The organism is Alteromonas sp. BMJM2 (genome assembly GCF_027257845.1).
Classification (GTDB): domain Bacteria; phylum Pseudomonadota; class Gammaproteobacteria; order Enterobacterales; family Alteromonadaceae; genus Alteromonas.
The window spans coordinates 57672-173014 of record NZ_JAPVOT010000005.1 but is presented as its reverse complement, the minus strand read 5'-3'; the positions used below and the strand labels follow the sequence as shown (position 1 = coordinate 173014).

The following is a 115343-nucleotide window of genomic DNA, read 5'->3' as shown; positions in this document are numbered from 1 at the left end:
AATCATGTTGTTTTGTATGTTTGCCATACACATGGCAAACGTCACTTTTGCAGGCGGTATTGATACTGTGCACTATGCGTGGATTTTTATCTTTCCTATCCTTGCTGGTGGAACAATGGGTTGGCGAGGGCAAATATTCTTTTGGTTTATCAGTGTACTCGGCACCGTTTATTATTACGTTTGGCCTGAGCAAATGGACACACTTCCCTACGAAGGTGATATGGGCTATACCTTGGCTACTCGGCTGATGTGTTTAACAATTTTTAGCCTTATCATGCTCACTTACTACTTCACGCTAAACGAAAAAATGCTGTTTTTGCGTAAAGCCCTTAAATTAGCCTCTTTTGAAAGTGACTTGTTCTCTGGGGTGTTTAATTCAAAAGCGCAAAGTGTGTTGTTGGTAGATGAAAAAGGCATAATACAGCGTGCTAATCAAACCGCCCATGCTACTTTTGGCTTTGCTGAAGATACGCTAATTTATCAACCAGTGAGTACGCTATGTTTGCACGCCGACCGGCTTTTTGGTGCAGATACGGTAGACAAACCGACACGTGAAATACAGATACAAACCAAAGATGGACGAATTGTTTGGATTGAATATTCAGCGCTTAGCGTTTTAGATGAAAATGAACATCGACACAGCTTGATCACCATAGAAGACATTAGCGATCGCAAAAAGCACGAGTCTGAGCTGTCTCACCTAGCTCATTACGATCATCTCACCAAAATGCCAAACCGCTTAATGCTACAAGAGCATCTTGCTTCTTTACTCAAACTCCACGCTAATGTGTCTTTTGCTGTTATTTTTATCGACCTTGATAAGTTTAAAGACGTTAACGATATGCATGGTCATGAAGCCGGCGATGCAGTGTTAGTGGAAGTTGCTCGCCGTTTAGAGCGCTGTGTACGAGAAGGGGATTTTATCGGTCGCTTCGGAGGTGATGAATTTATATTGCTCAGTGAAATCGATACGTCTAAAGATGAAATTGTACGCTTGGTTCAGCGCGTGCAACAGGTGATATTACAGCCCATTTATTACCAAAACAGACAACACAACATTGGCTCAAGCGTGGGCATAGCGCAGTACCCAGTTGATAGTGAAGATGCTAACGACTTACTTCGCAAAGCAGATGCAGCTATGTACCGAACTAAAATTAACGAGAAAGGCGCATTCGCCTTTTACAACCTAGATTACGACATTGATTTACAGCGCAAGCTTCGTCTTAACACCGACTTGAATTTTGCATTGGATAAAAATGAATTGTCGTTGGTGTTCCAACCTATATTCGATAAAAACAAAGTGCTTTGTGGCGCCGAAGCTTTGTTGCGTTGGGAGCACAGCGAACTGGGTTTTATTCCGCCAGATGATTTTATTCCAATAGCCGAAGATGGTGGCCAAATTTTACAAATTGGCGATTGGGTTATAGATGCTGCTTGTCAGGTACTGCGAGAGTGGCAGGAGAAGGGGCATTCTGCGCTTAGTATGTCGGTGAATATTTCCTATCGACAACTTGCCGACTGCGCCCTAGTTGATGTAACTCGCCGCTGCTTAAATAAGTATGGCTTGAAAGGCGATAACTTGATACTTGAGTTAACCGAGCGTGTATTTGCCGATGATTTAACGCTGGTTCGAGAAAATATGCGAATGCTCTCTGAACTAGGGGTAAAAACGGCCATTGACGATTTCGGCATTGCCTATTCCAGCTTGAGTTATTTACGTAGTGTTAACTTTGACATTTTGAAAATTGACCGCAGTTTCGTTAAAGATATTGTGGATGATCATGAGGCCAAAAACCTCTGCCTTGCCATACACTCAATGGCAAAAAGCCTGAGCTTACAGGTGACGGCTGAGGGCATTGAAACCGAAGCACATTTTAAAGCCTTAATTGAAATGAATGTAGATAAGTTCCAAGGCTATCACTTGGCAAAGCCACTCACGAAAAGCGATTTTTATAAGTTATTGAGCTAACGCTGCACTGGTAATATTAGAGCAATGTGCTCATACTCAAATTTTTAAGCCATTAAATGAGACAATGGAAACAAAGCTCCCAATATACAAAAAGTTGCTGGTGACATTTCGCGTTGAGCCTGGCTGCCTTGGGCCGCAAGGCCCAGATTACGTGGAAGAATTTTGTGTCTTTGCCAAACAGAAGCTTAAAAATCATCACGGCCATTGTTTGCGTTGGGCGATTAAACCCCGCTACGACAAATCGCTGCCAGAGTTAGAGTTTCAGTTCAAAAATAGCATTGTGTCTCGTGAGAATGCTGACAAATACATGAACAGCTTCGATATCGATATTGATGTGTTTGAGGAAGGGCTAGAGGAGTCTCTAGCCGACCTCATTGATGTGTTTTTTGACCGGTAACATTTATCGACGCTTTTTACGCCCTTTCGATTTCTTCTTGCCTGAAGGCTTATCAAAAGCTTCGAAATTGCCGTATAAATCTTTTTCTATTTTATCTTTTTTAACCGCTGGCGGTTTTGGCTTTGGTGTAAATTCAGAAATAAACGTCTTTTTAAATTGCCTACCCGTAAGGCGTTCAATTGATCTTAGCTGCTTCGTCTCGTCGTCGCTATACAGTGAAATAGCTAAGCCCTTTGCTGATGCTCTGCCCGTACGACCTATTCTGTGAATATAGTCTTCAGGCACATAGGGTAAATCCACATTGATAACGCAGGGTAACTGCTGAATATCGATGCCTCTGGCGGCAAGGTCGGTACCTATTAGTACTTTCAGGCTGCCATTTCTAAAGCCATCTAGCGCTTGCGTGCGCGCGTGTTGCGTTCTATTAGCATGTATAGATTCAGCTGCAATACCCATTGCTTCTAATTCGTTTCTTAATTCATCTGCACCGCGTTTAGTGCGGGTAAAAACCAATACCTGAGACCAGTCATTACTTTTAAGAAGATGAATGACAAGCTCGTGCTTTCGCGCTTTGTCCACCGGATGCAATATTTGCGTGATATTTTCAATATGATCGTGAGCCGTTGCCAGCTCAATTGTCATTGGGTTGTTGAGCATGGTGGCAGCTAGTGCCTTTATTTCTTTTGAGAACGTGGCTGAAAATAGCAGCGTTTGACGCTGCTTTGGCAAGAGACTCTGTATAAAATGAATATGCTCAACAAAGCCCAAGTCCAACATGCGGTCGGCCTCATCAAGCACCAATATTTCGATATGCTCAAAATTAATATCGCCTTGTTTGTATAAGTCGACTAAGCGGCCAGGAGTGGCAATTAGAATGTCTACTCCTTGCGCAAGCTCAAATTTTTGAGGCTCAATGCGAACACCCCCAAAAACGGCCGTCGAGCGAATATTCATACCTTCGCTATAGCTTTCAACGTTTTTAGCAACCTGCGCTGCGAGTTCTCGCGTTGGTGCAACAATGAGCGCTTTTACACAATTCGGTTTTGCAGGTGGTGTATTAGCCAGTAAATGCAAAATTGGCAGTGAAAAGCTCGCCGTTTTACCCGTGCCTGTTTGAGCTATCGCAATGACGTCTCGACCATTGAGTACTGCTGGAATAGCTTGTTGCTGAATAGGGGAGGCACTGGCGTAGCCCTTTTCAGTAACAGTGTTTACCAATTCACTACACAAACCTAATTCGGCAAATAGCGTTAAAGGAGACGCAGAAGATGACACAGATGATGACATAAAGAAGACATTCACAGCTTTTAAAAGTTGGCGATATGATACGTGTTGTTGAGAAATGTTGCGTAATTAATTGTCGACTTATTTTTCTGACTATTGAGTGGTATCCGGTTAAACGTGGTGTTTTAGTTACGTGGTGCTAAGCTTAACAAAAATGAGGCAAATACTATGACGATTGATGAACAAACTGCTCCTGATAAACGGAAGTATCCGCGGTTTAGTCTCAAAGGTGTGCATGCGAATATCATGATAAGTAACCCAGCAGATGACAGCAGCATTTGCTTAGAGGGAAGCATGGTTGATATGAGCTACTCAGGCATTCGAATAAAGTTAGATGCTGCAATGCCCGAGCACCTTCCTGCTGGCAACGCAAAAAGTAGCAATGTGAAGATTGTTTTAACGCTGCCCAGTTCTGGTATGTGCTGCACCATAAAAGGGGCGATTCGTCATATCAACACAGAGTCTGAAGTTGGCTTGCATTACTCCGACTACCACAAAGAAAACGAGGTCGATGCCTTTATGTTTGAATGTATTAAACATGTAGAAGTGCCACATTAAACCTAAGGTTTAGACTACTAAATGAGTAGGCTTACCGAATGTGGTCAGTCGAAATAGACTTTAGTTGAGCCTAACCGAATTGAAATCCGTAAGCATCACTAATAATTATCATTTGCGTGCCATATGTCCTTTTAACTAGCCTTTTGTAATGAGCTTTTGTGTATCGTCTTTTGCGCCTAGTTTGTATTCGGTCTTCTGTAACGAGTCTTTTATGGAAAGCGTAAGGTGGCAAGCGTATGAAGTTCAACAGGCTCGTAGTAAAAAGCAAAATAGCGCAGACACAGCATATGAAGTTGATGCTGTGAATTCACGAGCTTTAATTAAAATTCAACATCAGGACGAGACGGCTATTATGCAAAAGAGAAATATGCAAAAGAAAAGCATGCAAAAACAATCTGTTAAAACGCGTTCAATGAATATCCGAACCCTGCCACGGAAGATAGCGCTAATTGTTACGCTAGTTGCAACCTCATACGGAGCTTTAGCTCAGTCTAACTCACCAACGCAGGTGGAAATGACCGGCAGCGAAGGTACTGTGCTAATGGGCAGCGCAATAACATCATTTGATAACCCGTGGGCCATGGCATTTTTACCCGATGGCCACAGCTTGGTGACAGAAAAGACAGGCGCAATGTGGTTGCTTGATAAAAACCAGCAAAAGCGCGCTAAAGTCGACAATGTGCCTAAGGTTACACCGCGTGGGCAAGGCGGCCTAGGCGATGTGATAGTGCACCCAGATTTTGCGTCGAATAATACTATCTATGTTTCTTATGTAGAGCGAGATGCTAACGATGACGCCTTTAGTGGAGCCGTTATCGAGCGCGCTACGCTCACTATTACTGATAAAGGCGCGAGTCTATCGAACAGAGAGCTAATTTGGCGTCAGTCCCCTAAGGTAACTGGAAACGGACACTATTCCCATCGCATGGCGTTTTCGCCTGATGGTTATTTATTTATCAGTTCTGGTGAAAGACAAAAGTTTACACCTGCGCAGAATATGGCGATGAACTTAGGTAAAATTGTACGCCTGAATGCAGATGGGAGTGTGCCAGAAGACAATCCTTTTTATGGCAATGGTGCAGTGACAGAGCAAATATGGTCGTTAGGTCATCGCAATCCATTGGGTATCGATTTTGATGCGCAAGGTAATTTATGGTCCCACGAGATGGGGCCTCGCCATGGCGATGAATTAAATATCATCGAAAAGGCACGTAACTACGGTTATCCGACGGTGTCCCAAGGCGATCATTATTCTGGTGTGAAAATACCCAATCATGAAGATATTCCCATTTTTAAGTCGCCGGAAAAAGCCTGGGTGCCAGCAATAAGTCCTGCAGGCTTTATTATTTATAAAGGGGACTTACACAAAGATTGGCAAGGCGATGGTTTTATTGGCGGTCTGTCTTCACAAGCGTTGGTCCGGGTTAGCTTTAATCAGGATGATAGAGGGAAGTGGAGTGTTGAAGAAGCTGAGCGTTACGAATGGGGCAAAAGAGTGCGTGAAGTTGAGCAAGATGGTATGGGCAACATATACGTACTTGAAGACAAAGAGGGTGGACGCCTTATAAAGCTTCAAAAAGGTAATTAAATGAGCATGGCCTGCGCTTTGACGACATAGCGTTCAGTGACAAATCATATAGCGACATTATTTGTGGTACATCGATACATAGTAAAGTGGTTTTTGTTACTGTTATAAATAATGTAGATAACGTTAGGGAAGTAGGTTTGTAAACCGCTTCCTAACGTCGCCAAAAGGTTGTGCGTTGATGGAAATAAAAGTAGCCTCTATTCATGACTTTGACTTAATTTGGCCTATTTTTTATGAGGTGGCAAAGGCGGGCGAAACCTATGCGTTTCGCACAGACACCTCAAAAGAAGAAGCACTTAATATCTGGGTCAACACTCCCCGCAAGACTTACATAGCATTGGATGACGGTGAGGTGATAGGTACGTATTATCTTAAAACTAATCACGCTGGTCCGGGAGAGCATGTTTGCAATTGTGGTTATATGGTTGCCGCGTCAGCAAGTGGAAATGGAGTAGCAACGGCCATGTGTGAGCATTCTCAGACCATGGCAAAAGCGTTAGGTTATAAGGCAATGCAGTTTAACTTTGTTGCTTCAACTAACGAGGGAGCCATCCGCTTATGGCACAAGTTAGGGTACGATACTGTTGGGAAATTACCCAATGCGTTCAATCATCCAGCGAAAGGCTTTGTCGATGCGTTGGTAATGTATAAGTGGCTTTAATCCAACACGGCAAACGCCGGAATGCATTTCTACATTCTCTCTAAAACTTGAGTTTACATTTCGGTTTCAAAAATTTATTTAACGGCCTGATTTTGAGGCTTACCACAGAGGCTTAGCTGTAAGTCTGAGTTCTAAAGGGCAACTTCAACAGCCGTATTCAAATAAATAGGGTGGATAAACATCTTTAATCAATAAACATGTTAAGGACAATATATGACTTCTAATACTTCAGACAGTAATCCAAATGGTAATCAAAACGACCAATCAATAGGCGACTTTGCAGCAATAAAAACGTCAATTGCCAATGGCGATATTGATGAAGTAAAATCGCGTTTAGACGGTAAATCTCTTAAATCATTGGAAAAGGACTACCTAATAGACCTTGCGAAACTTAGTGGTAACAGTGACATAGTTGATATATTAGAAGCCATGCCGGAAGCTAAATAGTGGATAGTGCGTGTATAACGTTTTATACCTGAAGCTTTTTACAACGCTGTTGTAGCAAACATCTAACATTGCTGGGCAGTGGCGTATGTACCTATAAAAGTAGGTAAAGGTGCCGCTGCCCCAATTTAAGTTTTGTCTTTAGCTTATGTCGCCTGTAAATAGTTGTGGCTTTTCAGAGGGTTTACTCAGCATCATCCGAATAGTTGATACGCGCTAGGCGTTCTTTTTCTTCATCTTCAGCCGCTTGAATTTCTTCGAGAATGGCGCCCACATCCGCATCTTCGCTATCATCTTCAAATTCGCCAGTCAGCGTGGAATTAGGCGTTAAATTACCTTCTTCAAACAAAGCCCACATTTCTTTGGCATAATTCGTTTGTAATAGCTGAGGAGCAAATTCACCGTAATAGCGACGCATGTTGTTTACATCACGGGCGAACATGGCTTCAGCACTGTTGTTGGCTGAGGCATTAACAGCTTGTGGCAAATCGATGATCACAGGGCCTTTATCATCTACAAGAACGTTAAATTCTGAGAGATCGCCGTGAATTATGCCAGCGCAAAGCATGAGCATTATGTTGTGCATCATCTCTTTGTGCTGCTTGAGCGCCTCATCTTCACTCATTGAGACATGCCCTAACTGAGGAGCTACATCGCCGCTCTCATCTGACACAAGCTCCATAAGCAGCACACCATCAACGCAGCAATAGGTATCAGGTACCCGCACGCCGGCTTCATTAAGGCGTGATAGGGCGTCAACTTCTGCAGTCTGCCATATCTCTTCCTCTAGCTGACGGCCATAGTTTGAGCGCTTACCCATAGCCCGTGCTTGACGACCACCCCGTACCTTTCTGCCTTCTTGGTATTGAGCTGCTTTTTTGAAACTGCGTTTTACCGCGTCTTTGTAAACCTTTGCACAGCGAATATGGTCGCCACAGCGAACAATAAAAACATCGGCTTCTTTGCCACTCATTAAGCGGCTTATTACTGCATCAATTAAACCATCATCGACAAGGGGTTGTAGGCGTTTAGGTATTTTCACAGCGTGCCTACTAAATGGGGAAGGTGTGTAGTCATGTTTTAAAGCATTGCTCTTTATTTAAGTAAATTCAGGCATAGTATATCAGTCTTGAAAATCAAGAGCATTATTGTTGACCATTACTTATTCAATCACCACACTTCACATCCAAGATATATTGCCTAAACTGAAGTGGTTGCGCCTTTAGTACGAGCGTCCCTTATGAGCTAGCGTACTCTATCCATACCTTTTGAAGGAACATGCCATGTCTCGATTTTTATTTGTTGTAAAGTTTCTTGTTATTGCCGTAGTGATAAGCACGGCAAGTTTTAATGCTTTTTCGCAGTCTGGGGGAATGAAAGGTTACGACAAAACGCTAGAAGCGATTGAGCCGTATAACGTATCGTTTTCAGTTGGCCTAGCGGGCGATACGCCTCCTGCTATAAGCCGCCTTATATTAGCCGAAAGCAGAGGTATACGTAATTCATCGCTATCACCAAATGGTTCCTATGTAGCTTACGTTTCAATGCTTACTGGAAAGTACCAGCTTTGGGTTCAACCTACTGACGGGAGACAGGCAATACAACTCACGTTTGGTTCGGGTGTGAGATTTTACGCATGGTCGCCGGATGGAGAAGATATTCTCTATTCATCGGATAATAACGGCAATGAACAAGAGTCGTACTATTTAATTAACCTAGAAAAATTTAGCGAGAAGGAAGTGTTAACAGCTGTAAAGGGCGGCTTTCGTGTTTTTGGCGGTTTTGTTAGCAATAATACTATTTTATTTGCTAGCACCGAGCGCAATAAAATGGACTTTGATTTATACCTAACCAACCTTCAAAACAGCAGCACTGAGATGATCTACGAGGGGCGGATGGGATTATCAGTCTCATCTGTCTCGCCAGACGGCAAGTGGGCGATAATGAAGGAATCGATAGGTGAAGACTCTGACTCTTTGTACCTCTTTAATATCCAAAAATATACGCTGAACACCATATCATCACCTGAACGTCGTGCAAATCATTCCGATGCTGGTTTTGCTTGGGCTATGGATAGTAGCGGTTTTTATTTTGCAACGAATAAGCAACAAGAGTTTCAAAATCTTGCGTACTACAGCCTTAGTGATGGCATGAAATGGATAGAGAAAGCCTCTCATGATGTTGAGCGGGTAAAACTGTGCAAGGGTGATAAGTACTTAGCTTGGACGTCAAATGTAGACGGTTATAGCCAGTTGCGAGTAAAGGATCTTCACGAAAATAAAAATATAGACGTTGATGGCTTACCTCGCGGCGTGTGGCGAATAAATTGTGAGGCAATGGCGAGTCACTTACTTATTGAAACTAAGGGCTCTTCAGATCCTGGCTCGCTTTACACGTGGAACTTTAACGGTGATGTAGAAATGCTTTTCAGCGCTGGTTTAGCGGGTGTCCCGAAACAGAGTATTGTAGAGCCTAAAAGTGTTCGTATCAAAGCGCGCGATGGGGTCATCTTGCAGGGGCTCTTGTATCTTCCCCAGCGAAAAAACAATACACCACCTCCAGCGATATTTCGAGTTCATGGCGGACCGACAGCGCAATCGCGTCCTTATTTTGACCCTACAACACAGTACTTGGTGAACCAAGGGATTGCTGTTTTTAAATCAAATGTGCGCGGCTCAACAGGCTTTGGTCATACCTATGTAACCCTTGATGATCGCGAGAAGCGTCTTGATAGTGTTCGAGATCTTGTGGATATGCACGAGTATTTATCAGATGAAGGTATTATCGATGGTGATCGAGTAGCGGTGGCTGGGGGCAGCTACGGCGGCTATGCTGTGAATGCTGTATTAGCAAATTATCCGGGGCATTTTGCGGCGGGAGTTTCTCTATTTGGTGTTGCAGATTGGGTAACAGCATTAAAAGTAGCCTCTCCTATGCTTAAGGCATCTGATATTATTGAATATGGCGATATTAACGATCCTAAATGGCTGGCGTTTTACCAACAATATTCACCCATACGTCAAGCTCAAAACATAAACGTTCCTGTTCTGTATTCTCATGGTGTTATGGATCCACGAATTGATATTGCCGAAACAGAGATTATGGTTAAAACCTTAAGAGAAAATAATATTGAAGCTCCATTTATTCGTATGCCTGATGAAGGGCATGGATGGAAAAAGCGAGAAAATCGTATGTTTTATGCGTTAGAAGAAGTTAAATTTCTTAAGCGGGTACTTGGCGATAAAAAGCCAAGTGAATGATGTAGTTTGCTCTAATTGCATTAGTTTCGACATTTGCAAAGTTACTTAAACCTTATTGTATTTCGCCCGTCTTGTTTTGCCTGATAAAGCGCGTCATCTGCGCGCTTTATCACCTCTTCAGGTGTTTGCTTGTGTGTTTTTTTGACTTCAGTAATCCCAATACTTACCGTAATTGAAAACGTGGTCGTGCCTTCAGTGAAAGAGGTTATTTCAACGGATTTCCTAATCCTCTCGGCAATGACCATAGTCTCCTCTTGCGACGCATTATGAATAATAGCTAAAAACTCTTCACCCCCGAACCTACCTAAAATATCGACTTCTCTAAGTTCTGAAGAGGCTATTTCAGTAAATTTAAGGAGAACATCGTCACCAACAAGGTGGCCGTAGTTATCGTTAATGGCTTTGAAATGGTCTAAATCCATGATCATTATTGAAAACGGTAGATTATCTCGTTCAAAACGAGATAGCTCTTCGCCTAATGCGCTAACTATTTCGCTTTTGTTCCACAACTGTGTCATAGCATCTCGTCGAGCGCGTTCTTCTAACTCTGCTTCAAGGCGTTTGGTATCGGAGATATCAACCATATAGCCTGTCCATACTTGATGCCCTTCATAAAATTCATCACTTGGCTTGGAGGACAATCTTATCCAAGTAGTACCTTTTGCTGGATTGTTTATGCGAACGTCTGAAACAAAAAACTCACCTTTTTGATTGGCGCTGTAATCTTCTGCCTGCAGTCGTTCTAGATCGGTTTGGTGAACTATATTCCAGAAGTTGTCTATATCGTCCATCATGTCTGAAGCATGCAAGCCTAGTAGGTCATTGCTGCCCGAACTTACATACAAAAGCCTGCCTTTGCTATTGGGGAGCAGTACGTATTTATAGAGAACACATGGCGCAAACTCCAGCAGGTGTTCTAATTCAATCAGAGATATATTTTTGTGCATTTAATAAGAAAGTCCCTTTGAAATTTCCATAGTGAAAGCATAGATACATAGTCAGAAATCACCAATATATACTACCTAATAAGCAATACGGCTTTAAATTTTTTTAGATTCCTTCGTCTGCTGACATACCGTTATTATTGAGGTTAGCCTTAACCATTACATGTATTTTATTAAGCGCCTTGTTCAGTGCCTTCAACTGTTTATCGAAGCCCTTTTCTATTTTATATTGTTGATTTTGAATGGTAAATTCGACAGTGCTAGCCAATTCGGCGAGTTCATAAGCACCAATGTACTTAAGAGCAGTAGTGTAAATATGCACTATCCGGGAAATTGAAAAGTAATCTTTATCAGCAATAGCCACAGAAAGCGCGTCAAGCTCTGCTTGCAGTGCTATAAAGTCGGTAAGCAAAGTTGTATATAAAGATTCATCGTTGAGCAAAGACTGCATTGCTCGTGTTTTGTCGATACGAGTAAGTGCTTTGAGAGGCTTAGCGTCGGCAGGAGTTTCGTACAACTCTTTCGCTTCAATACTGGCTGCTGTGGCTTTATGTTCGCGAATTAAGGTTGCCAGTACACTAAATAGTTTGTCCGGCTCGACAGGTTTATTGAGGTGAGCGTTCATGCCCGCCGCGATACTTTTGTCGATGTCTTGCTGCATAGCATGTGCTGTCATAGCGATAATCGGCATCGTAAGCTGTAGTTCATCGCGAATGACTTTGGTTGCCTCTAAGCCATCCATTTCGGGCATTTGGATATCCATAAGCACTAAATCAAAAGCGCTATTGCGACGAAGTATATCGACAGCCTCTATGCCATTATTGGCCACTTGAATGTTGGCGTGAGTGTCTTTAAGTAAACCTAAGGCCACTTTTTGATTAAGCGTATTATCTTCTGCTAGCAGTATAGCCTTACCGGCAAGGTTCGGAAATCCAGACACATCTGTCTCTATTATTTCTACACTTGCGCGGTAATCTAGACACAGCTCCTGAATATTATTGACGAGCTCACTGGCTCCGAAAGGCTTTTTGATAAAAGTCTTTATACCGAGGCGTGTTGCCTGTTCACGCATTTGCGCAGACTCAAACGCAGATAGCATAATGACTTTAGGAGACTTAGCAGCAAACTCTTGGTTCATGATCGCGACAACTTCAAGGCCATCAATATCGGGCATTTTCCAATCTACAATGAGCAAGTCGTAAGGTGCATTGTTGGCCGTGGCGTTGCGTAATTTAGCTATGGCTTCTTGACCGCCCGTGGCAAGGTCGGCTTCAATATTGGCCATCAATAACGCTTCTGATATTGCGTGCCGTGATAAGCTCACATCATCTACGACCAACACTTTAAGGGCAGACAGTTGTTTAGAGGGAGACACTATCTTCACTGCTAAATTACGTTTTACGTTTACCGTAAAGTAAAAGCTAGCGCCTTTGCCTAACTTGCTTTCAACCCATGTTTTTCCGTCCATCAATGAAGCCAGCTGCTGACATATGGCTAAACCTAATCCGGTTCCACCATAGCGCCGAGATGTGGATTCATTGCTCTGGTTGAAAGGCTGAAATAGCCTGGTTTTTTCCTCGTTATTTAAGCCAATGCCGGTATCTTTTACTTCAAATTCAAGCAACACGTCGTCGGCAACAAGTTCACACCCTACGCTAACAGATACCAGTCCATCGTCGGTAAATTTAAGCGCATTGCTTAAAAAGTTATTTAAAATTTGCTGTATGCGTAGCGGATCCCCAATTAAATTGTGAGGCACATCTCTGGCTATGTGCTGGATCAGCTCAATGTGCTTTTCGTTGGCGCGGGGCAGGTGGTAACGAATTGCCTGATTGACTAAACTATCAATATTGAAAGGCGTCGATTCAATATCCATTTTCCCCGCTTCAATTTTTGAAAAGTCGAGAATATCGTTCACTACACTCAATAGTGTTTTTGATGCACCTTCGATTTGCAACAGGTTGGTTTGTTGATCTTTACTTTCGGCCGCGCGCTGGGAAAGTTTGGTAAGCCCGATAATTGCATTAAGTGGAGTTCGGACTTCATGACTCATACGCGCAAGAAAATCAGATTTTGCGTCGGTTGCTTTTTGTAATTCTTTCGCCAGCTTATTTAGGGCACTGCGCTGCTGCCAAGTTCTAAGCAACAAGCTTAGTACTAACGCTAAAAACAAGATAACGCCGGCAATAAAGTAAAGCTGAAAAGTATTGGTTTTTTGTTGAATAATATTGCGCTGCTCTTTTAACTGATTGTCTTTCTCAAGCAGTTGTATCGTGTCTTCTTTTTCTGCTATTGCTAAACGCACGCGATTTAACGCGAGTAATCTAGACTGTTGTTCGTTAAAACTTTGCTTATAGGTTTCTTGAAACTGTCTTGAATATTGCAGGGCCGACTGATAATCGTTCGTTGATTCAAATAGTGAAATGAGTTGCTCTAAAAACCTAAGCAACAGCGCCTTGTCGCTCTGCACCTCTTCTTTTTTAAGTCCTGCCTCAAGCTCGCTGATAGCCAGTTCGACTTCACCCCGCTGTAAATAAATTTCAACCAGCTGCAGCAGGCGAGGTCCCTCGGTGTATCGAAATCCAACCTTGCGATCTGCTTCTGCGGCTTTGTTGAGGCTTCGTAATGCTTCACTCACATTGCCTTGCGCTATGTATAGCTCTGCCATAGAGCTATACACAATGCCGATAAAGGGGTAATTGGTTTCAGTAAGCAGTTCATCTGCTAACATGAGGCTAACTTTTGCATCCTGATAATTGCCTAACTCTTTGTGTGCATAGCCTTGAAAATAATAAGCAATACCTTCATCTTCTCGAGTCCCCAATTCTTGTGCAGTAGATAGATACCGATGGCTGAACGATAGTAACCTTTTAAAATCATTGAGCGAGGAATACACATTGCCCATTGCGCTATATACCGATAGCACCTCTTTGTTATCTAGCAGATAATACATTTCAAGAGAGTGGTTTAACGCTTCTAGAGCTCCGCCATGCTCGCCGGAAAAATCTAAAATAAACCCTTCTAATCGAAATGACTCGGCAAGGGCTAACTCGTTATTACCAACCTTGGCATATTCGCGAGCATCTAAAAGCTGTTGATAAGCTGATACATAATCTTGTTTTAAAATATCGTGATAGGCTTTTAAGTTAAGAAATTGGGCGTGGTGGTAATCGCTGGGATGTTCAGTGAAGTACTGAGAAAGCCCTTTAATCGTGGTTTCTACAGATGGCTCGTTTTGTTTGATACGTTCTTCAAGAGAGTTTAATCGCGCGGGTGTGGGTTGTATCTGGCCAAGGCCACTTTCTAACGTGTTATTTTGAACAAGCATAATTTGAAGCGGCATATTTTGCATAGCCATCACTGTTTTCACCGACAAACCGGTGAAAACAACGACCACAAAAATAAACTGTTGTACTGCAACTTTCACGTCAATGAATAACTCACTACGCGATTGGCTTTACTAGCATCGTCAAACCGCTTCTTCACTTTATCTATGCACGCTTCGACAAAGCTTGAGAAATCCTTACTATCAGTGTCCATCATTCCCTTTTGTCGGTGGCTACATAATATACTCCCGTTACTATAAGTCAGATTTGTTGCATTTACTACGGCTGACGATCGTACGCACGCTCTCCTTCAATGAGTCGTTAATTTTTACTTTAAATAAACGGTGTACGTCGAATGATTCTCTTCTATTAATATTGGCACTTTCACCTCTACTACTTTCCATTTTATGCGCAAAAATGTCGGAAAAGTAATGTATTCCAACCTAAATGTTAAAAATACTATACATTGAGTAATAAATTAATTACTCTTGGTTCGTTGTAAGCACACCCTCAAGCGCACAAGGTCTTAAATCTCGTCGCTATAACAAATTTAATGGAGCTACTTATGAACATGACGCTGAAAGAAAAAAGTACCTGGCTATCGCTCATTGCCACACTGGTGATTTTTGGCTCGTACACATTAAATGTAATCAGCATTGATTTAGCTAGCGTGTCAGAGCAGCAAGCTATTGATATTGCAATGGGAAATTTGAGTCAGGCTATTTTATATATCATTATTGTAGAAATTATTTTCCAGTCACTTATTGCTGTTGCAGGTTCTAAAGCTGACATAGAAGGTGATGAGCGAGACCGATTTATCGCGTTAACTGCTAATAACAGCGGCTACTGGGTATTAAGTATTGGAGTAGTCATGACATTAGGTCAATTATTGCTACCCCATGCACTTGGTGTTGAATCGTCGATAAAAGCCTACTTTCCCATCCCATTGTTTGAAGTGCATGTGCTGTTGCTTATGTTTATTCTTTCGGAAATAGTGAGATTTACACATCAAATCATACTTTATAGAAAAGACGCGGTATAACCTTTATGGCGATTACGAATAAAGTGAGAGAATGTCGTTTTTTTGCCAACGAGATGACGCAACAAACACTCGCTGAGGCTGTTGGTGTTACGCGGCAAACTATTATGGCTATTGAAAAAAACAAGTATAACCCCTCGCTAGAGGTAGCGTTCAAAATTGCCAAACTCTTCGATAAATCTGTAGAAGAAGTGTTTGCCTATTTTCCTGATGATTAGGGCACCTGGGTGATAAGCCCGCTTGCTTTTTTAACATTAAATATCACGCTACATTTTCGTCATATTACTTAAAAGAATTAGCAAAAATTGCTACTTTATAGAGCGTGAGTTCTTAACCGTCTGATTATATTGGTTATTTTTATTTGGCGCTCTTTTTGCTCTCATTCTTCTGACTACTATTTTTTACATATCTAGCTAAAAGCAATAATAAGGAAAGACCATGTACACAGATGAAGACCTAGCACATGCGGTACAGCAAAATATTTTTAGTCAGGGCGATGTAAATAGGTTCAGAAAATCTATCAATACACTGCGTCACAGTCATTTGGTTGATGAAGAGAACTTTCGCCTTATTAATGGCTTTAACGACATCTTTGTTGTTATAGCCAGTGCGCTTTTACTTGGCTCTTTAGCATGGCTTGGCTTTATTATTTCCCCACCACTAGCCGGCATTGCTGTAGCGGCAGGTTCATGGGGCTTAGCTGAATACTTTGTCAATAAACGTCGTATGGCATTGCCCGCTATTGCACTTTTACTCGCCTTTCTCGGGGGCTTGTTTGCAACGCCAATACTGTTTAGGCCTGAGGTAAAAGAGTACGCCTTTATTGCCGCAGGTCTTATTACCACCGTTGGCGCTTTAATGCATTGGTCACGTTTTCATGTACCCATTACCGTAGCCGCGGGTACCGCTACGCTATGTGCTTTTGCTGCAGCATGTTTATTTTATGTGGCCCCCGTGTTGATAGGCTACATTAACCATATTGTTTTAGTGTTTGGTTTACTTGTTTTCGGTTTGGCAATGGTATGGGATAGCAAAGATACACTAAGACAAACTCGTGCTTCGGATACTGCTTTTTGGCTACACCTTATTTCAGCGCCTATGATTGTACATCCTATTTTTAATAGCCTCGGTGTGTTAGATGGCAATAGCGGGCTAATGATTTCCGCTGTGGTGCTTGGTTTATACGTATTGTTAGCGGTTATTGCCATTGCAGTGGACCGCAGAGCAATAATGGTGTCGGCGCTAGTTTATGTTATTTATACGTTTTCGACGTTACTGGAAAACGTGGGTTTCGTAACCTATAGCTTTGCCATTACCGGGCTATGTATTGGCTCGACGCTACTGTTGTTATCTGCATTTTGGCATAGCTGCCGAAAAGGGATTGTAAGTTCACTACCTCAGCCAATACAGCTTAAGCTACCCGTATTAAAGGCTCAATAAGGGCTCAGCGAAGGCCTAATAAGGATTTAGCAAGAAATTTGGCTAAGCAACCTAAGTGGTATGGCTACTTTACAAGCTGCTCTTAAACAGTAGGTTCAATACCGTATCGAGAAAGTCACTATCAAGCCACAGGTAGTGACTTTTTTATTTGCCTATTGATGAGCAAGTAAAAAGCGATATAGCCAATGCTGTGGCTTACTTATCTAGCGCCACTGCGATCATTATCGATTTAAGAAGTGCTGGCTATGTCGACCTGCACGTTGCTAAGCAATTCCTAAGTTACTTTGTACCTACAGGTAAACCCCTCGCAACGCTTACCCTAGCTCACAATAAAGCTTCTCAGCTAGTGGCGAGTAATACCGATTTTAAAATGGGTGAGAAGGTGCCTATTTTTGTGGTTACATCGCCTTTTGTGGCGGGCTCGTGGGAGTTTGTAGCCTATACACTTCAACAGACAAGTAAGGCGACTGTTGTAGGCACGCGTACAATGGGTTTGAGCTATCTATCGACTACCACACCACTTAGTGAGCACATCAATCTTGTGATAACCTACGGCGATTTACGACATCCGTTTACCCAAGAAAGCTGGAAAGATGAGGGAGTTATACCGGATATTCCCTGTGAGGCAACCGACGCAGTGACAGCCGCTCTTGAATTAGTTGAGAAACGTTTAACCACTGAAACGAAAGGCAACTGAAACGAAAGGCAACTGAAATGCATACATCTTCGTTATGCTCTTGCTTTCGCTTGTTTTTTTTTGCACCTGTCATTAAAAGCGGTCGCTGGCTGAAATCATAAACTGTGTGAAAATATTTTAATCCTAGTTATACCCACTGCTGTATATATCCTATCAATAAAAAAATTAACGCGAGAACATGAGCAATACACACCTTAGTGAAGCAAGCACAGCTTTTGAACTTACACTCAAAAACTGGTGGAGCATTCTTAAACGTATTTTTACCAATATTGGTGGGCATAACATTCCTCTTATTTCTGCTGGCGTCGCGTTTTATTGTTTGCTGGCAATCTTTCCCCTGTTGGGCGCGACGATATCGTTGTACGGCCTTATCGTGTCGCCGGAAGAATTACAGCGTCATATGGCTTTGCTCGTAGATGTGGTGCCTTCCGATAGTAGCTATATCATTGAGGAGCAGCTTAAAACGCTTACGGAAAAGTCGAGCTCTGCATTAGGCTGGGGTTTCTTTTTAACTCTACTCTTGTCGCTTTGGAGCAGCAGTAAAGGAGCAAATGCATTAATCACGGCCTGCAATATTACCTACAATGAAAATGAGGGTAGGGGCTTTTTTAACGGCTTAGTAGCGCGTATAGCCTGCACTATCAGTATGATTGCCACCGTTATAGTAGCTCTGGCGTGCATTACTATATTGCCCGAGACAATAAGCTGGGTAACCGGTGGTTCAATAGATAATAAACAGGCTATGTGGCTAACGTGGCCTGTCATGCTTGTGCTGTTCAACTTTTGTCTTTCTGCGCTGTATCGTTATGCGCCTCACCGTCGCTCTGCGCAGTGGCGATGGGTAACACCAGGCGCATTACTCGCCACAGTATTGTGGATAGCGGCCTCGTATGGTTTTTCTATCTATTTAAATGAATTTGCTAGCTATAATAAAACCTATGGGTCAGTGGGCGGAATTATCATTTTGCTGATGTGGCTGTATTTAAGTGCCTACATTATTCTTATTGGTGCTGAAGTAAACTCAAGCATAGAGCTACAAACGAGTGTGGATAGCACCGTGGGTGAAGATAAGCCCATGGGGGAGCGAAACGCTGTCGTTGCTGATAATACACCTGAAGATTTACGCAAGTCTTAAGTTTGAGCGCATAAATTACTGAAGTATTGCGGTATCATGTCTGCCAGTATTTAAACGAGCTTGTGTAAGAGCCGTTTTTTAAGGAGCAGGCAATTCAATGACCGCAGACTACTCTTGGGCGCTACAGAGCCTATTTGGTTTTCCATCCTTTCGCGCAGGACAGCAGGAGGTGGTTGAAGGCTTACTGAATCAGCAGTCGTCCCTCGCTATTTTTCCCACCGGCTCGGGCAAGTCATTGTGCTATCAATTTGTGGCTACGCAATTACCGCACCTTACCGTGGTGGTATCACCCTTGTTAGCACTAATGAAAGATCAGCTCGCATTCTTACACAGCAAAGGTATTGCAGCGGCGAGTATAGATTCAACGCTAACGCCCCAGCAAAACAAGCAAGTTATGAATGACGTGCGCTCAGGTAAGTGCAAAATATTGATGGTGTCAGTAGAGCGGTTTAAAAACGAGCGTTTTCGTCAGTTTATAGAATCGGTACCTGTGTCGATGCTGGTGGTCGACGAAGCCCACTGTATTTCTGAGTGGGGGCATAACTTTCGACCAGATTACTTAAAGCTGCCCGCCTATCAACAAGAATTAAGAATACCTTTAGTACTGCTGCTCACCGCTACGGCTACTAAAAAGGTCAAGTTGGACATGGCCCGCAGATTTGACATTGCCCCATCAAACATCATTCAAACCGGGTTTTATCGTTCGAATTTGAATTTAAATGTGTTGCCGGTGGTAGAGTCAGAAAAAAATAACGCATTGCTTAATGAATTAGAGCAGCAGCAAGGTGCAGGCATTGTTTACGTAACCCTGCAACAAAGCGCTGAGCAGGTAGCCCGTTTTTTACAACAAAATGGCTATACAGCAAGTGCTTATCACGCCGGTTTAGACAGTGATGTTAGACAACGTATACAGCACGACTTCATGGACAACAAACTTCAGGTTGTTGTGGCAACAATTGCCTTTGGTATGGGGATAGATAAATCGGACATTCGCTTTGTAGTGCATTATGACTTACCCAAATCCATTGAAAACTACAGTCAGGAAATTGGTCGAGGGGGGCGTGACGGAAAAGCGGCTAACTGCACCGTATTAGCTAATTTAGATGGTCTGGTTACCATTGAAAACTTTGTCTATGGCGACACTCCCGACCAACAAGCCGTTCAAGCGGTTATTGATGATATCGCCTCTCAAGGCCCAGAAACAGCAAACGACAATGTGTATGAGTGGGAAACTCAGATAAACAGCCTATCGACCAAAAGTAATGTTCGACAGCTCCCGCTTAAAACATTGCTAGTGCAATTAGAGTTGGCCAAGGTTATCCGCCCACTTTATGCGTATTTTGCAGAGTTTAAATTCCGCTTTATAACCGAAAAAGCAGACATTCTCAGTCAGTTTACTCAAGAGCGCAGCGAGTTTCTAAATGCAGTTTTTAACAACACAGCAATGAAAAAGGTGTGGGGCGTGGTTAACTTTGATGATATTTATCAGCACTACGGGGCCGAGCGAAGCAGAGTTGTGAGCGCACTAGAATATTTGCACGAGCACAACCATATTGAATTGGCATCACGTTTAATTACCGATGTGTTTGAGGTGAATCAAGAGGCACTGCTCGCAAGTGATTTATCCGAAAAGCTAGCGCACTATTTTGCCGACAATGAACGCAAAGAAATTCAGCGTATTGCTGCTCTTGTTCGTTTCTTTGAGCTCGATAGCTGCTTAAATGCTAATTTATCCGCCTATTTTGATGATAAAGACGCGCCTGAGCGGTGCGGACACTGTAGCGTGTGCAGCGGTAACGTTGCTAAGCTGACTTACTCAAACCCAATAACGGCGCCTGATGAAGACGAAATAGCAACCGCAATAACGGCACTGAATAAGCACCTTGAAGGTAAAGTACACACCCAGATAACCGAAAATACGTACTGTCGTTTTCTTACTGGTATGTCTATGCCGCTGTTTACTCGGATGAAAGTGAGGCAGGTACAGGGCTTCGGTTGTTGTGAAAACTGTCGCTATGCAGATGTAAAAGCGGTGGTGACTGCTTATTTACAATCGAATGCTCGTGGCTAGCATTCAAGAATAAGCAGTAAATAGCAAGCAGTAAACAATAAGAAATAAAACGGTTACTAGGGCGGGGAGTGTTGCTGAAAAAATGAATAGTAAATATCAATACGTCCTTAGCCATTATTCTTATATCATCAACGACGAAAAATCTAACATTAGAGCGCGTTGACCTTGATTGTATAGCCAAGGTCAACATGCCTAGGTATCAGGAACGTTAAGCAAATAAGCGAATAGGCAGATAAGCGAAATGCACATGGAAATTTTGGCGCTGTGGTTACCTTTGGTTATTACATTATCTTTTGGGACGGTAATGATTATCGCAGTGCGATGGATATTATTAAGACGTGCTCAAGAGTTAACCAGCGAGCAGCGTTTGCCGCGACAAATGGTCGTGTTTGTCATTGTTTTGGTATTATTGATAGCGGTCGCGCTCACACTACCGGTAAGTGAAAGCTCTAGAAATCAGCTGTTGGCGTTAATTGGCGTGTTAGTGTCAGGTGTTATTGCTTTCTCATCCACCACCATAGTTGCAAACCTAATGTCTGGGTTGGTCATTCGATTCAACAAGCCTTTTAAAACAGGCGATTTCATTCGTTGTAATGATTATTTTGGACGAGTATCGGAAAAGGGATTGCTCGATACAGAGATACAAACTGAGCAGCGTGATTTAATCCATATTGCTAACAGCTACCTGGTTAATAACCCCGTGTCTGTTATCCGTTCTTCTGGCACCTTGATCACAGCGAATATCTCTATTGGTTACGATGTTCATCACACTAGCGTAACCGAGGCGCTCAGCAAGGCCGTTCTTGAGGCTGGTTTAGAAGAGGGGTACGTGCAGGTCAGTGAGCTGGGAGATTTCAGTGTGTCTTATCGCGTTGCAGGTCTGCTGAAAGAAGTGAAAAGTGTATTAACGGCACGTTCAAATTTACATAAAGCAATTTTAGATACGCTCCACAATAGCGATATTGAAATTATGTCGCCTAACTTTATTGCTCAGCGGCCCACAGACGCGACGCAAAAATTTATCGCCAAAGTGCCGACTAATGTGCCTCGTAAGACAAATGCTAGCGTGGAGGAAGATGATTCCCAAGAGGCAATTGCATTTGATAAGGCCGAACTCGCGGCGCAGCACGAAGAGTCGCTGAGAGATGCAAAAGCCAAGGTTGAGAGTGTGCGTCAGCAGATATCAGAGGCTAAGAGTGCAGACAAGACAGCACTTGAGAAGGAGCTCGAAGGGGCACTTAGTCAGGTCGATAACATTATAAAACTAGAGCAACAAACAAAAGAGACTGAGTAAAGCCAGCAAAATAAAATACCAGTACCGGTGTACTCAGCCTTTGACGAGAAAATGCCTTTAGGGCATACCAATCAGGATTAACATGGCACTTAAAGCAACGATATTTAAAGCGGATATCTCGATAACCGATATGGACCGCAACTATTACAACGATCACAACTTAACCATTGCCCGTCACCCGTCTGAAAACGACGAGCGTATGATGCTGCGTATTATCGCTTTCATTGTTAATGCCCATGAGCAATTGCAGTTTACAAAAGGTTTATCCGACGATGAAGTGCCAGATTTATGGCAAAAAAGTTTCAGTGACGAAATTGAGCTGTGGATTGAACTAGGGCAACCCTCTGACCAACGCATTAAAAAAGGCTGCAATCAAAGTAAGCAAATGAAGATTTACGCTTATGCTGATAACAGTTTCGATGTTTGGTGGAAGAAAGAACAGAATAAGCTTAATACTAAGAAGAACCTCTCTGTTTATACACTTCCTAATGCGCTATCGACAACGCTGTCAAAAGCAGTTGAGCGTTCTATGCAAATACAAGTAACGATTCAAGATGGACAAATTTGGCTCACCTTTGCGGGCTCACAGGAAACTGAAAGTGTGGAGATAGAAATAGAAAAGCATCTATAGTTGCGCTTTGTTGAGTGTTTATCTAGAAGAATAAGAGAGCAGAAAAGCAAAAGATTAAAAGTTTGCCATGAAAATCAATCTCTCTTTACATGCCCAACACAAATGCTACATTGAAGCTGTGTTTAGCAGATATTTAAGGAGGTGATCATATGTCTAGTGTTTTGAAAACAGGTGAATCGGCTATGAATGGGGTACGTTCTAACTAACCCTTTTTTCGTCACCATTCTGGCTGGCTGATTTGCTAGCCAAAGCACGGAGGAGCCACAGTAATGCGGCTCCTTTTTTATTTGCTATAACAATACGCTTTGGTGAGTTGGTGTGGTTAATCAGCGTTTACTTCTTCCAGTGTCAACTTATCAAGGGATGCCAATTTATTAAAGCTGATCATGTCGCGTAACTCCTTGCCGTATTCATCACCACGTTCAGAATATTTGCCCAAGCCATAGCTAAGCGCGACTCCGGTGACAGCCTCGTCTTTTTTACGTAACGACTGACGAATATTACGTAATGGTTTGTAGGCATCATGGGTATTCAAATTGAGCATGTAACTTTCTACTGAATCGGCAGGCGAGCGAAAATCGGCAACTTCATGGGCTTTGTTCGCATCTCGAGACTTTGGAACAATGCCACAGCCTTTTGTGAAGCACCACTGACCGAAAAAGTTATTTCCCTGTTTAGCAAAACGAGACGTTCCCCACGCACTTTCATTAGCGGCTTGTGCAATTGCCAATGACGCAGGGACAATGTCTGCCCGGCGTAGCAATATATTGCAGGCGGAGTCTTGTTCAAGATCAGTGTCTTCAATACGATATTTGGTTAGGAATTTGTTTAGTGTTCCGGTTTCACCGGCGTCACACGCACGTTGAATTTGCTGTCTATCGGCAGCTAGCTCTCTGTTTATATCTACAATAATGGGCGTAAAGTATTCAAAAAAAGCAGCTTTTCGATCAGGGCCTGCGGCGTAAGCAGTAAAGTCTGGCGCAGATTCTTTGGCAAAAAACGTGAACCACGCAGCGATACTTGCCACTACGGCAACGACTACAACAATAATGTATTTCGAGTTAGACATCAGGTGATACCTCTTTTTTTAAATAAAATAATGCGCTTTGTTTATTAGCGGACTACCTGAATGAGTATTCTTTCACCATACAGGTTATTACATGCACTGCAACTTATCGAGAAGAGGGTAAATTAAAATTAATAGAGGTGAGCAATTTTTCTGTCATGGGGGAGATCGTATCTAACACTTTTCGTTGGAAACGGTATCTGATACATTTCTATGGGCACAAAAAAATCCGATGGCTTGCACCATCGGATTCTATGTTTCACTCGATGAATCTGCCATAAGCGGCGTTCATCTCTCCTTTCGGAGCCATATGCTAGTAGCTAGTCGTGTGCAAGAAGCTTCGACTTTTTCTCGATCTTACAATCTAAAATACGTTGTGCGTTTTTGCGGCCTACGTATGCGGCAACTGCGTATGGGTGCTTGCGTTTGAATAACTTCGTGAATGTCTTAAGCATGATAAGCCCCCTCTAATAAATTTTCACTATTTAAATTTACATTATTACAGTTATGTGATCAAGTGTTATTTTACATTACTAATAAAGCGTGTTGATTGTAGCCATACGAATTTCGGTTTAATAAGACGTGATTCAGAAGCCTTAGGTGGCTTAAGACAGCTTAATTTCATCACTCATCAAAGGTGTGAAATTGTTTCTACTTGCATTGTACACGCTTACCTTTAAAACTTTTGCCTACACATTTACTTTAAAAATCTAATCACATACCATTGCTACGCGTTATTGCCGTGGTTGGATTATGTTTAAAGCTTTTACCAAATATGTGTTTGTTGTAATTTTGCTGATTGCTTCTTGTGGGCAGTCTTTTGCACGTGCATATTCTTTTGAGCATGCTAATAGTGATTGTGTAACGGCAAACTCGAGCACAAACTCAAATTTAAGCACAACCACAAGGTCCGCAGTAGCCGTAAGTGCTTCTAGAAAGCCACGTGTTTATGCCACACACGAGTTAGAATCTTCACAAAATGCATTGCATGCTAACCACTCAGCTCACACCACCGTTCACATGAGTGCCGAAGAAACAGGCTCAATGGCGATGAGTACGAATGATAAAATGGCAATGAGTGATGGTAACTGCTGTTTCGATGAATGCATGTGCGATACGAGTACCTGTTCAAACGCTAGTCTAGTTGCTCTAACTCGACACACCACCACAGCGCCAACATGCAGCGAGCACGTTGTTGCCGAGCAGCGTGGTAAACCTAAATCAATATCTTCCTCTCTATTTCGACCCCCCATTATTGGCTAAACAGCACAGTTGCGTCTTTTTTTCATGAAAGCGCGCATAACCGTATGTTTAACATGGGCCCATATTCAGAAATTATTCAGCCATTCTTCGTGTCTGAACGCATTCAAACCGGTCCATTCCAACGCTTAAATTAATAAAATTCGGTAGGTCTGCCTGCAGCACAAACGATGATGAATAGGATGCCTTTCATCTTCTTTTGACTGCACTCACGCTTACTTGTAAGGACTCGATATTATGAAATGCTTAGCCAATGCTTTCGCAATGTTAGTAGGCTGCTTATGGGGTTGTTTGCCTGTACTTGGTGCACCTTCAAACCAGGTTATTACGCTTGAACAAGCTATTTCGCTGGCGCTTAAAAATGACCCTTGGCTACATGGCAGTGAACTAAAACAAGATGCGGCGAATTATCGAAGCGTTGCAGCACGCACATGGTCCAATCCTAAAGTGTCTATTGGCATGATGAATTTACCGACCAATTCATTCTCGTTAAACCAAGAAGCGATGACCCAGTTTAATGTTGGCGTTTCACAATTACTCCCTCGGGGCTACTCATTAGCGATTAAAGAAAGTCAGTTAAAAATAGAAGCCTTTAAATTTACGCAGCTTCGCAATGACAGAAAAGCGAGGTTAACAACAAGCGTGACGGAGCTCTGGTTAGATGCGTATTTAGCTCAGCAAACCATTGCGCTGATTGAATCTGATCGCATGCTGTTTGAGCAAATGGCGGAAGTAGCAAAAGCAAGCTATGCCGCTGCATTAGGCAGTACGCGTCAGCAGGATGTCATTCGCGCAGATTTAGAAATTATTCAGTTAGAAGATAGATTAGTGTCACAAAAGCAGTTGTTAGAATCTGCCACTGCTCAACTAAGCGAATGGTTCCAGTCATATGATAACGAAACACAGGGCTATAGCTTTAATTCTAATTTCCAGTCCCAGTCTTTCTCACTTACAGACTCACTGCCATCAATCGAATTAGTCAGCCCAGAAGCAGCTGATGCATCCTCATATGCCAGAGAGAAAATGGCACAGATTTTAATAACACACCCAGCGGTAAAGGCTGTAGAGCAAAAGAGAAAAGTATTTGAGAAAACGACTGAGTTGGCAAAGCAGCAATACAAGCCTCAGTGGGGTGTTAACGCCAGCTATGGGTATCGAGATGATATGCCGTCAGGACAAAGCCGAGCAGACTTCTTTTCGGTGGGTGTGACCTTTGATGTACCTCTATTTACAAAAAATCGACAGGATAAAGAGATTGCAGCAGCAATAGCGGAGACACAAGCCGTGAAAACCGAAAAGTTGCTTTTAACCAAGCAAATGTTAAGCGCCCTAGAAACAGAGATAAGACAGCTTACGCGTTTGCGAGAGCGACAAACCCTGTACAAGCAAGGGATACTTCAGCAAACCAATGAACAAGCCGATGCCTCTCTTACCGCCTATACCAACGATGATGGCGATTTTTCCGAGGTGGTACGAGCGAGAATTGCTGTTTTAAATGCGCAAATTTCTGCACTTAAGATAGACGTTGAAGCGCTTAAAACGGTGGCGCGAATTAACTACTTTTTTGCAGGTGCCGAATCAAAGGCAAACCAAAGTAACTTTGAAACACAAATGAACGCGGGAGTAAGATAATGGCGAATAAATCACAAAATACAAAGGCTTCTGTACTCATTGCGAAGCCTTTGCTAATTGGTTTTGCCTTAGGTGCACTGGCACTTTTTATCGCTCAGGTTGCGTTTGAAACTGTGTTTTTAGCGCATTCAAGTTCTCATCACGAGCTAAGTGCTGAGAAGGGCAGCGAAAGTGTTTCAGAAAAAAAGCCCCTTTATTGGGTGGCCCCCATGGACGCAGATTATCGCCGTGACCAGCCTGGCAAGTCGCCCATGGGAATGGACTTAGTGCCCGTATTCGAAGAAGGGACACTAAGCACTACTGCTGAAAAAGGTACTGTGGTAATAGCCCCTCACGTTATTAATAACTTAGGTGTAAGGACTGCGCTTGCCGAGCGAAAGGCAATAAACAGTGACATTGTGTCAGTGGGATACGTTAAATACGATGAAGATGAAATTGTGCACATACACCCCCGCGTTGAAGGGTGGATAGAAAAGCTTTACATAAAAGCAGAAGGCAACGCGGTAGATAGAGGTGAGGCTTTATATACCTTGTATTCGCCTCAATTAGTCAATGCGCAAGAAGAGCTAGTCATCGCGCTTCGACGAAAAAATAGCGCCTTGGTTAATGCTGCAAAAAACAGGCTTAAAGCGTTACAGCTTTCGCCAGATTTGATAGAAAAACTAGAAACCACGCAGCAAGTTCAACAAAATATCACATTTTATGCACCGCAATCAGGCGTGGTAGATGGACTTAATATACGAGAAGGTTTTTTTGTTAAGCCTGAAGATACACTGTTCAGTATTGCTAAATTAAACAAAATTTGGGTGGAAGCTGAAGTGTATGAGCGCGATGTTGTGCAGATTTCAAAAGGGCTACCGGTAAGCATGACCCTCGATTATTTGCCAGGCAGGGAGTGGATGGGGAAGGTTGACTATGTGTACCCTGCTCTTGATGAAAAAACTCGAACACTGAGGATTAGGCTGGCTTTTGACAATTCGGATAACCTACTTAGACCTAATATGTTTGCCAATGTGACTATTCATACTCGAAAAGCAAAGCCTATCTTAGTTGTGCCTGAAGAGGCGGTTATCCGCACGGGTAAGCAAAACCGCGTTGTGCTTGCTCTTGGCGATGGCAAATTCAAATCTGTCAGCGTGAATATAGGTCGAGTCAGTCAAGACAGTATTGAAATTTTAAATGGGCTGAATGAGGGCGATAGGGTAGTCACTTCGGCGCAGTTCTTACTCGATTCGGAATCGAGTAAAACATCGGATTTTACTCGCATGGAGTCCCGTGAGAAGCCGCATTCGGCCAGCTCTCATTCCGGCGGCTCTCATTTAAGTGCATCTCATTCCAGCTCATCTCATTTAGCTGGCTCTCATTCGCCAGGCTCTCATTCAAATATGCCTAAGCCAGAGGTGTCATCGGCAACGGTGACAGGGGTGATCAATGCGGTTAATACATCTACGCGTATAATTAATACTAGCCGAGAGGCCATCAAGAAATGGAATAGACCGCCCGCCACTATGGATTTTACCGTTGCACAGAACATCGACCTCACTAGATTTAACGTGAGTGATACCGTTAATTTCACCTTTGAAATTCGCGAAGACTTTATCGTGGTAGCCATGACACGTAAAAGCGCTAACCCGTCATCAAAGAAGCCCATGCATAAGGAAATGATCCACGAGGAAATGAGTCATGAAAATATGAGTCATGAAGATATGAGCCATGAAGATATGAGCCATGAAGATATGAATCATGAAGATATGAATCATAAGAATATGAATAATAAGGATATGAATCATAAGGATATGAATCATGATTGAGTCGATTATAAGGTGGTCTATAGCAAACCGTATATTGATTGTTTTGCTATCGTTAATAATGGGGGCCGCGGGTATTTATGCCCTTAAGAATACGCCAGTTGATGCTATACCCGATTTGTCGGATGTGCAGGTGATTATAAAAACCAGCTATCTGGGGCAGTCGCCACAGGTAGTGCAAGATCAGGTGACCTTTCCTCTTACAAGCGCCATGCTTTCAGTACCGGGAGCGAAAACCGTTAGAGGTTATTCCTATTTTGGCGACTCTTATGTGTATATTATTTTCGATGACAATACCGATGTCTACTGGGCTCGAAGCCGGGTATTAGAATACTTGAGTCAGGTCTCAGAGACGTTGCCTGCCTCAGCAAAACCTCAATTAGGGCCTGATGCCACTGGCGTGGGTTGGGTTTACATGTATGCACTCACCGATACCACAGGTAATTATGATTTAAGTCAGCTTCGCAGTATTCAGGACTGGTTTTTAAAATACGAGTTACAAACTGTGGATGGTGTTTCTGAAGTGGCCACTGTAGGGGGAATGGTAAAGCAGTATCAAGTGCAGGTAGAACCAAACAAACTTCGAGCTTACAACATTCCCCTTAGTCACATACAAACCGCCCTGCAGCGGGGAAATAAAGAAACTGGCGCGTCTGTTATTGAAATGGCTGAAGCTGAGTACATGGTCACGACGACGGGCTATATCGAATCGGTTGCCGATATTGAGCGCATACCCCTTGGATTAAACGAGCAGGGGACGCCACTTCGCATAGGCGATGTAGCCTACGTCAATGTAGGCCCACAAATGCGCCGCGGCGTTGCTGAGTTCAATGGGGAAGGCGAAGTGGTAGGCGGTATTGTTGTTATGCGCTATGGCGAAAATGCTCAGCAAATAATAGAGAGAATAAAAGATAAAGTTGCCTCGCTTACGTCCTCTTTACCCTCAGGCGTTGAGATTGTTCCGGTGTACGATCGCTCAAAATTAATAGGGCGAGCGGTCGATAACATATGGGATACATTGCTAGAAGAGCTCGTTATTGTTGCATTGGTTTGCGTGGTATTTCTGTTTCATATTCGCTCATCTCTAGTGGCTATTTTTACACTGCCGTTGGGTATTTCGATAGCATTTGTTGTCATGTACATACAGGGAATTAATGCCAATATTATGTCGTTAGCTGGTATCGCCATTGCCATTGGCGCAATGACCGATGGCGCTATCGTGATGATAGAAAATATGCACAAGCACATAGAAAAGCTGAACAAAAATGGCGATACCTTAAATAGCCATAACCGCTGGCATGTGTTGTCAAATGCGGCGAGTGAGGTAGGCCCTGCGCTGTTTTTTAGTCTTTTGATTATTACCGTTTCATTCTTACCCGTATTCATATTAGAAGCTCAAGAGGGCAGAATGTTTGCACCGCTGGCCTATACCAAAACCTATGCAATGGCCGCTGCAGCAGGTTTAGCAATTACGCTAGTACCTGTGCTTATGGGGTATTTCATTCGAGGAAAGGTAACTTCACAACAAAGAAACCCGCTCAACCGATTGCTAATTGCCCTGTATCTACCGGTATTACGAAAAGTAATGGCGTTTCCAAAGTCGACCATAGCGATGGCGCTTATTATTACCGCTGTGGGTTTTTGGCCCATCGACAAGATAGGCAGCGAGTTTATACCTACCCTCGATGAGGGCGACTTACTGTATATGCCCACTACCTATTCAGGTATTTCTATAGGCAAAGCAAGGCAACTATTACAGCAAACCGATAAGCTGATTAAAACGCTGCCCGAGGTGGACACTGTTTTTGGCAAAGTGGGGCGAGCCGACACGGCTACCGATCCTGCACCACTAACAATGATTGAAACCTTTGTTCAATTAAAACCAAAAACGCAGTGGCGAGAGGGCGTTACTACCGATTCACTAAAAGCGGAGCTAAACCAACTAATACAATTTCCGGGGGTAACCAACGCTTGGGTCATGCCGATTAAAACGCGCATCGATATGCTGTCGACGGGGATTAAAACGCCCGTTGGAATTAAAGTGGCGGGGCCAGACCTCAATACAATTCAGACTATTGGTGAGCAAATAGAAACAATACTTACTGAAGTAGCGAGCACCGTCTCAGTATACTCAGAGCGAGTTGCTGGTGGGCGTTATATCAACGTTGACATATCTCGCGAGAAGGCCGGTCGGTACGCGCTAAATATTGATGATATTCAACAAGTGGTGGCGACGGCTGTTGGTGGCATTAACGTTACGCAAACTATTGAAGGGCAGGAGCGGTACTCGGTAAACCTTCGCTATCCGCTAGACTACCGAAACTCGCCTGAGCAATTGGCGCGATTACCGCTAGTAACGGAAAACGGACAGCGCATTGCGCTGGGGGACGTGGCCGATATTAACGTTGAGGCCGGACCTTCGGGAATAAAAAGCGAAAATGCACGGCTTAATGGATGGGTTTATGTCGATATTGAGAATGTGGATTTAGGCTCTTATGTTTCAACTGCAAAAGCACATTTAGAGATGCATATAGACCTTCCTGTTGGCTATTCAATGACGTGGGCGGGGCAATATGAGTACATGGAGCGGGCGAAAGACAAGTTAGCCTACGTATTACCGTTAACTATCGCCATTATTGTCGTTTTGCTTTACCTTAATTTTAGGGCATTTAGCGAAGTCGCCATCATTATAGTCACACTGCCAATGGCAATGATTGGCGGGTTGTGGTTAATGTACTTTAAGGGTTATAACTTTTCGGTGGCAGCCGGTGTAGGCTTTATTGCACTGGCAGGAGTCGCGGTAGAAATAGGTGTGATCATGTTAGTGTACCTAAACCAATCTTTTGACGAACTTAAGATGCAAGCCACAGAGCGAGGCACGGCAATTTCAATTGTGGAATTTCGAAACGCTCTGCTAGCAGGGGCTGGAATGCGGGTGCGCCCAGTAATGATGACGGTGGCAACTATTATATTAGGCTTGCTGCCCGTTCTTTATGGTGAAGGAACAGGTTCTGAGGTAATGAGCAGGGTAGCAGCCCCTATGGTTGGGGGCATGACAAGTGCCGTAATACTCACGCTCATCGTATTGCCTGCGTTATATTTATTGGTGAAAAAGCCCCAAGTCAGTGTGTTTAATCGCGGCCTTAATCACAATCTTGACCACGGGCTTAGCCACAAATCTGACCACCTTGATTAGTCTGATGAGGTGGCGGAAGGATTTCGCTAATTTTTGGCTGTATTTTTGTGGCTAGTGCTCAAATATTCACAATTTAAGAGGTTCTTAATGAAACGTATTAGTTTTATGCTACTTGTGTTTGCAGGCTTTTTAAATTCAGCGAATGCGGTGCAAAATCAATTTGAAATTCAATTTCAAGATCAAAATCAAGAGCAAGACCAAGACCAAGATGAACGGTTACAGTCTGGTCTTCTCGCTGTGGTGAATAAATCTGATGACAGTATCAGTATTATTGATGTCAGCGAAAAGCGCATCATTAAAACGCTTCCCACAGGCAAAGGCCCTCATGAACTCATTATGTCTGAGGATCAAAAGTGGGCAGTAAGCACTGATTTTGTCGGTGGCGACAGTTTAACTGTTTTCGATTTAAAAACGCTTGAGGTAGCAAGGACAGTACCACTTGCCTCACTGCGAGGGCCTCATGGCGCCACGTTTTTAAACGACAATGAACGGATAATTTTCACCTCTGGTAAGGCTAAGCACCTTGGTATAGCGAATGTGGTGACAGGCAAAGTCACCAATAAAATCGAGACAGCCCAAGATACCACCCATATGGTTACCCTTAGCAACGATGAAAGCATAGCGTATGCCACCAATATCGGTAGTAACTCGATATCGGTTGTGAATATGAGCAATCGAAAGCTGCTTAAAAACATGCCAACGCTATCAATGCCCGAAGCTATTAACTTTCGCAAGAGCGCAGAAGAGTTATGGTATGGCGCAAATAAGGAAGGCAAACTCGTGGTTGTTGACCCAGAAACTGAGGCTGTACTTGCAACGTGGAGTGGTTTTAGCTTTCCTTACCGAGTGCTGTTTAACCACGATGAGTCGGTGGCGATGGTGCCTGATTTTCGCAAGCACTACATTCGTTTTTTTGACGCGACGAATAAAAAAGAGCTTGGCACATTAGCCCTAAAAAAAGAGGCGGGGCCGCAGGGTATAACCATGCATACCGATCATGACATTGCATTTTTATCGTTAAATTTAAAAAACAAGATAGTGGCGATAGACATTCACACCCAGCAAATCATTGCTGAGTTTCCCACCGGAAATAATCCAGATGGGGTGATTTTTATCAGTCGATAGTTGTTTGCCTAAGGCCCTGGATTCCAGAAGCGCCGGCGGTCTTTAAAAGCGCGACTGGTATTTGAAAGCGCAACTGGTCTTCAAAAGCGCGACTGGTCTTTGAAAGTACCGCTGGATGTCATGAGCATGGCCTTAGCACAACCTAAGTGTAACAAGATAGCTGGCCTAATTCGGCCAGCATTTTTGTTTAGGGAAGTGGAGTATATCCCCAAGGCGTTTTTGGTAGGTCAACAGGGTTTGTTAAATCAAAGTCTACTTGAACTTCCCTTGCAGGACGCACTAAGCGATAACTAAAACGCTTAGGGTAAATCATCATCTGCCATACGTTGTCAGTGGAAGCATTAATGCCAGAGTCGATAAATAACTGTTTTGAGTATGCATCAGCTGGGAATGACTGAACCTCATTATAGCCGCGGCTATCAGTGTGTCCGCCATACATGGTAGAGGTATGAAAACTGCCATCTTCATTACGATGGTCGTGTTTAAGCATTAAGCCGGCACCTGTTTTGGTGACAATCCAAGTGCGAGAGGCGTCATCCCCGACGTGAAACGGAATATGCAGTTGAGTATCTGAGCACTCCCTTACATGCATAACCAACTGTGCGCCGCCGAATGTATTGCCTACGTTATCCTTTGTCACCTTTCCAATAAAGGCTTTGCCGCAGTGGGCTTTTATTGCATTAAAAAAGTTATCGTGAGTTTCGATAGACACCAAAGGAGCTGACGCTGCGCTTGTTAATGCGGAAAACGCAGCAATGTATGCCGTAAAAAACACAGTGCAAAAAGCAGAAAAAGTTTTTGTTTTAGTCGACGTAGTTTTCATAATAAACCTGTTAGTAAGATGCGCTTTTTAATACGCTCTGATATTCCTTACCTTAAGTCAGTGGAGCCGATATGTCACTGTTATACTGCCCTTTAAGCGTTTGTTTAACAGCGCTTGTTTAACCTACTAGCACGTACCACATTGATTTTTATATCGGTGCAGAGAAAATGCACAATAAAATTCGGTACGTTGTAATCCAAATTAGTATTCATTTCATGAAGCTAAATAAATCAGTCAAATAAAGTATGTCTATACTTTCCTTCATCATACTCTACGTAAAAACAATAATGGGTCGTTGCTCTTAGCCACACAACAAGCTAACAGGTCCAGCTACTAGGTCCAGCAAAGAGGCCAGTCATGAAGAGTATAAAAGGTGAATAGTATGTCTAACGAATTTAACGGTAAGACCGCAATTATATCCGGCGCCGCCGGTGGTATAGGGCTAGCTGTTGCCGAAGCGCTGGCAGAGCAGGGCATGAACATTGTTATGGGAGATATTGATTCTTCCACGTTGTCTGAGGCAAGCGACGCGTTAAAAGAAAAAGGGTACAACGTTCTTACCTGCCCGTTAGATGTTACCGACTATACGCAGTGGGAGTCCATTGTGGAAAAGGCAAAGGAAGCCTTTGGCAAGGTACATATGGTGGTTAATAACGCCGGCGTTGGCGGTACACCTGGCAAGATTGAAGACGCTGAGCACGAGACATGGCGTTGGGTGATGGATGTTAACGTGATGGGCGTGCTTTATGGTGCCCAAGCAACAGTGCCAGCAATAAAAGAGCACGGTGAAGGCGGCTGGGTTTTAAATGTGGCGTCGATGGCCGGAATGATGGGAATGCCTTACGCGGGTGCATATTGTGCATCGAAAGCTGCGGTGGTATCGATGACCGAAAGTTGGATGGCTGAACTACAGCCTCACAATATTCATGTATCTGTGCTGTGTCCTGCCTTTGTTAAAACGCGAATTCACGAGTCGCATCGCAACAGGCAAGAAAAGTATGCGGTAGCAAAAGAAAAGCGGATGAGTAAAGACAAGCTTATGGCTGGTGCGCAGGCCGCGGCTGCTGCCGTCGAATCTGGTATTCCGGTATCTATGCTGGCAGAGAGAGTGGTTGAGGCGTTACGCTCTAAGCAAACCTATATTTACTCTCACCCCAACTATAGAAAAGTGACTAGCGGGCGAGCGAAAGCTGTCGACATGGCATTTGTCGATGCCGAAGAAAGTGCAGTGGTAGGGCATTTAATCAACGATGATATCGTCACCTTTTAAAGAGGCTTTGCACACCGTTTTAAACTCGACGTTAATGCCTTAAATTATGCTTTGGATATTAACTTTTCATTAGCGCTGTCTAGCATGATATGCAGCGCTTGTGGTTTGCGAAGGTAATATCCTTGGGCATAATCTACCCCAATTTCTTTCAACCGCCCCATCATTCTTGCTGTTTATTCCCACACTTTTCTTTATCAGGTTCGCCCTTGTATTTTTCATCAATAATTTCGTAGCAGGCTCCAAGCACTATAAACAGTAACGCGGTTTGTAAGTTATCCTGATGGGTGTTCAGTTCCGGAGTGATTAAAAATGCATAAATGGCTTCCAGCATAAGAAGAAGCGCAGCAGCACCAGTTGCATAGCTGAGTTTAAATTTCATGAAGGGAACGCCTTTTTAAAGAGGCTCGCGGAGCCTCTTTCTCTTTGGTTAAAGTTGACTACCAATGGTTTCTATTCGTGTTGCCATATACATCGTAAATAGCATCATTAGCGTTGGCTACTTTTGCAAAAAAAGCGCCCAACTCATACATTAAGCCTCCGCCTGCAACAGCACTTATGTCAGCGGATGAAAGTTCAATCATTGTTTCTGTTTTCATAGTTTTTCCTTAACTTCTGTGAGCAGAATAGCCTTCGTAAAATTCATACAAGCCTTCAGCTATAGTCGCAACGACGCCGACGTAACCTAGCCCCTTAATCCAACTTCCGCCAGAAACGGCACCTAATTCATTTATAGTTAATTCATTCATTAGTCATATTTCCTTATATTTTATTGTGACGTGATTTTATCATCGCGCCGATATGCAAATTAGCAATTGCCTTACAGTAATGAAACTGGCCGTCGTATGTGTTTTTACGCGTTTATATAAATCAGTACAGTGAGAGTGGGTTCAATGCATCTGACCCCTATTATCGTCAGTTGGTCGTTTGTTCCATTGAACACTTGTACGCTTGTTTGTAACTTCATTGCTGAAGAGTTCACAAACTAGGCAATAACAATGAAAAAAATACTTAACGTTGCAGTGGCTGTAGCAATGGCACTGTCAAGCGTGCCGGCATTTGCAGATAAGTCAGAGACAGATAAAAACGCCCCTTTCAGTAGCGCTACCTTTAAAGCGATGGAAATGAGAAGTATCGGCCCGGCCTATATGTCGGGGCGAATAGCGGATATCGCTATCGATCAAAACCACCCGTCAACGTGGTACACCGCGGTAGGCTCCGGAGGCGTGTGGAAGACTAATAATTCGGGTACCACGTGGGAACCTATTTTTGATAATGAAGCGGTTTATTCAATAGGCGATGTCACCATTGCGCCAAGTAACTCAAACATTGTTTGGGTTGGTACAGGTGAGAACAACGGCGGTCGTCATATCAGTTTTGGTGATGGTGTATACAAATCACTTGATGGCGGTCAAACGTGGAAAAATATGGGGCTTAAAAAGTCAGAGCATGTTTCCGACATTATTATTCATCCAGAAAACCCCGATGTTGTATGGATATCGGCGCAAGGCCCTTTATGGTCTGAAGGTGGCGAGCGAGGTTTGTATAAAACCACCGACGGCGGTGAAACTTGGAAGCAAGTACTCACCCCAGATGATGAATGGACAGGGGTAACATCACTTCTGCTAGACCCTAACGACCCTAACAGGCTTTATGCTGCAACATGGTCAAGACAAAGGACCGTTGCAAATTACGTGGGTACAGGCCCCGCAGCCGGTATTCACACCTCTGACGATGGTGGCGAAACCTGGACTGAATTGAAGACTGGTTTGCCGAAAGGCAACATGGGTAAAATTGGAATGGCGATTTCACCTATCGACTCCAATGTGCTTTACGCGACGATTGAGATAGACAATCGCGAAGGCGGTTTTTATCGCTCGGCAAATAAAGGCGCAAGTTGGGAGAAGATGTCTGATGAAGTAGGTGGCGGTACTGGCCCGCACTATTATCAGGAAATTTTTGCTGATCAGCACCAAATGGATAGAGTGTATATTGCCAGCAATTACAGTAAAGTGTCTGACGATGGTGGAAAAACATGGACGCCTATTAATACCAAGCGAAAACACGTTGATGATCATGCAATGGCATTTCATCCCACTGACCCTGATTTCGTTTTGATGGGGTCGGATGGCGGAATTTATATGTCTCACGATAGCATGGCCAACTGGCGTTTTATGGCAAACTTGCCATTAACCCAGTTCTATAAGGTCGCGCCCGACGATACCAAGCCGTTTTACAATGTGTATGCGGGTGCACAGGATAACTCTACACAGGGCGGCCCTTCGCGAACAAATCGCGCAGAGGGAATTAAGAACAAAGACTGGTTTTTGACCCTAGGCGGCGACGGACACCAGCCTGCTGTTGAGCCCGGTAATCCAGACATCGTGTATTCCCAGTGGCAGCAAGGTAACCTCACTCGTGTGGATATGACTACGAAGGAAGGGGTTTATATAAAACCGCAACCGTTACCAGGCGACCCAGCAGAGCGATTCAATTGGGATGCGCCTATCAACGTATCTGCTCACGATCCAAAGCGAATTTATTTTGCATCGCAGCGCGTATGGCGCTCTGACGACCGTGGTGATAGCTGGACTGCTCTGTCGGGCGATTTGACTAAAAACGGCAACCGCATGCATATGCCTATGATGGGACGAACGTGGTCTGTAGAAGCTGGCTGGGATTTATATGCCATGTCTGAGTATCACACAATTGCAAACTTTGCTGAAAGCCCGGTTGATGAAAATATTCTTTGGGTAGGCACAGACGATGGCATCATTCAGGTTACTACGAACGGCGGCAAATCGTGGAAAAAGATAGAGTTGGACGATATTCGAGGCATCCCTGCTACTGCTTATGTGAATGATATTCGCGCTGACCTTTTCGACCCGAATACAGTGTATGTTGCACTAGATAACCATAAATATGGCGACTATAAACCGTATCTTATTAAGTCGACTAACTTAGGGAAAAAATGGACGTCGATGGCAGATGATCTGCCTGAAAAACATTTAGTGTGGCGTATTGTTCAAGATCACAAAAATAAAGATCTTATGTTTATTGGTACTGAATTTGGCATTTTCTTTACCGTTGACGGGGGAGATAAGTGGGTTGAACTTGAAGGTGGAATGCCTACTATTTCAACGCGAGATGTGAAAATTCAGCGTCGCGAGAACGACTTAGTCGCCGGTACGTTTGGTCGAGGGATTTATATACTTGATGATTATGCACCGCTTCGCTCACTAACGAAAAAGTCGATGGAAGAAGACGCTCTGCTGTTTGCGCCTAGTCGCCCGGTTAAGTGGTATCAACCAGACGATAACCATACAGATTCAGACGGTGACGACCGCTATGTGGCTGAAAACCCCGAGCACGGTGCAACACTGACCTATTACCTAAAAGACAGCCTACTGACAGCGAAAGAGAAACGTCAAGAAGCTGAGAAAAAGCTTATGGAGGGAAAAGACAAATATCCGAAGTATCCAAGCTGGGAAGCGGTGGAAGCAGAAAATCAAGAAGCTGCACCTGCCGTCTATCTTGAGATAAAAGACGCTAAAGGCGACGTGGTTAATCGGGTAGAAGGTAGCACAAAAAAAGGCTTGCACAGAATTACATGGGATATGACCTACGCCAATGCAATGCCTATTACGGATAAAGACAGTGCGAGTCGTTCACGTGGCGCGTTAATGGCGTTACCTGGCAGCTACACGGCAGCGCTGTTTAAGCGCGAAGGTACTGCAATAACGCCGCTAGCCGAACCGGTTAGCTTTGTGCTGGAGTCTATCTACGAAGGTGCACTAAAAGGTGCGACCGCACAAGAACGTGCCGCCTATGATGGAAAGGTGAGCGATGCTCAAAAACAAGCGGTAACCACTACAAGCGTATTGGCTAATGTGAAAGATACGATGGAAGTCCTTCGCAGTGCTATCAACCGCACTCAGGGTGATATCAGCACGCTTGAAACACAGTTTGCCGATGTGCAGGCTGAAGTTAATGCCTTAAGCCGCGATCTTTATGGGTTAGAGTCTCGTGAACGCAAAGGAATAAAGCCTGCGAACATAACCAGTCGTTTGAGTTACGCTCGCTCTGCGGTGGGGTCTTCTTATGGACCGACTCAGCAGCACCAAGACCAATTGCGTTATGCTAGCGAAGGGCTTAATGCAGTGAGTAAGCGCGTAAGTGCTCTTCAGCAAACTACCTTACCTGAGTTACAGCGTGCTGTAGTGAATGCTGGCGGTCCATGGACAGCAGGTCTGCCGGTTATTACTGAATAACTGTCAATGCAATAAACGGGGTTTTATACCCTATAAAACGGCAGTGTTCTCACTGCCGTTTTCTTTTTACCTTCATTTAATGTATTTATGCAAAATAACATAGGCTCTATGATCGGCTCGCAACTCTCTTTTTCTCTATACATCATGCGCAGTGCACCTGTGGCCGTGTGTGCACAGCTTATGTTCAAATCCGTTATTACACGAGCGCTTATGACACCGCTTACGGCTGCGCTTATGACAGCTCTTATGTTAACAACGTTTCCAGCCTATTCAGGAGCGGTTGAACAATCAGAGGGTAGCAAATTAGGCGCTAACGAATCAGATGTAGAGAACATAGTGGTAAAGGCTACGAGACCTTACTACCACGACACGCTAGAACGCATCCTTCCCCTATATAACTATTCTCAGTCTTCAGTTGCCGAGCCCACTAACATTAATGATGTATTAGTTCAGTCCCCGGTCATTAGCCTTAACGGGCAGGGCGGGCAAATTCAAAATGTGAGTATTCGCGGTTTTTCTCGCTGGCGAATTCAAACGCTGTTAAACGGCGTTCCTATTTTTAGCGATAGAAGAGCCGGTGCAAGCGCTGGCTTTATACCTCCTTCATGGATAACACAGGTGTCAGTTGTGCCTGGCGCAGCCTCTACATACTTAGGCTCTGGAGCAATAGGCGGCGCGGTTAACCTGCAAATTGCTGCACCCCATGAGCAGAGTCTTACTGTTGGAATGTTGAACAATGGTGAAACCCAAGAATACGGGTATGAAGGCTTTGCGGACAGTTTATTTACGTCCAATACTGATAAGCGCCATGCTTATGCGGGAAGCACTGATTGGAAAGTCTCTTATCGCAATGCAGATAACACCCAAGATGCCAATGGCAATGCGTTGTTTGAACAATTTGAACAAACAGCGCTTTTTATACGACATCAGCCTGAGCGCTCAAATATCACTGAAGCGTGGTCGCTGTTTTCACACAATAGCCATGTTGGAAAGTCGAGCAGTGATTATCCACAAGATAGAGTGACAACATACCCCAACAATATCCATTGGCTAGGCAAAGTCAGCGTGGTTTTCGATAACATGACTAGTAACGTGTGGTGGCATCAGTCTCAATTAGATACGCAAACGTTACGGCCAGAATCGCGCATTAATGAAAGCAGAAGCAACGCCTTCGATTATGGTGGTGATCTCGGAGGCAGGCAGCGTATAGGCAAGTGGCGAGTTAATTGGCAAGCCCACCTGCAAGGACGCGAAGGAGTAAGGATCAATGAGAGTGAAACGCCTATTTCGCAGTATGGCCTCAATTTAACATCCGAACCGTCAATACCAATACAAGTCAAACCTGCACAAACAACGCAAATTGAAACCTACAGTATCACCACACTCGATGCCAGTGAGATTGGATTGGCGGGCGTGATAGATGCCTCAAGAACGTTCCAAAATCTATCTGTAGCGGTAGGTACGCGCCTTGACTGGCAGTATCAAAGTGGAAGTGGGCAAAACGTAAAAAGAGTAAACGTTAGCGGATTCACAGGTGTTAGCTATATGCTTTCTCCTCACTGGTATGCAAGCTTATATGTTTCAAGCGCTTTCAGAAACCCATCTCTCACGGAACGGTTTTTTTCTGGAGAAACTCCTCGAGGCACTGTACTTGGAAATCAACGTTTAGACACTGAGCAGTCAGCAAATATTCAAGGCGGGATCTCATATTCAAACAATGGTTTATTGGCAACCACTGAAGTGTTTAGTCAAAAGATACATCACTATATCGAGCGCAAAGAAGTAAGCGAAGACGTGTTGGAATACGCTAATTTAGACAGTGCCACTATTAATGGACTGAGCTATACGGCTAATTGGACACCGGAAAATAGTGAATTATCTTTGCAGTTAAGCGGTGCTTGGATAAAAGGTGAGGACGAAAGCGGGAATGTTATCGCTGATATTCCCGCGCACAATCATCGGCTCACGGTGGGATACCAAGCGGGTATTATACGCATATTTTCAAACGTGCTTTATCGGGCTAGTAAAACAAACGTTGCCGATGGAGAGCGCCCTTTAGGTAGCGTAGTGACCTTAGAGGTTGGAGCATCTTTGCCATTTAATAATAAAGTGAATGGGAGAGTAAGTATTCGAAACCTCACTAATCAGCTTTTTTACGTGAGTGCTGATGATAGGGCGGCTTTTGCTCAAGGTCGCAGCATTCAGTTTGCGCTACGTTTTTTGTTTTAGAGAGCTTGCTTCAAAAGACTTGCTTAAGAGTGCTTGTTTTAAGTGGGGCTATAAGAGACTTACATCAGCGGGTCTGGTTTAACTAGCTTGTTGAAACTAAAGCGTACTAACCAGATTGTACTAACTAGACTGCTGCAAGCGAGCCTGTTTTTTCCGATATTTACTTTTCAGCGTGGTAAATAACATTACTATGCCGGTTAACCATAGAATAAAAAGAAGGACAGCGGCTGGCAGAAATAGATACAGCTTAGCGCCTTCAAAAAACCAACTCCCGTCGTGAATAGATTCTATGGTGTCGGTACGACGATAAGCCGTTTGCAGTACGTCGCCAGTGAAGGCGTTAAGCTGCACTTCCCAATGATTATTGCCACGTACTTTTATAACGCCTTTGTTCGGTCTAATATCCAGTCTGTCAATGTCTTCCCAGCGCATTAACTGGGCGTTGGATACAGTTTGGACTGCCTGTAAAATCTGCTGCGAACTTATTATGGTACTGGGTGAGTCTGTTGCTTCTTTTAAGGGAGTTTGGCTTACTTTTTGGGTCGGCGGCTGGATCCAATCTATCTCTTTTTTCACCTGCAGCAGCAGGCCGCTACCAATCACGATGATAACGGGAAGAAAGATACTTAAGGAGATCCATAAGTGAAGCTGTCGGCTGATTTTTCGTAGTTTGTTAGGCATTGGAGTAGGCATCTAAAACGGGCTATTACTATACTGTATATGGCTTTCAGAATAAAAGCGGTAGTCACGCTACTGGCCGCTAAAAAACGGTCAAACAACCTACCTACCGGTAATACGATACGGTACCGACGAGTAAGCGCTAAGTAAGGGCTAGCCAAATGCCCACACCAATCATTAGTGTGCCCGCTATTCGGTTCATTAACTGCACATTGTCGCTTTGCATTAGTAATGAGCGCATGGTTCGCCCACCTGATGCATAAATTAATAGGCAACTAAACTCTAGCACTAATATGATGGCGATTAAGCTAGCTAATTGATGCATCAGCGGTTGTTCGGGATTGATAAAAGGCGGCAGTAATGCAACAAAGAAGGCCCAACCTTTTGGGTTGGCAATGGCGGTTATAAAACCTTGCGACATAAGGGCTAAACGAGAGGCCCGCTGACTTTCACCATCGGGCTTCAACGCCATTTTTCCTCGCGACAACCACATTTGCACGCCTACATAAAAAAGGTACGCGCCTCCGATGTATTTGAGGACAGTAAATACAGATGGGTAATTGAGCAACAGTGCAGCCACACCAACAGAGGAAAGAGTGGCTACTAGCCCTACACCCGCCAATTCACCAATCATCATCCATAAGGCACGTTTAACACCAATACTCATGCCTAGCGTCAGTGCGAGCGTCATACACATGCCAGGCGTTATGGACACAAAGAAAAATGTGGGAATAAAAAGAGACAGCAAGCCCCAGCTCATAAGTAGTATCCGCAGATAAAGAAAACAGGCGTGGAAGTTGCCAGAAAATGAGATGGCGATCAATAACAAGTTGCGTATTGTTGTTTTTGGCCCTGTAAGAAGTTCTTGCCCGTTGAAAAATAAGCAGAACATGCTGAGACCAATGTTTGGGTGATAATATTAAAAATTATATTAATCAGTGGTTTATGTTTTTTTGTGGACCGGCGTTTTTGGATCGCTTGTTGCACCCTCTAGTTTAATGTTGAACAAAGTAAAATAGTAAGTAGAGCTAAAAGTAAGCGGGCACTTTCTCTCGAGCACATTTTTTCTCGAAGTAAGTGTTCCAAAGAGTTCAGCGACTAGAAAGAAAAAAGGAGAATCTAATTATGAGTAAGACTAAACAATCTAAAGTAGTTGTTATCACAGGCGCGTCTAGCGGCATAGGCAAGGCAACGGCCAAGTCACTCGTGCAAGAGGGGCATCGCGTTGCACTTGTTGCAAGAAGCGAAGATAAGCTAAACAGTCTTGTGGAAGAGTTGGGTAGCGAGAATGCGTTTTCAGTAAAGGCCGATGTAAGTGATTTTGACGAAGTAGAAAACGCATTTGCCAAAATAAACACGCATTTCGATAAAATAGACGTTGTTTTTGCTAACGCAGGAACCGGCGCGAGTTCTCCAGGTATTGAAAAGGGCGACGTGAGCGATTGGTCAACTATGCTTGGGGCGAACGTAAACGGTCTTTTATATACAGCAAAAGCAGGGTTACCTTTTCTAAGAGAGAGTAAGGGGCACTTTATTCTCACGGGCTCAGTGGCCGGACGCATTGCTCTTAAAGGCTCGGTATACGGCGCTAGCAAGTGGTTTGCTTATGGCTTCGGTCAAAACTTAGCCGAGGAAATGCGTGAATGGGGAGGTAAATGCACAACCATTTGCCCAGGTATGGTCAATACACCATTTTTTGACGAACCTAAAGAAGACAAACTGGCACCAGAAGATATTGCAGATGCTGTTAATTATGCGTTATCAAGCAGCGACAAAGCGTGTGTAAGAGAAGTATATGTAATGCCAACGTCGTAATTTTTAGTTATTACAGACTACGGTTCTAATTGTTACGGCCGTTGGTGCCAGTAATCACAGACGAGCCACTACCGCCGCTTGCGTTGCCTAAAAAGTCCTAACTTGATGGCGATGCCGGTGGCAATCAGTGTAGTTGTAAAGATAACTGAGACTCTAAGTAATAATTCAAATCTACCCGTGACGTTAAAAGAAGCAGTTAACACACTCAATACGAGATTGCTTGTTACAGTGATACTAAAAATATAGGCCATGTAGCCAATGATCAACTTTACATTTTTTTGCACGGTATTCTCCTGAAAGTTCACTCCATTAGAGGCTCTCGCCACTTTCATGCTCAATTAATTTTCCGCGTTCGCAGAGCAATCAATGTCGCTGTGTTCCAATGTTAATACTAGTTTTAACGCTAGCCCTACCTTTAGCTAAAGTTCGTAATGCTAACGATGGATGATAAAAAGAGTAACTGGTCATCGAGACGGTTTTCTTCGTGACTATGGTAACCATGGACATTGTTGGGCGGTGAGCTTTATGACACTAAACCGATAACTCTTGCTTTTAATCGCGTTTTTTCGCTTCTGATACGCAAATCTCTGTAAGGTGTGATTACTTTGTGTTCAATGTGATTTAAGACGATTAACCCTACAACTTGGCAGGCAAAAGAATGAAAACAGATAACCCTTCTGTAACAATCCCTCAAGAAGCCTTTGATTGGTATGACGAATATGCTCATGGCGACATAGATAGGCGCACCTTTTTAACCCGCGTGGCCTCGTTGTCTATTGCAGGCCTGTCTGCTGGTGTTATCGGCAGCGCTCTTATTCCCGACTATGCCAAAGCCGAGCAAGTGTCCTTTAACGACCCCGCTATTAAAGCAACATACGAAGAGTTTCCATCCCCTGAAGGCCATGGCACTGGAGGTGGGTATTTAGTAGTGCCAACTGAGGCAAGCGCCGAAAGCCTTATGCCGGCGGTTGTTGTGGTACATGAAAATAGAGGGTTGAACCCCTATATAAAAGACGTTGCAAGACGCTTGGCCATGCAAGGGTTTATTGCGTTCGCGCCAGACGCTTTATTTCCCTTAGGAGGTTATCCAGGTAATGATGATGACGGAAGGTCAATGCAGCGCAGTCTCGATAGACAAAAAATTGAACACGATTTTATGGCGGCCGCAAAATGGCTAAGTCACCACGAAAAAACCTCAGACAAGCTTGGCGTGGTCGGTTTTTGCTTCGGCGGATACATCAGTAACCTTTTAGCCGCTACCCTTCCTGATATGATTGATGCGGCCGTACCGTTTTACGGTACACCTGCAAAAGAAGAGTTGCAGGCTCAAGTGAATGGGCCGCTGCTTCTGCATTTTGGTGAGAATGATAAGCGAGTGAATGCAACTTGGCAGGAATATGAAGAAGTGCTGAAGGCCAACGGGGCAGAGTACACCGCTTATGTTTACGACAAAGCTCAGCATGGCTTTCACAACGACTCAACAAGTCGTTACAGCCCAAAAGATGCCGAACTTGCATGGCAGCGCACCGTTGATTTCTTCTCGACTCACCTTAAAGCCCCAATGAGTCGGTAAATTGACGGGTTGTTTAATTGATCAGTCGGCAAATTGATGAGTCGGTAAGCAAGTAAACCTTCAAATAGTAAACGAACTCTTAACCTAAAAAGTCTCAATATAGAAAAGCGCCACCAAGGTGCTTTTCTATGTTGAGTATCTTAATAATGTTTCAGATACACCTATACCATGTATGGTATTAAAAGCATGGAGATGGCGGTAAAACCTTAACTGAGTTAAACTACGCACATCTGCATGAGCTGTTGCAGCCGTTGAATTAACGGTCGTGTTTCACTGTTTTTGCTCTGCTAACACGCAAGCACCGTGCAATAAATTAGCACAACGCTCGGCTCTAGCTCGGCTTTACTGCGACGCTTCGCTTGAATATAGCACTGTGCTCAAAAGGCCTTAGCGTAATCAAATACAATAACGACTTCTATCCTTAAAGGTTATCAATCATGTTCCACAACGATGTTTTACGCCGCATTCGCTATGCGCTTGCTATAAACGATACCGCGGCTATCAGTATTTTTAAGCTGATGGATTACGAAATGGACATAGATTATCTTCATAGCATCATGAAAAAAGAGGATGAAGAAGGTTATTTGCCATGTAGAGACAAGATCCTTGCGATGTTTTTAGATGGTTTGATTATTAAAAATCGCGGTAAGCAAGAAGGACAAGCGCCCAAAGAGCTCGGCCCAAAAGAGCGCTTGAGTAATAATGAGATACTGCGAAAAATTCGCATTGCGATGAGCTATAAAGACGAAGATATGATTGCCGTATTGTATTTGGCTGATTTCAGGCTGAGCAAAGGCGAACTTTCAGCGCTATTTCGAAAGCCTGATCACCGCAACTATAAAGCGGCCGGCGACCAGGTTGTACGAAATTTACTGCAGGGTATGGTAATTAAGTATCGCCAAAATACGAAACCTCGTGCGTCTAATCAAAATGCATTTGCATCAAAAAGCAAAGGTGGTGTTACGGCTAAGTCTAGCTCGTCTGAAACACAGAAAGCAGGCCCTAAAACCCTTAACCTTAAGAAGTCAGGCGCCAAAAACCAAACAGTCAAAAAGAAGAGCAATACCTATCGCGTAGATAATAAACCCACCGACTCTGCGCGGAGTAAGGGCTAGCTCTTCTACAGTCAGTAAGAAGTCAGTAGGGTAATCGATAGATAGCAGAAATGGCGGGCGAGCGGCAGTTGAAAGTTGAGTGTTCAGCGCACATATTGTTTCTATTCTTATGGACATTTAATGTAGAGCGAGGAAGACCCTTATGGCTAAAACGATAGATACACCGACCAGTAGACATTTCGATAATGCAGATGGGCTTTGCGAAGAGAAAAGCGACGCAACAAGAGGGTTTGTCTTTAATCAAACTATGTTGCGAATTGCTGATCCCAAGCGCACTTTAGACTTTTATACCCGCGTGATGGGAATGACGCTAATAAAGCGACTCGACTTTGAAGAGATGAAGTTCAGTTTGTATTTTCTAGCGGCAGGGGATGATTTTTCTGATATAAGCGATGACGCTGAAAAGCGTACGCAGCAAACCTTCGGTCGCCCTGCTATGTTAGAACTGACTCATAATTGGGACGATACTTCAGAAAATGCGTCTTACCACAACGGCAACAGTGAGCCAAAAGGCTTTGGCCATATTGGATTTCACGTGCCAGATGCGACAGCTGCCTGCGAGCGATTTGAAGCTCTTGGCGTGCCATTTCAGAAAAAGTTAAACGACGGGTCTATGAAAGGCATTGCGTTTATAAAAGATCCCGACGGCTATTGGATTGAAATTTTTGATGCCAACAAGGTTGCCGAAACCTGTGCGCCGCATTTAAAAGGTTAGAACAACGCACCTGATATTTTGTAAGCGTTTCTAAGCCTTTTTTTAAAAACACTAAAAGGAGCAGCGCTCCTTTTAGTATTCTTTCTACTTTCTCCCTTCGTTAGTCAGCATCGTCAGAAGACAACTTGTAGTCAAGCTGTACTAACAACCCTGTTTGCCTTAATGCTTTGCCATTTTGAACCCGCGGCTTATATTGCCACTGTTTGAGAGCGCTACTGGCACTTTTATCGAATACGCCTTCAGGTGACGACTCTACTACCGTTACGTTATCAGTAGCGCCAGTTTCTGTGATATCGAATTGCAACACCACGAATCCTTCGGTATTGGCCTTTGCCGCGGCTTCAGGGTAGGTCGGTGAAACGTGAGCTATGGGTGAGGCTTCATTTACCTTGGGCTCAACGGGGGTATATTGCTTTGCATCAGCATGATTTTTCGGCGGTGGTGGCGGCATATTGGCCGCAGCAGTATTCGCCATTAGCAATACGCTTAGCGACACTGCCACGAATGCGGCTAGTCGATTCTGTGGAAGCTTGTCTAAGGGCGTGTTGGCCTTTTCTGTACATTTTTGCAGCGGTCTGTGTGCTGTTTAGACAAGGCAAATAGTTGAAGGTCTAGTGGGCTAAATCGAAACTATTTAACGCGGTATAAACAGCACACAGGCGCTGCCCGAAGGGGTCGTTATGGAAGCATTTTACTCTTTGTCACAGTCCTTTGACTTAGCCCACTAGGCCTACAGTACTGTTTCGCGATTAAAATGCTTCCATTTAGACCAAAATTAGTACAGAAAAGGCCAGCACGCCCTTTTATACTAAACGTTTTTTCATGGTACTTTTTTCTCCAAAGGTAGGGTACAGACTCAGTGTCTGCGGGGATTGCTCGGCACACTGTACGAGTGCTTTTGCATAAATGAGTGTTTCCTTATCGCTTTTGTTTGAAAGCACTTTGTAGTCGCAGGCTAGTTCTTGATTAGTTCGAAATGCTTTAAGCGCAATCCAAATGAGAGGGTTGAACCAAAATAGCGTGATTAAAATGAAGGAAACGCCGTTCCAAAAATGATCCCTGTGATGCTTATGGACAGATTCATGCTCTATAATCATGTGCTGTTGCGCTTCACAAAATATGCGGCCAAAGTTCAAGGGCAGCACTATTTTAGGGTTAATAAAGCCAAATAACATGGGCGTAGTTGCCTTAGATGAGTAATAGGCCACATCACCGTTAGTGCTCATCTTTTTTAAGGAGGCAGTAAGGGATAAATAATGCACAAGGGTAGTAACGATTAAGGCGCCCGCACCTACTACCCAAAGATAAAGAAGTACGTCTATGTACTGTACTGTGAAAGAGGGAGTCGTGTTCACTATATACCTAGAGAATGAGTCACTTGTTACCGATACACTATAGGTAGGTAAGTTGTTTAAGAGTAATACAGCTGGCACGGTGGCCCATAATTTATAGGTAAACATAGTGCCCATTTTTGCTGTAAATCGCTCTGCGAGCAGCAGTAACATTAGGGCAATACTCAAAGCACCTTGCTGTGCAATTAACCATTCAGTCATTGTCTTCTTCCCATTGAGCAATTAATGCTTTTAATTCGTTAACATCATCTTTTGACAATGTTTTCTGGGTTGCAAACCCTGCTACTAATGGTGTGATTTTGCCCTTGAAAAGTTTTCCGACAAAACTTTCTGCTTCTTGCGCGGTATAATCTTCTCGCGCGATAAGTGGGTAATACAAATATTGACGCTGCTGTTTTTCAAACCCAATAACCCCTTTTTTTACTAGTCGACTTAATAAGGTCTTAATGGTTTTCTCATGCCACTCCTTATGGCTAGATAAGGTTTGCACTACGTCACTAGCACTTGCGGGATTACGCTCCCACAATACATCAAGTACATCAAATTCTGCATTAGAGATATCGGGTTTGGACATGTCCTAGTTACCTTTATTTAAACTAGTTATCTTTGTTTTAAGCTGCTATTTAACGCTCTTTCTTAGCATCGTGATTTTAAGCAACAACTCGACGCAATATCACTCAATGAGTAAAAACGTAACACGCTATTTTTACTGCGATATACATTGCACACACATCATTAAATTTCTTATGATTTGTGATTACAAGTGTAATCTCTCATTTAAGATTACACTTGTAATCGATGTTTGCAAGTTTTTTTGTTGTTTTTTCCATCTATTTGAGGAAGGCCAAGTAGGCGAGTTGCAGATTGGTGTTACGGATAGCGGGATTTAAATTGCAAAGGCAAATGGACGAGTGATAAAAGATGTTATTGTTAAAATGGGAATATATAGCGAGGCAAGGACAAATAGAGCAATGCAATGCTTGGTTTAGTGAACTACTGTAAAAGTAAGATCGGTAGATTCAAGAAATTCACCTAAAATACGAGACTGTTGATTTCCGCGAGGAACCATCACATAGCACTTTGGTTTAGGCGTTACTTCGGAAAGCTCGTACCATAGGTTATCTAGAACGTCTTCCTCATGTGTCAAAAACGTCTCACCCCAAGTGGTGCTGTAAAGCACATACACATCTTCTACTGTAGGCTTTTGGCGAAGGGTGGGGAAATTAACTAACGCCATGCATGTCATAATGCGTTCTGGGGCCAGTAAATCCTCTCGCGGCAATGCAGATACCCGTACAGGTGGAAACAACGCGCACAGGTGTTTTAGCAGGTCATTTAGGTCGAGCTCGCTAATTTCGCAGTAGTTGTAATCTAGGTGAATTTTTGTGTTAGTGTCTATTATGCGACTGGCAACACACCACACAAGTAACGCCATTGCATTAGATGCTTGTGAAATCTTTTGCGATTCATCGATAATACCCGACTTGCTCAGCCTATCACCTGCGTAGGCGGTCCATATCTCATCGCCATTCTTAAGAGTTTTCACGGCTATGGTTACGGTGGGGCAATATAAACTCTCATCAAAAGCTCTTCGAAGAAATTCCACTTTGTTTGGTTTTTTACCGTAGAAGGTGCTTAATCGGCGACCAAGCACTGTCATGTCTTTTTCATCCATGATTTGGGTTTGCCCATCAAGCTGACTTGATATGCGCCTGTAACATTTCAATAAAAAGCGGTGTATGCGACGACTTAATTGAACGCGCTCATTAAAATTCCATTTTTGAATGTTATCGAGGTGCTCCAATGTCTTTCTGCTCCAGCCCCAGCTTTTGGCATAAGCAGCCATAATTCGTCGTTTAAAGTGTGGTTTTTCTCCCTCGTACAAGGGCTGGCTGAGCTTGCATGCAGATTTGAGGTACAAACACTGCTGCAATATAAGAATATCTTCTGGCTGCCCTTCTGCAGTGTAGTGTGTAATTAACTCGTTGAACATCAGTGCGTAGGGATCGATATCAGTGTCGTTTCCCGGCGCGTCAGAGCCTAAGTGAACGTACTTCTTAAGCGTGTTGCACAAGGGTTGTTCACTGTCTATCTTGGCGAGATACACTTCTAGTTTTGCCATTTTCAGTAATGATTTAAATGGCGAATCCATTGCTTTACCCAGCTGCCATATGGCAGCGCCAAAAAGCTCTCCAGCATCAAGTTTTTCTAGATGTCCTAAATCCATAAACCAATCTAAGTCGGGTGATCCTCCTTTTTCAAGGCATCCCAAAATGCCGTCGTATTGCTTTAGAGACGATTTTTCAGGTGTTAACCACCAAAAAGGCACCTTACCGGCCACAACAATGTTTGTGCTGTAAAATTCTGCTTTTAAAAATAATGCTTGCGCAGACCCTGCACTTTCTCCGTCGGCAACGCCGAAGTCATTTCGTTTTACCTTTTCGATATCCGATAGAAAGAAGTGTACTTCGACGCCCCACTTGCTATCAGCCCATTGCTCTATCGCGTTAAGCTTTTGAGCTAATAAATCAAGGGACTGTGGAGAGAACTGCTTTCCGTCTACACATACCCAATAGTCAAAATCTGACGTGTCGGTTTGCGCAATAGTACCAATGCTCCCCATGAGGACCAGCGAGTCAATGCACCGCTGGCGAGGCCAAATAGATTTAATGTCAGCAAATAAAGACTGCAATGAGGGAAAACAGCGCGTCAGCGCCATTTCAATATCTTTTCTGAAGGAGTAATTGTTAATACCAAAAGGCACTGTTGCATCGTTTGAAGGCGGTTCAACATACCCGGGTAAATCGGGATGATTTACGTGGATTAAAAATGGCAACACATGAAACAATGGTTTGTTTTCGGGAGGCAATAAACTAAGGGCACGCTCTGTTCGTGATTTGTTGTATCGCAATACGCGCAGCAACCTTATTGTAAGGTTCTTCTGTAAAGAGAGCGATTTTTGCTCAACCATATATCATTATTCGCCCAATTGCCTGTGCCTGATATCCATTGTCTTAAATTCATTACCAAGCATAGCGCGATTCACTGCTATCTGCTTGTTAATTATCTTTAGTGTTTGGGTAGCTATCGAGAAGTGATGTCACTAGTTCGTTTAGTGCCCGTTGAACGGTAATAGCATCATTCGATTCAATTTTAGTACTGCCCGACGCACTATAAACAAAGATGTTTTCTTTTGTGACGTCTATTTGTAAGTTTTGATATTCTGTAAATTGCTCGCCAACAGGAATGCTAAACACGCTACCTATGGAAATTCCGCCCGAGCGACCAAATGTGCCGCTGCCTAGGCCAATATTTAAACGTGTGCCGCCATCTTTAGATTCAACAAAAGGAAAAAAACCGATGAGCACGTCAGCTTCATCCTGTGAAACCTCAGTTAACCCTTTCGCTGTCATCACATTGGCGATAGTCTGTGCAATACTGTTTTCAAGCGTTGGATTAACGCTGTTTAGCGCTGGCTTGACATAAAAGCTATTAATATTTTGAAAGGCCTGTGTTTCGTCTACGCTGATAGACGGGGCGTTAGAGGCACAACCCGCTAATAAGCCACCGAACGCGATCAAACAGAAAAACAGTTGGGCCTTTCTAAATCGTTCTCTCATCGTCTTATCCTTATTCATTGGAGCATCTTCAGCCTTTTAAAAAGGGCTTTTAGAATCAGTTGATCATGATTGGCTTATGCAATAAGTCTTTGCAGTTCACTAACGACAGAATCGCCTATTGCAACATCAATGGCAACATCAATGATTGCATCAAAAGCAATGGTCTTAAGAATGAGTAGACTAATTCATAATTGTTGAAAATATAAACATCGTTGATACTTCGCCCGTTTTCAATTTCACGAAATGACTTATGTTCAAATAATTGCTCACGATCACAGGTATTACGATGTGCTTCGCAGCCTGTGCAGCGAATGCGCCAAGTAGCGCGCAGGTGGATAAGACAGAAAAAGTGGCCATTATTTGGGCGGTAAATTCGGCTCCTCCTTCTTGAACTACTTCATTCGTACCGAGGGAAAAAGCAAGCTGCAATATTATTACACCACAGAATTGGGTGAGACACCCATACCTGGTGCGGTGAGTTGTACCAATAATACGTGGGGAAAGAACGTCATAGAGCATGTGAACGAAGCACTGAACTCCATTGTCGATACTCCTTACTATAAAGCATCTCAAGCGTTCTGGCTTTCACCTTAGCCTCTTTTTGATAAAGCCCCTGCAGTAATAATCTCCTCACATGGCGCAGAGGCCGGTAACGTACCAAATGCCAAACCATGGCGGCCGGCCAGCCTGCTCTCGCAAAAGCTGTTTGCAATAGTGCGTATTTCAGCCTCTTCGTTATTTAGCAGCACACAAGCCTGAAGTGCTAACGCCGTTTGCTCTGTTAACAAACGACTGCGCATTTCCAGTGCTTCAGTATCGCTAAACCCTTTAGAGAGTTGCGCAACATACTCATCGAAATGCGAATTCTTTCCCTTAGCACTTTTTAGTTCTGAAAATAACGTTTTCTGCGTTGCAGGCTCTTTTGCCATGGCCCGCAGCACATCCAAACACTGTACATTACCGCTGCCTTCCCAAATTGAGTTTAACGGCGCTTGGCGGTACAACCGCGGCATTATGTTTTCTTCCACATAGCCAATGCCACCAAGGCACTCTTGCGCTTCATTTACAAACGTTGCGGTACGTTTACAAATCCAGTACTTGCCAATAGCCGTGCAAATACGAGCAAGGGCAGCCTCTTGAGGATTAGTACGACTTTCATCAACGGCCTTTGCTACTCGCATAGTCAGCGCAGTAGCAGCAGCACTTTCGATGGTGAGGTCTGCTAACACATTTTGCATTAGAGGCTGATTGATCAACGTATTACCAAAAGCATCTCGGTGGCTAACGTGATGTATTGCTTGAATTAGCGCTTGCCTCATCAAAGCACTAGAGCCAATCATACAGTCGAGTCGGGTAAGCGATACCATATCGATAATTACAGATACACCGCGACCTTCCTCACCCACTAAATAAGCAGTCGCCTCTTGAAACTCTACTTCTGATGATGCATTGCTCCAATCCCCCAGTTTGTCTTTAAGGCGCTGAATACGAACATGATTTAATTCGCCATTTTCAAGTATCCTAGGAAGAAGGAAGCAGCTTAGCCCGCCTTTGGCCTGAGCTAAGACGAGGTGGGCATCGCACATTGGCGCAGAGTAAAAGAATTTATGTCCGGTAATGGCGTAGCTGCCATCAGCTTGTTTCACGGCTTTGGTAGTATTGCGCCTTACATCTGAACCTCCCTGCTTTTCAGTCATGCCCATACCCACAGTAATACCGTTTTTTTCCAATGCAGGAAGCGCTCGCGAGTCATAGCTACCGTTGATAATTTTATCAAGCCAATAATCAGGAAGGTGTTTTGCGTACTGAATGGCGGGTACGGCTGCATGGGTCATTGTTAGCGGGCAGGTGGTGCCAGCATCAGCCTGGCTATGAATATAGAGCAAGGTGGCGCGAACGACGTGAGCACCTGGTATTGAGCTGTTTTGCCACGAATACGAATGTACCTGATGCTCCATGGCCGAGCCCATCAGAGCATGATAGCTTGGATGAAACTCTACGTTGTCTGTTCTGCGTCCATATCGGTCAAAAGCATGCAAAATGGGCTTGTTTTTGTTGGCAAGTTCACCATGTTCAAATTGCATTTCACCAGTATATTGACCGAATTTATCAAGCAGTGTGGGAAGAGGAGCATAATGATGTTGTTTCACCAAACTTTGAAGCAGCGGGTCAGCTAGCCAAAGGTTATAAGCCAAAAGCTCATGGGGTTGATTTACTACCTCATGTGTATGAAATTTGTTGCTTAATTTCATGTTATTTTGCTCAGCTAGCGGTGGGTTTTCGTATAGTAAATTACATTGTGTAATCAAATTAGTCAAAGTTTGTAATGTTTGTGCTTGAGGTACGTTGATAAACTCGCGCTTCCAACAAGTGATATATTGCAACAAAGTAAGCAGGAAAAGCGGGTGCCAAGTGAAGGAAAGGGAAGAGAAGTTTGAATAAAGCAGAGACAAAAAAGCCAGTTGCACGAAAATTGCTGCTCAAGCTTTTAGGCTCCAGAGATAATGTGAAAATGTCGGCGTCAAGTGCGGTTCGGGTAGGCGCTCTTTTTAATATCTCTGAAAATAGTATCAGAGTTACCATTAATCGTTTACACAGTGCTGGCATGTTATCGCTTGTTGATAGAGGCTACTACCTGCTTGGGAAAGAGGGCGTGAATTTTGCGCGAGAGATCAATAGCTGGCGAAATGCGGAAACCTCATTGCTACCTAGCTGGAATGGCGATTGGATAGTGGTGCACACGCATATGCTAGCAAAAAGTGATAAGAAACAGGCTAGACAGAATGACCGTGCATTAAAAATTCTTGGGTTAAAAAAATTGCTTCCCGATATGCACATCAGACCTTCAAACATTCAAGGTGGTGCCAGTGTGGTTAGAGAAAAGCTGCAGGCACTAGGATTAAGTCAACAGGCCGCGGTATTTTGCGCTTTCGACTTAGAGCCGAAGCTACATTTACGGGCTGGAAAGTTGTGGAATACCGCAGAGTTAGAGCAGGGCTATCAGCAGGGCGTTATTGAACTAAAAGAATCGATAAATCGCCTGCCAACACTGTCATTAGAAGACGCCACAACAGAATCGTTTGAGATTGGGGACAGTGCACTTCATCAGTTAGTGTTCGATCCACTGCTGCCCTCACCATTGATAAATGAATCGCTGCGAAGAGAGTTCGCAGAATTAGTTAGACATTACGACGATATTGGTGCGCAGATTTGGCACCAGTTTTTATCACTAGACAATACCCAATTCGCCTAGCTAAAACAGCAAAAGAACCAGCGCGAAAGCGCTTGGAAAGGAAATGGTTAAGGTATACAAATAATGGTATGACTTCTGCTAATCTAATGCTTAACTAACGCTTAAGCGGAGCACAAAGTGCACAAAGAGTATATAGAGTACCAATCGCTTATTGTTTACTCGTTGACTAGGTCTTATTCATTGCATTCCCGAGTCGCCGTTGCATAAGTTGTCGTATTACAAGGAGTAATAATGTTCACATCTCGTCCGTTGTTTAAACATATTCGAAATCATGCATCGTTATTTTCTGAGTTATCTCAGTACCGCGATTCCGCCTTAAAATCCCTCGGGTTTGCGAATTACGAGTTTCACAAAGTGCCAAAATTTATCACCGAGGACGGCAGCCGGTTAACCATTGAGCCTGAGCGCAGCATTGTATTGCCAAATGTAAAAGCGCTAAGCGGTGTTAAAGCAAAACTAGAAAAACACATACCGTCTTTCAAAATGGTAGAGAACAGCGAAATTGGGTATCGTTATCCCACAGCGGCCCTTGCAAACTTAGATGCGCCTTTTATAAAGCGAATGCGTTCAGAGTATTTTCATAAGGTAGACGAGGATCGCAGTATTTGTCGTCCCGTGAATCTGTCTTACGGCATTAAAAGTCGAGGAAAAGCTGACAATCGCCAAGAATACGAGGTATGGATGCCCGACGACGCGCCTGAGCAAAGCCCGTTGCCATTGCTGATAGAGCGCTACGGAGAGGATTTGCCTAACGACGTTCGTCATTTTGTAGAGCAACCTTCAAAAGTGCACGGGTGGATGGGAGTAAAGCGAGCTGCATTTGAGGCGCTTTATACAGATAAACTCCACTGTAGCGACCTTGTTATTTGTATTGCCATGAGTGTAGATGCTTACAACATTGGTGCAAAACCTGACTTATCTTTTTCGCCAGAGGCCGATAGTTCAATTGCGGTAAGTAATGCTGAACTAGAGTGGGAAGTAGAGGGGTACTATGCGCCACGAGGATGGCAGTTTGATCATGATATGGTGTGGAGCGCCATTCAACACACTCTTGAAGCGGTTAATGCGCCGTTGGTAGACATGTACAGCAATACGTTGATACCGATTGCAGAAAGCAAGACCGAGCGGATTTTGTCAACGCTCACTTCTCTAGGAGTTACCCAAGAAGAAATTGACCATTTGAATCTACAACCTTGGGAGTTTTTGCAAACAGAAAGCACACACAGAATGAAGCATAAAGATCCTAATCACTCTGTAAATTTGTTAGGCAGGCTTAACCGTCTTTTCTATCAACCTGAAAACCCACTCCCATCGTTGAACTGGATGCATGACCTTATTAGCTAAATTCAACATAACCTGTTGAAGGCGATCCTTTTATTAAAGAGTCTATCCGTTAAAAAAGCGCGTTTGTTCCCAACAGATCAGGCGCGCCTAAAATCTTCGCTATAAAAGCCTTAATTTCACAAACTCCTTTCCTAAAAAAACGGCCTAATACCATCCTCTGTAATTGTAAACAAAACGATAAATGTGATGCTTTTATGTAAATTACTTTCAGCATTAACGTAATTTGAATGTTTTTATACTTATAAATGTAATTAAATTACATAAAGTGCTTTATTTATCCATTTTTCTGGTCATAATGTAGTCATTGCTTTCGCAATGTCTAATTAAGTTACAAAAATAGGAATACATATGAAACTGTCTACATTTGCTATCTCACTTCTTTTCTCTGTCGCTGCTACTCAGTCTTTTGCTAAAGACGTTCGCTTACAGCCTGTGGATGAAAACATCGAAACAAAAGCGTGCTTAACTGCCGCGAATGAAGGCTATCAACCTGCACTTCGCTTAGTACGCGCGAACGGTTTCGATGCTGAAGAATTCAGTGCATCAGTTCGCTGTAATGGCGAGTCATTGAGAACGTTTGCTTATATGTTTAGAAATAACCAGGCGTCTGAAACTGCAACGAAAGTTGCTCTGGTGGCTAAAAACGACAATGCGGCATCACAGGCGTGTTTAGAGGCATTAACCATCGGTAAAGATGCAGCGTTAACCAAGTATGGCTTGAAAGGTGAGAACATTATTTGTAATCAAAAGAACATTAGCGACTTCGTTCGTTCTTACAAAATGCAAAACGTAGAAGTTCGCACTGCTGACGAGTAAAAGTTAGCGTAGCTTTACAGATTAAAGCTATTAGCAATATCAGTTTCGGGGCCTTTTGCTGACAAAACAAAAGGCCCGTCACTTCACTTTTCAAAGAATGTTGCGAATAAGGCTAATCAGTACTAAGAATGTGTACTAAAAGTGTAAGCTAAGAACGCAATCGGCTAATTCAATATCTTCCGTTTTGCCAATATCTTCCGTTTTGCTAATGTTTCTGGGTTACCTTCTTGCAGTCAATCTTCCTTAGTCTCGGAAGAAATTAAATGAAATTCGGTTTGTCGTCCATCTAAATACGACACCGTTTTACCGTTAAAAAATGCATCTTCTTCTAGCATGATTCTTACCTCTTTACCCCATTCTTCAATCATAGTTGCGGCATTAAGCTCAATGGAATAAACAGTATTTTCATACATAGAATAGTCACCTTGTATTGGAACTCCTTCTTGGGCATCCCACATCCCAATGGTTGGACCTGCAGCATGCCCATGTAAGCCTAGCGGATGGGTATAAATTGCGGGTTTTATATTTTCTTTTATGGCTTGGTCTCGTGAACGTTTTAATATTTCATTACCAGAACGGCCTTTTTGAAAATTGTTGGTCAAGATGTCCTGTAACCTGTTGCCGTTAGCAAGAGCGTGTTTTAAGTAATCTGGTGCGTCGGTTTCTCCTGGTTTTAAAATGTAGGCATGCTGCTGTTGGTCGGTATTTAAGCGCAAATAGGTAATGCCAAAATCAACGTGAATAAGGTCGCCAGGTTGAATAACATTTTTTTCGGGTCGCTTGCTAAACGCCTTTATCTGATCAAATACTTCACTGTCAGCCCGCTGAATCGATACTGTTGGGTGAAACCAATTTTTAAGCCCAAGCTCGTTAGTTCTGTCTCGTAACCACCATACAACATCATCGGTAGTGGTAACGCCTGGTGTGATCACTGTGTTTGAAAATGCAGTGGCGATAAGGTTGTGGCCAATTTGCGCAAGTGTTGGATAGTATTCCATTTCCATATCACTACGTGTTTCTAGCCACCCAATAGATAGTTTCTCGCCAGATACCACACGTTCCTGATAGGGTTGTGGTAACGCCGCCATAAACATGGTTTTTTCTGTAGAGGTCATTCCATCGGCAAGAGCAAAAGCGTCTGAAGTATTGATGGCTATCTTGCTGGGGTTTCGCTGCTTGATAATATTGGCGAGAGCATCGAATTGGTTGGGTTGCTCTTCTTTATCCCAGGCTTTTTCAAAGCTATTGGCTACGGCGTATCGTGCGACGGCTAACCTTTCTAGGGGCTGTCCTTCGCCCGGGTCGTAGATAACTAACATGGTATGGCGTCTGGCCGACAGCCAAGTAGAAGGGAGCATCGTTTTTAACACCGGATCTTCATTGTATTCCCTTGACATAATAACCCACATATCAATATTTTCTCGTCGCATAATGTGGGGTAGAACAGTGGCAAAACGATGGGCAAGAGTGTTGTCTATAACATCGCTTCGCTCTTTCATGCTTAATATGTCTTGAGCCCAAGTAAATGTGCATGAAAAAAGTAAATATAGGGTAAAAAAACCAGTGGATAACGTTCTCATAAATTTCCTTTTTTGTGGTACGATTTACGACATTAGCATAGACGGTGTTAAATCAGTATGCGGGATTTATATACGTTTAAAATGACTCGTTTTGAGGGCATGTGGTGTTGTAACACGCTCTAATGGCAATAAATGAATAGCGTAAGCGAATTTAATTGCGCTTTTTCAACAGTGAACGCAGATGAAACAGATAGCTTTAGTTTTACTCTTACTGGCATCGACCTATACCGCGGCAAAAATAGCTGTGCCAATACCAGAAAAAGAGCGTCAACATAAACATCAGGCGCTGACACAAGAAAATACAATAACAGAAGCAAAAGTAGTGAAGTGGGGAACCGACGCATGGCCAAATTTCACCGATAGAAACGGTACGGGTTTTTATCATGAGCTTCTGTCTGAAATATATAATGAACCTCAGTATTCGTTGCGTGTAGAATATTTTCCGTGGCAACGAACGCTGAAAAATCTCGCAATCGGTGAAATAGACCTCACTGGTGCCCTTCCAAAAACGAACTCTTTCTATCAATCCAAATGGCCCGTACTTACCGAAGATATTAATGTGATTTCACTTAACGACAGTGAGCTTAACAGTCGCTATTTATCGTCGAGTGTAGGTGCTTACAGAGCAGGTTATGAGGTGGATGTCTTTTACGCCGCATTGCCGAAAAGCGCGAAAGGCGTGCCAGTTGAAAGTGCAGAGCAAGCATTAATGCTGCTTAAAAAAGGAAAGGTGGATTATTTTGTCGATTTGCGCAGTATTATTACTCCCTTGATAGAAAAGGATAAAGGCGCACAAGGCTCGAATATGAAAGTGAAGACAATAGGGCGTTACAAACTGTATTGGTCTTTTGTATACAGTGACAAGGGAAAGCGACTGAAACAGCACTTTGATGAAGAAATTGATAGGTTGCTACGCAGTGGAAATCTACTATCCATGTATCAAAAATACAGTTTGGAAATGCCAATAAAAAGTATTAATTAGCACTAATTCAAAACGTTGCCTGCATTAATCTGCGTCTTGATCCGCAGAACAAAGCGCATAGAATAGAACTTTGCACACAATCAAGAACGCAAACTAAATCTTATTAAAAATTCAAAATAGAAGATCATCACATGCATCCTCGCAGTTACCATAACGAAGGATATCCCATGACGGCACTGTGTTCGTCACACCCATCCTTGAAACCCCATGTTATCAATGCTCGAAGTGGCCAAAAGAGTATTAATTTCGCTGATCCTGACGCTGTTTTAGCATTGAATACCGCAATACTGGCGCATTATTACAACGTCAGTCAATGGCAACTGCCTAAAGGTTACCTGTGCCCTCCTGTTCCTGGTCGCGCAGACTATATTCATGGTATTGCCGACCTTCTCGCCGATTTTTTTGGGAGGCAAGAGCCCTTAGGAAAGTGCGATGGCAACAAACAATCAAGCGAGATAACATCAAAAAGCGTCGATACTATTAAAGCGATTCTTGGTGAAAACGTGAAAGGTTTAGATGTAGGTGTAGGCGCTAACGCTATCTATCCGATTATTGGCTCTCAGGTATACGACTGGTCGTTTATCGGAAGCGACATCGATAAAACAGCGTATGACAATGCATCTGCAATAGTAAAAAATAATAGCTCGCTACATTCGCATATTGAGATAAGGCGGCAGCAATATTCTGAGCACATATTTAACGGAGTAATTGGTCACGATGATCATTTCACGTTCACTATGTGTAACCCACCTTTTCATAAATCTGCACAGGATGCGCTTACTGGTAGTGCGCGCAAAAACAAAAATTTAGCTGCGAACAAAGCAAAGCGCTCAGGTAAGCATCTCAAAGCTCAGTCCGAAAAAATAGGACAGTCTACTACAAGTTTGAATTTTGCTGGACAAGCTAACGAGTTATGGTGTGAGGGAGGTGAACTAGCGTTTATTCAACGAATGATAAAAGAGAGTGTTGAATTCAAGCAAAACGTCACTTGGTTTACATGTCTAGTGTCTAAGTCTGAACACATAAAGCTCATCGAAAAAAGTTTGGCGTTCTTTAAAGCTGAAGAGATCAAGGTAGTTAATATGGGGCAGGGCAATAAGCTTAGCCGATTTGTTGCTTGGCGTTTTGCGTAGCCGCCTCGCTCCGAACTTAAACGCGAGCGTAAAATTAAGTAAACTATTCAAGGCGTTTTCAATTGACAACCCAAGGCTGGTGAAAAACTATTCGTCCATACAAGGGCCGCTGCAAATATCTATAGAAAAGGTTAGCACGTCTAGCTTTTAAACGTCGATAAAATACTCGTTTATTTTGATGCTGCGGCGAACGCCACCTGTGAATATCCTCTAACCCGTTAGCGAGAACACTCTCAGCTGCAGGCAGCAAATCAACGTATTTATTTTCTGTGGACTTATCGGGTCTTTATAAACAGCAAATACGACGGCATATCGTACTAAGAGACGACGGCACGTTTACGTCAAGAAAAGACATTCAGTGTTGTAATGGCGCGGGAAATAACCGAGGCGTTGTTTTTAACGACCACCTTTATTATCCAACATTAGCAGGCGTGCTGTCGGTTGATACCACCATGCGCCAGCCCATGATTTCACCAATGGTTATTTCCGGTGTATATCAAAATGGTGAACGCTTCACCTCCGCCTCTTCCGTTATCGAAATTACCAACGAACGTAACTTAGAAGTGGCGTACACCAAGCCAATATTTGCTGCAGAAAAGGTACCGCAATATCGATATAGGCTTACCAAGGGCGACAGCGTGCTGACGTACGTTGCCGATGCCATAGAGAGTGTTAGTCGACCGGAGGATTGTCTGTTGCGTTGAGGCGGGGAAGAATTCTTGCTCATTGTTCCTACCATCAAAAAGCAAAGTTTTAAGGCGCTAAACGACAGGCTTCATGATGCGCTCACCAACTTGCATTATAAGCTTGGCCTGCCTTCGCCGTTAACCATGTCCATAGGTGCAGCTTGGCTTCCGTGGGAAAACTCGCAAACCGACTTACATCAGTGGGAGCACTCCATGCTGCTAACCGATTTGGCGTTGTATAGAGTAAAAGAAACCGGTCGTAATGGCACCGCTTTTGTTCACACAACCAAAGGGCTAAATGACTGGCTTAATTGGTCAAAAGAAGGCATTGAAAAAGCAGAGAAGCAGGCAGTGATAACGATAGAGCGTATTTAGCCTTATCACTGCTTAATGTTTGCGCTAGCCTTTCATGTTGGCAATGGTGTCTTTTCTAAGCTGTATTTTTGATTCGGCAAATGCAGCGCGAGGAAGCATTTTAAGCTTTTCAGCATAACCAAGGGCAGTGCGAAGCACTTGATCTTGAGGTACGGCAGCGTCTAAAAAGCCCGCCTTTACCGCGTCTTTACCTTCAAATATACGTGAAAAAAGTAACGCTTCGGTTTGTGATGTGAGTGCCAACCTTGCTTTGGCGAGCTCCATACCAAAAGCGGGCAGCACCATGCCAATAGCCGTTTCGTTTAGCCCATATTTTGTGCCGCCGTCTTTACCTATACGCAAGTCTGCTGCCATTAGCATGATAGCGCCTAATGCTATACTGTGGCCCTCTGCCGCAACGATCACTGGCAGTGGAAAACCGTACAGGCGAACTATGAGGTCTGCCCCAGCTTGAACAAGCCTATGCTGCTCGGCTTTGTCATCGCCTTTCATTACAGAAAGGTCGAAACCGCCGCAGAACTTTCCTTCGCCGCCATGAAATACCACAGCGTTTGCACTCTTTTCCGCTTCATCAAGTGCAGTATTAAATTTCGCTATTAAATCAAAGCCCACCGCATTCACTTTGCCGTCATCAAAGGTGATTACTGCAATGTCGTTCTCAATGTTAAAATCGAAAGCCATAAGTTTTACGCCCTTTACACATTACCTAAACTGGTATTACCAGAACCTGCATTGAGCATACGTTGCATCGAGTTGCTAATCAAATGCTTCATTTTCATAAATGTCTTGTACCAAAGACGTAACCACTTTCTTCTTATACCGACGCTGTCTTCGTCGCGCCTTGGCACCATTGGCTCTCCATTGAGCGCGCTTATCGACTACTACTTCTTCCAAGTCTTCTGCGCGATGAATTCTTGATGCATCTTTTGGTGATGTTCGTTGTGGCATAGTTTCCCCCCTAGTCAATACCAGTTCGCCTAGATAATTACCTTCTCAGCGAGACTTAAAATGTTCGTAATCGCGGACTGGTATAAATTTAGAGCCTAAAAATCGAACGTAGCTTGCTTGTTTCGCCATGTCTTCGACTTATTATTTAAGGTGGTTAGGCACACTTGGTTATTCGCTATCTTTTCGCAAAGTGCTTTTGCTGCTCGCGCTTGCTCTAAAGACAGGTTTTTATAAGCCGGAGATGGAATAACGTCATACCAAGCTGCTTGGCAAATCGTGTCTAGCACCACCCTTTGAAAGCAGTGATCGTTCTGTATGGGCCATGTGACGAGTTGATTTGCCGAATTAATAGACTGGCTAACTAATGACGTGGCCATCGCTGGCAATATAGTTTTGGTATATTCCAAATACGATTCTATTGCCATAGAGCGCTCTGAATCTTCTGTGTTTTCGCTATTTGTGATAGCTGGCGAGTCATTGTTGCGGGTTATAGCAGTCATAGTAGGTGTTAGTTTTCCGGCTTCTTAATAGTTGTTTGGAATAGATAATCACAATATGTTTCAACGACGTTTCACGATTTCTTATCACACTGTTTTCACGCTAATACTAAAATCTGATGATTCGGGTCGTAAGAATACGAAAAAACGACTTCTTACAGTGTTACATCTGTGTAAGGCAGAGGTGGAATGAGTTAGATACATAGCAAAGACGCTTCAAGAGGGTAAGAAGTCGTTAAATTTAAAAGTGTCCTCATTATCACCTTGAGTTTTTAACCACATCACTTAAACTTGCGCGCCACAAGGGGCGCACCTATTCTAAACGGCGTGTCTATTATGAACTCTGGAGCATGAGTCAATGAAGCTAAGCGATGTAAAAAAGCTACACCAAAAAAAGTATCGAACTCAGTTCGGTTATTATTTGGTGGAAGGTGAACATCTGATCTTAGAGTTATTGAAGTCGGCGCCTAAAAACACGGTGGCGGTATACGTTACTTCAGAGTATGAAGCGTGGCTTGACAATGCCAAGGCAGAATATGCGCCATTACTTAGCGATGATGTCATCCAGGTTCAGACAGTCACCTCAGTGCAAATGCAGCAAATAAGCGATACAAAATCACCTCAGGGGATTATCGCTAGGGTGCCGCTTCCTTCGGTAACTAATTCAGTAACTCATTCGCTATCTGAAGAAGTGCCGCGCCAGAATGCACCCGCGGACGAGCAGATGCAAAAGTCGGTAAGCAGCGCCAATTCAAAGCGCTGTATTTATCTTTATGAGGTACAAGACCCCGGTAACCTTGGTACAATACTGCGTACGCTAGCATGGTTTGATCAGTTTAAGCTGCTGCTCAGCCCTAACAGTGTGGATCCGTTTAACTCTAAAGTGGTTCGGTCGAGTATGGGGGCTATCTTTCACGCTGATATGGAGCTTAATGTTCCACTGGAAAGCTTAACATCACGATTTTCTCAGTTCGCTTATTTAGACATGCACGGGCAAGAGGTAAAATCCGAGAGCTTTGGTCACTTCGAATGTTACCTTTTTGGCAATGAAGCTCGTGGTGTACCTACTGAGGATGTAAAGCGTCTAAACGCTACTGCATTTACCATACCGGGCAGTGGTAAGATAGATTCGTTGAACCTTGCTAGTGCGGTGAATATTTGTGCTTACGAGCTATCATGTTAACTAAACGCCAAGTCACAACCGCGATTTTTGAGTAAGCTGCTTGCAGCGTTTTGTTTGCATTCACTATTACTTATATTTTTTCAGCCCCAATAAACACATAGGAATAACGCATGGCTCTTCAGTGGTTTCCCGGTCATATGCATAAAGCGCTCAAAGAAATAAAAGAGTCGCTCAGCCAGGTAGACATACTTATCGAAGTGCTTGATGCACGAATTCCGTTTTCGAGTGAAAATCCTGAAATTGCCAAGATACGCGGCGATAAACCCTGTATTAAAATCTTGAATAAGTATGACTTAGCCGACCCAGAGATAACGGTCCGTTGGCAAGAAAGCTTAGAAAAAGAGCGCGGCGTTAAAACCATTACCACATCGAGCGATAACCCTGGTAACAGTAAGCAACTTATGCAGCTTATCCGCAGCATATGCTCTCATAAAGATGGTCAGGCTAAAGTGATTAAAGCGATGATCACTGGCATACCCAATGTTGGAAAGTCTACGCTTATTAACATTCTTGCCGATCGAATTATCGCAAAAACAGGTAACGAGCCTGCCGTCACGAAAAGTCAGCAGCGCATAAACCTAGGAAGCGGTATTATTTTATTCGATACCCCAGGGGTGCTGTGGCCGAAACTTGAAAACCCACATTCTATCTATCGTTTAGCTTCCTCTGGCGCAGTGAAAAACACGGCAATGGAATACGATGATGTTGGTTTCTTTGCCGCCGATTACTTAATAAAGGCTTACCCAGAGGTGTTAAAAGAGCGGTATAAGCTCGATGAACTGCCAGATACCGAAATTGAGTTTTTAGAAGCTGCGGCAAAAAGTCGCGGCGCCATAATGGCCGGTGGGCGCGTAAACCTTCATAAAATTTGTGAAATACTGTTAAAAGAACTTCAGTCTGGCAAATTAGGTCGCATAACCCTTGAAACGCCTGAAATGCTTGTGGCAGAACAAATAGAAATAGAAGAAGCGGCTAAGAAAAAAGCAGAAGCAAAGGCCAAGCGTAAGCAGAAATTCAAAACCGGCTCTTTAACGCCCGACAAAAAAGACCGCAAAGAGAAGCGCGAAGAGAAGCGTGAAGAGCAAAGCCGCCGCATGAAAAAGTCTAAATAGTTATAATTGATATTACATGGTTTGGTTTACCCTAACCGCAACATAGATAATAAGGAAAAATTATGAAACGTGTATACGCGCTTGCTTTAGCTTCAATGCTAGTTGTTGCACCACAGGTACAGGCAGAAGGTTGGCTAGATTCAATCAAAGACTTTTTAGGATTGGCCGCGGAAGGCGAAGAAGTGACGGGCCCCACAATTGAAGGAATGATGGCCTCAGTTGAAGATGCAACGGGTATGACTTCTGAGCAGGTGAAGGGAAGTTTAGCGGCGCTATTTAGCTACGCTGAAAAAAATATCTCAGCAGAGCAAATCAACACACTTAAATCGAACCTGCCTAATTTAGACAGCCTGCTTGCGGCGGCACCCGATGTGAGTGAGATGAGCAGTAAAGGCTCTCTTGGTGGTTTGCTGGATAAGGCGGCTGGATATAGCGAATCTTTTTCTAATATGAACGAATTGAAAAAGCAATTCGACTCACTAGGTCTCGATACCCAGCAAATAGCACAAATTGTTGAGAGCGTTAAGGCTTATCTTGATACGGAAGAAGGGCAAGAGCTTAAGACCGTGCTAATGGATGGGTTATCATCGTTTAAGGCATAAAGGCTAGTGCTCGCAAAGGTAAGCACATTCTAGCGCGTGCAATGCTATGCGCACTCTAGTATGTTTAAAAAAGAACGAGCGTAATGCTCGTTTTTTATTTTTGTAAGACAAGTCATAACAATGACAAACTGTAGCATTGAGCAACAAATACAGTAGCTAATTCAATGGCTATCTCTTTTGACCTATCAACGACGAGGGAATGCAATGAATAATGTGCAACTATTTGACCGCGCCGCTTTCGCCAAATTGAAAAATGAGGCTGCAAAGAGCCCGCGTAAACGGGCAAACCTGAATGTACATCGGTCTTACGACGATGTTGTGCAGCGCTTATTCATTGCTATGCTTCCCGATTCTTATGTGAGGCCTCACCAGCATATTCAACGCCATAAGTGGGAGTTTTTTATGGTTGTTGAAGGGGCCTTAGACCTATTATTTTTTGATGAGCACGGCATAGTGACCAATCGTGTTTCATTGGAAGCAGGTGGGGAATGTTCAGGGTTAGAGATTGTGCCGCACACCTGGCATGCCACAGTATGTTTCGAACCTGTGGTATTCATGGAAGTAAAGCAAGGCCCTTACGATCTCAACGAAGATAAGGGGTTTGCGTCTTGGTCACCCGAAGAGGGCAGTGCAGAGGTTCCTGCGTTTTTAACTAAGCTAAAAAGCGCTGATATTGGTACAGCATTTTAAGTGCCAGAAAAACCGCAGCCGCCCAAACACGATGTTATCCACTTTCCTTTTAGGAAAGCAGTTGTTATTGCCAGCAGTGATGGTATGTTTAACTATAAGTGTTAATTAAGCCGCTAACACGCTTGGGCGAATAGGAAAATAAGCTGCTGATTACACCCAGACTTACCGAGCCGGCACAAACACGTTGAGCGATAATAAAGTACTCGCGTAGTGAGTATTCAGAAAATAGTTTTTTAAAGCCAAACCCAAAGATATAAGAGAATTATCATGCAAAACGTTTCACTATCTTATTTTTATAATTTTATCTACTGACCGCACCTGACGCGTGTTGTTCAGGGGCAAGTATTCGCTTCTGGGCATAGGTAAGAACGTTTTGCAAAAGCCCAGAAGGTGTGAACCAACTGGGCTTTTTTAATGCCCTCAATTTTTCGGTAAAAACAAATGAAAGAACTTACATTAGGCGACATCAGAAAACAGCATCGTGTTAAACAAGAAGTGGTGGCCATGGCGTTATCAGTGACTGCATCGGGGGTAAGTAAACTTGAATCTAAGCGCATTCAAGATGTGTCTTTGCAACGAGCGGCTGCGTATTTAGCTGCCGTTGGCGGAAGTTTAACCATAGAGGTGACTTTACCCGATGGCGGAACACTGGATGTTGCGTAAACCGCGACAGAGCATGCGATAACATTTACTATAGTATGATGTTAGTTATCTATTTAGGAACTCGTTATGGCTGTTCATGAAATTACGCACCCTCTTATTGCTCATAAATTGGGGCTAATGCGAAACGCTAATGTTAGCAGTAAAGATTTTCGCGAATTGGCGTCAGAAGTAGGTAACCTATTAACTTACGAGGCAACGCGAACGCTACCTACAGAGCGCGCGACTATAGAAAGCTGGTCTGGCGACCAAGTTGAAGTAAAGCAGATCAAGGGCAAAAAGATTACGGTAGTTCCAATCCTACGAGCCGGCTTAGGTATGCTCGAAGGGGTATTAGAGCTTATTCCAAACGCCAAAATAAGTGTTGTTGGGCTATATCGCGATGAGGAGACTCTGCAACCAGTGGCTTACTTCGATAAAGTAGTTAAAAACATTGAAGAAAGAACGGCACTCATCGTCGACCCTATGTTAGCCACTGGCGGCACCTTGATATCTACCATCGACTTGCTAAAAGAAAAAGGCTGTAAAAACATAATGGGATTATTTCTCGTTGCGGCACCAGAGGGAATAAAAAGCGTAGTAGATATGCACCCCGATGTTGATATTTTTACTGCAGCTATCGATGAGCGCCTTGATGAGAATGGTTATATATTGCCAGGTTTAGGCGATGCTGGAGACAAAATATTTGGTACGCGATAGTACTCATCGGACGTTTCCAACTTTTGTTTAAGCTCGCGCAAAAAGTTTAAGTTTTAGTTATGAACTCGTTAATTTGGTTGGGTTAAACGTTTAAGTTGATGTTAGTATTGTGCGAAACCCTGCTCGATAAGGTGATATAACATTGCCATAGCAGTTATCGATTAAGATTCGCACAGTGAGTGAACTACAATGAAAAAGACCAAGTTAACGCTTAAAGATGTCGCACAACAACTTGGCGTATCAACCGCTACTATTTCAAATGCTTTTAATCGTCCTGATCAATTATCAAAAGGGAAACGAGAAGAAATACTCGCGCAGTGCGAACGCATAGGCTATTCAGGGCCGAACAAGGCCGCACAAATTTTACGTAAGGGTACGTCAAACATTGTTGCACTTGTACTTGCAGACAGCATTGCCTATATGGTGAGCGACCCGGTAGCCAGTACGTTCATCAAAGGGGTATCCACAACGCTTCAGCAACAGGGCAAGCACCTGCTTCTCTACGCGGGTGATTCAAACAGTATTTTGGATGTAGTGGACTTTGTGGATGGGTTTATCTGCTATGGCGCACCGCGAAATTATAAACTAGCACAAGAAATTGCAGCCCAGTCTAAGCCAGCCATTACTGTAGATTTTGATATTGATGATGTGCCTTCAATCAACATTGATAACGAAAACGCGGCGTATGAAGTTGCCAAAGCTGCAATCGATGAAAATGACATTGTCGCTATACTTGGTTTACGGTTAATTGACTCACCTACCACCTGCAGAATTTACGATAGCCCCTTGATTGATGTAAATAGCTCAATCTCACATCGTCGTTTAGACGGTTACGTGCGGGCTGCGAAAGAGCAGGGCATTGAGATAAACAATGAATGGATTTGGCACCTTCCCGAGAGTGACAGAAGCTACGCCCGACAAGCAGCCAAAGAAGTGCTTATGAGTTCGCCGCGGCCTAATACGGTGCTATGTATGAGTGATATCATTGCATTAGAGTTACTGCACAGCGCGCTAGCGATGGGCATTGATGTGCCAAACGAACTCAAAATTACAGGTTTTGATGGCATTGAGGAAGCGGATAGAGCTAGGCCGCATTTAACAACGGTTTGTCAGTCTAGCGTAGCTAAGGGCGAAGCCGCCGCTAAAGCGTTATTAGCCGGTGAAGTTCGCAAGCAAATACTGCCGTTTGATTTAAGGCTGGGCGAAACCATTCGTCATTAGTATTGATTACCGTTGATGTTAATGTAAGGGTTTGCGGCGCTGCCGATATAAATACGTAGCTAGCCCCATTCTTGGGGCGCTATATCAGGCTTTGCTAAAAAGTTAGGCATTATTCCACACTAGTGCTTTAAAGTGCTTACGGCACATAGACTCATAGGTGTCGTTTCCGCCTATTTGAACTTGGTCACCACCTGTAACAGCATTACCTTGTTCGTCCAGTCTTACCACAAAATTCGCTTTTCGACCGCAATGACAAACGGTTTTTAGCTCGAACAGTTTATCGGCCCACGCAAGAAGATAATGACTGCCCTCAAAGGTTTCACCCAAGAAATCTGTGCGCAACCCGTAAGCTAGCACTGGCACATCAAGCTCATCAACCACTTCAACCAATTGGCGAACCTGCTCTTTAGTGAGAAATTGTGCTTCATCAATAAAAATACAATCGAGGGGACGTTCTTGTTCATCTTGCTGAATTGAGGCGAACAAATCATCGTCTTTGCTATAGAGTTTGGCATCAGCCTGCAAACCGATTCGAGAAGTGACTTTTCCAATACCGTAACGATCATCAAGACCTGCAGTATAAATAATTGAGTGCATACCGCGCTCACGGTAGTTATATGCAGATTGGAGAAGAGAAGTGGATTTTCCTGCATTCATCGCAGAATAATAAAAATAAAGTTGTGCCATGGTGATTAATTTTTTTCGTTATACCAGTTTTTCAAATCTTCAAGCTTCATGGGTTTAGCGAAATAGAAACCTTGCAGATAGTCTGTGCCCAGCATTGCTAAGTGTTTAAATTGCTGCTCTGTTTCGATACCTTCAGCTATGGTCTCACAGCCAAATTCTTTCGCCATTAACAGCGTTGCTCGTATTATGGTATCACTCTCTTCGGATGTATTCTTTACAAAAGATCTGTCTATCTTAATAAAGTTGAAAGGCATGGTTTGCAGTCGAAATAGTGACGAGTACCCCGTACCAAAGTCATCGATAGATATCTTCACTCCACGCCTTACCAACCCTTGCAGTCGTTGTGTAACCAGTTCCTCATCGTTGGCAAAAACACTTTCTGTCACCTCTAACGATAAACGCTGTGGCGCCACTTGAGTGGTTTGCAAAGCACTGTCTAAAATCTTAATAAACTCATCGTCTAACAATTGTGCAATAGAAACATTCACAGATAGGCACATAGAGTCAGATGCTGACCAGTGAGATAAGTCGATTAGCGCACGGTTAAGCACCCATGCGCCTATTTCTGGCATCATTCCTGAGCGCTCCGCTAGGGGGATAAATACATCCGGCGTAATATTCTCTCCATCGCAAGACCAGCGCAACAGCGCTTCAACCGAAGACAGTGCGTTAGTGTTCACACTGATAATTGGCTGATAGTGCACACATAATTCGTCGTTATCTATGGCGTTACGCAACCGTTCACACAAGCGTTGCTCTCGCTTTACCTCGTCATGCAAAGCTTCATTAAAAACACCTACAGACCCTCTTTGCCTGCGCTTTTGGTCGTACATGGTGAGGTCTGCATGCTGGATTAAATCCATGGCAGTGTGACCATGTTCGGGAAACATGGCGATACCAATGGTGGCATCTAGAGTAATTTGGTTTTTATTAGCCGTAACCGGAATGGCAATACCACTTCGCATTGCGTGGGCAACGGTTTTTGCGGTATCCACAGTCACATAAGGCAAAAGCGCAACAAACTCATCGCCACCCCATCTGGCAAGGTGGTTGGTTTCACAATATTTGCTGAGGCGTTGCGCTATTTCAGTCAGTACGATGTCACCTATTTTATGACCTAAGCTATCGTTTACCTGCTTAAAACCATCTAAATCGACAAACAAAACGGCAAAGGTGCCGTCCACTGCCTTTGTTTTCTCAAGCAATGGATTCATGTGTTTTAGCAAACCGTTTCTATTGAGAAGGCTTGTAAGTGGGTCGTGATTAGATAAACGAAAGAGATCTTCGGTACGCTTTTGTACCTTCATTTCTAAACTGCCGTTGACGTCATCAAGTCGCTGGTTTGTGTTGCGCAGAAGCTGGTTCACCCGATCAGTTTGTTGCCGTTCTCGCTTCATTTGCTCAACCAGCATCATATTCTTAGCTTTGAGTTGAACCGTGTTTATAAAGAAATTGTTGTATCTAAACGCACTAGCGAAAAGGCCTACCCAAAATACGATGCCAAAAACGCCCAAAACAAAAAATTCATCATTACTAAAAAGTGCGCGTACAGATATAGGAAGTATTAAGACCGTTCCGTAAAAGACCACCAATACCTTGCTGGGTGCTAGAAGCGTACTTCCTCCAGCTGCCATATTGGCAATCACCACCATGGTAACGGCGAGCTCAATCATTCCCATTGAGTCGTAGAGAAGGGTGGTATAAAGGGCCCAAATAGTGCCTGTTGCAATTAAACCTACAGAAAAACGCAGTAGCGCTGCTGTTGGTTTAAATTCGGTGCCTCGAAGTCTTTTGCGCCAATAGAAGGAATCTACCCATCGAGCAAAAAGTGTTACGGCCATTGCTAACAATAACGAAAGTTTAATTTGTGAAACAGATGAGTCGGTAGGCTGGAAAAAGAATATAAGCCCGGAAAACAAAAACGCTGTCATGACTAGACCAGCGGCAGAGTTTTCCATGAGCATGTTCACTGTATCCCTGTCTACGCTCTCTTTAGGTATATCATCATCGTAAAGATGCAAAGTAGGCGCCTCTTTTCATTGCTACCGTATAGTCACCATAAAGATAGCCAAACTATAAATGTTAACTGTAATAATTTTAACTGTTTTTGGCTATATGGAAATCAACACGCCCTTAATATAACCCATTCTCACGGGTTTTCCGCTTCCTCTCTACAATTACTTGTTTATAACAATTAGAAGCCCGAATTTAGATAACACGTTCATCACTTGTTAACACTTTCAACAAAATAAATTTGAAATTTATTTATAAAAACTGAACCGCAGAGTCAATTTGTAGCCATTTAGACACTATGTACTATGCTTTTACTTGTTGTAAGAGTAAAGCGCGTGGCGAAAGCCCGCATTGAGCAAGGCTTTTGTATTCTTTCTTAAACGTTTAAATTTTTCGTTTGTACTAGACGTTTGTCTATTAAGTCACCATGAATTCTGTAAATCAATTGTTTGTTAGACTAATTGTTATGCTTAATTGTGAAAATTTTTTTCACAGAATCTTTACAAGATGAAAATCTTGGTATACATTCTTAATCGATTAAGCAGCGGGTGCAATCGCTGTGTCATATTAAGTAAGCATTTTGGATATCAAGGCTCTAACACACTGCCGGAGATGACATGAAAAACACACACACACTAAACGCATTGACACTCGCTGTTTGCGCAGCACTTTCTGGAACTGCCTTCGCACAAGAAGCAGCACCGTCTGACACTGAAGCAAAGAACAAAGAAAAGTATGAACAAATCGTTGTTACTGCCGCGCCTGGTGGTGCAACTATGCAGGAAGCGAGTGTTTCAGTAAGTTCATTTGATGAGAACGACATTATTAAGCTTGCGCCTCGTTCAACGGCCGAAGTGTTCCGTGCACTTCCTGGTATCCGTGCTGAATCTTCTGGCGGTGGCGGTAACGCAAACATCACTATCCGTGGTATTCCTTTAGCAACGGGTGGTTCAAAGTTTTTACAGCTTCACGAAGATGGTCTTCCAGTACTTGAGTACGGCGATATAAACTTCGGTAACGCTGATAACTTTATCCGTTACGATTGGTCTGTTGCTAACGTAGAAGCGATTCGTGGTGGTTCTGCATCCACATTCGCAAGTAACTCACCAGGTGGTGTTATCAACATGATCAGTAATACTGGTGAAGTTGGCGGCGGCGCTATTGGTACTTCATTTGGTGTTGATTACGATGAGTTTCGTTTAGATTTCCGCTACGGTGGCGAAATCAGTGACGACATGTACTACCATATTGCTGGTTTTGCCCGTGGCGGTGAAGGCCCGCGCGATACCGGTTATAACGGCGACCAAGGTGGTCAAATCAAGTTCAACATCACCAAGATGCTAGATAACGGTCACATCCGTTTCTACTACAAAAATCTTGATGATAAAGTGTCTACTTACTTACCTTCGCCAGTACTTGTAAAGGGTGACGGCGAGTACGGTCCAGTACCAAACTATGACGCAAGCTCACAAGCGTTGAACTCTGCGTTCAACACGAACATTTCTACATTCGACAGCTTTGGCAACCCAGAAAACCGTGACGTACGTGACGGCATCGAGTCTAAGGTGAGCTCTTTTGGTATTGAAGTTGACTTAGAAGTTGCTGATAACTTGTTCCTTCTTAACAAATTCCGTACGTCGGATATCTCTGGTGGATTCATTGCCCCGTTCGTAGATGGTTTCCCTACAGGCCCTGGCGATGTATCTAACTTTGCTTCAGCATTGTGTGCAGGCGCAACTGACGGCGACGGAAACGCGCTAAACTGTGACACTACTACAGTCACATTGGCAAATGGCCCAGGTGCGGGTAACGCATACTCAGGTCTTGCTTTTACTAACTTACAGTTTGATACTCGAATCAACGATCTTGGCAACATGATCAACGATTTCAGCCTTCGCAAAGAGTTTGATAATGGCGTAGACCTAACGGTAGGTTACTACTACTCAAATCAAGAAATTGCTACAAGCTGGTCTAGCTGGCAGACGTTTATCCAGACACTGGATGGCTCTAACTCTCAAATGCTAAATATCACTAATGGTGATGGCGTTGAGCTAGTATCTGATGGTTTATTGTCTCCAAGCTTCCTTTCTTGGGAATGGGACCTAAACTATCAAACTACTGCACCTTACATGAACGTTGGCTTCGAACTGTCTGACAACATTCTTATTGATGCGTCAGTTCGTTATGACACAGTTGAAGCATCGGGTGAGTTAATCAACTCATGTTGTGGTGGGAACACTGACTTTGATATCAACGGCAACGGCGTTATTGAGCAAATAGAAGATGCATCGGCAACTAACAGTGGCTTTATCAGTGGTGGTGTTATCAATCTAAACCGAGCAGGCGCGGTGTCTCAAATTGTTGACTACACAGCAAACAACACGTCGTACTCAGTAGGTGGTTCATATTTGTTAAGTGACAACCAAACGTTCTTCGCTCGCTACTCAAAAGGTGGCCGTGCCATTGCAGACCGTTTACTACAAATTGGTGGAACACTGAATCAAGATGGTAGCCTAACAGACACCACGTCAGGCTTTGATACGACTAAACAGTTTGAATTGGGATACAAATACGGCACAGCAGACTTAATGGTTAACGCCACGTTGTTCGATACCGTTACCGAAGATACACAGGCAGAAGTGACCAGTGGTTTAACGTTCATGCGCGAATATGAAGCACGAGGCCTTGAAGTTGAAGGTCGTTGGGAAGCTACGGATAACTTCAGAGTGTCAGGTAACGTAACATGGACTGATGCTGAAATTTCTCGCGATAGAGAAAATCAAGCCCTAGTTGGTAACACGCCACGCCGTCAAGCAGACTGGATTTGGACAATTACACCTGAGTACGTCACAGACACATGGTCAGTGGGAGCGTCGATACAAGGCTCCTCTGAGTACTTTGTTCAAGATGACAACGACTTGTTCCAAGAAGGATACAACTTGGTCAACTTGTTCGCGACGTATTGGGTGAACGACCAATTTTCAGTGGCACTTAACGTGAATAATGCCACTGATGAATTTGTAGTAACTGAAGTTGAACAAACACCGTTTGGTGAGATTTCAACGGGAGATTTTGTTCGCGGAAGACCACTCAATGGTCGTACAACAGTGTTATCTCTTAAGTATATGTTTGACTAATAGCTTGTTAGTTTAACGAATAAAATGCCCGCTTAACGCGGGCATTTTTGGTTGTATCTGCGGCTAAATTTTTCTGAGCTTTCATCCTCCTTACAGTTCACCAGGCTGTCTTGTTTGGTGTATTTTAAGCTGTATTGCTATTGCTTCAGACAGCTTATCTTTTAGGTGTAAATGCTTTTTATTGATAACGTGCACTAATTTGTGCTCGCACTTTTCTTCTACATTGGGAATATGGGTAAAACCGTATTCGTCAAAAATAGTAAGGTCAGAAAGTCACTAGGGGCAATAGCGTAGTTAAAGCGTCCAGTTTTTACTAATTGGACAACATGATAGAAATCGTCAAACTCATAAAAATTGGCTTCAAATTTGTTGCCTCGGTGCTCGACGCTCTTAAAAAAGCGAGTAGTGACTGCGATACCAGCAGTAGGGTCATTGATGATATCAACATGACACTCAACGCTTTTAACGCACAGTAAAAACGATGCCCCTCTTGATAACTGCGGTTTAATGGCAATCACGTTGGGGTTATCTTTCGTTGTCTTTTATTTATGTGTCGTATCGGATAACGTCTGCATCGGTCATTCCTTCATTTAAAAGCTTTAACCCTCTTTTGCCTCCCACTTTTTCAAAAGTTACGGCAATACCTATTTGTTCATAAGCGCGCTTGATTATCGGTTTGTAGAAGTCGTTCACACGGGGATGGTTTATGTAACCAATAATAAAATGGCCGTCGTCATGGTCGGCATAAGCTGTTGATGCAGTTAGGTTGATGGACAGAGCCAAGGCGAAAGCCACAGAGGCTGTGGAAGTGACTGAGGGCATATCCTTTCCTCACGATTGCAGTTCCAATACGTCTAAGGATAGAAAACAACGCAGTAAATAGCCAACTGTGTGAACCGCCATTTATATAAACGGTTAATTATCAAAATATAAAGCCAAAAAAAAGCCCCAGCGGATGCTGGGGCTTTCAAATTATTTGTAGAAGTCAGCGCTTAGGCAGCGTTCTTTCCACCGTCTACTGCAGTTAATGTCTGCGATGCTGGAAGTAACTCCAAGTCGAACGTGTATTCATCAACACGTACCGCTAGCTTGCGCTTCTCATTGTAGTCATGCAGTTTTGCTGCTTCTTCAGCGTTAACAACGCCTTTCTCTTGAAGCTTATTAAGCGCATGCTCAAACGAGATAAACGGAACCACTGGCTCTTTGCGAAGCGCTTTTTGCACTTTGCTAAGCAAGTGAGCAACGGCGTGTTTCGCTTTAAACGCTTGCTCGTTAATGTCGTTACCATCACCTGGAATAACGCGTACTAGGTGAGTTAACTGATCTTTCACGCTGTTGTCTTGCATAGAAGCAAGTGACAATTCACGCACTAGGTCGTCGCTAATACCCTTAACGCTGTTTGTGTAAGTGTTAGTTAACAAACGCATTAGGCCGCGAGTCGCTGTATTCGGGAAATTGTTGATAAAGTTAACAATTGCCTGATCAGCCTGCTGTAAAGACCACTGCATCGCGTACTCAAAGTACGGAAGTGCCAGCTTTCTATCTTCAATACGTTGCTCGTAGAAGCGAATTGCCGCCATTGCACCGTATAAGTAGCTCATTACGTCGCCTAAGCGAGCAGACAATAGCTCTGCTTTCTTAAGGTCACCGCCAAGTACAGCAAGTGACAAATCAGCAAGTGGCGCTAGTTTCGCAGCAATGCTGTTCACGCGCTTTTCATACTGACGTACTTCTGGCAACGCTGACTCAGATTCGCGTAAGAAAGGTAAGTAACCTTTACCTAAACTGCGGAACGCATTTTTAACGCTAAATCCGATAGTTTTGCGAAGTACTTTGTTAAATTCTGCATCAGCCGAACTTTCGTTGCTGTGAATTAGGTCAACCATATCTTTAAGGTGTGGGTGACAACGCATTGCACCTTGGCCGAAAATCATCAGGTTACGTGTAAGGATGTTTGCACCCTCAACCGTAATGGCAATAGGTAGTGCTGAATAGCCGCCTGCCAACGTATTTTGAGGACCACGTTGGATAGCTTTACCTGCCTGTACATCCATTGCTGAGTTTAATACATCACGACCCAGCTCGGTCATGTGGTATTTAGCAATAGCAGTCACTACAGAAGGTTTAACACCTAGGCCTAGACCTTCAGTGGTAAGAACACGCATTGACTCTAGCAGGAACGTTTTACCTGCGATGTCTGCCATCTTCTCTTGAATACCTTCAAAACGACCGATAGGTAAACCAAACTGTTCACGTACAAAAGAATACTCAACGGTGCCTTTAAACGCTGATTGAGCAGTTGCAACGCCCATCGCAGGCAATGAAATACCGCGACCTGCACCTAAACAGCTCACCAACATCTGCCAACCGCGACCGATGTTCTTTTGACCACCAATAACGAAATCCATTGGGATAAATACATCTTGACCGCGAGTTGTACCGTTATAAAAACGAACGCCCATAGGGTCGTGACGGTTTCCAAGTTCTACACCAGGGTGTGACTTTGGAAGTAGGGCACAGGTAATACCGTGCTCAAACTTATCACCAAGTAGTTGGTCTGGGTCGAATACTTTAAATGCAAGACCAAGAACCGTAGCGATAGGCGCAAGTGTAATATAACGCTTGTCCCAACTTACGCGAAGACCAAGAACTTCTTCACCGTTGTATTCGCCTTTTGTCACAATTGCTGCGTCTGGTATTGCACCCGCGTCTGAACCTGCCTCTGGGCTGGTAAGGGCGAAACATGGAATGTCACGACCGTCAGACAATCTAGGCAACCAGTAGTCTTGTTGTGCTGTAGTGCCGTAGTGCATCAACAACTCACCCGGACCTAACGAGTTAGGTACCATTACTGTCACCGCAATCGCGCCGCTTTTCGCAGCAATGGTGGCAACAATCGTAGAGTTGGCATATGGACTAAATTCCAAACCGCCGAACTTCTTAGGGATAATCATTGAGAAGAAACGGTTTTTACCCAAGAAATCAATAATTTCTTGTGGGATATGCTTTTCGTTTCCAAGCTCGAAATCGTCAATCATGCCCAATAGCTCTGCTACTGGACCATCTAAAAATGTTTGCTCATCCGCACTCAGTTTTGCCTGAGGGATATCGCGAAGTGCCTGCATATCAGGCTTACCCTGATAAATTGAAGATTCAATCCACACATCACCCGCATCTAGGGCTTCTTGTTCTGTAATTGAAATTGGGGGTAGCACTTTCTTTAAGCTAGTTCTAATACTCATATTTACTCATCCGCTCATCTGACCAGTTGTTGATATAGATACTACAACAAATTTACAAAAGATCAAAAAAAATCGTCGATGAAGAAGTTAAAATCCTGTAATGTTACAGTAAATCATATAGTTAGGTTTTTCGTGTTTTTTCTACCTGAAGGTGAAAAGTATGAAAAGTTCACGTTGAAATACAAAAAGCTTCATATGGATTATGTTAATTCATATTTAAGCGATACACTTATTGCATAATCAGAACTCAGGATGTTGTGATGTCTCACAAGTCGAAAAAGCCCTTCTATTTAGCTTTTCCTAAGGCCTCTTTGGTTTTCACCTTACTTGTTATGGCTGTAGCGTTAGTTGGAGCTCAGAATCTCTATTTTCGTGGCGATTACAAGGTGTTCTTTGAGGAAACTGACCCGCAGCGAATGGCCTTTGAAGAGATGCAAAATGTTTTCAATAAAACTGAAAACGTTGCGTTTATGATTGTGCCGAAAAGTAATAATGTCTTTAATCAAGATACGCTCAATCTCGCTTACGACATAACCGAAGCGGCTTGGCAACTCCCTCTATCGACAAGAGTTGAGTCGATTTCAAATTATCAGCACACTTACGACCTCGATGGCGACTTAATAGTTGAGGACCTCATTTTTGAGAAGCTGCAAAATAGTAAAGATATACCCCGAATAGAAAAGGTGGTGGATTCTACCCCTGAAGTTCTAGGTAGGCTGGTTTCAAAAAACAAAGAAGCGTTAGTTGTTGATACTACAATACAACTTCCTGAGGGAGATCAAACTAAAGCGGTTATAGAAATTGCGACAGAAGCAAAAGCAATTAAAGCTGAGATGGAAAAGCGTTACCCTGGCCATGAGATCTATTTGACAGGTATGGTGGTCATGAACGACGCATTTGCCGCTGCAGCGCAAGATGACGCTGAGACGTTAATCCCAGCCATGTTTGTGCTGATTTTTATCGCCATAGCTATCATTGTGCGCTCTGTTTGGTCGGCTGTTTTTACTATGGCAGTGGTTGTGGCGTCAATCGCTATTACTATTGGTTTAACTGGCTGGATGGGTATTTACTTGAGCACAGCGACGGTTAATGCGCCTACGATGATTACAACCCTTGCCGTTGCTGACTGTATCCATATTATCGTTGGTGTTAAATATTTTTTGAGTAAGGGGTTTTCGGCACATAACGCTATCCAGCAAAGTGTGAAGGTAAATAAAAAGCCTATTTTTATCACAAGCATAACAACGGCAATTGGATTTCTTATGCTCAACTTCTCTGCCGTGCCTGTTTTAGCACATTTAGGGAACATGACTGCGTTGGGAGTCATGCTTGCCTGTGTATTTTCATTAACTGTACTTCCCTCCATGCTTGTTTTACGACCCCTGAGTAGCGGCAGTTCAATCAATAATGCACTGTTTATTCGTTGGGGAGAGTTTGTGGTTAAAAATCATAAAACATTGCTTGTCTCTTCGCTTAGCGCCATTGTTATCATAAGTGCGTTTGCAACGAACAACAGGCTTAATGATGTAGCAGTAAAATATTTTGACGATCGAAGTACATTTCGACAAGCCGTAGATGTGAATGAGAAAGTGTTTGGCGGTATGTCTAACATCGATTTTGTTTTGTATACCGACATCCCATATGGCATAACAAAGACTGCTTTCCTTGATGATGTTGCACTATTCTCTGAATGGTTGAACAATCGAGAAGAAGTAAACCACGTTCTGACATTCACGGATACGTTGAAACGTTTGAATAGAAATATGAATGGAGACGACGGGGCATTTTCTGTTATCCCCGAAGATTCCGAATTAGCATCGCAGTACTTACTGCTCTACGAAATGTCACTGCCTTTCGGCCTAGATCTCGGTAACCAAATAGATATCGATAAGTCCGCGTTAAGGGTTGTCGCTGTGATCGAAAATTTAGGTAGTAGTGAAATAACGCAACTAGAAAAAGATGCGAAGGCTTTTTTCAATTCTTTGGAAAATAATTACAGAATTGAAGCCGCAAGTCCGCCACTAATGTTTGCTCACATTGGTGAACGTAATATGAAGAATATGGTATGGGGAAGTGTTCTCGCGCTGGCTTTAATCTCAGGGCTCATATTATTTGCTCTTAGGTCGATAAAATTAGGTGTCGTTAGCCTGGTAACTAACCTACTTCCCGCTGCCATTGGTTTTGGTGTGTGGGGTATGCTGTCGGGTGAAATTAATATGGCCCTGTCTGTAGTCATCAGCATGACGATGGGAATTATTGTCGATGATACAGTGCACTTTTTATCGAAGTATCAAACTGCCAGAGAAGAAGGTAAGAGTGCCCATGAAAGTGTTATTTTTGCGTTCAGTTCAGTGGGTATGGCATTGACAACAACGACTATTGTCCTAACCCTAGGATTTGCGGCGTTAGCCTCATCGAGTTTCATGCTGAATGCACATATGGGAATATTAACCATAATTATCATTGTGGCTGCATTAATTGTGGATTTTATTTTCCTCCCCGCTTTATTGGCTTGGATGGGTAACAACAGTCAGCCTAAAAGAGAGAGTTATTTATGATATCAACACAGAAAGCCGTTCCGTTCCTACTTATGCTTCTCATGGGGGCATCCCATGTTGTTGCATCGGAAACTGAAACCGCAAAGGCACTTTCGATCGCAAAGGAAAGAAAACAGAGGGATATTGGGTGGGGGACTACCGAGGCAACAGTGACGATGATTTTGGGCAATGGTCAGGGGCAAGAAGCCCGGCGTGAACTCAACGTTAAATCACTGGAAGTGGCAGATGATGGAGACAAAGCTCTCACCGTTTTTAATTCCCCACGCGATGTGAAAGGCACCGCGTTTCTGAGCTTTTCTCATGCACTAGAGCCTGACGAACAATGGATTTACTTACCTGCATTAAAGAGGGTAAAACGAATATCTTCGCGAAATAAAAGCGGCCCCTTTGTTGGCAGTGAGTTTGCCTTTGAAGATATGACCTCATATGAAGTGGAGAAATTTTCTTATGAATATCTTGGTGAAGAAGAGGTGAACGGCGAGGTATGTTTTGTACTAAAACAAACACCTAATTATGACTACTCTGGATACACGTCACAGAAGGTGTGGATTGACAAGTCTCACTATCGCGTTCAAAAAGTTGAGTTTTACGACAAGAAAGATACGCTGTTGAAAGTACTTAAACCTCAAGAATATCAACTGTATAAAGACAAGTTCTGGAGACCTATGCGAAGTGAAATGCGAAATGTACAAACCCGTAAATCGACCTTCCTAATTACGGAAAATATTGACTTTGACACGGGTTTGTCAGAAAGCGATTTTGATAAAAACAGGTTGAAAAGAGCGCGATGATAAGAGCTTTTGCCTTATGTGCATTACTAGCTTTAATTAATGCTAGCTATGCAGACGTAGAATTGACTGGCTCTGCGGGGTTTGACCAGCGGTATTTTCTTCAAGATGCACTGTATCAACCTCAGGAGCGCTCATATAGCTCAGCATTTTTGATGCCTGAGATTTATACGCAGTGGAATGATGGAGCCGATACGCTTGTCGTTAAGCCGTTTTATCGTATTGATGAGCATGATGATGAGAGAACGCACGGCGATATAAGAGAGTTTCAATGGTCACATTATGCTGACTCTTGGGAGACACGAGTAGGCATTGGGAAAGTGTTTTGGGGGCAGACTGAGTCTCTGCACCTCGTAGATATTATTAATCAAACTGATTTGGTAGAAAGCGTCGACGGTGAGGTCAAACTTGGTCAGCCTATGGTAAATATCAGCTATTTCTCTGACTACGGTATGTTCTCTTTTTATGCATTACCGTATTTCAGAGAGCGGACATTTCAGGGGGAGAACGGTCGCTTGCGTCCGCCAGATGCCATAGGTGAAGCAGTGTACGAGTCTGATGACGAAGAACAAAATCTTGACTTTGCAATCCGATGGCAATCCTCAATTGGTGAATGGGAGTTAGGGCTGTCTGCATTTTCAGGAACCACTAGAGAGCCTGAACTTTTTACTACTGTAACCCAAGATGGCGAACCAGTGATTTTTCCTTTTTATGCACAAATAGACCAAGTAGGAATTGACGTGCTGAAGGTGTCAGGCGCATGGCTTTTAAAATTAGAGTCTATTTACCGGAGCGGACAGTCTGAAGATTTTGCAGCGCTAGTCACCGGTTTTGAGTACACTAAACATGGAATTTTGAGCTCAAACTACGGTTTAGGCTTTTTAGCCGAGTACCAATATGATGAACGAGATAACAATTTCTTTGCCGTTGGTCAAAACGACTTGATGGTGGGATTGAGAATTATCGCTAATGATATCGCAGGAACTGAGGTATTATTTGGCCTTGTTCAGGATTTGGAAGAGTCTTCCACCTATTCAGGTTTTATTGAGGCCTCAAGCCGACTAACCGCGAATTGGAGTTGGAAGCTTAATGGGTACTTCTTTTCTTCAGAGGATATTGAGGACCCATTTTACTTTTTACGCAGAGATGATTACGTACAATTTTCACTAGAATATTATTTTTGAGGTTTAGATGAAGCAGTATTTATGGATAGCAAGTGCACTAGTCGCAGGAACATTATTTTGCTCAAAAGCAGAAGCTGCACCTGAAAACTATGGAGTAGTATCTGTAGGATATACGGATTTTGAATTTAATGATGGAAGCGATCGCGAGTTCGCCTACAGCGTGGCATATGGTCATAAGATTGACAGGCAGTGGTACGCCGAGGTTGGCTACCTAAATCTTTTCGATTATTCGGAAGATGATTTAGAGGCCGAAAGCGAAGCGCTTTACTTAGCTTTACTGGGCAAAGCTAGCAGCACAGAGGGCGAGTTGTTTTATAAACTTGGCGTAGCCCGTGTAGACGTTGCAGCCACGGTTCCATGTGGCGACGATGCCGCTCCCGCATCATGCAATTATGACGATGGTCTTGTTGCTGGTTTAGTGGGTTTAGGATTTGACTATTATGTTTTCCAAAATGCAATGGTGCGCTTCGAATATACATACATTGGCGGTGAAGATAGCTTTTCTACTAACATGCTTAATCTAGGATTTCGCTATAACTTCAATTGATTAATCGTCCGATCAATCCAAAGGACCCGTGAAAGAGTACTAATTTTATTAAGTTAAGGAAGGTACTTACAATGAAAAACGAATTAGACAGCAAGTTTTTACTTCAAGTGTTCGACAAAATTCGTCAGCATGGCTCGAAAGAGGGTGACGAATACAAGTTAATGGGCATTACGGCATTTACTGACCACGATGGATATACTCTGTATATTGAGGACGTCAATGTGAAGTTGCGATTCGGGTTTCATAACCAATACCATTTTGATTACGACTCCAGTGATCACTATGATTCCTTTGAGAAAAAGCTGAAGCAGATCGACAAGACATATTAATTTCATCTAAAAACCCTTCAGACTGAGCCGCTTCTGCTAGCTTTAGTTTATGTAAGTTGCATGTGACTAATTTTAGCAGGGGTGGACGTCGTTCAGTTTCCCTTTCATAGCCCGTTATAATTCGTTCTGATATAATACTCCCTCTATTATATGTTGGAAATGCATCTTGGCCGCGGCAATTAAAGCTCCTAAATTTAAATTATCTTTTCTTGGCCCTCGTTATTGGCTGATCTGGTTTGCAGTAGGCTTGCTGTATGTCATTACGTGGTTACCTCTGCCTGCGATAAGGGTTATTGGTGCCGGCGCTGGCAAGCTTATAGCCCGCATCGTTCCTAAACGAGCAAAAGTAGCGAGGCGAAATATTGAATTATGGAATCCCGCATTATCGAATGACGAGTTGGACCGCTTGTATCATGAGAATATTCGACGAACCGGCATGGCGCTTTTTGAAACCGCCATGGGTTGGTGGTGGCCGACATGGAGAGTGCAGAGAGCGTTCGAAATAGAAGGTGCTGAACATATCGAAGCAGCCAAAGCTCAAGGTAAAGGTGTATTTGGGATGGCGCTTCACAATATGAACGTAGAGTTTGCGTGTCGTGGTATTGGCTATTCTTATCCTAGCGTGGCTTTTTACCGTAAACACAATAACCCCCTTATCGATTATCTTCAGTATCATGGCCGCAACCAATCAAACAAATACATGATAGATAAACGCAACGCTAAAGCGTTGCTTGCTGCTATGGACGATAAAGAGCTTTGCCTTTACTTACCTGACCAAGACTACGGGCCGAAACAGAGTATTTTTGTTCCATTTGGCGGGGTTAAAGAAACGGCTACAACAACTGCAACTTTGATGTTTATTCGCCGCTCCGAGAGCATTCCTATGTTAATTACGTCGCAATATACAAAGCGTGGATATAAAATTAAAGTTTTTCCACCGCTACTTGGTCTTGGTGAGATGGACGATCATGCAGCGTTAACATTATTAAATGAACATATCGATAAAGCGTTAAAAGAGCAGCCAGAAAGCTATCTATGGATGCACAAGAGATTTAAAACCAGGCCGTCTAAAACGTCGCCATCGCTGTATCAATGAGAAAGATATAAGCAAGAAATTTAAAATATGTAAGAACCAAGCAATAGCGATAAAAAGTTCAGGGTAGAACACTATTTTATGGCCTGCTCTACATAGCGGCTTTCACGAAGAGAATAAAGATTAGGTCTTAGGTTTTATGGGGCAACAAAGCTACTCAAGCACATCTTTCTGGGCGAAACAAATCATACTGGCAGTAGTGCTAGTAGTCGCCGCTGGCATACTTATTTACTTTCTTGATGTTAAGGAATCGGCCCCCGTGCCTGAGAGCCAAAAGAAAGAAAAATCAGTATCTAAAGGCCTCAGTGAGTTTTATCGTGAGTTCAGAATGTCTGCAACTGATCCTCTTAGAGAAGAAAAGGGCGACTTTGTGCTAGATATTGCTGGCGTGGATCCGAATCTTGATAGCAAACTTGAAAAAATGGCGAGCAAAACCCGTCCAGTGGAGTCGAATTGGACTGGTGAGCATAAATTCCGCACGTTCCAAGAAGGGAATACGTTGCGTGAGGCTATTTCTCAGTACGCTCAAGACGAGGGAATGCAGCTAATATGGAATCTAGAGCAAGACTTTGTGATAAAGCATCAGTTTCAGTTAGACAACACCGTGTCAGGTTCATTAGCGAATATAGCGAGTGCGATAGACAGCAGTTTTGAGGGCGAAGTGAAAGCCTATTTATGCGCAGACCAGCGTTCTTTAATTGTAACAGAAGAGGAAACTAAGCTGCTGAAAGAGCAATGTGAGCGGGTTAATTAGCACACAATACATTTCAAGCAGCAAATTCCAAGCAGCAATTAGCCTCATGGGATTACGTTTTAGGTAGCGCAGGCAGTGCCGAAAAGCATTTTCCAATGTGTTTTCACATTTTCTCGTATTGCGTCGAGTTCTTCAGTCTGATCAGCAAATTTTGAATCGGCCAAGGTTAAATGATGATATTGTTCTCTTAATTTTAAGTAGGCATTTTGCAGACCGCTTGCAGTATTCGCTTCGATAATACCGTTTTCAACGGCATTTTCTAAAATTCTCAGGTTATCGGTATACTGCGTCATTGATTCGGTTTTATTAGAATTCGCTAATACCCAGTATTGAGTCATAAACTCAATATCGGTAATACCTCCTACGCACTGTTTTAAATCTACTTTTTGCTCTGATTTAGACAATAAATGCTCACGCATTTTTATCCGCATTTTACACACATCTTCAGCAAGGCTTGATGGCTCTCTTTGTTTCGTCAGTACGCGCTTGCGCACGGCATTGAATGCTTCAAGTACATCGTTATCTCCGCATATGGCTCTTGCTCTTACCAACGCCTGATGCTCCCAGGTCCATGCTTCCTCATTCTGGTATTTTTCAAAACCATTTACATGGCAGCACAGTAACCCTGCATTGCCTGAGGGGCGTAAGCGTAGATCCGTCTCGTAAAGCTGCCCAAATAGTGTTTTTGTGTTTAACAAATGCATAATGCGTTGAGCAAGCTTTATATAGAACTGCTGAGCTTCTATTTGCTTTTTGCCGTTTGTACTCATACCACTAGGAGCGTTGTGTAGAAATACTAAGTCTAAATCGGAGCCATAGCCTAACTCATAGCCTCCTAGCTTTCCGTAACCTACAACGCCAAACCCCTTGTCAGTGCCTTCTAAGTGGGAAGGCGTGCCATAGCGTTCACTCATTTGCATCCACGCGGCGCTAACGATATTTTCCAGTATTACTTCAGCTAATACAGTCAATTTGTCGCTTACATTGGCAATGGGAAGTGAGTCACTGATATCGCTAGCGGCAATTCGAAGCTGCTGACACAACTTAAACTGACGCCAGGCATCCATAAGAAGCTCCACATCATCTTGCTCAATGCGAAGCATGGATTGTCTAAGCTCTTGCTCGTATTCCCGTTTGCTGGTGACTATATCTGTGTTTTGTTGACCTAAATATAATGGGGTAAGTAGCTCGTCCAGTAATAATGGAAAGCGCCTAATCTCTTGTGCTACCCAGCCACTTCTTTCACATAGCTTCACTAGTTGCTTCAGCACATCAGGGTTTTCTAGCAACAAGTCAAGGTAGGTTGTGCGCCCGGTGATAGCCTCTATCACTCCTAACAATCGGGATAAAACTTGAACAGAGTTAGAGGGATGCTGAACAACCAGCACGTATAAAATTTCAGGCAGTAGTTTTGAAAGGGTATCTTCTCCGCGCTGCCCTATTCGGTAATTTCGTTGAGTATCTTTAAACTCTAGTAGCGTGTTGAAGATACCCATGGCCTCACGGCTTGAAAGATGCTCACTGAAAGCGTCAATAAATTCATTGCTCTTCAACTCTAATTGCCATGCGTCTTGGCAGGCAGTGAACAGCGTATCTTCTTCAGAATGGATTTCGTGTGATTCCTCCACAAGCTCATTAAAGTGCCCGTGTATAGTTCTCATCGTGGTATTTAGGGTGTCTAAAAAGCCATCGTAGGTGTCAAAACCCATCACGGCGATAAGGGCCTGTTGCTCCCAATCTGAATCTGGGAGTGTTTGGGTTTGCTTGTCGCGACATTGTTGCAGCGTATGTTCTACTTTGCGTAAGAAAAGGTAATTATTTTTTAATTCTTGCGTAACATCACGTTCAACAATATCCATATCTGCAAGGGCGGTAAGTGTAGTAAGTAGCGACTTACTTTGCAGGCTAGGTTCTCTGCCTCCATGAATAAGTTGAAAACTTTGAGCGAAGAATTCTACTTCGCGAATACCGCCAGCCCCTAATTTAATATTATTACTCAGTTTTCTTCGCCTGATTTCAGTGGCTATCAACTTTTTCATGTTGCGCAAGGCATCAAGGGTAGTGAAGTCGAGGTAGCGGCGAAAGGTAAAGGGTTTGAGGATGTCTTTGAGAGCTTGCGCATCGTGAGAATTATCGTCGTTAATAATGCGAGCTTTCACCATAGCAAAGCGTTCCCAGTGGCGGCCTTGGTCTTGGTAATAATCTTCCATAGCAGCGAAGTGCATGACTAACGGGCCAGAGTCACCAAAAGGACGAAGACGCATATCTACGCGGTAAACCTGTCCATCAGTGGTAATTTTATTCAGCGATTGAATAAGCTTTTGCGCTAACTTGGTAAAAAACTGCTGATTTTCAATACTCTTGCGACCCCCTTGAGTTTCGCCTTTTTCAGGATAGGCAAAAATAAGGTCAATGTCGGAAGAAAAGTTAAGTTCTCTGCCACCTAATTTACCCATTCCCAAAATATACATATGTGCGGGGCAGGGCGCACGACTTTGGCTTTGTGGATCTTTGGCAAAAGCCCTAGCGCTGTGAGCTGATATAGGTGTGCCGGATCGCGCTGAAGCATCGCTATACAGCCAGTTATAGGCTGCAGTTATCAATGTATCGGCAAGGGCGGAAACTTGAGCGAGAGAGGTTGAAATAGTTTGTTTATTTAGCACATCTGCATAGGTTATGCGGGCCATCTCAGTATTTCTGCATTCCCGTAACGCTGACAACAGCTCATCTTCAGTTTTAACGCCTTCTAAGCGTTTTGAAACCTCGGTGTGATAATACTGTGAAGGAACAATTGTGTTATCACTCTCAGCGCTGTCAGCATTGTCGATGGAAGGTGGAAGACTAAGAATTCGCTCTAGCGTATAAGGATATTGAATGAGGTGTTCTGCTAAAAACGCTGAGCGAGAAAATGCCGTTAGAATATCAGACTTATTGTGCTCCAATAGTTGTTGGCTAGGGCTATGCTTAATATTTAACTCATGATTTTCATTGTTATTGTCGTTTTCGTCCGAGCTCGTTGCTGTACTAGGTTGAAGAGTTTCGGTTGCGAGCACTGACACTAATTGATGCCAATATTTTTGGGCTAGTTCAACGTTAGCCATGCTATTTTCCTTTTCTATAGGCATAATACTCGCATTAACCTCAAGTCTTTTAAAAATAATTACTTTACAACGTGTAGCAGCAATGTGTACCAGCGCACGAACGCTAAACTACTCTACAGAAAATAATGATGGTTTTGCTGCCCGATTTAAAAAGTCGTTTATACCGTTGGTAAAGTGCAAGGAGTAAAGATAGCGTGGAAGCTTTAGTAAAACTAGTACCTCTTACCGAAGAATTGTTGATCTACCTTGCGATGGACGTAGGCATAGCGCTTGCGCTTCTTATGGTAATGAAGTGGCTAACAGGGGCTTTTAGAAAAACATCAGTAACCGATGAACTTGGCGTAAAAGATAATTTTGCATTTGGTATAAGCATTGCCGGTGGCATGTTATCGCTTTGTATTGTGCTGAGCTCTGTCGTTGGGCGGCATGTGGGAATGGGCTATAAAGATGCCGCAATGGCTATGCTAACTTTCGGACTCATAGGCATCATATTGGTAAAGTTTGGACGCTTCGCTCATGACAAACTTGTTCTTAACAAGGTCGATACTCCTGAAATGATTGCAGAGCGCAGTGTAAGTGTTGCCCTAGTGGACGCGGCTAGTTTAGTTGCAAGCGCCATTGTGCTTCGCAACATTATGCTGTGGGTGAACGGAAGCGACATGAATGCGGTTATTGCCATTACAACCGGGTTTGCGGTGGTATTGACTATGCTGCTGGTAATGACTCGTATACTGGAGTTTAGGTATGCTAGAGATAATCAGAATGACTCTTTTCAAGGTGCGCTAGAAGGCGGTCAGATTGCCCTTGCCATAGAGCATGCAGGCAACCTTTTAGGTACTGCGATGATAGTGTCTGCGGCAAAAAATTTGCTTATTTACGAGCCCACGGGTTATGTCAGTAACGTTACAGGATGGCTATTGGTGAGTGTGTGCTTAACCATCGCATTGCATTTATTAGTACTGGCAAACAAAAAGATCATTCTTTTTGGAATGAACTTCCGCCAGGAAGTCGACCAACAGCACAACATTGGTGTGGCTGCTTTGGGTTTCACGCTTAGTATTGGTAACGCCATGATTATAAATGCGGTGTTAGGTGGGTAGTTTTAGTTGCTTAAGAGCTAATAGCTATCAGCGAAAAGCTATGATCTTAAACAATAGTCTTCGTTAATTGATTAGCTCGTCTTTTATACAATTGAGTGTGAGTGTACTGCCCTTGTTGGTTAATTCGAGTTTACCAGATTGAATAATTTGGTTTTTCTGAGCTCGCGTTAACTTTTTAATTTTATATTCAAGTACTGCGGCATCTGACTTACCAGACAGCCGAAAGATAGCACGAAAGGTGAGAGGACTTTTTCCTCTCAGTGCTCTTGCCCCGCCTGCTTTTTCACCCCTATGCTGAGCGATTCGCCGTTTGGGGTCGGTAGTAATACCCGTATAAAGCTGCCCAAGTTTGTTTTCTATCAAATACAAATACCAGGTAGAAGAAGTCTTTGCATCACCAGTTAAGCACTCGCCAGAAAATGTCTCGCTAGAACGACCACTAAGGGAACCTGCTTTAATAACTGCCTCCGACTCATTCATGCTTTCACCTTGCTGGGCTAATTTTTTTAGCGTGCTTGTACCCGGAGAAATTAGCTCGCTGGTGGGTATTGCTCCACATGACTGTTATACTCATTCCAATAGTTTAAAAGATCGGAAAGGGTTGTTTTCCCATGATATTACCAGATTTTACCAAAGCGAAAGTGCTTATTGTCGGCGACCTTATGTTAGACCGGTATTGGAGTGGCGGCACTGGGCGCATATCTCCTGAAGCGCCTGTACCCGTTGTTAACGTAAATAGTGCTGAAGACCGCCCAGGCGGCGCCGCCAATGTAGCGGTAAATGTCGCTACGCTAGGTGCAAAAGTGACGTTATTGGGGATGTGCGGTAACGACGAAAACGCCAACATTTTGAAAGAACGTCTGCACACTCACGACATAAACTGTGAGTTCTTTCCCGTCGATGGTTTCGATACGATCACCAAGCTAAGAGTAATGAGCCGCAATCAGCAGCTGCTTCGTTTAGACTTTGAAAAAAGCTTTGCAGATACCGACAAGTCTGCGTTAGAGCAAGCGTTTGATAATGCGCTGGATACAGCCGATATTGTTATATTAAGCGACTACGCAAAGGGATGCTTAAGCAATCCTGCGGCACTCATTGAAAAAGCGCTGGCGAAAGGTAAGCGGGTGGTTGTAGATCCTAAAGGTAGTGATTTCAAAAAATACGCAGGTGCATCCCTAATTACGCCTAATATGGACGAGCTTCAGGGCGTGGTTGGTGAAGTAGGTTCTGAACAAGAGCTAGTAGAAAAAGCAGGTAAATTAAAAGAAGAGCTAAATATAGGCGCGCTCCTAGTTACCCGATCTGAAGACGGTATGACATTGTTTGAGGGTGACAATACAGAATTTCATTTGCCCGCTAAAGCCAAAGAAGTGTACGACGTCACCGGTGCTGGGGATACGGTAGTGTCTACCATTGCGGTTGGAATGGCGAGTAAGCTTCCCCTTCAAGCGTCCTGCGTGCTGGCTAATTTGGCCGCTAGCGTGGTGGTAGGCAAGCTAGGTACATCTACGGTGTCGAACACAGAGCTAGCGCTAGCCTTGGGCGAAGAATCTGTTCATCTCGATGGCGGTGTAATGAATGAAGATCAGCTTGCTATTGCGGTAAAAGCGGCAAAAGAGCGAGGTGAGCGCATAGTAATGACCAACGGTTGCTTTGACATCCTTCACGCGGGCCATGTTTCCTATTTAGAAGAGGCTTCGCAGCTAGGAGATAGGTTAATTGTTGCTGTCAATACTGATAGCTCGGTAACCAAGCTTAAAGGGCCGGGGCGACCGGTGAACAATGAAAGCCGAAGAATGGCTGTGCTAGCAGGGTTAAGCGCAGTAGATTGGGTTGTACCTTTTAGTGAGGACACGCCTCAGCGTATTATTGCCCGATTACTGCCTGATGTGCTAGTTAAAGGTGGCGATTACAGTGTTGGCCAGATAGCGGGTGGTACAGACGTTATGGAAAACGGTGGAGAAGTGAAAGTGCTTAGCTTTGCCGATGGCGTTTCTACCACAGGTATTATTGAGAGAATAACAAAAAATAAGTTGGGGTAGGACAAGTAAAAAATGGTGTAATATACACCCTCTTACGCTTTAGCGTTGATTTGCCTGCTAACAAAAATAGCGAGTTTAAGCAACTAGTACAAATTGCTATCATAAACAGATATGCGCGCTAATTTCAGCGCGTTGATAACAGTAACATTACACGGTGTTTTTCATGTACGAAAGTTATTATGGACTTAACTCAAAACCGTTTCAGCTAACGCCTGATCCTGCTTTTTTCTATGGAAGTAAGTGGCATAAAAGAGCGATGTCATATCTACAGTATGGATTGTCTCAAGCCGAAGGGTTTATCGTAATAACAGGCGGTATAGGCACAGGGAAGACCACCGTTGCCAACAGTCTGCTTGAAGAGCTTGAAGATGATATTGCTGCTGCGCAAATCGTGACGCCCAAACTATCGCCTGATGAATTGGTGAAGATGGTAGCGTCGAAGTTTGATATAGCAACCGAGGGCAGAAGCAAGGCTGAAATCTTAAAAGCCCTAGAGGTTTTTTTATACGAGTTAAATAGAGCAGGACGCCGAGCGCTGCTTTTGGTAGACGAAGCGCAGAACTTGCCATTAGAGTCTATTGAAGAGCTGCGCATGCTGAGTAATTTTCAGTTCAACGGAAAGCCGCTCATTCAAAGTTTTTTACTAGGGCAAGAAGAATTGCAGCCCATATTGCGCGCGCCCAATATGGAGCAGTTTAGACAGCGTATTGTGGCATCTTGTCACTTGGCGCCTCTTACCTTGGAGGAGTGCAAGGCCTATATTGAGTACCGGTTACATCATGCTGGATACAACGGCGTACCGCTTTTTTCTGACGAAGCATTTGAGCGCATTCATATTTTTACTCGCGGTATTCCTCGTAAAGTGAATACCCTAATGGATAGAATAATGTTGTATGGCTTTCTAGAAGAGCTAAACACCTTTGATGCGAAAGCAATTGACGAAGTTATAAACGAAGTGAAAGCTGAAATGTTTGAACCGGATAAATCCGGTGCAGAGGCAACAGAGCACTTGGAATTTGCCAGTAGCCCTGAAAATATAACGTTAATGACGCCCAAGGGAAACGTTATCCGAGATACAAAATACTACCTCGACATGCTCGGTGAACTAGTTGATGCTTTAGATACCGCTATGTCTCAAAAAGTCAAAATGACTCAATATGTCGATAAATTGATGAAAAAGAAGTTTAAGACTTATGTGAGGCTGAAGAGTGATGATAGTAAAGTGGAGTGATAGAGTTTAGAAAGCGCAAAAGGGCAAAGAGCTATTGGCTCTTCATTACTATTGAAAAGGGCAGCTTAAACATGCCCTTTTATCTGAATTCTCTGCCTTAGTTCGCTTATCATCATATGGGGAAAATATAATGAATCAATTGAATGTATAAGTAATACCAAGCGTTAAGCGTCTATCGGTGAAGTTTGCGCCAAAGAAACCGTTTACAACGCCGCCAACACCGTTCGAAAGGTCGCCGCTTCTATCAACGTAATTTAAATCTGCGTTTACAGTTAGCGACCTACCAAATCTTCTTTCTAGCCCTAGGGATGCATTCCAGTTCTCACTGTCGCCATCTTCAAAAGTGTCTGACCGTTGGGTGATGTCCGCGTAGTTGACGCTGGCATTAATATTGGTATAGCTTCCTAGCTTGTAAGCTAACGTAGAGCCAACAGAATAAGTTCGCGTCAATCTATCTTGATCTATTGCATCATCTTCCGAATAGCGGAAAGATATACCAATAGTGATCCTTGAAAAATCATATCCCATCTGAAAGTTTCCGGCTTTTCGAATAATAATATCGTCGTTAAATTCAAGGTTTTGGGTAGTAACTTGAACAAACTGTTCATCTGCGTTTGGCACGTAGCTCAAGCTGTTGGGTTGGAAACAGCTGGCAATTGAACCAGAATTAGCCGGGCACACAAATACACCCAAATTTTCAGGGTTTGCAAGTAACCTTGAAACGTTAGTAACGTCCTCAGAGTAACTGAAAGCACTTCGGAAATATTTTGAGTTATAGCTGATGTCTGCTGATGCAGTTTCGCCAAAGAAACGTCTGCCATAGGTTGCGCTTACTTGCGTGCGTGAGCTCAGTGCCCATTGCATATCAAGGCCTACGAAGGTTTCGTTGTCGTCATCCTCTAAGTCAGAGTTGGTTGTATTTGCAGTTAAAGAAATGTAACGATTTTCGCTTTGTCTATAAGTAATACCCGCACCATATGAATCGAAGGTTCTCACGAGGCTAGATGTGTCTGTACGTGATGATATTTGATTTCCTTCATGGGCACCGGTAATTCTTAATGCCCAATTTTCAAATATATGCCAGTCAGCAAAACCAGAGGCATTGCGTGAAATGAAATCGCCTTGATTAGCTTGAGCTCGGTCGGTGTTCTGAAAACTGCCTGTTAAGTTCCAAATAAAGTGATTTGCCTCATCACCGTTAGTTAAGATGCCTGAAAGTTGATAGGTGTCATTATTAAGTGCAAACCCATTATTTAATGAGGTTCTTTCAGAGGCCACGTCTGAATAAGATGCTTGGCCCGAACCACGTATCCAGTCTCCCTGAGACAACTTAGTCGTTACACTTAATCTATTTGAACGTGTTTTTGCTAACGCATCTGCATTAGTGAAAAAGTCAGAAACTAAAAAATTTCCAGCCTGTGCATTTTGATAAGTAAGAGCTCCAGTAGTTTGAAAAATTAGTAGCTCATCAAACGGTGCCCAATTTGCTGAATAACTATATTCACCATAGGTATCTTCGCGACTATCATCATTTCTGTCGCGCTCCAAATGGGTAAGCTTTCCTTTCCAGGAGCCGCTGAATGTTCGCGACTGATACGATGCATTGACACTTGGGTTTACCAAAAACGTGGTAAACGTAAAGTTTTCGTTTTCAAGAGAGTTGACGTCTTGAAACACAGTTTCAGCTGATGCATTTGCGGTTATATTTAAATCGGCAAATGCAGGAGTTGAGAAAGCAAGTGCTGAAGATATAATTGCACCAAGTCTAGCTAGAACAAAAAAAGAATTAACTTTCTCGTTCGGAATAATAATATCCATAATATCCGCTTCCATCGGTGTCGTTATGCACAGACTTGTTCACTACAAAACCAATCGCCATGTCAGGGTTGAGTCTCTCTACTGACATTTTGATATCACTAATTTTAGCTTTTCCCTCTTCAACAACAACCACTGCTTGACCTGCAAAGTTTGCTAATATGGCACTTTCATTAATGCCAATTAGTGGGGGCGTGTCAAAAATTACAACTCGATCAGGGTAGCGGTTAGCAAACTCATCTACAGTTTCATGCATCTTTTGACTCGCCAGGAGTTCGGTAGATAGATGATGAGATTTTCCTGCAGGAATGATTTTTAACTTATCTATATTAGTCGGGTAAAGTACCTCGGAAATGTCTTCCACATCACCAGTAAGGTATTCCATTAACCCTTTTCTTTTCTTCAGTCCCAAGGTATTCAGTACATTTGGCTTTAGAACATCGGCATCAACAAGCAAGACGGTTTTATCCTGTTCTGATGCAATACTCATTGCCAAATTAGTGGCAGTAAATGTTTTACCTTCTGAAGGTCTACTACTAGTAACCATTATTATATTAGGATTGTGAAGAGTTTTTGCTAATGCACCAAAAGAGTTTGCAAGAAGTTTCCTTTTTATTTCCCGATATTCTTCATTGATTTGCTTTCGGTCTCCACTCAAGGAGATATGACCGTTTTCGCTAAGTCTTGCAAAATCGATAACAAAAGGCTCAGGCGATTCTCCTATCTGCTTCTCATGTTTTTCTTTTGGACTAACGTTTGAGAATGCCGAATCTCTCATTTCAGGTAAAACTTCGGCATCTGAAGCCTTCGCGACGTTGGCAGTCGGAGAGCTTTCCTGCTCGGCTGCTTTTGCTTCCCTTTGTTTTCTTAAAGCTTCTTCTATCGTGTTCTTCATGAAGTTAATCTTCCGACTACGTTTATGTTCATAATCTCTGCTGCTACAAGAACGCCGAATATTAAGCAAATAGCGCCTGAAGAGATCACAAAAATAAACACGCGTAGCTTATTTTTACGTCGTATTTTATCTACATCCAGATGACTTACCGTACCCCATATAGGGAAATCAGATAGCCTATTGAGCTGCTTAGGACGAACAAGAACTGGATTAAGTTGGCTAACAATAAAGGCAAGTCCAATACCTCCCCCGAACCCCAAAAATAGTGTCAAGGTATAAAGGATTATTCGATTTGGACCAGACGGCTTATTGGCGACTAAGGGCGGCTCAATAATTCGAAACTGAAGCTCTTCTGCCGAGACCTCCGCTCGTCTAGATAAGTCTGCTGACTCTCTTCGCGCGAGAAGCTCTTCATATTTTTTCTTCATTATTTCGTAGTCGCGGTTTAAAGCCGTTGACTCCGCTTCAATCTGTGGAATTAAATCAACTTTTGATTCTAATTCAGCAATTTTTCTCTGAAGGTCAGTTTCTTTTACTTCCAAAGAGGCAATTTCACTTTGAAGTCTACTCATCTCCAACTTAATTTCTTGAGTCAGTTCATTCATAGGTGCTTGGCCGTCAGATTCCATCGATGCTATAAATGATTCTATTTCTTTTTGTCTTGACTCCTCCAAGCTTTCTAAGAGTTGCTGAGTTTCGATAACGTCTGGGTGTTTAGTTGTGAATCGAAGTCTCAGGCTGTCGAGCTGTTCTTCAAGTGTTTGAATTCTATCATCATATCGGGTTTTTAGTATCGTATCTTCCTGATTAGAAACCGAAGAATTGCGGACAGTTGTGCTTTTCTTTATTTGCGACTTGAGTGATTCGACTTGCTGAGTTGTTTGGCGTATTTGTAATTGCGTATTATCCAAATCCGCCGTTAACTCTTGAAGGCTTGAGTAATAAGAGCCTGACATCGGTAGGATATTATTATATTGCCTTTTAAAATTTGCCAGACGCTGCTCGGCCTCAGAAAGCCTCGATTCGTATTCAGCAATTTGTTCTTCCAAAAAACGACCAGCGGTATCTGTATCTCTTCTGTTATTGCCTAAGGATCCCTCAACAAAAAGATCGAGTGTTTCCTGAACGACCCGCTGCGCAGTCACTGCATTAGGATGCTCGTAGCTTATATCATAAATATTATCTCTGCCGGCTGATCTCAATTGAATTTCACTGGCAAGTCTCGTTACTAAATCTTCAAATTCCCGCTCGGAGTTTGTGGTTAAATCAAGGTCGCTTTCTCTAGCAATCTTTTCAACATTTGATCTACTAAGGAGTGTCCTTGCCATCATCCTGACCTCAGAATCTGGGTTTGATTGGATAGCTAGTCCTTGAAGTAAGTGTTGCAAAACAGAGCGTGTATCTACATAAACCTGAGCTTTTGATGTGTATTCGTCTGGAAGTGTCGCTACCGCGACGAAACCAATGGGGCAAACCAGCCACGATACGATTATCACATAGCGTTTTTTTATCCAAATACCCTTTACCAAGTCCAATAATTGGACCAGTGTTTGTTGAAAATCGTGCATTAATAAGTTCCGTTAACTGCTATGAACTAAAACCATGCTTCTGGTATTATCACTATATCGCCTGGTAACATGTCTACGTTTTGAGAAATGTTGCCTTCCCTGACTAAGTCGTCAATATTCACTTCAAACGTTTTTTGTTTTCCGTTCACAACGCGGATAAGTTTAGCATTATTGCCATCGGCAAATTCCGTGAGACCTCCAACAGCTATCATTAAGTCTAATAGTGTCATATGTTCTGTGTAGCTTACCGCACTTGCATTGGTTGCTTCTCCAATGACTCGAACCTGCTCGCTAAGCGGTCCAGAAAAACTATTTACACTTACTGTTACTCTAGGATTGTTGATGTACGTGGACAATTGTTCTTCGATTTCCCTCGCGAGCATCGTGGGAGTTCGGCCTGCTACATCAATATCTTCCACCAAAGATGTGGTTACTTTTCCATCGGGCCTTACAAGAAAGTTTCCAGAAACTTCAGGGTTTCGCCATACAAAAATCGTAAGCGAGTCACCTGGACCAATTAAGTATTGATAATCGTTAACATTTGTTGTTAGCGATTGTCGAGTTGTTGCTTCAGGAAGGGTGCTTGTATTGCTGCATCCATTTATCCCAATTAAAAGTAGAAAGGTGGAACAAGCAAAAATCGCTTTAGACTGGAACATAAGTGATCGTCCTACACTCATTATGGTTGATTTACAGAATTTCGCGTTTACCCTACGGTAATTAACACTATAATGCTAATAAGATTTCTAGTCTATTACAATAAATCCCTTTATGATGAGGGAAATGCTGTAGGTTTTGGAGGCCAGGGGTGGCAAGCAACAAGCGTAATCAAAGTAAACGTTCCAACATTCTTGTTCTTTCGGAAGCGTTACTCATTTCTTATATGGGTTATATTTCTCATTTCATTTTGACGCAGATGGAGATGGTCGAAGCGGTAACTATTGAAAAACTTATCGTTAATGTAGGAATGCTAACTGTCGCTATTTTACTTTGTTCTTTATCGGTAGGCCTATATGAAGCGAAACTTCGAGAAACGTTTAGAGGTATAATTCGCCGTATATTTGTAAGTGTAGGGCTAAGTTATTTTTTAGTAGAAGTAATAAGTCGCGCATTTTTTGATAACCTGCTCATGGATTCGTATTTTCTCCCTGCTGCCGTCAGCGCAATTATTATCACTTTGGTGGTTTTTCGGTATTTTACCAATAGGTTGGGGCTTCTCGGTCTGGGAAAAGCCAGAATTTTAGTCCTAGGTGCTGGCGAACGAGCTTCGATTATTGAAAAACGAATGCGTAGAGATGTCGATAGGATAGGTTTCGAACTTGTTGGTTTTGTCCCAATTCCAGGCGATAACAGGGAAGAGGGAATTAGAAAAGAGAAATTAATTCATCTGAAAATTGACGAAAGCTTTCAACAGTTTATATCTGACAACGAAATAGAAGAAGTAGTGATAGCCTGCGATCAACGCAGAGGGACGCTTCCGGTAGAAGTTTTGTTTGACTGTAGGCTTCGAGGTATTGAAGTCACCGAGTTACTCGATTTTATGGAGAGGGAAACTGGCCAAATCGTAGTAAATCTTATGTACCCGAGTTGGGTGATATATTCAAACGGGTTTCAAACTCAAAATTATCTTCGAGATTCATTGGACTACACCTTTAATACCATCCTTGCTCTTTTCATTTTCATTTTTGTTTGGCCTATCATGCTCTTCACCGCGATCGTTATCTATATCGATGATGGCCGCAGAACAGGAGTGTCTGTTTTCTACAAGCAAGAACGTGTCGGCTTAAATGGCAAACTCTTCAAAATAATTAAATTCAGAAGCATGCGGCCCGATGCTGAAAAAGATGGCGCAAAGTGGGCCAGTAAGAACGATACCCGTGTAACGCGAATAGGTAATTTTATTCGTAAATACCGCGTTGATGAACTTCCACAGTTGCTTAATGTTTTTAGAGGCGAAATGGCCTTTATAGGTCCACGCCCCGAAAGGCCTCAATTTGTAGAGCAGTTAGTTCGTGAAGTCCCGTATTATAACCAGCGCCACAACGTCAAGCCTGGTTTAGCCGGATGGGCACAACTCAATTACCCTTATGGCGCTAGCGTGGAAGATTCGATGGAGAAACTGAAATTTGATCTCTATTATGTAAAGCATCAGAGCCTGTTGCTAGACATTCTAATACTTATTAGAACGGTCGAGGTTGTTTTGTTTGGCAAGGGTCGATAAACGTTAATAAAGGTGCTAAAGGGAATTAAAGTATGTGGAATAGTGTTAGCAGGCTTAAGCACTTTTGGGTGTTTATCTTACTTGTATGTATTTGGGGACTGTTTAACCTTCCAGTATTAGAGACGGTTTGGGTGCATGGCTTTGATGATGGCACCTATTCCCACTCTTTTCTCGTTCCATTTATAGTGCTTTATTTAGTTTACATTTTAGATTCCGAGCAGCGAATTAACTTTCGCTACTCTTTTAGTTGGTCATGGGCTCTGCTTTATGTCGCATCAGGTCTGATGTTATGGGTTGCTACGTGGTCTCAGATTAGCCTTCTCTATTGGCTTATGTCTCAAATTATCCTCATAGCGCTGATTTTCCAGGTTTTTAAATTCAATATATCAACACTGTTCCCGGCTGCGTACCTCGTCTTCATTTTTCCCTTTTGGGGAGCATTCGCCGTATTTTTTCAAAACCTATCCGTGTACATGGTCACGCTTATAATGTCATTTACAAATATACCTGTATACGTTGAAAGCGAATTTGTCAGCATACCTTCTGGTATTTTCGAGATTGCGGAAGGGTGCAGTGGCTTAAGATATATTATTGTCGCATTAGCAATTAGCAGTCTCTATATTTTTTTGTACTTGCGGACAGCAAAGTCTGCATTAATTCTTACAGCTTTCGCCCTGGTAGGGGCACTCGTTACAAACTGGATTAGAATTGTACTGCTTATCGTCATTGGTCATTTCACTGAAATGGAAAGCTCGCTTATGACGGACCACAATAATTTTGGTTGGTACGTTTATATACCTGTTGCCATTGCACAGTTCTATTTAGGCGGTAAATTAGAACTGTTTGAGGCAAAGGCATCCGTTTCACGTATAAAAGAAAAGAAGGGAGCCTCGGAAAAGCAACCCAAAATTGCTCTTTACTTTGCAATTATAGGCGCTATGGTATTTTCTTCATCAACGGCCATAGAGCTAGTAAACGAAAATAACGACTTACAGTGCAAAAGCGAAAGCGTTGAATTTAGCCCTCAAATATCGCAGTTTGACCATGTTTGCGTTAACGCAAACGAACAGGTTATAAAGCTCGATTATATTTTTACTGGGAAGAAGTTAGACAGCAAAGCGACCTACTTTTTAAACGACATGCTCCCTGTAAACTTTCAACTTATTGAAGGGTATAAGCAAGCATTATGGAATATTAAATTAGTGGAGAGTGAGAAAGGTTCTTTGCATGCAATTGCTTACAGGTACAAATTTAACTCGCAGTACTACGTAAATTCAAAAGACTTGAAAAAAGCTCGCATAATAGGAGCTTTATCGGGTAACACTGTTGTTGAGATTAATTGGCGCATTGTGAATTGCGAAATTGACTGTAAGGCAAATGATATAGTGAGATTGACTGAGTGATCTGCTGTCAAGATGTTGAAGTTATTGATGATTTTGAGGGAATGATAAAAATCAAAGATAGTTGGTTGTCACTTTATTCTCGTTCTAAAGTGAAAAGCGTTTTCAATAGTTTTGAATGGGTATCTATTTGGTCTGAGCATTATAAAGCCTACATTGAAAGACTGTTTATAATTACGTTTAAAATTAAATCTGAGTTGGTCGCTATAATTCCGCTCTATATTAGAAAAAATGACAAAGACATATTATGGTTCGTAGGAAGTGGAGAACCGGAAGAAGCTGAAACTTGCAGCGAAGGACAGGATATATTATGCCTTAGTGAGACAATTTTTCCAAAACTTCCTTCGTTAAAAAAACTGGTAAGAAACCAAGGAATAAAAGAAGCTAAATTTACCAATGTCCGTCGGGACAGTTTACTGATGAAGTGGATTCAAAAGGAAAAAAATAGAGATATCTGTGCCAGCGTTGGCTATCGTTTTTTTATCCCAACATGTCCTCTAGATAAAGAGCTTGCTAAGAAAACATTGAGAGGGAGGAGAGCCGCCGAAAAGGTTAATGCAGTTGTCAAACGCATTGAGAGCGCAGAAGAATTAGAAAAAATCTATCCAGAATTAATAAAACTGAATAGTCAACGCTGGACGGAAAAAGGTGAGCAAGCTATTTTCGAAAACGTAACATTCAGGCAGTTTCATTTGTCACTCGCTCATGCGTTGTTAGAGTCCCATAAGTTGTCGATAGTTTCATTAGAAAAAAACAATAAAGTCATAGCAATTAATTACTCAATGGTATCTGGAGATGATTTAATCTTTTATCAGAATGGTGTAGATACAAAATATAAGCCGAATCTTTCGCCAGGAATGCTATTGCACTATCACCAATATTGCTTTGCCAAGTCAATGGGTTTAGCTTCTTACGACTTCATGACTTCTGCTAACTTAAATGGTTATAAAAAGAATTTGGCAAGCGAACAGGAAGAAGTCTTTAAAATGGACGTGTTTTTTAACAGTAGTGACTACCATATTTCTAAAATGAAAAAGTCAGTAAAAAGCATTATTAGAAGAGTGATAGTTTAATGAGTGCAGGGCCCAAAAGGGTAAATGGATTCAAACAAGAACCGATAGCTTCTCCTGCTTCTTTTGGTTTCTTTCTACTGTGCGTCTACACGTCCTTAGTGTTGATTCGACCTCATGAATGGCCTGTCTTTGATATACAGTTTCAAGTTTTACGTGTCATCTTAGTATTAACGTTTTTTACTTATGTATTCACGCTGAAACCGAAAGTGTGGAACATCCAATGCACTTTACTCATACTGCTTTTTTTCTCTATGCTGCTTTCAGAGATAAGAGCGTACAGATATTTTTCTGATTTGGGGGCTGTAATTGATTGGATAAACTCTAATATAATTCCATATATACTCTTCTTGGGTTTTTTATCTACATTAAGACGACAAAAAACGATACTTCTCATTTCGATACTTTCCTGTGTAGTATTTACCCTACATTCGTATGTGCAAGTGACTAGCTTACTGGGTGAGGGCTGGGCTGAAACTGTGATTACACGCTACGATGGCCCAGAACCAATCAAACAGGCTAGGTACATTGGGATATTTAATGATCCCAACGATATGGGAATGTTTTTGGTAATGAACATTCCTATCGCCCTTTATTTTTTCGTATCTACTGATAGATTCATGAAGAAAATTTTTTGGGTTGGTATCTTAATTTGGATGTTACTAGGGATTTATTGGACAGGCAGTCGCGGCTCATTGGTAGGTCTTTTAGCTGTAATGGCGGCAATATTTTATTTTAAGTTTGGAAAAGTAAAATCCATTATTTTAGGAATGGTGTCGCTGCCGATAATTGCTATAGCACTAACTTCATTTAGATCCATTGGTAAAGACGACCAAAGTTCCCTAGACCGTTTAACAGCGTGGTATGAAGGTATCCAGATGTTTAAACATCGTCCTTTGTTTGGCTTTGGGAAGGAGCGATTTTTAGAGTATCATTCGAAAGTTGCACACAACAGCTATGTTACTGTTATGGCCGAACTCGGGGTATTCGGCTATGTCTTATGGACTTCATTTCTACTAATTACGTTTGTTTATTTAATTAAAATACTGAATACAAAAAAAGTAGCGCAGCCTAATGGCTCAAACTATGCGGAAGAAGTAATACTGGCTAAATACCTTCTAATTTCTATGGTTGGATACTGCTCTACGGCTTTCTTCATAAGTAGAAGTTACATCATGTTTTTTTATATGTTTGCAGCAATGGCTGCAGCAAGCTTCGTCCGAGTAGAAAAGAACAAATCTGCCAATCTAAAGCCATTGGTGTCTAGTGAAGTTTTTAAGCTTTTCATATTCAGTGTCGTAAGTCTTATTTGTCTTTATATACTAATAACAATATTGTTAAGTTTATAGCAACGCTTAGAACTTTCCTCGTAGTATGTATTTCAATAGAATGTTGGCGTTGTCAAAAACAATCTAATAATCCAGCATTAGCGGCGGTTGACTCAATTACATCGTAATTCAAGACGTACTCTCTAGGAGTTTCGTTGATTAACTTTCTGAAACTACTTGAATGAACTTGAAATGGAACCTCTAAAAAGATGTACAGCTTTTTAAGGGTAGCTTCTAAATTTTCATTCAGATCTTCATAGTAAATAGTTATGAATTTATCTCTTGGTAGAGTCGCAATTTTAGCAGCTATAGCCTTTGATTCTAGGGTATCCTTTTTTAGTTCATCCAAAACTTTTTTTACATTCAAGCTGCCTTTAGGTTTACTTTCTTTATCGCTATCAGATTCATTAGCATGAGCTATACCTGTTGACTCCATGTACACTTTCGAAATAGCGCGATCCAGAAGATTCCGTCTTTTCAAATGAATGAATTTATCTGTGTTTGTAGCTAAATATTTCCACAACCCTTTGTTTCTTTGTTCTTGAGAATACATAAGTTTGAAACCTACAGAAAGACAATGATGTGCTGTCTCAGTCTTGGAGGTGAGTTTTTTGAGATACTCTCTGTATAGATACTCTTTAAAAAACAATTTATCGAGCAACGAGGCTGACTTCAAGAACCTTTCATAAAGCACCACATCAGTGTGAGCAAATCGCGGGTAATCAACATCGGGATTGATTCGGAATAGTTCCGTATAAGATTTAATATTCCTATGGTTATAAAGGATATCGCAAAGCCAAGTTGAGCCTGTTCTTTGAGTTGTGAAAATGACGTAACTTCGTAATCTACTCTCTTTCATAACCCTCCATTCAGAACTATGTTTTGTTTTATCTAATCACAAAATATATAGATATAGAAGAGCAGCTTCTAGTAACTACTTCCGATTTTTGCTCATTTTAAATTATTGTTAGTCAACATGCACATCGATCTTTATACTAATTGTGTTATGTGGTGGCCGCTGGATTGAGTTGACAGCCTGCATACCTTTTTTCGTTAAATTTTAAGGCAATCTTACAGTGTCAGAACAATGTAAAACTAAAGCGTTATTTGTTATATCAGATACACCCTACGATACTTTGGATATAGAAAATATTGAAAGAGGCCTGGTGCCCTTATCTGGAACTCATTCAAGCTTTTTATTAGTGACTCATTACCTTTCATCCCAGAATGGCTTGGAGATTGGTCTATTTATATTGTCTGGGAAAAAGATCAAGTCCGAACGAATATTATCTTTTCAATCACTTGAAGAAGCAATTAGCTGGAAGGAACAAGGTCAGTTGATTCTCTGCACAGCTGATGATGAGAGAGCGTTGAATAAGGTTAGCGCGTTTGGAAATAGCTTTTTTCTATGGCTCCATGTTCACTTAAATCATAGGCTCATTTCGCAATTAGAAAGTAAGTTATTTAGTAAACTCATTTGTGTTTCAGATACAGTAAGGCTTACTGGACTACACAGTCATAAAAGTAATGATCTTATGCGTATCTATAATCCCTTAAATCCTCATTTTATAAATTATGATAAGAGCGACGATTTTTCTCGTGAAACAAAATCGCTAGTTTTTTCTGGTTTTATAGGTGAGAACAAAGGTGTTCATCATCTCTTATTACTTTGGCCGAAAATAAAAGAACATGATAACGAATTTAAACTGTATATTGCTGGCTCAGGAAAATTATATGATTCAAATGCAAAACTAGGATCGCTAGGTATTGCAAGTTCTGAATTTGAAAACAAATATTTGGTACCACTACTTGAACACTATGGCTCCTTCGAAAATGCAGGTATCCATTTTCTAGGGTCTCTGAAACCTTGCGACCTAAAATCTCTATATACTAAATGTTCGATTGGCATCGTAAATCTGAATCAATGGGAGAGTACTGAGACTTTTTGTTGTACTGGTATCGAAATGATTGCGTCGGGGCTTAAAGTTGTTTGTTTAGACAAAGGCGCTTTAAAAGAAACTATAGGCATCTTTACGCTGGCTAACTTAATTTCTGTAAAGGATTTAGCCAACCTGCCTGAAATTCTCACTCTTATCAGTAAAGAAGAAGTGAATTCAGTTATGCAGTCTAAAGATGCTGAACTTATCAAAGAACGTTATTCTTTATCAACGGTAGGTAATGAATGGGCCCGTTTACTTCGTAAAGAAGAAACACGCTCGGAAGATAAATGGAATGCGCCAAAGGGAAAACGGTATTACATAGAAAAATTAGTTAGTGCATTTCAACTGTCTAAATTGTATCGATTAACTATAACGTTTTTGAAGCGATAATTTGTTATGTAACACGCCTATTTCTCAGAAAATTTAATGTTGTCCGTATTACTGCGTGGAGAACAATTTTCAATAGTGATTTATTCGTATAGTAGCAAGGACTTTGCTTCCAGAGGATAATTAAACCTGCTAGGCCCATCACATTTTTAATTTTGAAATCAATAAGCGAACTGAGTACCGCTTTCATGCCACTAGATCCACTAGTTTGATTACTATGAGCCTTAAATACCTTTGAATAAACATCTAAGACCTCTAAAAACGTATCAACATCCAACTCTTTTAAAAAACTTTTGTCAGCATAATGTAAATGATTGAGTATTGCAGGTGATACATCGACCGACAAATCAGCCAGTTGCTCTTGGATCAGCAAATAATGGTTTCTGGTCGATTCTCTCGAGTTTGCAACACTGACTTGATTCTCATGATTATGATAATTATGTAGAGTATCGTCTATGTTCGTTATATAGCCACCATTACGAACAATATCCACCCAAAGTGCGTAATCTTCGCAATGTTTATATTTAGTTGAATAACGTAAGCCATGCTCTAACAAAAATGACTTTCGTATTATAGTAGAAGGGTGGGATACAGGAGGATAGAAGTATACCTCAGCTGCACAAATTTCAGGTGAGTGAGACATCTCTATTTTTGTTTGCGTACTGCCGAAGGTTTTGTAATCACTGCCGCAAACTACGATATTTTCATTAGCCTGCATGAACGTCACTTGCTTTTCTATTCTATCGGCGTTTGAGTAATCGTCGGCATCCTCTCTCACTAGAAGTTGACCAGAAGCTTTATTGATAGCGAAATTCAGTGTGTCAATTAAACCGTGATTGGCTCTAGAAAATAGTTTAATTCTGCTATCACTTTCAGCATATCTCTTTATTATCTGTTCAGATGAGTCGGTCGAACCATCATTGATAATAATGATTTCAATATTTTTATACGTTTGATTTAGAATTTTACCTAACGTTTTTCCGATAGTTTGTTCGGCATTGTATACGGGCAAAAGTACGCTAACTAAATCCGATTTATCTAAGTGTTTCATTTGACGACAGAAGAATAATTTTTAAATGTTCGTAAAGCCATAACATCAGAAGTAAATTTTTGATGAAACAACCGCTTGCTATTTTCACTCAGTTTCTTTCTAAGAGCAGGGTTTTCCAATAGTTGTGTTACCTTAAGCACTAGTTCCTCATGGTCATCAGGGGTGATCAAAAGGCCGGTTACACCATCCGAAACAACTTCAGGAATACCGCCACCAGACGTTGCAATACACGGCAAACCAAATTGCATTGCTTCAATATATATTAGCCCAAAGGACTCGTATATCGACGGAACGACGAAAGCTGTAGCTTCCTGATAATAAGCAAGTAGTTCGTTATCTGGCACAAAACCCAAGAAATTAACATTAGATTCAAAGTCACCAAAATTAGACAAAAAATATTCTTTAAACAGCATGTTATTAGGTGCATGCGGCCTGTCTCTACCAATTATGTTTACTTGTAAATCCGGAAAAACTTTAACTAACTTGGGGATTGCTCTTAATAAAGTAAGTGTACCTTTTCGATTTTCCAATCTACTTACATAGAGTAAAGTATAGCGTTGTTCAGTGTTATGAGGTTGTTCGGCATTTTTATCTACATCCACCCCAAGAGGAATTATTTGAAAATCGCTAAGTTTGTAGTTGTATTCAAAGGCAATAGTGGAAGCATGCGCTTTCGTAGAGGAAACGAGCGAGTGAGAAAGCTTACAGGAGTACTTCTCCATGCTACAGGTCAACCTCTGTGACAAAGAAGGTTGATTAAAGTCCATCTTTAAGGTTTCGAAAAATGGGGTATGTACTCTAACCACGCAAGGGAATTTTCTATTCAATAATTGGAAAATTATGCCTGGAGCCTCCCAATTAGGAAACTCTATAACATCAAGTTTTTTAGTTCTTATAAGGTGATCACAGATCTTTTTTACTTGTAGGCTCCATCCTATGCCGGGTAGTAATCTTTCAACAATTGGAAAGTAGCGTGGCTTCCTCCTGATGACAGTTACACCATCTGTGTGATTTTCGTCCATATCTCTTTTCGTAGTTTTGCAAATCACATAGACATTGTTACCTTTTAAGGTAAGCGCTCTAGATAAATTGCTAATGTAAGTACCTATGCCACCACCATCTTCAGGCGGAAACGAATCACAGACTAAACAGATATTCATTCAAATCACTTATGAAACAAAATCGTTGGGCTAGAAGAGAAAAGTATGCCTATATAAGACAGGTTGAAAGTTCCAGTGTCAATTGAAATTAACGTTGTAACTCAAAAGTTTTACGGTAAGTACTTACTAAAAATAAATGATATTTAAGCACATCTAAATAAAATACAGTCTAACCCGCAAGATTAACTGCTCCTTAGATTTTAAAGTTAGACGAGGTATGTACCGATTGTTACTATAGGCATTATTCATATTTAGTTAATCGGTCGCAAGCGGAGTTTTTTTGAAACAGGTTGTAATTGGAGTTATTACTTATAAACGGCCAAGTTGGTTAAAACGCCTTGTGAGTGAGTTAATAAAACAAAAAACTGATGGTATAAAATGCAGTGTTATTGTGGTGGATAATGCCAACGACCCTGCGACTAAATCAGTTGTAGACTCATTTTGCGTGCCTGAAAACTCTACACCCGTAGCTTATAAGGTTGAGCCAGTCCGGGGTATCGTTGCTGCTCGTAATCGTGTGGTTTCGGAGTTCCTTTTGTTAAACGCTGATTTTCTGGCGTTTATTGATGATGATGAGTGGCCTGAAAATGATGATTGGCTAATGAAACTAGTGAATAAAGCGTTGGTTTCTGAAACTGATGTTGTAACTAGCCACGTGGTTTCAGTAGACGAGAGACTGGGAAAAAATTGGGCGACAGAAATATTATACCCACAAAACCACCTAGAAGAAGGTCAGTATTTAACCACTTTTTACACTAACAATCTTTTACTTTCTCGTCACCTTCTTAAAGCTATGCATCCATGTTTTGATGAGCGGTTCGCTATGACCGGCGCCAGTGATTATCACTTTGCTCTTAAATGCCAGTCTAAAGGCTTTAAATGTATATATACCAACTCCCCAGTAATAGAAGAGTTTCCAGACTCTAGAGCTAACATAAAATGGTTTTGTCGTCGCGGTTTTCGGTCAGGAATTGGCTATACACGAGCGCATTTGTTTGAGGAGCCTTTCGGGAAAGTCCTCATAAAATGCATTGCACTATCATTGGTACGGTTTTTAAGGGGAGGGGGCTTGATCTTGAAATCTCTTCTCACCATGAACAAAGCTACTTTTGTAGATGGCTTATTTAGGATCTGTTCCGGTGCAGGAACTATCGCTGGCTTTTTGGGAATTAAACACAATGAATACCAACATACTCATGGTAGGTAATATTTTTGCAATTATCGTGGTAGCGATATGGAATCGCAATTGAGATGAAAGCTGTGCAGCACTATTATCGTAAAGACGTGGATGGTTTAAGGGCCATTGCCGTGATTCTCGTTATTCTATCTCATTTTAAGATTCCGTTTTTCGACGGCGGCTTTATTGGTGTTGACATATTCTTTGTCATTTCTGGCTTCGTTATAAGTAGGCTAATTCTAGTACAACGTTCAAACGACAGCTTTTCCCTGTCGACCTTCTATATAAAACGTGTAAAGCGTTTAGCTCCAGCCCTTCTCGTAATGGTTTTTTTATCCCTCGGAGCGTTTGGGTTTATTTTGTCTCCACAAGACTTGATAAAATCACTAGAGGGTAGTTTGTGGATTAGCGCTTATTTGGCTAATGTTTTTCATTGGTTGAACTATGGTGGTTATTTCTCAGAGAGTGCATCCAGCGCTCCTTTTTTACACACTTGGTCTTTGGCGATAGAAGAACAGTTTTACTTATTGTGGCCTCTACTCTTTATCGCGTTATATAAGAAAAACTCGAAGAAGCTCCTTATTATAGTCGTATCACTGCTAGTAGCCTTGAGTGCGCTACTTTCAGAACTTTCATTGAATTTTACATTTGGCGCATCGTATTATTTACTTCCAACTAGGGCTTTCGAGTTAGGTATTGGTTGTATAATTGGACTTATAGGGCCCCAGATTATTCGTAATCAGTTATTAGCACATATTGTATCCGGCAGCGCACTCATCTCGTTGTTGATACTTGCCATTACTTTCGATGAAAATACCCGCTTCCCAGGTTTAAACGCGCTATATGTTTGTCTATTCACAGCGATATTTATTTTTAAATATAACGAACGCTCAATTGGCTATAAAATATTGTGTTTACCGATATTCCAAATTATTGGGAAGATGTCTTATTCAATCTATTTGTGGCATTGGCCAATAATTACGTGGATTAGCTATCGCTATGAAATTGTAGGTCCACTTCAAATTGGTATTGCCACTGTATTGACGGTTCTATTTGGTTTTATGTCGTGGCGTTTCGTAGAAAATAGTGTAAGACATAATATGAATATTTCTAACAGAGCATCGGTCGCACTCTTTTTCATTCTCCCGTTGGTAGTGATCATGATCTTACATCAACTGTCATTGCGTTTTAACGGCTTTGCTGAAAGATTCAGTCCACAAGTACAGATGCTTGAAGATTCAAAACGTTTTAAATCTAACGAACTAAGAGGCGATTGTCATTCATCTCTTAAATCGTATAACAATTTGCCTCTATCACAATGCGTATTAGGGGATGAAAAAGGCGCTTTAAAAGGATTTTTAATAGGTGATTCACATGCGAACCACTTGGTTGGTTTCATCGATGTGGTAGCCAAAAGTAAGAATATTGCTGTTACTGATTATACTTTAGACCAGTGTGTACCCTTATTTTCACTCGAGTGGGGGACATCAAATTCAAGAGCACAAGCATGTAAAGCACGAAATACATTGATCAACAATTACATAGTCGAACATAAACCTGACATAGTTTTTATGGGGGGGAGTTGGCCAAACTTTGGCTCAAGCTCAATCTTGATTGATGGTGTTGTTTTGAAAGATCCTCAAACTAAATATTCATATTTTCAACAAAGACTAATTGAAACGATTGAAAGCATATTGCAACATAGCGCTAGAGTAGTTCTATTTAAAGATACTGCGTTCTATTCTGAAATTAAGCCTTCTTGTCCGCTTAAAAAAGCGATGTACTCTCTCAATACATCATGTGAAATCCCTTATTTAGAGAACGAAATGATGGCTGTAATATTTGAAAAAGTGAGAGCCCATTTCAGTGTCGAAGAAGTAGAGATAATTGATACAAAGAAATATTACTGCAAAGGCGAGACTTGCAACCTCGCCATGGATAATACCCTAGTGTATATTGATGAAGACCACATAACATTCGAGGCCTCTAAATTGTTTGGAGAGTTATATCTGAAGTCAGAGTCACATTAGGTTATTGGTAAAATGATTACTGTTATTGTCTCGTTTGTCGCGCTGATTTGTACCTCTTTAGTTATTATAACTTTGGCGGGCCTTCATTTATCGTTTTTTGTAGACCACCCACTAAGCTACTTCCTTGAATTTATTCCAGACTATATTTTAATTATCTTATCGACGACTATAATTTTCACAAAGTTACCCGCTAAGTCATGGGTATTTTTTCTTCTTCTATTGACGATATTTGTTGTATCTCCAATACAAGTCAATATGGCTGAAAAATACAAAAATCAATTGCAGCTCAATACCATCAACATAGCGTCTTTCAATGTCGCTCAGCGAGTTGAAGAGTATAAGCTATACGAATGGTTTAAAAGCAGAGAACTGGATGTATTATTTGTACAAGAAGCACGAGATAAGCAATTTGAAGCATCAGCTGCAAACAACCTATACTCATCTTGTAAGCCCCGGTTATGTATTTTATCAAGGTATCCAATTACAGACTACGAAGTTATTGATAGACGTGCTCTGGGGGGGTGGGGCCTGTTTGCCTCGTTGCACTCCATTAAAATGGGCAAGAACGAGATATTCCTTATGAACACGCATTTTGCATCAATATCCAATTTTGGGTACGAATTCTCGTCTTTCGATGGGTTTTTGTCTAAGATAAGTTTGTTCCGAGAGTCAAAAGCGATTGAATTTGGTTTAGTGAAGTCAACCCTACGTAATTATGTTCATTCAAATCCTCTAATTGTAGCAGGCGATTTTAATATTACAGATAGGAACCCTCAATATAGAGAATACTGGGGTGAGTTTGAGAATCTCTTTCTTGAAACAGGGCTCGGCTATGGTTCTACGCGGATTCATAGCTGGCTTACACCTAGAATTGATCATTTGCTCATTAGCAAAGCGTTTAAGACGAATCGCACTTGGATAGACAGTAATTTAGGAAGCGATCATCTTCCTATTATAGGAAATATTAGCTTGCCGGAAGAACGTCAAAATGACTAGGCCAAATTGTAAGGTGTACGTTGACACCAATTCGAATCATTTACAACAAGTCTACACTGGTCTTGCTTTACTCCATAGACAAGGAAAAATTAATCTCAAGTTAGAGTTCGATAAAAGTGTCAGAGAGTGTGTAGTTCCATTCAGCGTTCAGAGCAATATTTTACACATGGACGTTGACAGAAAAAAAATCTGTTTTGATATGGCTGACAGCCCAGAGCTAAGTGAAAGTGCGCTACAAAGAAGCGATGTTTATTTTAAGCGCAGCTTCAATTCTCGATTTGTGCAACCGAATTTAATATCAAAAGTTAAGCCATATGGCTTAAATTATCTGGTTTACCCAAACGGATTTGATCTTTTTGGGTTCAGGCGTTGTGCTAAGTTTTACAAAACACCCAATTGGTTTAAAGAGGTTATTAAACAAGCTGATTTCTTGGGGAAAATGCACTACAAAGTATCTACCTCATCCCTTAATGCTGCTGCTGTAATGAGAGAGCCCCCCAAAGTTCTCTTCTTAGCAAGGTTATGGGATATCAATTCTGATAGCTATTTTGAAGTGGACGAAGCGTATAGTCAGCAGAGAAGAGATATTAATGAGCAGCGAGCAAAATGTATCACATTGCTTCGTGATGCTTTAGGTAGTCATTTTACGGGAGGGTTACTGGCGACTGATTTTGCATTAAAAGAGCACCCTAAATTAGTAATTAAGAACACTAACTTAACATCTAAGCAAAATTACATCTCAGCCCTCAAAGATCATGACATATGCGTAGCATCGACAGGGCTTCATGGTTCAATCGGTTGGAAATTTGGCGAGTATATTGCTACTTCTAAAGCTATTGTAGCGGAAACAAATGAAAATGAAGTTCCGAAACTTCAAGTTAATAAGCACTATTTAGAATTTAGCTCTGCGGATGAGTGTGTGGAATCAGTTTTATATTTGAAGAACAACGATGATTTAAGGTCCCAGATGATGTGTGACAATCAACATTACTATGAAACTTCACTCAGGCCAGATCGGTTATTATGGAACTGTTTGGAGCAAGTCCTTTGAATATATAGGTTAATTAACACGACGATAAGCAGTGGCGATAAATCATCGGTCTACTTATATATATCTTTAAATTAATGGAGCAATAAGGTTGAGTATTGGAAGTAAGGCTAAAAATGGCTTGAAAGTAGGTTTAAGTTTGGGGGTTTTTGGTCAATGTCTTTCTTGGGTCTCAACGCTCTTTGTAGTCAGAATACTTTACCCTGAAGATTTCGCATTTTTAGCAATTAGCGAGATGATAGTTGGGTTTGCATTGATGTTGTCCAAACTAGGTTTTTTTGGTGCATTAATACGAAAAAAGGATTTGTCGGATGAAGACCTTAATGCCAGTTTCTCCCTTTTGGTGGTTATTAGCTTCTCACTTTATCTATTATTATTGATATCTGCTGAAAGTTTTGAAGGAGTATTGGGCAGGCCTGGTATTAGCGGGCTTATATTAGTCAACGGAATATTAATTCTCATCTCTCCATTTCAATTGATTTACTTAGTTCTATTGAACAGGCAGTTAAACTTTACGTTAATTGCAAAAATTCAAGTATCCATCACCATCGTTCAGTCGATAATGAATTTGGCCTTGGCGCATTATGGATTTGGTTATTGGTCGATTATATATTCACTATTGATGTCTCAAATTTTAACACTGATTTTGTTCCGTCAGTGCTGCAAGAAGCCTCTTAATTTCAGTTTGGATTTCAAAAGAACAAAAGGTATTTGGGAGGATGTTAATAGTAGTTTTTTTACAGCGGTTATTTGGGATATAAACAATCGTTTGGACATTTTTTTTATTCAATCTTTTTACGCTTCTAATATTTTAGGCTTTTACCGTATGTCTAAAACAATTTCTGAAAAGCCTGTAAGCCTTGTATCCAAAGTTGTGCAGAGCATAACGCTAGCAACATTCTCTAAAGTAGCTACTGATAAGGTATTGTTGGCCAGTTATATTAAAGACTCTGTATTCTTCGCAGTATTTATATCAGCTCCACTTTTTATAGGTTTATCTATGACTGCGGAAAATTTTGTTCCTCTTATCTTGGGCGAAAAGTGGATCCCTGCGATTGCAATTCTACAAGTTCTTTGCTTAATGCAAGTAGTAAATTCACTAAAAGAAATTAGTGGTATTGGATTGTTCGCCGCTGGTAATGGCACGAGAAAGGTCATCCAGGCTCTACTTGCACTTGTATTAACAACAATTGCTTGGCTGATTGGTAGCCAGTTCTCAATTACAATAGCACTTATTTTCGTGTTTTGTGGAGAACTATTGTGGTATTTTCTTCACGTAAGAGATTCAAACCGATACCTTGAGCTAAGCGGTTTTTTTCGCGAGTTCAAGGCACCAGTAGCTTCAACTGTTGTAATGGCTTTAGCCATATTTTCTTTTGAACATTTT

97 protein-coding genes and 1 pseudogene (2 of these 98 cut by a window edge) are annotated in these 115343 nt (G+C 42.5%); 63 read left to right on the top strand and 35 right to left on the bottom strand.

Annotated elements, in window-relative coordinates; genetic code table 11:
* Together O9X84_RS07845 and O9X84_RS07840 are read left to right on the top strand one after the other, a co-directional pair.
* Window positions 1-1969 carry the 3' portion of a putative bifunctional diguanylate cyclase/phosphodiesterase gene (locus O9X84_RS07845; RefSeq protein ID WP_269519137.1) on the top strand. The gene continues 257 nt to the left of window position 1, outside the view, so only the last 1969 of its 2226 coding nucleotides appear in the window; the start codon falls outside the window, past its left edge; the stop codon is at window positions 1967-1969.
* A 64-nt stretch (window positions 1970-2033) separates the two neighbouring features.
* The gene (locus O9X84_RS07840) at window positions 2034-2366 is read left to right on the top strand and encodes a hypothetical protein (RefSeq protein WP_269519136.1); all 333 of its coding nucleotides are present in this window, start codon (window positions 2034-2036) and stop codon (window positions 2364-2366) included.
* Window positions 2367-2369: 3 nt separating this feature from the next.
* Here O9X84_RS07840 and O9X84_RS07835 read toward each other — a convergent pair whose 3' ends face one another.
* Window positions 2370-3653, bottom strand: a complete 1284-nt coding sequence (locus O9X84_RS07835) for a DEAD/DEAH box helicase (RefSeq protein ID WP_269519134.1) — start codon at window positions 3651-3653, stop codon at window positions 2370-2372.
* A gap of 165 nt (window positions 3654-3818) precedes the next feature.
* Between O9X84_RS07835 and O9X84_RS07830 the strand changes: the two genes are divergently transcribed.
* The 4 genes from O9X84_RS07830 (at window position 3819) to O9X84_RS07815 (ending at window position 6904) form a co-directional block, all read left to right on the top strand.
* Window positions 3819-4208, top strand: a complete 390-nt coding sequence (locus O9X84_RS07830; protein WP_269519133.1) for a PilZ domain-containing protein — start codon at window positions 3819-3821, stop codon at window positions 4206-4208.
* A gap of 412 nt (window positions 4209-4620) precedes the next feature.
* Complete coding sequence (locus tag O9X84_RS07825; protein ID WP_442864516.1) at window positions 4621-5796, top strand: PQQ-dependent sugar dehydrogenase; 1176 nt, start codon at window positions 4621-4623, stop codon at window positions 5794-5796.
* Window positions 5797-5974: 178 nt separating this feature from the next.
* Complete coding sequence (locus tag O9X84_RS07820; protein WP_269519132.1) at window positions 5975-6457, top strand: GNAT family N-acetyltransferase; 483 nt, start codon at window positions 5975-5977, stop codon at window positions 6455-6457.
* Window positions 6458-6670: 213 nt separating this feature from the next.
* Window positions 6671-6904: a hypothetical protein gene (locus O9X84_RS07815; protein WP_269519131.1), complete on the top strand. Its 234-nt coding sequence runs from the start codon at window positions 6671-6673 to the stop codon at window positions 6902-6904.
* Between the two features lie 181 nt (window positions 6905-7085).
* On the opposite strand, the gene O9X84_RS07810 is transcribed toward O9X84_RS07815, so the two are convergent.
* The gene (locus tag O9X84_RS07810; protein ID WP_269519130.1) at window positions 7086-7943 is read right to left on the bottom strand and encodes a PA4780 family RIO1-like protein kinase; all 858 of its coding nucleotides are present in this window, start codon (window positions 7941-7943) and stop codon (window positions 7086-7088) included.
* A 241-nt stretch (window positions 7944-8184) separates the two neighbouring features.
* Between O9X84_RS07810 and O9X84_RS07805 the strand changes: the two genes are divergently transcribed.
* On the top strand, window positions 8185-10161 hold the full coding sequence (locus O9X84_RS07805) for a S9 family peptidase (protein ID WP_269519129.1): 1977 nt from the start codon (window positions 8185-8187) through the stop codon (window positions 10159-10161).
* 41 nt (window positions 10162-10202) lie between these two features.
* On the opposite strand, the gene O9X84_RS07800 is transcribed toward O9X84_RS07805, so the two are convergent.
* Window positions 10203-11108: a sensor domain-containing diguanylate cyclase gene (locus O9X84_RS07800; RefSeq protein WP_269519128.1), complete on the bottom strand. Its 906-nt coding sequence runs from the start codon at window positions 11106-11108 to the stop codon at window positions 10203-10205.
* A 103-nt stretch (window positions 11109-11211) separates the two neighbouring features.
* Window positions 11212-14532 (bottom strand): hybrid sensor histidine kinase/response regulator, encoded by a 3321-nt coding sequence (locus O9X84_RS07795; RefSeq protein ID WP_269519127.1) that lies wholly within the window; start codon window positions 14530-14532, stop codon window positions 11212-11214.
* 464 nt (window positions 14533-14996) lie between these two features.
* On the opposite strand from O9X84_RS07795, the gene O9X84_RS07790 reads away from it, so the two are divergent.
* The 8 genes from O9X84_RS07790 (at window position 14997) to O9X84_RS07755 (ending at window position 22738) form a co-directional block, all read left to right on the top strand.
* The gene (locus O9X84_RS07790; RefSeq protein WP_269519126.1) at window positions 14997-15473 is read left to right on the top strand and encodes a hypothetical protein; all 477 of its coding nucleotides are present in this window, start codon (window positions 14997-14999) and stop codon (window positions 15471-15473) included.
* Between the two features lie 5 nt (window positions 15474-15478).
* Entirely contained in the window at window positions 15479-15688 is a 210-nt protein-coding gene (locus O9X84_RS07785) for a helix-turn-helix transcriptional regulator (RefSeq protein WP_032097230.1), read from the top strand.
* A 220-nt stretch (window positions 15689-15908) separates the two neighbouring features.
* On the top strand, window positions 15909-16910 hold the full coding sequence (locus tag O9X84_RS07780; RefSeq protein ID WP_269519125.1) for a hypothetical protein: 1002 nt from the start codon (window positions 15909-15911) through the stop codon (window positions 16908-16910).
* 148 nt (window positions 16911-17058) lie between these two features.
* Window positions 17059-17607 carry a S41 family peptidase gene (locus O9X84_RS07775; RefSeq protein WP_269519124.1) on the top strand — a complete coding sequence of 183 codons (549 nt, stop codon included), beginning with the start codon at window positions 17059-17061 and terminating at the stop codon, window positions 17605-17607.
* Window positions 17608-17785: 178 nt separating this feature from the next.
* Complete coding sequence (locus O9X84_RS07770) at window positions 17786-18742, top strand: YihY/virulence factor BrkB family protein (protein WP_269519123.1); 957 nt, start codon at window positions 17786-17788, stop codon at window positions 18740-18742.
* 97 nt (window positions 18743-18839) lie between these two features.
* Complete coding sequence (locus O9X84_RS07765; RefSeq protein ID WP_269519122.1) at window positions 18840-20813, top strand: RecQ family ATP-dependent DNA helicase; 1974 nt, start codon at window positions 18840-18842, stop codon at window positions 20811-20813.
* A gap of 247 nt (window positions 20814-21060) precedes the next feature.
* On the top strand, window positions 21061-22107 hold the full coding sequence (locus O9X84_RS07760) for a mechanosensitive ion channel family protein (protein ID WP_269519120.1): 1047 nt from the start codon (window positions 21061-21063) through the stop codon (window positions 22105-22107).
* Between the two features lie 82 nt (window positions 22108-22189).
* Window positions 22190-22738, top strand: coding sequence for a YaeQ family protein (locus O9X84_RS07755; protein ID WP_269519119.1), 549 nt, complete (start codon window positions 22190-22192; stop codon window positions 22736-22738).
* Between the two features lie 322 nt (window positions 22739-23060).
* Here the strand turns inward: O9X84_RS07755 and O9X84_RS07750 are convergent, their stop codons facing one another.
* Complete coding sequence (locus tag O9X84_RS07750; protein ID WP_269519118.1) at window positions 23061-23807, bottom strand: glucosaminidase domain-containing protein; 747 nt, start codon at window positions 23805-23807, stop codon at window positions 23061-23063.
* Window positions 23808-24557: 750 nt separating this feature from the next.
* Here O9X84_RS07750 and O9X84_RS07745 point away from each other — a divergent pair.
* From O9X84_RS07745 to O9X84_RS07725, 5 genes are all read left to right on the top strand, one after another.
* Complete coding sequence (locus O9X84_RS07745) at window positions 24558-25067, top strand: hypothetical protein (protein WP_269519116.1); 510 nt, start codon at window positions 24558-24560, stop codon at window positions 25065-25067.
* Window positions 25068-25301: 234 nt separating this feature from the next.
* A complete protein-coding gene (locus O9X84_RS07740; RefSeq protein WP_269519115.1) occupies window positions 25302-26696 on the top strand; it encodes a TolC family protein in 1395 nt (464 codons plus the stop codon).
* Window positions 26696-28507, top strand: a complete 1812-nt coding sequence (locus tag O9X84_RS07735) for an efflux RND transporter periplasmic adaptor subunit (protein ID WP_269519113.1) — start codon at window positions 26696-26698, stop codon at window positions 28505-28507. Before O9X84_RS07740 ends, O9X84_RS07735 begins: the two co-directional genes overlap by 1 nt.
* A complete protein-coding gene (locus O9X84_RS07730; RefSeq protein WP_269519112.1) occupies window positions 28500-31700 on the top strand; it encodes an efflux RND transporter permease subunit in 3201 nt (1066 codons plus the stop codon). Before O9X84_RS07735 ends, O9X84_RS07730 begins: the two co-directional genes overlap by 8 nt.
* An 87-nt stretch (window positions 31701-31787) precedes the next feature.
* Window positions 31788-32825: a YVTN family beta-propeller repeat protein gene (locus O9X84_RS07725; RefSeq protein WP_269519110.1), complete on the top strand. Its 1038-nt coding sequence runs from the start codon at window positions 31788-31790 to the stop codon at window positions 32823-32825.
* 187 nt (window positions 32826-33012) lie between these two features.
* Here the strand turns inward: O9X84_RS07725 and O9X84_RS07720 are convergent, their stop codons facing one another.
* On the bottom strand, window positions 33013-33648 hold the full coding sequence (locus O9X84_RS07720; protein ID WP_269519109.1) for a hypothetical protein: 636 nt from the start codon (window positions 33646-33648) through the stop codon (window positions 33013-33015).
* Window positions 33649-34030: 382 nt separating this feature from the next.
* Here O9X84_RS07720 and O9X84_RS07715 point away from each other — a divergent pair, with 382 nt between their 5' ends.
* Window positions 34031-34918, top strand: coding sequence for an SDR family NAD(P)-dependent oxidoreductase (locus O9X84_RS07715; RefSeq protein WP_269519108.1), 888 nt, complete (start codon window positions 34031-34033; stop codon window positions 34916-34918).
* Between the two features lie 160 nt (window positions 34919-35078).
* Here the strand turns inward: O9X84_RS07715 and O9X84_RS07710 are convergent, their stop codons facing one another.
* From O9X84_RS07710 to O9X84_RS07700, 3 genes are read right to left on the bottom strand one after another with little or no spacing between them, the layout of a single operon-like run.
* On the bottom strand, window positions 35079-35297 hold the full coding sequence (locus tag O9X84_RS07710) for a hypothetical protein (protein WP_269519107.1): 219 nt from the start codon (window positions 35295-35297) through the stop codon (window positions 35079-35081).
* 58 nt (window positions 35298-35355) lie between these two features.
* The gene (locus tag O9X84_RS07705) at window positions 35356-35514 is read right to left on the bottom strand and encodes a hypothetical protein (protein WP_269519106.1); all 159 of its coding nucleotides are present in this window, start codon (window positions 35512-35514) and stop codon (window positions 35356-35358) included.
* Between the two features lie 9 nt (window positions 35515-35523).
* Entirely contained in the window at window positions 35524-35664 is a 141-nt protein-coding gene (locus tag O9X84_RS07700; protein ID WP_269519105.1) for a hypothetical protein, read from the bottom strand.
* Between the two features lie 249 nt (window positions 35665-35913).
* Between O9X84_RS07700 and O9X84_RS07695 the strand changes: the two genes are divergently transcribed.
* Together O9X84_RS07695 and O9X84_RS07690 are read left to right on the top strand one after the other, a co-directional pair.
* A complete protein-coding gene (locus O9X84_RS07695; RefSeq protein WP_269519104.1) occupies window positions 35914-39186 on the top strand; it encodes a WD40/YVTN/BNR-like repeat-containing protein in 3273 nt (1090 codons plus the stop codon).
* 87 nt (window positions 39187-39273) lie between these two features.
* On the top strand, window positions 39274-41415 hold the full coding sequence (locus tag O9X84_RS07690) for a TonB-dependent receptor plug domain-containing protein (protein WP_269519103.1): 2142 nt from the start codon (window positions 39274-39276) through the stop codon (window positions 41413-41415).
* A gap of 120 nt (window positions 41416-41535) precedes the next feature.
* Here the strand turns inward: O9X84_RS07690 and O9X84_RS07685 are convergent, their stop codons facing one another.
* Window positions 41536-42096, bottom strand: a complete 561-nt coding sequence (locus tag O9X84_RS07685; RefSeq protein ID WP_269519102.1) for a PepSY-associated TM helix domain-containing protein — start codon at window positions 42094-42096, stop codon at window positions 41536-41538.
* A gap of 139 nt (window positions 42097-42235) precedes the next feature.
* On the bottom strand, window positions 42236-42853 hold the full coding sequence (locus O9X84_RS07680; protein WP_163105070.1) for a LysE family translocator: 618 nt from the start codon (window positions 42851-42853) through the stop codon (window positions 42236-42238).
* 365 nt (window positions 42854-43218) lie between these two features.
* Here O9X84_RS07680 and O9X84_RS07675 point away from each other — a divergent pair, with 365 nt between their 5' ends.
* The 4 genes from O9X84_RS07675 (at window position 43219) to gloA (ending at window position 47311) form a co-directional block, all read left to right on the top strand.
* Window positions 43219-43908: an SDR family oxidoreductase gene (locus tag O9X84_RS07675; RefSeq protein ID WP_269519101.1), complete on the top strand. Its 690-nt coding sequence runs from the start codon at window positions 43219-43221 to the stop codon at window positions 43906-43908.
* Window positions 43909-44566: 658 nt separating this feature from the next.
* Window positions 44567-45481, top strand: coding sequence for a dienelactone hydrolase family protein (locus tag O9X84_RS07670; protein ID WP_269519100.1), 915 nt, complete (start codon window positions 44567-44569; stop codon window positions 45479-45481).
* Window positions 45482-45918: 437 nt separating this feature from the next.
* Window positions 45919-46596: a DUF1456 family protein gene (locus tag O9X84_RS07665; protein ID WP_269519098.1), complete on the top strand. Its 678-nt coding sequence runs from the start codon at window positions 45919-45921 to the stop codon at window positions 46594-46596.
* A 142-nt stretch (window positions 46597-46738) separates the two neighbouring features.
* Window positions 46739-47311: a lactoylglutathione lyase gene (gene gloA, locus O9X84_RS07660; RefSeq protein WP_269519097.1), complete on the top strand. Its 573-nt coding sequence runs from the start codon at window positions 46739-46741 to the stop codon at window positions 47309-47311.
* Between the two features lie 100 nt (window positions 47312-47411).
* On the opposite strand, the gene O9X84_RS07655 is transcribed toward gloA, so the two are convergent.
* The 5 genes from O9X84_RS07655 to O9X84_RS07635 form a co-directional block, all read right to left on the bottom strand.
* Window positions 47412-47813, bottom strand: coding sequence for an energy transducer TonB (locus O9X84_RS07655; protein WP_269519096.1), 402 nt, complete (start codon window positions 47811-47813; stop codon window positions 47412-47414).
* Between the two features lie 301 nt (window positions 47814-48114).
* A complete protein-coding gene (locus O9X84_RS07650; protein WP_269519095.1) occupies window positions 48115-48864 on the bottom strand; it encodes a M56 family metallopeptidase in 750 nt (249 codons plus the stop codon).
* Entirely contained in the window at window positions 48857-49237 is a 381-nt protein-coding gene (locus tag O9X84_RS07645) for a BlaI/MecI/CopY family transcriptional regulator (protein ID WP_269519094.1), read from the bottom strand. Before O9X84_RS07645 ends, O9X84_RS07650 begins: the two co-directional genes overlap by 8 nt.
* 411 nt (window positions 49238-49648) lie before the next feature.
* Complete coding sequence (locus O9X84_RS07640; RefSeq protein ID WP_269519093.1) at window positions 49649-51634, bottom strand: class I adenylate cyclase; 1986 nt, start codon at window positions 51632-51634, stop codon at window positions 49649-49651.
* An 88-nt stretch (window positions 51635-51722) separates the two neighbouring features.
* Window positions 51723-52301, bottom strand: coding sequence for a DUF4136 domain-containing protein (locus O9X84_RS07635; protein WP_269519092.1), 579 nt, complete (start codon window positions 52299-52301; stop codon window positions 51723-51725).
* A gap of 369 nt (window positions 52302-52670) precedes the next feature.
* Between O9X84_RS07635 and O9X84_RS07630 the strand changes: the two genes are divergently transcribed.
* A complete protein-coding gene (locus O9X84_RS07630; RefSeq protein ID WP_269519091.1) occupies window positions 52671-52877 on the top strand; it encodes a hypothetical protein in 207 nt (68 codons plus the stop codon).
* Here O9X84_RS07630 and O9X84_RS07625 read toward each other — a convergent pair.
* The gene (locus O9X84_RS07625; RefSeq protein ID WP_269519090.1) at window positions 52874-54535 is read right to left on the bottom strand and encodes an isovaleryl-CoA dehydrogenase; all 1662 of its coding nucleotides are present in this window, start codon (window positions 54533-54535) and stop codon (window positions 52874-52876) included. The two genes, O9X84_RS07630 and O9X84_RS07625, sit on opposite strands and share 4 nt — an antisense overlap.
* Before the next feature lie 182 nt (window positions 54536-54717).
* Here O9X84_RS07625 and O9X84_RS07620 point away from each other — a divergent pair, with 182 nt between their 5' ends.
* From O9X84_RS07620 to O9X84_RS07610, 3 genes are all read left to right on the top strand, one after another.
* The gene (locus O9X84_RS07620; RefSeq protein WP_269519089.1) at window positions 54718-55536 is read left to right on the top strand and encodes a PaaX family transcriptional regulator; all 819 of its coding nucleotides are present in this window, start codon (window positions 54718-54720) and stop codon (window positions 55534-55536) included.
* 231 nt (window positions 55537-55767) lie between these two features.
* Window positions 55768-56880 (top strand): hypothetical protein, encoded by a 1113-nt coding sequence (locus O9X84_RS07615; RefSeq protein WP_269519088.1) that lies wholly within the window; start codon window positions 55768-55770, stop codon window positions 56878-56880.
* A gap of 348 nt (window positions 56881-57228) precedes the next feature.
* Complete coding sequence (locus O9X84_RS07610) at window positions 57229-57696, top strand: DUF3718 domain-containing protein (RefSeq protein WP_269519087.1); 468 nt, start codon at window positions 57229-57231, stop codon at window positions 57694-57696.
* Window positions 57697-57929: 233 nt separating this feature from the next.
* On the opposite strand, the gene O9X84_RS07605 is transcribed toward O9X84_RS07610, so the two are convergent.
* Complete coding sequence (locus O9X84_RS07605; protein ID WP_269519086.1) at window positions 57930-59276, bottom strand: M24 family metallopeptidase; 1347 nt, start codon at window positions 59274-59276, stop codon at window positions 57930-57932.
* 181 nt (window positions 59277-59457) lie between these two features.
* Between O9X84_RS07605 and O9X84_RS07600 the strand changes: the two genes are divergently transcribed.
* From O9X84_RS07600 to O9X84_RS07585, 4 genes and pseudogenes are all read left to right on the top strand, one after another.
* On the top strand, window positions 59458-60258 hold the full coding sequence (locus tag O9X84_RS07600) for a substrate-binding periplasmic protein (protein WP_269519085.1): 801 nt from the start codon (window positions 59458-59460) through the stop codon (window positions 60256-60258).
* 131 nt (window positions 60259-60389) lie between these two features.
* Window positions 60390-61391, top strand: a complete 1002-nt coding sequence (gene rlmF, locus O9X84_RS07595) for a 23S rRNA (adenine(1618)-N(6))-methyltransferase RlmF (protein ID WP_269519084.1) — start codon at window positions 60390-60392, stop codon at window positions 61389-61391.
* A gap of 269 nt (window positions 61392-61660) precedes the next feature.
* Window positions 61661-62095, top strand: a complete 435-nt coding sequence (locus O9X84_RS07590; RefSeq protein WP_269519083.1) for a hypothetical protein — start codon at window positions 61661-61663, stop codon at window positions 62093-62095.
* Window positions 62096-62107: 12 nt separating this feature from the next.
* Window positions 62108-62452: pseudogene (locus O9X84_RS07585) on the top strand (hypothetical protein); the annotation flags it as partial.
* A 24-nt stretch (window positions 62453-62476) separates the two neighbouring features.
* On the opposite strand, the gene O9X84_RS07580 reads toward O9X84_RS07585, so the two are convergent.
* From O9X84_RS07580 to O9X84_RS07570, 3 genes are all read right to left on the bottom strand, one after another.
* The gene (locus O9X84_RS07580) at window positions 62477-63133 is read right to left on the bottom strand and encodes a crotonase/enoyl-CoA hydratase family protein (RefSeq protein ID WP_269519080.1); all 657 of its coding nucleotides are present in this window, start codon (window positions 63131-63133) and stop codon (window positions 62477-62479) included.
* A 75-nt stretch (window positions 63134-63208) separates the two neighbouring features.
* Entirely contained in the window at window positions 63209-63400 is a 192-nt protein-coding gene (locus O9X84_RS07575) for a hypothetical protein (protein WP_269519079.1), read from the bottom strand.
* 95 nt (window positions 63401-63495) lie between these two features.
* The gene (locus tag O9X84_RS07570; protein WP_269519078.1) at window positions 63496-63900 is read right to left on the bottom strand and encodes a hypothetical protein; all 405 of its coding nucleotides are present in this window, start codon (window positions 63898-63900) and stop codon (window positions 63496-63498) included.
* 355 nt (window positions 63901-64255) lie between these two features.
* Here O9X84_RS07570 and O9X84_RS07565 point away from each other — a divergent pair, with 355 nt between their 5' ends.
* The 7 genes from O9X84_RS07565 to O9X84_RS07535 all read left to right on the top strand — a co-directional run bounded on the left by O9X84_RS07565 (window position 64256) and on the right by O9X84_RS07535 (window position 70064).
* The gene (locus tag O9X84_RS07565; protein ID WP_269519077.1) at window positions 64256-65080 is read left to right on the top strand and encodes a TrmH family RNA methyltransferase; all 825 of its coding nucleotides are present in this window, start codon (window positions 64256-64258) and stop codon (window positions 65078-65080) included.
* 110 nt (window positions 65081-65190) lie between these two features.
* A complete protein-coding gene (ylqF, locus tag O9X84_RS07560; RefSeq protein ID WP_269519076.1) occupies window positions 65191-66192 on the top strand; it encodes a ribosome biogenesis GTPase YlqF in 1002 nt (333 codons plus the stop codon).
* A 62-nt stretch (window positions 66193-66254) separates the two neighbouring features.
* On the top strand, window positions 66255-66794 hold the full coding sequence (locus O9X84_RS07555; RefSeq protein ID WP_269519075.1) for a DUF2780 domain-containing protein: 540 nt from the start codon (window positions 66255-66257) through the stop codon (window positions 66792-66794).
* A gap of 204 nt (window positions 66795-66998) precedes the next feature.
* Window positions 66999-67484, top strand: a complete 486-nt coding sequence (locus tag O9X84_RS07550) for a WbuC family cupin fold metalloprotein (protein WP_269519074.1) — start codon at window positions 66999-67001, stop codon at window positions 67482-67484.
* Window positions 67485-67925: 441 nt separating this feature from the next.
* Window positions 67926-68147, top strand: coding sequence for an XRE family transcriptional regulator (locus O9X84_RS07545; RefSeq protein ID WP_032097192.1), 222 nt, complete (start codon window positions 67926-67928; stop codon window positions 68145-68147).
* Between the two features lie 66 nt (window positions 68148-68213).
* Window positions 68214-68843 (top strand): uracil phosphoribosyltransferase, encoded by a 630-nt coding sequence (upp, locus tag O9X84_RS07540; RefSeq protein ID WP_269519072.1) that lies wholly within the window; start codon window positions 68214-68216, stop codon window positions 68841-68843.
* Window positions 68844-69032: 189 nt separating this feature from the next.
* Window positions 69033-70064, top strand: coding sequence for a LacI family DNA-binding transcriptional regulator (locus tag O9X84_RS07535; RefSeq protein ID WP_269519071.1), 1032 nt, complete (start codon window positions 69033-69035; stop codon window positions 70062-70064).
* A 102-nt stretch (window positions 70065-70166) separates the two neighbouring features.
* Here the strand turns inward: O9X84_RS07535 and O9X84_RS07530 are convergent, their stop codons facing one another.
* On the bottom strand, window positions 70167-70751 hold the full coding sequence (locus tag O9X84_RS07530) for a thymidine kinase (protein WP_269519070.1): 585 nt from the start codon (window positions 70749-70751) through the stop codon (window positions 70167-70169).
* Between the two features lie 5 nt (window positions 70752-70756).
* Window positions 70757-72772 (bottom strand): putative bifunctional diguanylate cyclase/phosphodiesterase, encoded by a 2016-nt coding sequence (locus O9X84_RS07525; protein WP_269519069.1) that lies wholly within the window; start codon window positions 72770-72772, stop codon window positions 70757-70759.
* Between the two features lie 609 nt (window positions 72773-73381).
* On the opposite strand from O9X84_RS07525, the gene O9X84_RS07520 reads away from it, so the two are divergent.
* On the top strand, window positions 73382-75901 hold the full coding sequence (locus O9X84_RS07520) for a TonB-dependent receptor domain-containing protein (protein ID WP_269519068.1): 2520 nt from the start codon (window positions 73382-73384) through the stop codon (window positions 75899-75901).
* A 218-nt stretch (window positions 75902-76119) separates the two neighbouring features.
* On the opposite strand, the gene O9X84_RS07515 is transcribed toward O9X84_RS07520, so the two are convergent.
* From O9X84_RS07515 to O9X84_RS07505, 3 genes are all read right to left on the bottom strand, one after another.
* Window positions 76120-76419 carry a hypothetical protein gene (locus tag O9X84_RS07515; protein ID WP_269519067.1) on the bottom strand — a complete coding sequence of 100 codons (300 nt, stop codon included), beginning with the start codon at window positions 76417-76419 and terminating at the stop codon, window positions 76120-76122.
* Window positions 76420-76447: 28 nt separating this feature from the next.
* Complete coding sequence (locus O9X84_RS07510; RefSeq protein ID WP_269519065.1) at window positions 76448-76723, bottom strand: hypothetical protein; 276 nt, start codon at window positions 76721-76723, stop codon at window positions 76448-76450.
* A gap of 170 nt (window positions 76724-76893) precedes the next feature.
* Window positions 76894-79143, bottom strand: coding sequence for an acyl-CoA dehydrogenase (locus O9X84_RS07505; protein WP_269519064.1), 2250 nt, complete (start codon window positions 79141-79143; stop codon window positions 76894-76896).
* 260 nt (window positions 79144-79403) lie between these two features.
* On the opposite strand from O9X84_RS07505, the gene O9X84_RS07500 reads away from it, so the two are divergent.
* The 7 genes from O9X84_RS07500 (at window position 79404) to O9X84_RS07470 (ending at window position 86396) form a co-directional block, all read left to right on the top strand.
* Window positions 79404-81701 carry an efflux RND transporter permease subunit gene (locus O9X84_RS07500; protein ID WP_269519062.1) on the top strand — a complete coding sequence of 766 codons (2298 nt, stop codon included), beginning with the start codon at window positions 79404-79406 and terminating at the stop codon, window positions 81699-81701.
* Window positions 81698-82492 carry an outer membrane lipoprotein-sorting protein gene (locus O9X84_RS07495; protein ID WP_269519061.1) on the top strand — a complete coding sequence of 265 codons (795 nt, stop codon included), beginning with the start codon at window positions 81698-81700 and terminating at the stop codon, window positions 82490-82492. The genes O9X84_RS07500 and O9X84_RS07495 overlap by 4 nt, the downstream gene beginning before the upstream one ends.
* Entirely contained in the window at window positions 82489-83673 is a 1185-nt protein-coding gene (locus O9X84_RS07490; protein WP_269519060.1) for a hypothetical protein, read from the top strand. The genes O9X84_RS07495 and O9X84_RS07490 overlap by 4 nt, the downstream gene beginning before the upstream one ends.
* Before the next feature lie 7 nt (window positions 83674-83680).
* Entirely contained in the window at window positions 83681-84220 is a 540-nt protein-coding gene (locus O9X84_RS07485; RefSeq protein WP_269519059.1) for an outer membrane beta-barrel protein, read from the top strand.
* A gap of 71 nt (window positions 84221-84291) precedes the next feature.
* A complete protein-coding gene (locus O9X84_RS07480) occupies window positions 84292-84549 on the top strand; it encodes a DUF3081 domain-containing protein (protein ID WP_032097183.1) in 258 nt (85 codons plus the stop codon).
* Between the two features lie 166 nt (window positions 84550-84715).
* Window positions 84716-85645 carry an LpxL/LpxP family Kdo(2)-lipid IV(A) lauroyl/palmitoleoyl acyltransferase gene (gene lpxL, locus O9X84_RS07475; RefSeq protein ID WP_269519058.1) on the top strand — a complete coding sequence of 310 codons (930 nt, stop codon included), beginning with the start codon at window positions 84716-84718 and terminating at the stop codon, window positions 85643-85645.
* Window positions 85646-85781: 136 nt separating this feature from the next.
* Window positions 85782-86396: a TcpQ domain-containing protein gene (locus O9X84_RS07470; RefSeq protein WP_269519057.1), complete on the top strand. Its 615-nt coding sequence runs from the start codon at window positions 85782-85784 to the stop codon at window positions 86394-86396.
* Between the two features lie 59 nt (window positions 86397-86455).
* On the opposite strand, the gene glnE is transcribed toward O9X84_RS07470, so the two are convergent.
* On the bottom strand, window positions 86456-89521 hold the full coding sequence (glnE, locus tag O9X84_RS07465; protein WP_269519056.1) for a bifunctional [glutamate--ammonia ligase]-adenylyl-L-tyrosine phosphorylase/[glutamate--ammonia-ligase] adenylyltransferase: 3066 nt from the start codon (window positions 89519-89521) through the stop codon (window positions 86456-86458).
* A gap of 170 nt (window positions 89522-89691) precedes the next feature.
* On the opposite strand from glnE, the gene O9X84_RS07460 reads away from it, so the two are divergent.
* Window positions 89692-90597, top strand: coding sequence for a DUF350 domain-containing protein (locus tag O9X84_RS07460; RefSeq protein WP_269519055.1), 906 nt, complete (start codon window positions 89692-89694; stop codon window positions 90595-90597).
* 63 nt (window positions 90598-90660) lie between these two features.
* Here the strand turns inward: O9X84_RS07460 and O9X84_RS07455 are convergent, their stop codons facing one another.
* On the bottom strand, window positions 90661-91077 hold the full coding sequence (locus O9X84_RS07455; protein ID WP_269519054.1) for a GIY-YIG nuclease family protein: 417 nt from the start codon (window positions 91075-91077) through the stop codon (window positions 90661-90663).
* A gap of 131 nt (window positions 91078-91208) precedes the next feature.
* Here O9X84_RS07455 and hldE point away from each other — a divergent pair, with 131 nt between their 5' ends.
* Window positions 91209-92639 (top strand): bifunctional D-glycero-beta-D-manno-heptose-7-phosphate kinase/D-glycero-beta-D-manno-heptose 1-phosphate adenylyltransferase HldE, encoded by a 1431-nt coding sequence (gene hldE / locus O9X84_RS07450; RefSeq protein ID WP_269519053.1) that lies wholly within the window; start codon window positions 91209-91211, stop codon window positions 92637-92639.
* A gap of 163 nt (window positions 92640-92802) precedes the next feature.
* Entirely contained in the window at window positions 92803-93870 is a 1068-nt protein-coding gene (locus O9X84_RS07445; protein WP_269519052.1) for an XrtA/PEP-CTERM system-associated ATPase, read from the top strand.
* 135 nt (window positions 93871-94005) lie between these two features.
* On the opposite strand, the gene O9X84_RS07440 is transcribed toward O9X84_RS07445, so the two are convergent.
* From O9X84_RS07440 to O9X84_RS07425, 4 genes are read right to left on the bottom strand one after another with little or no spacing between them, the layout of a single operon-like run.
* A complete protein-coding gene (locus tag O9X84_RS07440; protein ID WP_269519051.1) occupies window positions 94006-95688 on the bottom strand; it encodes a TIGR03016 family PEP-CTERM system-associated outer membrane protein in 1683 nt (560 codons plus the stop codon).
* Entirely contained in the window at window positions 95657-96580 is a 924-nt protein-coding gene (locus tag O9X84_RS07435) for an XrtA-associated tyrosine autokinase (RefSeq protein ID WP_269519050.1), read from the bottom strand. Before O9X84_RS07435 ends, O9X84_RS07440 begins: the two co-directional genes overlap by 32 nt.
* Window positions 96577-98148 carry an XrtA system polysaccharide chain length determinant gene (locus tag O9X84_RS07430; RefSeq protein ID WP_269519049.1) on the bottom strand — a complete coding sequence of 524 codons (1572 nt, stop codon included), beginning with the start codon at window positions 98146-98148 and terminating at the stop codon, window positions 96577-96579. The genes O9X84_RS07435 and O9X84_RS07430 overlap by 4 nt, the downstream gene beginning before the upstream one ends.
* Window positions 98149-98174: 26 nt before the next feature.
* A complete protein-coding gene (locus tag O9X84_RS07425) occupies window positions 98175-98807 on the bottom strand; it encodes an XrtA/PEP-CTERM system exopolysaccharide export protein (protein WP_269519048.1) in 633 nt (210 codons plus the stop codon).
* A 149-nt stretch (window positions 98808-98956) separates the two neighbouring features.
* Here O9X84_RS07425 and O9X84_RS07420 point away from each other — a divergent pair, with 149 nt between their 5' ends.
* From O9X84_RS07420 to O9X84_RS07405, 4 genes are read left to right on the top strand one after another with little or no spacing between them, the layout of a single operon-like run.
* Window positions 98957-100369, top strand: coding sequence for a TIGR03013 family XrtA/PEP-CTERM system glycosyltransferase (locus O9X84_RS07420; protein ID WP_269519047.1), 1413 nt, complete (start codon window positions 98957-98959; stop codon window positions 100367-100369).
* A gap of 32 nt (window positions 100370-100401) precedes the next feature.
* Complete coding sequence (gene xrt / locus O9X84_RS07415; protein ID WP_269519046.1) at window positions 100402-101772, top strand: exosortase; 1371 nt, start codon at window positions 100402-100404, stop codon at window positions 101770-101772.
* On the top strand, window positions 101769-102842 hold the full coding sequence (locus tag O9X84_RS07410) for a GNAT family N-acetyltransferase (RefSeq protein WP_269519045.1): 1074 nt from the start codon (window positions 101769-101771) through the stop codon (window positions 102840-102842). Before xrt ends, O9X84_RS07410 begins: the two co-directional genes overlap by 4 nt.
* Complete coding sequence (locus O9X84_RS07405) at window positions 102842-104188, top strand: O-antigen ligase family protein (RefSeq protein ID WP_269519044.1); 1347 nt, start codon at window positions 102842-102844, stop codon at window positions 104186-104188. Before O9X84_RS07410 ends, O9X84_RS07405 begins: the two co-directional genes overlap by 1 nt.
* Before the next feature lie 52 nt (window positions 104189-104240).
* On the opposite strand, the gene O9X84_RS07400 is transcribed toward O9X84_RS07405, so the two are convergent.
* On the bottom strand, window positions 104241-105026 hold the full coding sequence (locus tag O9X84_RS07400; RefSeq protein WP_269519043.1) for a sulfotransferase family protein: 786 nt from the start codon (window positions 105024-105026) through the stop codon (window positions 104241-104243).
* 217 nt (window positions 105027-105243) lie between these two features.
* Here O9X84_RS07400 and O9X84_RS07395 point away from each other — a divergent pair, with 217 nt between their 5' ends.
* Complete coding sequence (locus O9X84_RS07395; protein ID WP_269519042.1) at window positions 105244-106497, top strand: glycosyltransferase; 1254 nt, start codon at window positions 105244-105246, stop codon at window positions 106495-106497.
* Between the two features lie 4 nt (window positions 106498-106501).
* Here the strand turns inward: O9X84_RS07395 and O9X84_RS07390 are convergent, their stop codons facing one another.
* Both O9X84_RS07390 and O9X84_RS07385 read right to left on the bottom strand, forming a co-directional pair.
* Window positions 106502-107545 carry a glycosyltransferase family 2 protein gene (locus tag O9X84_RS07390; RefSeq protein ID WP_269519041.1) on the bottom strand — a complete coding sequence of 348 codons (1044 nt, stop codon included), beginning with the start codon at window positions 107543-107545 and terminating at the stop codon, window positions 106502-106504.
* Entirely contained in the window at window positions 107542-108705 is a 1164-nt protein-coding gene (locus tag O9X84_RS07385) for a glycosyltransferase family 4 protein (protein ID WP_269519040.1), read from the bottom strand. Before O9X84_RS07385 ends, O9X84_RS07390 begins: the two co-directional genes overlap by 4 nt.
* A gap of 280 nt (window positions 108706-108985) precedes the next feature.
* On the opposite strand from O9X84_RS07385, the gene O9X84_RS07380 reads away from it, so the two are divergent.
* From O9X84_RS07380 to O9X84_RS07360, 5 genes are all read left to right on the top strand, one after another.
* Complete coding sequence (locus O9X84_RS07380; protein WP_269519039.1) at window positions 108986-109912, top strand: glycosyltransferase family 2 protein; 927 nt, start codon at window positions 108986-108988, stop codon at window positions 109910-109912.
* Window positions 109913-109956: 44 nt separating this feature from the next.
* On the top strand, window positions 109957-111912 hold the full coding sequence (locus tag O9X84_RS07375) for an acyltransferase family protein (protein WP_269519038.1): 1956 nt from the start codon (window positions 109957-109959) through the stop codon (window positions 111910-111912).
* Between the two features lie 255 nt (window positions 111913-112167).
* On the top strand, window positions 112168-112908 hold the full coding sequence (locus O9X84_RS07370; protein ID WP_269519037.1) for an endonuclease/exonuclease/phosphatase family protein: 741 nt from the start codon (window positions 112168-112170) through the stop codon (window positions 112906-112908).
* Window positions 112909-113074: 166 nt separating this feature from the next.
* A complete protein-coding gene (locus tag O9X84_RS07365) occupies window positions 113075-113959 on the top strand; it encodes a hypothetical protein (RefSeq protein ID WP_269519036.1) in 885 nt (294 codons plus the stop codon).
* A gap of 88 nt (window positions 113960-114047) precedes the next feature.
* Window positions 114048-115343, top strand: partial view of an oligosaccharide flippase family protein gene (locus tag O9X84_RS07360; protein WP_269519035.1) — the 5' portion only. The gene runs 129 nt beyond the window's last position; the window shows 1296 of its 1425 coding nt (coding positions 1-1296); the start codon lies at window positions 114048-114050; the stop codon falls past the right edge of the window.

Excerpts from the sequence above, each read along its gene's own strand:
- O9X84_RS07840 (WP_269519136.1), top strand. The coding sequence starts at position 2,034 with ATGGAAACAAAGCTCCCAATATACAAAAAGTTGCTGGTGACATTTCGC.
- O9X84_RS07835 (WP_269519134.1), bottom strand. The coding sequence starts at position 3,653 with ATGTCATCATCTGTGTCATCTTCTGCGTCTCCTTTAACGCTATTTGCC.
- O9X84_RS07830 (WP_269519133.1), top strand. The coding sequence starts at position 3,819 with ATGACGATTGATGAACAAACTGCTCCTGATAAACGGAAGTATCCGCGG.
- O9X84_RS07825 (WP_442864516.1), top strand. The coding sequence starts at position 4,621 with ATGAATATCCGAACCCTGCCACGGAAGATAGCGCTAATTGTTACGCTA.
- O9X84_RS07820 (WP_269519132.1), top strand. The coding sequence starts at position 5,975 with ATGGAAATAAAAGTAGCCTCTATTCATGACTTTGACTTAATTTGGCCT.
- O9X84_RS07815 (WP_269519131.1), top strand. The coding sequence starts at position 6,671 with ATGACTTCTAATACTTCAGACAGTAATCCAAATGGTAATCAAAACGAC.
- O9X84_RS07805 (WP_269519129.1), top strand. The coding sequence starts at position 8,185 with ATGTCTCGATTTTTATTTGTTGTAAAGTTTCTTGTTATTGCCGTAGTG.
- O9X84_RS07800 (WP_269519128.1), bottom strand. The coding sequence starts at position 11,108 with ATGCACAAAAATATATCTCTGATTGAATTAGAACACCTGCTGGAGTTT.
- O9X84_RS07790 (WP_269519126.1), top strand. The coding sequence starts at position 14,997 with ATGAACATGACGCTGAAAGAAAAAAGTACCTGGCTATCGCTCATTGCC.
- O9X84_RS07785 (WP_032097230.1), top strand. The coding sequence starts at position 15,479 with ATGGCGATTACGAATAAAGTGAGAGAATGTCGTTTTTTTGCCAACGAG.
- O9X84_RS07780 (WP_269519125.1), top strand. The coding sequence starts at position 15,909 with ATGTACACAGATGAAGACCTAGCACATGCGGTACAGCAAAATATTTTT.
- O9X84_RS07770 (WP_269519123.1), top strand. The coding sequence starts at position 17,786 with ATGAGCAATACACACCTTAGTGAAGCAAGCACAGCTTTTGAACTTACA.
- O9X84_RS07765 (WP_269519122.1), top strand. The coding sequence starts at position 18,840 with ATGACCGCAGACTACTCTTGGGCGCTACAGAGCCTATTTGGTTTTCCA.
- O9X84_RS07760 (WP_269519120.1), top strand. The coding sequence starts at position 21,061 with ATGGAAATTTTGGCGCTGTGGTTACCTTTGGTTATTACATTATCTTTT.
- O9X84_RS07755 (WP_269519119.1), top strand. The coding sequence starts at position 22,190 with ATGGCACTTAAAGCAACGATATTTAAAGCGGATATCTCGATAACCGAT.
- O9X84_RS07750 (WP_269519118.1), bottom strand. The coding sequence starts at position 23,807 with ATGTCTAACTCGAAATACATTATTGTTGTAGTCGTTGCCGTAGTGGCA.
- O9X84_RS07745 (WP_269519116.1), top strand. The coding sequence starts at position 24,558 with ATGTTTAAAGCTTTTACCAAATATGTGTTTGTTGTAATTTTGCTGATT.
- O9X84_RS07740 (WP_269519115.1), top strand. The coding sequence starts at position 25,302 with ATGAAATGCTTAGCCAATGCTTTCGCAATGTTAGTAGGCTGCTTATGG.
- O9X84_RS07735 (WP_269519113.1), top strand. The coding sequence starts at position 26,696 with ATGGCGAATAAATCACAAAATACAAAGGCTTCTGTACTCATTGCGAAG.
- O9X84_RS07730 (WP_269519112.1), top strand. The coding sequence starts at position 28,500 with ATGATTGAGTCGATTATAAGGTGGTCTATAGCAAACCGTATATTGATT.
- O9X84_RS07725 (WP_269519110.1), top strand. The coding sequence starts at position 31,788 with ATGAAACGTATTAGTTTTATGCTACTTGTGTTTGCAGGCTTTTTAAAT.
- O9X84_RS07720 (WP_269519109.1), bottom strand. The coding sequence starts at position 33,648 with ATGAAAACTACGTCGACTAAAACAAAAACTTTTTCTGCTTTTTGCACT.
- O9X84_RS07715 (WP_269519108.1), top strand. The coding sequence starts at position 34,031 with ATGTCTAACGAATTTAACGGTAAGACCGCAATTATATCCGGCGCCGCC.
- O9X84_RS07710 (WP_269519107.1), bottom strand. The coding sequence starts at position 35,297 with ATGAAATTTAAACTCAGCTATGCAACTGGTGCTGCTGCGCTTCTTCTT.
- O9X84_RS07705 (WP_269519106.1), bottom strand. The coding sequence starts at position 35,514 with ATGAAAACAGAAACAATGATTGAACTTTCATCCGCTGACATAAGTGCT.
- O9X84_RS07700 (WP_269519105.1), bottom strand. The coding sequence starts at position 35,664 with ATGAATGAATTAACTATAAATGAATTAGGTGCCGTTTCTGGCGGAAGT.
- O9X84_RS07695 (WP_269519104.1), top strand. The coding sequence starts at position 35,914 with ATGAAAAAAATACTTAACGTTGCAGTGGCTGTAGCAATGGCACTGTCA.
- O9X84_RS07690 (WP_269519103.1), top strand. The coding sequence starts at position 39,274 with ATGCAAAATAACATAGGCTCTATGATCGGCTCGCAACTCTCTTTTTCT.
- O9X84_RS07685 (WP_269519102.1), bottom strand. The coding sequence starts at position 42,096 with ATGCCTAACAAACTACGAAAAATCAGCCGACAGCTTCACTTATGGATC.
- O9X84_RS07680 (WP_163105070.1), bottom strand. The coding sequence starts at position 42,853 with ATGAGCTGGGGCTTGCTGTCTCTTTTTATTCCCACATTTTTCTTTGTG.
- O9X84_RS07675 (WP_269519101.1), top strand. The coding sequence starts at position 43,219 with ATGAGTAAGACTAAACAATCTAAAGTAGTTGTTATCACAGGCGCGTCT.
- O9X84_RS07670 (WP_269519100.1), top strand. The coding sequence starts at position 44,567 with ATGAAAACAGATAACCCTTCTGTAACAATCCCTCAAGAAGCCTTTGAT.
- O9X84_RS07665 (WP_269519098.1), top strand. The coding sequence starts at position 45,919 with ATGTTCCACAACGATGTTTTACGCCGCATTCGCTATGCGCTTGCTATA.
- gloA (WP_269519097.1), top strand. The coding sequence starts at position 46,739 with ATGGCTAAAACGATAGATACACCGACCAGTAGACATTTCGATAATGCA.
- O9X84_RS07650 (WP_269519095.1), bottom strand. The coding sequence starts at position 48,864 with ATGACTGAATGGTTAATTGCACAGCAAGGTGCTTTGAGTATTGCCCTA.
- O9X84_RS07645 (WP_269519094.1), bottom strand. The coding sequence starts at position 49,237 with ATGTCCAAACCCGATATCTCTAATGCAGAATTTGATGTACTTGATGTA.
- O9X84_RS07640 (WP_269519093.1), bottom strand. The coding sequence starts at position 51,634 with ATGGTTGAGCAAAAATCGCTCTCTTTACAGAAGAACCTTACAATAAGG.
- O9X84_RS07635 (WP_269519092.1), bottom strand. The coding sequence starts at position 52,301 with ATGAATAAGGATAAGACGATGAGAGAACGATTTAGAAAGGCCCAACTG.
- O9X84_RS07625 (WP_269519090.1), bottom strand. The coding sequence starts at position 54,535 with ATGAAATTAAGCAACAAATTTCATACACATGAGGTAGTAAATCAACCC.
- O9X84_RS07615 (WP_269519088.1), top strand. The coding sequence starts at position 55,768 with ATGTTCACATCTCGTCCGTTGTTTAAACATATTCGAAATCATGCATCG.
- O9X84_RS07610 (WP_269519087.1), top strand. The coding sequence starts at position 57,229 with ATGAAACTGTCTACATTTGCTATCTCACTTCTTTTCTCTGTCGCTGCT.
- O9X84_RS07605 (WP_269519086.1), bottom strand. The coding sequence starts at position 59,276 with ATGAGAACGTTATCCACTGGTTTTTTTACCCTATATTTACTTTTTTCA.
- O9X84_RS07600 (WP_269519085.1), top strand. The coding sequence starts at position 59,458 with ATGAAACAGATAGCTTTAGTTTTACTCTTACTGGCATCGACCTATACC.
- rlmF (WP_269519084.1), top strand. The coding sequence starts at position 60,390 with ATGCATCCTCGCAGTTACCATAACGAAGGATATCCCATGACGGCACTG.
- O9X84_RS07580 (WP_269519080.1), bottom strand. The coding sequence starts at position 63,133 with ATGGCTTTCGATTTTAACATTGAGAACGACATTGCAGTAATCACCTTT.
- O9X84_RS07575 (WP_269519079.1), bottom strand. The coding sequence starts at position 63,400 with ATGCCACAACGAACATCACCAAAAGATGCATCAAGAATTCATCGCGCA.
- O9X84_RS07570 (WP_269519078.1), bottom strand. The coding sequence starts at position 63,900 with ATGACTGCTATAACCCGCAACAATGACTCGCCAGCTATCACAAATAGC.
- O9X84_RS07565 (WP_269519077.1), top strand. The coding sequence starts at position 64,256 with ATGAAGCTAAGCGATGTAAAAAAGCTACACCAAAAAAAGTATCGAACT.
- ylqF (WP_269519076.1), top strand. The coding sequence starts at position 65,191 with ATGGCTCTTCAGTGGTTTCCCGGTCATATGCATAAAGCGCTCAAAGAA.
- O9X84_RS07555 (WP_269519075.1), top strand. The coding sequence starts at position 66,255 with ATGAAACGTGTATACGCGCTTGCTTTAGCTTCAATGCTAGTTGTTGCA.
- O9X84_RS07550 (WP_269519074.1), top strand. The coding sequence starts at position 66,999 with ATGAATAATGTGCAACTATTTGACCGCGCCGCTTTCGCCAAATTGAAA.
- O9X84_RS07545 (WP_032097192.1), top strand. The coding sequence starts at position 67,926 with ATGAAAGAACTTACATTAGGCGACATCAGAAAACAGCATCGTGTTAAA.
- upp (WP_269519072.1), top strand. The coding sequence starts at position 68,214 with ATGGCTGTTCATGAAATTACGCACCCTCTTATTGCTCATAAATTGGGG.
- O9X84_RS07535 (WP_269519071.1), top strand. The coding sequence starts at position 69,033 with ATGAAAAAGACCAAGTTAACGCTTAAAGATGTCGCACAACAACTTGGC.
- O9X84_RS07530 (WP_269519070.1), bottom strand. The coding sequence starts at position 70,751 with ATGGCACAACTTTATTTTTATTATTCTGCGATGAATGCAGGAAAATCC.
- O9X84_RS07520 (WP_269519068.1), top strand. The coding sequence starts at position 73,382 with ATGAAAAACACACACACACTAAACGCATTGACACTCGCTGTTTGCGCA.
- O9X84_RS07510 (WP_269519065.1), bottom strand. The coding sequence starts at position 76,723 with ATGCCCTCAGTCACTTCCACAGCCTCTGTGGCTTTCGCCTTGGCTCTG.
- O9X84_RS07505 (WP_269519064.1), bottom strand. The coding sequence starts at position 79,143 with ATGAGTATTAGAACTAGCTTAAAGAAAGTGCTACCCCCAATTTCAATT.
- O9X84_RS07500 (WP_269519062.1), top strand. The coding sequence starts at position 79,404 with ATGTCTCACAAGTCGAAAAAGCCCTTCTATTTAGCTTTTCCTAAGGCC.
- O9X84_RS07495 (WP_269519061.1), top strand. The coding sequence starts at position 81,698 with ATGATATCAACACAGAAAGCCGTTCCGTTCCTACTTATGCTTCTCATG.
- O9X84_RS07490 (WP_269519060.1), top strand. The coding sequence starts at position 82,489 with ATGATAAGAGCTTTTGCCTTATGTGCATTACTAGCTTTAATTAATGCT.
- O9X84_RS07485 (WP_269519059.1), top strand. The coding sequence starts at position 83,681 with ATGAAGCAGTATTTATGGATAGCAAGTGCACTAGTCGCAGGAACATTA.
- O9X84_RS07480 (WP_032097183.1), top strand. The coding sequence starts at position 84,292 with ATGAAAAACGAATTAGACAGCAAGTTTTTACTTCAAGTGTTCGACAAA.
- O9X84_RS07470 (WP_269519057.1), top strand. The coding sequence starts at position 85,782 with ATGGGGCAACAAAGCTACTCAAGCACATCTTTCTGGGCGAAACAAATC.
- glnE (WP_269519056.1), bottom strand. The coding sequence starts at position 89,521 with ATGCCTATAGAAAAGGAAAATAGCATGGCTAACGTTGAACTAGCCCAA.
- O9X84_RS07455 (WP_269519054.1), bottom strand. The coding sequence starts at position 91,077 with ATGAATGAGTCGGAGGCAGTTATTAAAGCAGGTTCCCTTAGTGGTCGT.
- hldE (WP_269519053.1), top strand. The coding sequence starts at position 91,209 with ATGATATTACCAGATTTTACCAAAGCGAAAGTGCTTATTGTCGGCGAC.
- O9X84_RS07445 (WP_269519052.1), top strand. The coding sequence starts at position 92,803 with ATGTACGAAAGTTATTATGGACTTAACTCAAAACCGTTTCAGCTAACG.
- O9X84_RS07440 (WP_269519051.1), bottom strand. The coding sequence starts at position 95,688 with ATGGATATTATTATTCCGAACGAGAAAGTTAATTCTTTTTTTGTTCTA.
- O9X84_RS07435 (WP_269519050.1), bottom strand. The coding sequence starts at position 96,580 with ATGAAGAACACGATAGAAGAAGCTTTAAGAAAACAAAGGGAAGCAAAA.
- O9X84_RS07430 (WP_269519049.1), bottom strand. The coding sequence starts at position 98,148 with ATGCACGATTTTCAACAAACACTGGTCCAATTATTGGACTTGGTAAAG.
- O9X84_RS07425 (WP_269519048.1), bottom strand. The coding sequence starts at position 98,807 with ATGTTCCAGTCTAAAGCGATTTTTGCTTGTTCCACCTTTCTACTTTTA.
- xrt (WP_269519046.1), top strand. The coding sequence starts at position 100,402 with ATGTGGAATAGTGTTAGCAGGCTTAAGCACTTTTGGGTGTTTATCTTA.
- O9X84_RS07405 (WP_269519044.1), top strand. The coding sequence starts at position 102,842 with ATGAGTGCAGGGCCCAAAAGGGTAAATGGATTCAAACAAGAACCGATA.
- O9X84_RS07400 (WP_269519043.1), bottom strand. The coding sequence starts at position 105,026 with ATGAAAGAGAGTAGATTACGAAGTTACGTCATTTTCACAACTCAAAGA.
- O9X84_RS07390 (WP_269519041.1), bottom strand. The coding sequence starts at position 107,545 with ATGAAACACTTAGATAAATCGGATTTAGTTAGCGTACTTTTGCCCGTA.
- O9X84_RS07385 (WP_269519040.1), bottom strand. The coding sequence starts at position 108,705 with ATGAATATCTGTTTAGTCTGTGATTCGTTTCCGCCTGAAGATGGTGGT.
- O9X84_RS07375 (WP_269519038.1), top strand. The coding sequence starts at position 109,957 with ATGAAAGCTGTGCAGCACTATTATCGTAAAGACGTGGATGGTTTAAGG.
- O9X84_RS07370 (WP_269519037.1), top strand. The coding sequence starts at position 112,168 with ATGGCTGAAAAATACAAAAATCAATTGCAGCTCAATACCATCAACATA.
- O9X84_RS07365 (WP_269519036.1), top strand. The coding sequence starts at position 113,075 with ATGGACGTTGACAGAAAAAAAATCTGTTTTGATATGGCTGACAGCCCA.